This is a genomic window from Stappia sp. TSB10P1A (assembly GCF_900185725.1).
In the GTDB taxonomy this organism is placed as follows: Bacteria; Pseudomonadota; Alphaproteobacteria; order Rhizobiales; family Stappiaceae; genus Stappia.
The window spans coordinates 111658-223024 of sequence record NZ_FYAU01000029.1; the positions used below are offsets into that span (position 1 = coordinate 111658).

104 protein-coding genes and 1 other RNA gene are annotated in these 111367 nt (G+C 66.0%); 60 read left to right on the forward strand and 45 right to left on the reverse strand.

Annotated elements, in window-relative coordinates:
• Nucleotides 1-14 precede the first annotated feature (14 nt).
• The 6 genes from TSB10P1A_RS14365 to TSB10P1A_RS14390 all read left to right on the forward strand — a co-directional run bounded on the left by TSB10P1A_RS14365 (nucleotide 15) and on the right by TSB10P1A_RS14390 (nucleotide 5486).
• Nucleotides 15-764 (forward strand): glucose 1-dehydrogenase, encoded by a 750-nt coding sequence (locus TSB10P1A_RS14365; RefSeq protein WP_186388626.1) that lies wholly within the window; start codon nucleotides 15-17, stop codon nucleotides 762-764.
• A gap of 90 nt (nucleotides 765-854) precedes the next feature.
• Nucleotides 855-1838, forward strand: coding sequence for a D-erythronate dehydrogenase (denD, locus tag TSB10P1A_RS14370; RefSeq protein ID WP_186388627.1), 984 nt, complete (start codon nucleotides 855-857; stop codon nucleotides 1836-1838).
• Nucleotides 1835-2779: an L-threonate dehydrogenase gene (ltnD, locus tag TSB10P1A_RS14375; RefSeq protein ID WP_186388628.1), complete on the forward strand. Its 945-nt coding sequence runs from the start codon at nucleotides 1835-1837 to the stop codon at nucleotides 2777-2779. The genes denD and ltnD overlap by 4 nt, the downstream gene beginning before the upstream one ends.
• 2 nt (nucleotides 2780-2781) lie before the next feature.
• Nucleotides 2782-4044 (forward strand): 3-oxo-tetronate kinase, encoded by a 1263-nt coding sequence (gene otnK / locus TSB10P1A_RS14380; protein ID WP_186388951.1) that lies wholly within the window; start codon nucleotides 2782-2784, stop codon nucleotides 4042-4044.
• On the forward strand, nucleotides 4041-4691 hold the full coding sequence (locus tag TSB10P1A_RS14385; protein ID WP_186388629.1) for an aldolase: 651 nt from the start codon (nucleotides 4041-4043) through the stop codon (nucleotides 4689-4691). The genes otnK and TSB10P1A_RS14385 overlap by 4 nt, the downstream gene beginning before the upstream one ends.
• A gap of 6 nt (nucleotides 4692-4697) precedes the next feature.
• Nucleotides 4698-5486, forward strand: a complete 789-nt coding sequence (locus tag TSB10P1A_RS14390; protein ID WP_208987104.1) for a hydroxypyruvate isomerase family protein — start codon at nucleotides 4698-4700, stop codon at nucleotides 5484-5486.
• Nucleotides 5487-5501: 15 nt separating this feature from the next.
• On the opposite strand, the gene TSB10P1A_RS14395 is transcribed toward TSB10P1A_RS14390, so the two are convergent.
• From TSB10P1A_RS14395 to TSB10P1A_RS14420, 6 genes are all read right to left on the reverse strand, one after another.
• Nucleotides 5502-6332: a GNAT family N-acetyltransferase gene (locus tag TSB10P1A_RS14395; RefSeq protein ID WP_186388630.1), complete on the reverse strand. Its 831-nt coding sequence runs from the start codon at nucleotides 6330-6332 to the stop codon at nucleotides 5502-5504.
• On the reverse strand, nucleotides 6329-7075 hold the full coding sequence (locus TSB10P1A_RS14400) for an aspartate/glutamate racemase family protein (RefSeq protein ID WP_186388631.1): 747 nt from the start codon (nucleotides 7073-7075) through the stop codon (nucleotides 6329-6331). Before TSB10P1A_RS14400 ends, TSB10P1A_RS14395 begins: the two co-directional genes overlap by 4 nt.
• A 13-nt stretch (nucleotides 7076-7088) precedes the next feature.
• Nucleotides 7089-7916, reverse strand: coding sequence for an ABC transporter permease (locus TSB10P1A_RS14405; protein ID WP_186388632.1), 828 nt, complete (start codon nucleotides 7914-7916; stop codon nucleotides 7089-7091).
• 1 nt (nucleotide 7917) lies between these two features.
• Nucleotides 7918-8811: an ABC transporter permease gene (locus TSB10P1A_RS14410; RefSeq protein ID WP_186388953.1), complete on the reverse strand. Its 894-nt coding sequence runs from the start codon at nucleotides 8809-8811 to the stop codon at nucleotides 7918-7920.
• A 117-nt stretch (nucleotides 8812-8928) separates the two neighbouring features.
• Nucleotides 8929-10233 (reverse strand): PotD/PotF family extracellular solute-binding protein, encoded by a 1305-nt coding sequence (locus TSB10P1A_RS14415; protein ID WP_186388633.1) that lies wholly within the window; start codon nucleotides 10231-10233, stop codon nucleotides 8929-8931.
• A gap of 38 nt (nucleotides 10234-10271) precedes the next feature.
• Nucleotides 10272-11360: an ABC transporter ATP-binding protein gene (locus tag TSB10P1A_RS14420; protein ID WP_186388634.1), complete on the reverse strand. Its 1089-nt coding sequence runs from the start codon at nucleotides 11358-11360 to the stop codon at nucleotides 10272-10274.
• Between the two features lie 256 nt (nucleotides 11361-11616).
• On the opposite strand from TSB10P1A_RS14420, the gene TSB10P1A_RS14425 reads away from it, so the two are divergent.
• Nucleotides 11617-12330, forward strand: coding sequence for a GntR family transcriptional regulator (locus TSB10P1A_RS14425; protein WP_186388635.1), 714 nt, complete (start codon nucleotides 11617-11619; stop codon nucleotides 12328-12330).
• On the opposite strand, the gene TSB10P1A_RS14430 is transcribed toward TSB10P1A_RS14425, so the two are convergent.
• Nucleotides 12327-13562 carry a cyclopropane-fatty-acyl-phospholipid synthase family protein gene (locus tag TSB10P1A_RS14430; RefSeq protein ID WP_244293124.1) on the reverse strand — a complete coding sequence of 412 codons (1236 nt, stop codon included), beginning with the start codon at nucleotides 13560-13562 and terminating at the stop codon, nucleotides 12327-12329. The genes TSB10P1A_RS14425 and TSB10P1A_RS14430 overlap by 4 nt on opposite strands.
• Nucleotides 13563-13735: 173 nt before the next feature.
• Nucleotides 13736-14629 (reverse strand): MurR/RpiR family transcriptional regulator, encoded by an 894-nt coding sequence (locus TSB10P1A_RS14435; RefSeq protein ID WP_186388636.1) that lies wholly within the window; start codon nucleotides 14627-14629, stop codon nucleotides 13736-13738.
• Between the two features lie 136 nt (nucleotides 14630-14765).
• Between TSB10P1A_RS14435 and TSB10P1A_RS14440 the strand changes: the two genes are divergently transcribed.
• The 5 genes from TSB10P1A_RS14440 to TSB10P1A_RS14460 all read left to right on the forward strand — a co-directional run bounded on the left by TSB10P1A_RS14440 (nucleotide 14766) and on the right by TSB10P1A_RS14460 (nucleotide 19973).
• Nucleotides 14766-15836 carry a PotD/PotF family extracellular solute-binding protein gene (locus tag TSB10P1A_RS14440; RefSeq protein ID WP_186388637.1) on the forward strand — a complete coding sequence of 357 codons (1071 nt, stop codon included), beginning with the start codon at nucleotides 14766-14768 and terminating at the stop codon, nucleotides 15834-15836.
• Between the two features lie 80 nt (nucleotides 15837-15916).
• Entirely contained in the window at nucleotides 15917-17050 is a 1134-nt protein-coding gene (locus tag TSB10P1A_RS14445; protein WP_186388638.1) for an ABC transporter ATP-binding protein, read from the forward strand.
• Nucleotides 17047-17979, forward strand: a complete 933-nt coding sequence (locus tag TSB10P1A_RS14450) for an ABC transporter permease (protein ID WP_186388639.1) — start codon at nucleotides 17047-17049, stop codon at nucleotides 17977-17979. The genes TSB10P1A_RS14445 and TSB10P1A_RS14450 overlap by 4 nt, the downstream gene beginning before the upstream one ends.
• Before the next feature lie 4 nt (nucleotides 17980-17983).
• Nucleotides 17984-18811, forward strand: coding sequence for an ABC transporter permease (locus TSB10P1A_RS14455; RefSeq protein WP_186388640.1), 828 nt, complete (start codon nucleotides 17984-17986; stop codon nucleotides 18809-18811).
• Between the two features lies 1 nt (nucleotide 18812).
• The gene (locus TSB10P1A_RS14460) at nucleotides 18813-19973 is read left to right on the forward strand and encodes a P1 family peptidase (protein WP_186388641.1); all 1161 of its coding nucleotides are present in this window, start codon (nucleotides 18813-18815) and stop codon (nucleotides 19971-19973) included.
• An 18-nt stretch (nucleotides 19974-19991) separates the two neighbouring features.
• Here TSB10P1A_RS14460 and TSB10P1A_RS14465 read toward each other — a convergent pair whose 3' ends face one another.
• The gene (locus TSB10P1A_RS14465) at nucleotides 19992-20570 is read right to left on the reverse strand and encodes a cupin domain-containing protein (protein ID WP_186388642.1); all 579 of its coding nucleotides are present in this window, start codon (nucleotides 20568-20570) and stop codon (nucleotides 19992-19994) included.
• 131 nt (nucleotides 20571-20701) lie between these two features.
• Between TSB10P1A_RS14465 and TSB10P1A_RS14470 the strand changes: the two genes are divergently transcribed.
• Entirely contained in the window at nucleotides 20702-22042 is a 1341-nt protein-coding gene (locus TSB10P1A_RS14470; protein ID WP_186388643.1) for an aspartate aminotransferase family protein, read from the forward strand.
• 314 nt (nucleotides 22043-22356) lie between these two features.
• Nucleotides 22357-22821 carry a 2TM domain-containing protein gene (locus TSB10P1A_RS14475; protein WP_186388644.1) on the forward strand — a complete coding sequence of 155 codons (465 nt, stop codon included), beginning with the start codon at nucleotides 22357-22359 and terminating at the stop codon, nucleotides 22819-22821.
• A gap of 144 nt (nucleotides 22822-22965) precedes the next feature.
• Here TSB10P1A_RS14475 and TSB10P1A_RS14480 read toward each other — a convergent pair whose 3' ends face one another.
• The 8 genes from TSB10P1A_RS14480 to TSB10P1A_RS14515 all read right to left on the reverse strand — a co-directional run bounded on the left by TSB10P1A_RS14480 (nucleotide 22966) and on the right by TSB10P1A_RS14515 (nucleotide 31951).
• On the reverse strand, nucleotides 22966-23562 hold the full coding sequence (locus tag TSB10P1A_RS14480; RefSeq protein ID WP_186388645.1) for a glutathione S-transferase family protein: 597 nt from the start codon (nucleotides 23560-23562) through the stop codon (nucleotides 22966-22968).
• A 4-nt stretch (nucleotides 23563-23566) separates the two neighbouring features.
• Nucleotides 23567-24931 (reverse strand): MmgE/PrpD family protein, encoded by a 1365-nt coding sequence (locus TSB10P1A_RS14485; protein WP_186388646.1) that lies wholly within the window; start codon nucleotides 24929-24931, stop codon nucleotides 23567-23569.
• 13 nt (nucleotides 24932-24944) lie between these two features.
• Nucleotides 24945-26300: an MmgE/PrpD family protein gene (locus TSB10P1A_RS14490; RefSeq protein ID WP_186388647.1), complete on the reverse strand. Its 1356-nt coding sequence runs from the start codon at nucleotides 26298-26300 to the stop codon at nucleotides 24945-24947.
• 5 nt (nucleotides 26301-26305) lie between these two features.
• Nucleotides 26306-27706, reverse strand: a complete 1401-nt coding sequence (locus TSB10P1A_RS14495; protein WP_186388648.1) for an MmgE/PrpD family protein — start codon at nucleotides 27704-27706, stop codon at nucleotides 26306-26308.
• Between the two features lie 51 nt (nucleotides 27707-27757).
• Nucleotides 27758-28525, reverse strand: a complete 768-nt coding sequence (locus TSB10P1A_RS14500; protein ID WP_186388649.1) for an amino acid ABC transporter ATP-binding protein — start codon at nucleotides 28523-28525, stop codon at nucleotides 27758-27760.
• A 22-nt stretch (nucleotides 28526-28547) separates the two neighbouring features.
• Nucleotides 28548-29654: an amino acid ABC transporter permease gene (locus tag TSB10P1A_RS14505; RefSeq protein ID WP_186388650.1), complete on the reverse strand. Its 1107-nt coding sequence runs from the start codon at nucleotides 29652-29654 to the stop codon at nucleotides 28548-28550.
• 3 nt (nucleotides 29655-29657) lie between these two features.
• The gene (locus TSB10P1A_RS14510; protein WP_186388651.1) at nucleotides 29658-30854 is read right to left on the reverse strand and encodes an amino acid ABC transporter permease; all 1197 of its coding nucleotides are present in this window, start codon (nucleotides 30852-30854) and stop codon (nucleotides 29658-29660) included.
• Between the two features lie 86 nt (nucleotides 30855-30940).
• Nucleotides 30941-31951: an amino acid ABC transporter substrate-binding protein gene (locus tag TSB10P1A_RS14515; protein WP_371515136.1), complete on the reverse strand. Its 1011-nt coding sequence runs from the start codon at nucleotides 31949-31951 to the stop codon at nucleotides 30941-30943.
• 155 nt (nucleotides 31952-32106) lie between these two features.
• Between TSB10P1A_RS14515 and metC the strand changes: the two genes are divergently transcribed.
• A complete protein-coding gene (metC, locus tag TSB10P1A_RS14520; RefSeq protein ID WP_186388653.1) occupies nucleotides 32107-33273 on the forward strand; it encodes a cystathionine beta-lyase in 1167 nt (388 codons plus the stop codon).
• Between the two features lie 188 nt (nucleotides 33274-33461).
• The gene (locus TSB10P1A_RS23900; protein ID WP_256376467.1) at nucleotides 33462-34064 is read left to right on the forward strand and encodes a GntR family transcriptional regulator; all 603 of its coding nucleotides are present in this window, start codon (nucleotides 33462-33464) and stop codon (nucleotides 34062-34064) included.
• Nucleotides 34065-34121: 57 nt separating this feature from the next.
• Here TSB10P1A_RS23900 and TSB10P1A_RS14530 read toward each other — a convergent pair whose 3' ends face one another.
• A complete protein-coding gene (locus TSB10P1A_RS14530) occupies nucleotides 34122-35039 on the reverse strand; it encodes an N-acetylmuramic acid 6-phosphate etherase (RefSeq protein WP_186388655.1) in 918 nt (305 codons plus the stop codon).
• Nucleotides 35040-35256: 217 nt separating this feature from the next.
• Between TSB10P1A_RS14530 and murA the strand changes: the two genes are divergently transcribed.
• From murA to nagA, 5 genes are read left to right on the forward strand one after another with little or no spacing between them, the layout of a single operon-like run.
• Nucleotides 35257-36516 (forward strand): UDP-N-acetylglucosamine 1-carboxyvinyltransferase, encoded by a 1260-nt coding sequence (murA, locus tag TSB10P1A_RS14535; RefSeq protein WP_186388955.1) that lies wholly within the window; start codon nucleotides 35257-35259, stop codon nucleotides 36514-36516.
• A complete protein-coding gene (locus TSB10P1A_RS14540; protein WP_186388656.1) occupies nucleotides 36513-37421 on the forward strand; it encodes a BadF/BadG/BcrA/BcrD ATPase family protein in 909 nt (302 codons plus the stop codon). The genes murA and TSB10P1A_RS14540 overlap by 4 nt, the downstream gene beginning before the upstream one ends.
• Before the next feature lie 40 nt (nucleotides 37422-37461).
• A complete protein-coding gene (locus tag TSB10P1A_RS14545) occupies nucleotides 37462-38280 on the forward strand; it encodes a GntR family transcriptional regulator (protein ID WP_244293126.1) in 819 nt (272 codons plus the stop codon).
• Nucleotides 38281-38289: 9 nt separating this feature from the next.
• Nucleotides 38290-39348 (forward strand): SIS domain-containing protein, encoded by a 1059-nt coding sequence (locus TSB10P1A_RS14550; RefSeq protein ID WP_186388657.1) that lies wholly within the window; start codon nucleotides 38290-38292, stop codon nucleotides 39346-39348.
• Complete coding sequence (nagA, locus tag TSB10P1A_RS14555; RefSeq protein WP_186388658.1) at nucleotides 39345-40487, forward strand: N-acetylglucosamine-6-phosphate deacetylase; 1143 nt, start codon at nucleotides 39345-39347, stop codon at nucleotides 40485-40487. The genes TSB10P1A_RS14550 and nagA overlap by 4 nt, the downstream gene beginning before the upstream one ends.
• Before the next feature lie 16 nt (nucleotides 40488-40503).
• Here the strand turns inward: nagA and TSB10P1A_RS14560 are convergent, their stop codons facing one another.
• Complete coding sequence (locus tag TSB10P1A_RS14560) at nucleotides 40504-41502, reverse strand: ABC transporter ATP-binding protein (RefSeq protein ID WP_186388659.1); 999 nt, start codon at nucleotides 41500-41502, stop codon at nucleotides 40504-40506.
• On the reverse strand, nucleotides 41499-42482 hold the full coding sequence (locus TSB10P1A_RS14565) for an ABC transporter ATP-binding protein (RefSeq protein WP_186388660.1): 984 nt from the start codon (nucleotides 42480-42482) through the stop codon (nucleotides 41499-41501). Before TSB10P1A_RS14565 ends, TSB10P1A_RS14560 begins: the two co-directional genes overlap by 4 nt.
• A gap of 294 nt (nucleotides 42483-42776) precedes the next feature.
• Between TSB10P1A_RS14565 and TSB10P1A_RS14570 the strand changes: the two genes are divergently transcribed.
• From TSB10P1A_RS14570 to TSB10P1A_RS14590, 5 genes are all read left to right on the forward strand, one after another.
• On the forward strand, nucleotides 42777-44291 hold the full coding sequence (locus TSB10P1A_RS14570; RefSeq protein ID WP_186388661.1) for an ABC transporter substrate-binding protein: 1515 nt from the start codon (nucleotides 42777-42779) through the stop codon (nucleotides 44289-44291).
• 165 nt (nucleotides 44292-44456) lie between these two features.
• Nucleotides 44457-45410 carry an ABC transporter permease gene (locus TSB10P1A_RS14575; protein ID WP_186388662.1) on the forward strand — a complete coding sequence of 318 codons (954 nt, stop codon included), beginning with the start codon at nucleotides 44457-44459 and terminating at the stop codon, nucleotides 45408-45410.
• Complete coding sequence (locus TSB10P1A_RS14580; RefSeq protein WP_186388663.1) at nucleotides 45407-46285, forward strand: ABC transporter permease; 879 nt, start codon at nucleotides 45407-45409, stop codon at nucleotides 46283-46285. Before TSB10P1A_RS14575 ends, TSB10P1A_RS14580 begins: the two co-directional genes overlap by 4 nt.
• Nucleotides 46286-46325: 40 nt before the next feature.
• Nucleotides 46326-46562, forward strand: a complete 237-nt coding sequence (locus TSB10P1A_RS14585) for a hypothetical protein (protein WP_186388664.1) — start codon at nucleotides 46326-46328, stop codon at nucleotides 46560-46562.
• A gap of 37 nt (nucleotides 46563-46599) precedes the next feature.
• A complete protein-coding gene (locus TSB10P1A_RS14590; RefSeq protein ID WP_186388665.1) occupies nucleotides 46600-47982 on the forward strand; it encodes a ThiF family adenylyltransferase in 1383 nt (460 codons plus the stop codon).
• 21 nt (nucleotides 47983-48003) lie between these two features.
• Here the strand turns inward: TSB10P1A_RS14590 and TSB10P1A_RS14595 are convergent, their stop codons facing one another.
• Both TSB10P1A_RS14595 and TSB10P1A_RS14600 read right to left on the reverse strand, forming a co-directional pair.
• Nucleotides 48004-49008, reverse strand: coding sequence for a TIM barrel protein (locus TSB10P1A_RS14595; RefSeq protein ID WP_186388666.1), 1005 nt, complete (start codon nucleotides 49006-49008; stop codon nucleotides 48004-48006).
• An 11-nt stretch (nucleotides 49009-49019) separates the two neighbouring features.
• Nucleotides 49020-50228 (reverse strand): CaiB/BaiF CoA-transferase family protein, encoded by a 1209-nt coding sequence (locus TSB10P1A_RS14600; protein ID WP_186388667.1) that lies wholly within the window; start codon nucleotides 50226-50228, stop codon nucleotides 49020-49022.
• Nucleotides 50229-50274: 46 nt separating this feature from the next.
• Between TSB10P1A_RS14600 and TSB10P1A_RS14605 the strand changes: the two genes are divergently transcribed.
• A complete protein-coding gene (locus TSB10P1A_RS14605; protein WP_186388668.1) occupies nucleotides 50275-50526 on the forward strand; it encodes a MoaD/ThiS family protein in 252 nt (83 codons plus the stop codon).
• Here TSB10P1A_RS14605 and TSB10P1A_RS14610 read toward each other — a convergent pair.
• The 8 genes from TSB10P1A_RS14610 to TSB10P1A_RS14645 form a co-directional block, all read right to left on the reverse strand.
• Nucleotides 50513-51295: a molybdopterin-synthase adenylyltransferase MoeB gene (locus tag TSB10P1A_RS14610; RefSeq protein WP_186388669.1), complete on the reverse strand. Its 783-nt coding sequence runs from the start codon at nucleotides 51293-51295 to the stop codon at nucleotides 50513-50515. The two genes, TSB10P1A_RS14605 and TSB10P1A_RS14610, sit on opposite strands and share 14 nt — an antisense overlap.
• Nucleotides 51292-51765 carry a SufE family protein gene (locus TSB10P1A_RS14615; RefSeq protein WP_186388670.1) on the reverse strand — a complete coding sequence of 158 codons (474 nt, stop codon included), beginning with the start codon at nucleotides 51763-51765 and terminating at the stop codon, nucleotides 51292-51294. The genes TSB10P1A_RS14610 and TSB10P1A_RS14615 overlap by 4 nt, the downstream gene beginning before the upstream one ends.
• A 119-nt stretch (nucleotides 51766-51884) precedes the next feature.
• Nucleotides 51885-53012 (reverse strand): anhydro-N-acetylmuramic acid kinase, encoded by a 1128-nt coding sequence (locus tag TSB10P1A_RS14620; RefSeq protein ID WP_186388671.1) that lies wholly within the window; start codon nucleotides 53010-53012, stop codon nucleotides 51885-51887.
• Nucleotides 53013-53037: 25 nt separating this feature from the next.
• Nucleotides 53038-54018 carry a radical SAM/SPASM domain-containing protein gene (locus TSB10P1A_RS14625; RefSeq protein ID WP_186388672.1) on the reverse strand — a complete coding sequence of 327 codons (981 nt, stop codon included), beginning with the start codon at nucleotides 54016-54018 and terminating at the stop codon, nucleotides 53038-53040.
• Between the two features lie 108 nt (nucleotides 54019-54126).
• The gene (locus TSB10P1A_RS14630; RefSeq protein ID WP_186388673.1) at nucleotides 54127-55170 is read right to left on the reverse strand and encodes a DegT/DnrJ/EryC1/StrS aminotransferase family protein; all 1044 of its coding nucleotides are present in this window, start codon (nucleotides 55168-55170) and stop codon (nucleotides 54127-54129) included.
• Nucleotides 55167-56447, reverse strand: coding sequence for a flavin-dependent monooxygenase (locus tag TSB10P1A_RS14635; RefSeq protein ID WP_186388674.1), 1281 nt, complete (start codon nucleotides 56445-56447; stop codon nucleotides 55167-55169). Before TSB10P1A_RS14635 ends, TSB10P1A_RS14630 begins: the two co-directional genes overlap by 4 nt.
• 157 nt (nucleotides 56448-56604) lie before the next feature.
• A complete protein-coding gene (locus TSB10P1A_RS14640; RefSeq protein ID WP_186388675.1) occupies nucleotides 56605-59376 on the reverse strand; it encodes an EAL domain-containing protein in 2772 nt (923 codons plus the stop codon).
• Nucleotides 59373-60731, reverse strand: coding sequence for an autoinducer 2-binding periplasmic protein LuxP (locus tag TSB10P1A_RS14645; protein ID WP_186388676.1), 1359 nt, complete (start codon nucleotides 60729-60731; stop codon nucleotides 59373-59375). The genes TSB10P1A_RS14640 and TSB10P1A_RS14645 overlap by 4 nt, the downstream gene beginning before the upstream one ends.
• A gap of 72 nt (nucleotides 60732-60803) precedes the next feature.
• On the opposite strand from TSB10P1A_RS14645, the gene dapB reads away from it, so the two are divergent.
• Both dapB and TSB10P1A_RS14655 read left to right on the forward strand, forming a co-directional pair.
• On the forward strand, nucleotides 60804-61607 hold the full coding sequence (gene dapB, locus TSB10P1A_RS14650) for a 4-hydroxy-tetrahydrodipicolinate reductase (RefSeq protein WP_186388957.1): 804 nt from the start codon (nucleotides 60804-60806) through the stop codon (nucleotides 61605-61607).
• Nucleotides 61608-61645: 38 nt separating this feature from the next.
• Entirely contained in the window at nucleotides 61646-62266 is a 621-nt protein-coding gene (locus tag TSB10P1A_RS14655) for a 2,3-bisphosphoglycerate-dependent phosphoglycerate mutase (protein ID WP_186388677.1), read from the forward strand.
• A gap of 84 nt (nucleotides 62267-62350) precedes the next feature.
• Here the strand turns inward: TSB10P1A_RS14655 and TSB10P1A_RS14660 are convergent, their stop codons facing one another.
• From TSB10P1A_RS14660 to TSB10P1A_RS14670, 3 genes are read right to left on the reverse strand one after another with little or no spacing between them, the layout of a single operon-like run.
• Nucleotides 62351-63352 carry an adenosine kinase gene (locus TSB10P1A_RS14660; RefSeq protein WP_186388678.1) on the reverse strand — a complete coding sequence of 334 codons (1002 nt, stop codon included), beginning with the start codon at nucleotides 63350-63352 and terminating at the stop codon, nucleotides 62351-62353.
• Between the two features lie 45 nt (nucleotides 63353-63397).
• Nucleotides 63398-64288, reverse strand: coding sequence for a prephenate dehydratase (locus tag TSB10P1A_RS14665; protein WP_186388679.1), 891 nt, complete (start codon nucleotides 64286-64288; stop codon nucleotides 63398-63400).
• A 12-nt stretch (nucleotides 64289-64300) separates the two neighbouring features.
• Nucleotides 64301-65065, reverse strand: coding sequence for a 3-deoxy-manno-octulosonate cytidylyltransferase (locus tag TSB10P1A_RS14670; RefSeq protein ID WP_256376465.1), 765 nt, complete (start codon nucleotides 65063-65065; stop codon nucleotides 64301-64303).
• A 204-nt stretch (nucleotides 65066-65269) separates the two neighbouring features.
• Between TSB10P1A_RS14670 and TSB10P1A_RS14675 the strand changes: the two genes are divergently transcribed.
• From TSB10P1A_RS14675 to TSB10P1A_RS14705, 7 genes are all read left to right on the forward strand, one after another.
• Complete coding sequence (locus tag TSB10P1A_RS14675) at nucleotides 65270-65905, forward strand: cytochrome c family protein (RefSeq protein WP_186388681.1); 636 nt, start codon at nucleotides 65270-65272, stop codon at nucleotides 65903-65905.
• Between the two features lie 383 nt (nucleotides 65906-66288).
• Entirely contained in the window at nucleotides 66289-67692 is a 1404-nt protein-coding gene (locus TSB10P1A_RS14680; protein WP_186388682.1) for a diguanylate cyclase domain-containing protein, read from the forward strand.
• 199 nt (nucleotides 67693-67891) lie between these two features.
• Nucleotides 67892-69802, forward strand: coding sequence for an extracellular solute-binding protein (locus TSB10P1A_RS14685; protein ID WP_186388958.1), 1911 nt, complete (start codon nucleotides 67892-67894; stop codon nucleotides 69800-69802).
• Nucleotides 69802-71730, forward strand: a complete 1929-nt coding sequence (locus tag TSB10P1A_RS14690; RefSeq protein WP_186388683.1) for an extracellular solute-binding protein — start codon at nucleotides 69802-69804, stop codon at nucleotides 71728-71730. Before TSB10P1A_RS14685 ends, TSB10P1A_RS14690 begins: the two co-directional genes overlap by 1 nt.
• A 92-nt stretch (nucleotides 71731-71822) precedes the next feature.
• Nucleotides 71823-72932 carry a microcin C ABC transporter permease YejB gene (locus tag TSB10P1A_RS14695; protein ID WP_186388684.1) on the forward strand — a complete coding sequence of 370 codons (1110 nt, stop codon included), beginning with the start codon at nucleotides 71823-71825 and terminating at the stop codon, nucleotides 72930-72932.
• A gap of 3 nt (nucleotides 72933-72935) precedes the next feature.
• Entirely contained in the window at nucleotides 72936-74111 is a 1176-nt protein-coding gene (locus TSB10P1A_RS14700; protein ID WP_186388685.1) for an ABC transporter permease, read from the forward strand.
• Nucleotides 74112-74118: 7 nt separating this feature from the next.
• Nucleotides 74119-75762, forward strand: coding sequence for an ABC transporter ATP-binding protein (locus TSB10P1A_RS14705; protein ID WP_186388686.1), 1644 nt, complete (start codon nucleotides 74119-74121; stop codon nucleotides 75760-75762).
• Between the two features lies 1 nt (nucleotide 75763).
• Here TSB10P1A_RS14705 and TSB10P1A_RS14710 read toward each other — a convergent pair whose 3' ends face one another.
• The 6 genes from TSB10P1A_RS14710 to TSB10P1A_RS14735 all read right to left on the reverse strand — a co-directional run bounded on the left by TSB10P1A_RS14710 (nucleotide 75764) and on the right by TSB10P1A_RS14735 (nucleotide 82007).
• Nucleotides 75764-76978 carry a lytic transglycosylase domain-containing protein gene (locus TSB10P1A_RS14710; RefSeq protein ID WP_186388687.1) on the reverse strand — a complete coding sequence of 405 codons (1215 nt, stop codon included), beginning with the start codon at nucleotides 76976-76978 and terminating at the stop codon, nucleotides 75764-75766.
• A gap of 71 nt (nucleotides 76979-77049) precedes the next feature.
• Entirely contained in the window at nucleotides 77050-77658 is a 609-nt protein-coding gene (gene recR / locus TSB10P1A_RS14715) for a recombination mediator RecR (RefSeq protein ID WP_186388688.1), read from the reverse strand.
• 4 nt (nucleotides 77659-77662) lie between these two features.
• The gene (locus TSB10P1A_RS14720; RefSeq protein ID WP_186388689.1) at nucleotides 77663-77983 is read right to left on the reverse strand and encodes a YbaB/EbfC family nucleoid-associated protein; all 321 of its coding nucleotides are present in this window, start codon (nucleotides 77981-77983) and stop codon (nucleotides 77663-77665) included.
• A gap of 84 nt (nucleotides 77984-78067) precedes the next feature.
• A complete protein-coding gene (locus TSB10P1A_RS14725; protein ID WP_186388690.1) occupies nucleotides 78068-80038 on the reverse strand; it encodes a DNA polymerase III subunit gamma/tau in 1971 nt (656 codons plus the stop codon).
• Between the two features lie 167 nt (nucleotides 80039-80205).
• Nucleotides 80206-80303: signal recognition particle sRNA small type (gene ffs / locus TSB10P1A_RS14730), an RNA gene on the reverse strand.
• A gap of 54 nt (nucleotides 80304-80357) precedes the next feature.
• Nucleotides 80358-82007: an acyl-CoA synthetase gene (locus TSB10P1A_RS14735; RefSeq protein ID WP_186388691.1), complete on the reverse strand. Its 1650-nt coding sequence runs from the start codon at nucleotides 82005-82007 to the stop codon at nucleotides 80358-80360.
• Nucleotides 82008-82179: 172 nt separating this feature from the next.
• Here TSB10P1A_RS14735 and TSB10P1A_RS14740 point away from each other — a divergent pair, with 172 nt between their 5' ends.
• The 9 genes from TSB10P1A_RS14740 to TSB10P1A_RS14780 all read left to right on the forward strand — a co-directional run bounded on the left by TSB10P1A_RS14740 (nucleotide 82180) and on the right by TSB10P1A_RS14780 (nucleotide 89521).
• Complete coding sequence (locus TSB10P1A_RS14740) at nucleotides 82180-82623, forward strand: HIT domain-containing protein (protein ID WP_186388692.1); 444 nt, start codon at nucleotides 82180-82182, stop codon at nucleotides 82621-82623.
• An 18-nt stretch (nucleotides 82624-82641) separates the two neighbouring features.
• Entirely contained in the window at nucleotides 82642-83583 is a 942-nt protein-coding gene (nudC, locus tag TSB10P1A_RS14745) for an NAD(+) diphosphatase (protein ID WP_186388693.1), read from the forward strand.
• Complete coding sequence (locus TSB10P1A_RS14750) at nucleotides 83562-84191, forward strand: histidine phosphatase family protein (protein WP_244293128.1); 630 nt, start codon at nucleotides 83562-83564, stop codon at nucleotides 84189-84191. The genes nudC and TSB10P1A_RS14750 overlap by 22 nt, the downstream gene beginning before the upstream one ends.
• A 79-nt stretch (nucleotides 84192-84270) precedes the next feature.
• Nucleotides 84271-84930 carry a sulfate transporter family protein gene (locus TSB10P1A_RS14755; protein ID WP_186388694.1) on the forward strand — a complete coding sequence of 220 codons (660 nt, stop codon included), beginning with the start codon at nucleotides 84271-84273 and terminating at the stop codon, nucleotides 84928-84930.
• A 203-nt stretch (nucleotides 84931-85133) separates the two neighbouring features.
• Entirely contained in the window at nucleotides 85134-85532 is a 399-nt protein-coding gene (gene sdhC / locus TSB10P1A_RS14760) for a succinate dehydrogenase, cytochrome b556 subunit (protein WP_186388695.1), read from the forward strand.
• Between the two features lie 14 nt (nucleotides 85533-85546).
• Nucleotides 85547-85930, forward strand: coding sequence for a succinate dehydrogenase, hydrophobic membrane anchor protein (gene sdhD, locus TSB10P1A_RS14765; protein ID WP_186388696.1), 384 nt, complete (start codon nucleotides 85547-85549; stop codon nucleotides 85928-85930).
• Between the two features lie 5 nt (nucleotides 85931-85935).
• Entirely contained in the window at nucleotides 85936-87765 is a 1830-nt protein-coding gene (gene sdhA / locus TSB10P1A_RS14770) for a succinate dehydrogenase flavoprotein subunit (protein ID WP_186388697.1), read from the forward strand.
• 61 nt (nucleotides 87766-87826) lie between these two features.
• Nucleotides 87827-88669 (forward strand): FkbM family methyltransferase, encoded by an 843-nt coding sequence (locus TSB10P1A_RS14775; protein ID WP_186388698.1) that lies wholly within the window; start codon nucleotides 87827-87829, stop codon nucleotides 88667-88669.
• 69 nt (nucleotides 88670-88738) lie between these two features.
• A complete protein-coding gene (locus TSB10P1A_RS14780; protein ID WP_067223334.1) occupies nucleotides 88739-89521 on the forward strand; it encodes a succinate dehydrogenase iron-sulfur subunit in 783 nt (260 codons plus the stop codon).
• Nucleotides 89522-89590: 69 nt separating this feature from the next.
• Here TSB10P1A_RS14780 and TSB10P1A_RS14785 read toward each other — a convergent pair whose 3' ends face one another.
• Nucleotides 89591-89968, reverse strand: a complete 378-nt coding sequence (locus TSB10P1A_RS14785; protein ID WP_186388699.1) for an MAPEG family protein — start codon at nucleotides 89966-89968, stop codon at nucleotides 89591-89593.
• 152 nt (nucleotides 89969-90120) lie between these two features.
• Here TSB10P1A_RS14785 and TSB10P1A_RS14790 point away from each other — a divergent pair, with 152 nt between their 5' ends.
• Together TSB10P1A_RS14790 and TSB10P1A_RS14795 are read left to right on the forward strand one after the other, a co-directional pair.
• Complete coding sequence (locus tag TSB10P1A_RS14790) at nucleotides 90121-90462, forward strand: carboxymuconolactone decarboxylase family protein (RefSeq protein WP_186388700.1); 342 nt, start codon at nucleotides 90121-90123, stop codon at nucleotides 90460-90462.
• Between the two features lie 223 nt (nucleotides 90463-90685).
• Nucleotides 90686-91135 (forward strand): low molecular weight phosphatase family protein, encoded by a 450-nt coding sequence (locus TSB10P1A_RS14795; protein ID WP_186388701.1) that lies wholly within the window; start codon nucleotides 90686-90688, stop codon nucleotides 91133-91135.
• A 26-nt stretch (nucleotides 91136-91161) separates the two neighbouring features.
• Here TSB10P1A_RS14795 and TSB10P1A_RS14800 read toward each other — a convergent pair whose 3' ends face one another.
• The gene (locus tag TSB10P1A_RS14800; protein WP_186388702.1) at nucleotides 91162-91734 is read right to left on the reverse strand and encodes a GNAT family N-acetyltransferase; all 573 of its coding nucleotides are present in this window, start codon (nucleotides 91732-91734) and stop codon (nucleotides 91162-91164) included.
• Between the two features lie 351 nt (nucleotides 91735-92085).
• Between TSB10P1A_RS14800 and TSB10P1A_RS14805 the strand changes: the two genes are divergently transcribed.
• The 12 genes from TSB10P1A_RS14805 (at nucleotide 92086) to lpdA (ending at nucleotide 106100) form a co-directional block, all read left to right on the forward strand.
• The gene (locus TSB10P1A_RS14805) at nucleotides 92086-92652 is read left to right on the forward strand and encodes an AprI/Inh family metalloprotease inhibitor (protein ID WP_186388703.1); all 567 of its coding nucleotides are present in this window, start codon (nucleotides 92086-92088) and stop codon (nucleotides 92650-92652) included.
• Nucleotides 92653-92704: 52 nt separating this feature from the next.
• Entirely contained in the window at nucleotides 92705-93112 is a 408-nt protein-coding gene (locus TSB10P1A_RS14810; protein ID WP_186388704.1) for a carboxymuconolactone decarboxylase family protein, read from the forward strand.
• A gap of 142 nt (nucleotides 93113-93254) precedes the next feature.
• Nucleotides 93255-94418 (forward strand): cell division protein ZapE, encoded by a 1164-nt coding sequence (zapE, locus tag TSB10P1A_RS14815; protein WP_186388705.1) that lies wholly within the window; start codon nucleotides 93255-93257, stop codon nucleotides 94416-94418.
• A 143-nt stretch (nucleotides 94419-94561) separates the two neighbouring features.
• A complete protein-coding gene (gene mdh / locus TSB10P1A_RS14820; RefSeq protein ID WP_186388706.1) occupies nucleotides 94562-95524 on the forward strand; it encodes a malate dehydrogenase in 963 nt (320 codons plus the stop codon).
• A 77-nt stretch (nucleotides 95525-95601) separates the two neighbouring features.
• Nucleotides 95602-96801, forward strand: coding sequence for an ADP-forming succinate--CoA ligase subunit beta (gene sucC / locus TSB10P1A_RS14825; protein ID WP_186388707.1), 1200 nt, complete (start codon nucleotides 95602-95604; stop codon nucleotides 96799-96801).
• A complete protein-coding gene (gene sucD / locus TSB10P1A_RS14830) occupies nucleotides 96801-97709 on the forward strand; it encodes a succinate--CoA ligase subunit alpha (RefSeq protein ID WP_186388708.1) in 909 nt (302 codons plus the stop codon). Before sucC ends, sucD begins: the two co-directional genes overlap by 1 nt.
• A 203-nt stretch (nucleotides 97710-97912) precedes the next feature.
• The gene (locus TSB10P1A_RS14835) at nucleotides 97913-100897 is read left to right on the forward strand and encodes a 2-oxoglutarate dehydrogenase E1 component (protein ID WP_186388960.1); all 2985 of its coding nucleotides are present in this window, start codon (nucleotides 97913-97915) and stop codon (nucleotides 100895-100897) included.
• 132 nt (nucleotides 100898-101029) lie between these two features.
• Complete coding sequence (gene odhB, locus TSB10P1A_RS14840) at nucleotides 101030-102556, forward strand: 2-oxoglutarate dehydrogenase complex dihydrolipoyllysine-residue succinyltransferase (RefSeq protein WP_186388709.1); 1527 nt, start codon at nucleotides 101030-101032, stop codon at nucleotides 102554-102556.
• A gap of 85 nt (nucleotides 102557-102641) precedes the next feature.
• On the forward strand, nucleotides 102642-103208 hold the full coding sequence (locus TSB10P1A_RS14845; protein WP_186388710.1) for an HXXEE domain-containing protein: 567 nt from the start codon (nucleotides 102642-102644) through the stop codon (nucleotides 103206-103208).
• Nucleotides 103209-103226: 18 nt separating this feature from the next.
• Nucleotides 103227-103841, forward strand: a complete 615-nt coding sequence (locus TSB10P1A_RS14850) for a LysE family translocator (RefSeq protein ID WP_186388711.1) — start codon at nucleotides 103227-103229, stop codon at nucleotides 103839-103841.
• A 34-nt stretch (nucleotides 103842-103875) separates the two neighbouring features.
• Nucleotides 103876-104634, forward strand: coding sequence for an SDR family oxidoreductase (locus tag TSB10P1A_RS14855; protein ID WP_186388712.1), 759 nt, complete (start codon nucleotides 103876-103878; stop codon nucleotides 104632-104634).
• A complete protein-coding gene (gene lpdA / locus TSB10P1A_RS14860) occupies nucleotides 104538-106100 on the forward strand; it encodes a dihydrolipoyl dehydrogenase (RefSeq protein ID WP_371328921.1) in 1563 nt (520 codons plus the stop codon). Before TSB10P1A_RS14855 ends, lpdA begins: the two co-directional genes overlap by 97 nt.
• Nucleotides 106101-106249: 149 nt before the next feature.
• Here lpdA and TSB10P1A_RS14865 read toward each other — a convergent pair whose 3' ends face one another.
• The 4 genes from TSB10P1A_RS14865 to fsa all read right to left on the reverse strand — a co-directional run bounded on the left by TSB10P1A_RS14865 (nucleotide 106250) and on the right by fsa (nucleotide 108822).
• Nucleotides 106250-106468: a hypothetical protein gene (locus tag TSB10P1A_RS14865; protein WP_186388714.1), complete on the reverse strand. Its 219-nt coding sequence runs from the start codon at nucleotides 106466-106468 to the stop codon at nucleotides 106250-106252.
• A 164-nt stretch (nucleotides 106469-106632) separates the two neighbouring features.
• A complete protein-coding gene (locus TSB10P1A_RS14870) occupies nucleotides 106633-107049 on the reverse strand; it encodes a hypothetical protein (protein ID WP_186388715.1) in 417 nt (138 codons plus the stop codon).
• Between the two features lie 82 nt (nucleotides 107050-107131).
• On the reverse strand, nucleotides 107132-108091 hold the full coding sequence (locus tag TSB10P1A_RS14875) for a tyrosine recombinase XerC (RefSeq protein ID WP_186388716.1): 960 nt from the start codon (nucleotides 108089-108091) through the stop codon (nucleotides 107132-107134).
• A gap of 77 nt (nucleotides 108092-108168) precedes the next feature.
• Entirely contained in the window at nucleotides 108169-108822 is a 654-nt protein-coding gene (gene fsa / locus TSB10P1A_RS14880) for a fructose-6-phosphate aldolase (protein WP_186388717.1), read from the reverse strand.
• A gap of 190 nt (nucleotides 108823-109012) precedes the next feature.
• On the opposite strand from fsa, the gene TSB10P1A_RS14885 reads away from it, so the two are divergent.
• On the forward strand, nucleotides 109013-111238 hold the full coding sequence (locus tag TSB10P1A_RS14885) for a primosomal protein N' (RefSeq protein WP_208984891.1): 2226 nt from the start codon (nucleotides 109013-109015) through the stop codon (nucleotides 111236-111238).
• Nucleotides 111239-111367 lie beyond the last annotated feature (129 nt).

The window sequence follows — 111367 nt, forward strand, 5'->3', positions numbered from 1 at the left end:
TTCGGGAGACTGCAATGAAACTGAAGGACAAGGTGGCCATCGTCACCGGCGCCGGCGGCGGCTATGGCGAGGGCATTGCCCATTACTTCGCCGAGCAGGGCGCCAAGGTCGTCGTCGCCGACATCCGCGGCGACGCGGCGCAGAAGGTCGCAAGCGACATCGGCGCCGCCGCCGTTGCCTGCACCGCCGACGTCACCAGCGGCGAGTCCACCAAGGCGATGGTGCAGACGGCGCTCGACGCTTTCGGCAAGCTCGATATCCTCGTCAATAATGCCGGCACCACCCACAAGAACCAGTCGATGCTGCTCGTCGATGAGGCGACCTTCGACAAGGTCTACGCGGTCAACGTCAAGTCACTCTACCACGCGGCGATCCACGCGGTGCCGGTGCTGGAGAAGAACGGCGGCGGCGTCATCATCAACATCGCCTCGACCGCCGGCGTGCGTCCGCGTCCCGGCCTGACCTGGTACAACGGCACCAAGGGCGCGGCGATCGCCATCACGCGCTCCATGGCCGTGGAACTCGCCGACCGCAAGATCCGCGTCTGCGGCATCAACCCGGTGATGGGCGAGACCGGCCTGACCGATCAGTTCCTGCCGGGCGACGACACGCCGGAGACGCGGGCCAAGATCATCGCCGGCATTCCGCTCGGCCGCCTGTCTCGCCCGCTCGACATTGCCAAGGCCTGTGGCTTCCTCGCCTCCGACGAGGCGGAGTTCATCACCGGCGTGCTGCTGGAAGTCGACGGCGGCCGCTGCATCTGATGCACCCATGAAAGACATCCGGCGCGGCCCGCATCGGGTGCGGCGCCGGATGTCGCGTCCGGCCCTGCCGCCCGCAAGGAGAGAGTGACAATGACGACCTGCCTCATCATCGGTGGTGGCGGCATGCTCGGCCAGGGGCTGGCCGGGGCGCTGGCCGCGCGGGGAACCCTCGCCGGCGGCGCCCTCTCGCACCTGACGCTTTTCGATGTCGTCCCGGCCCGCGCGCCGGAGGGCGGCATCCCGGTTGCGATCGAAACCGGCGACCTCAGCGCGCCCGGTGAGGCCGAGCGTCTCGTCGCCTCCCGTCCCGACGTCATCTACCATCTCGCCGCGATCGTCTCCGGTGAGGCCGAGCGCGATTTCGAGAAGGGCTACCGGATCAATCTCGACGGCACCCGCCATCTGTTCGAGGCGATCCGCGCCGAGAACGCGCGTTCGGGCTATTGCCCCCGCGTCGTCTTCACCTCGTCGCTGGCGGTGTTCGGCAGTCCCCTGCCCGATGTCATCGGCGACGATTACGTCGTTACCCCGCTGTCGAGCTACGGCACGCAGAAAGCCATCGGCGAATTGCTGCTTGCCGACTACAGCCGCCGCGGCTTCTTCGACGGCATCGGCCTGCGCCTGCCGACCATCGTGATCCGGCCGGGCAAGCCCAATGCGGCGGCCTCCGGCTTCTTCTCCTCCATCCTGCGCGAGCCGCTTGCCGGCAAGGAAGCCGTGCTGCCGGTCGGCACCGACGTGCGCCACTGGCTGGCCAGCCCGCGCGCGGCCGTCGGCTATCTCGTCCATGCCGGCGATCTCGACAGTGCCGCCATGGGCGGGCGTCGCAACATCACGCTGCCCGGCGTCTCGGTGACCGTCGGCGAGCAGATCGAGGCGCTGCGCAAGGTGGCGGGCGATGCGGCGGTCGCCCTGATCCGTCACCAGCCCGATCCCGCCGTGGAGGCGATCATCTCCACCTGGCCGAAGGCCTTCGACACGCGCCGCGCGCTCGATCTCGGCTTTGCCGGCGATGCCTCTATCGAGGCGATCATCACCGCCTATCTTGAGGATCACGCGGGAGCGGCGTCATGAGCAAAACCGGTCCCATCGTCGTCATCGGCCTCGGCGCCATGGGGCTCGGCATGGCGCGCTCGCTGCTGCGCGCCGGCCTTGCCGTCACCGGCATCGACCGGGAGCCGGCTGCCATGGCCGCCTTCGAGGCGGATGGCGGGCGCAGTGCCGCCGATCGCGCGGCTCGCGACGCAGCGCTACGCAACGCCTCGGCGGTCGTGCTGGTCGTCGTCAACGCGGCCCAGACCGAGGCCGTGCTCTTCGGCGAGGACGGCATCGCGCCGCATCTTCGCCCCGGCACCGTCGTCGTCTCCTGCGCAACCTTCGCGCCTGAATACGCCGTGCGTTTCGAGGCGAAGCTGGCCGAAACCGGCCTGCTCTATCTCGACGCGCCGATCTCCGGCGGTGCGGTCCGCGCCGCCGAGGGGCGCCTGTCGATCATGGCCTCCGGCACGGCGGAGGCCTTCGTGGCGGCCCGGCCGGCGCTCAATGCGATGGCCGAGACGGTGTTCGAGCTCGGCGACCGCGCCGGCCCCGGTTCGGCGATGAAGGTGGTCAACCAGTTGCTTGCCGGCGTCCACATCGCCGCCACCGCCGAGGCGCTCACCTTCGGCGTCGGCCAGGGCATTGAGGTGGCGCGCATGGTGGAGGTGATCTCGCGCTGCGCCGGCTCGTCCTGGATGTTCGAGAACCGCGGGCCGTTCATCGCGGGCGGCGACTATCGCCCGCATTCGGCAGTCGATATCTTCGTCAAGGATCTCGGCATCGTCGCCGAGGCGGCCTCCGCCGGCGGGCTCTCCGTGCCGTTGACGGAGACAGCGCTCGCCCGCTTCCGGGCCGCGCACGATGCCGGTCTCGGCCGCGAGGGCGACGTGGCGGTCGCCAAGATCTATGCCCGCGAGGGCAACATCGCCCTGCCGGGCGTTCCGGCATCGGGTGGAGCCTCCAGGGACAAGGATTGACCATGCTGCTCGGCTGCATCGGCGACGATTTCACCGGCTCCTCGGATCTTGCCAACACGCTGGTCAAGGGCGGCATGGCGGTCACGCAATATTGCGGCCTGCCGGAAGGTCCGGCCGCGCCCGGCGTCGAGGCTGGCGTCGTCGCGCTCAAGACCCGCAGCGTGCCGGTTGCCGAGGCGGTCGAACAGTCGCTGGCGGCGCTCGACTGGCTGCTGGCGCAGGGCTGCCGACAGATCTTCTTCAAATACTGCTCGACCTTCGATTCCACGCCGCAAGGCAATATCGGCCCGGTCATCGATGCGCTGATGGACCGGCTCGGGGCGAAGACCGCCATCGTCTGCCCGGCCTTTCCCGGTACGGGCCGCACGCTCTACCAGGGGCATCTTTTCGTCGGCGACCGGTTGCTCAGCGAGTCCGGCATGCAGGATCACCCGCTGACGCCGATGACCGATCCGGACATCCGCCGCTGGCTCGCCCTGCAGACGCCGCGCAAGGTCGGCCATGTCGCCCATGCTGATGTCGCCAAGGGTGCCGAAGCCATCGCCGCCGGCCTTGCCCGCGAGCTTGCCGCCGGTGCCGGCCCGGTGGTCGTCGATGCGATCGCGGATGCGGATCTTCACGCCATCGGCGCGGCCGCCGAAGAGCTGGTGCTGATCACCGGCGGCTCCGGCGTTGCGCTCGGCCTGCCGCAGAACTTCCGCCGTGCGGGAGAGCTTGCCGGCGGCAGCGACAGCTTTGCCGGGGCCGACGGGCCGGGCGTCGTGCTGTCGGGCTCCTGCTCGCGCGCGACCCGCGCCCAGGTGGCGCGCTACAAGGCGAACCACCCTTCGCTGGAAGTCACCGCCGTTGATGCCATGTCCGGCAAGACCACCGTCGCGACCCTGCGCGCGTTCGTGTTGGAGAACCGGGACGCCGCGCCGCTGGTCTATTCCTCGGCCGATCCTGACGAGGTGCGGCGCGCCCAAGGCGTCTACGGAACGGAGAAACTGGCAGGTACCATCGAAACCCTGTTCGCCGATCTTGCTGGCGAGCTCGCGCGCTCCGGCATCCGCCGCATCGTGTCTGCCGGCGGCGAGACTTCGGGTGCCGTGGTGCGCGGCCTTGGCTGCGAGGCGCTGCGCATCGGCCCGGAGATCGATCCCGGTGTGCCGGCGCTGCGCGTCGAAGGGGCCGAGTTGGCGCTGGCGCTGAAATCCGGCAATTTCGGCGGCGAGGACTTCTTCGAGCGCGCGCTGGCGATCCTGTCCGAAAAGGGCGCGGCATGAGCGAGGAAGCACGGCAACGCGAGCTTCTGTGCACGCTCGCGCGCTCCCTGTTCGACCGCGGCCTGACGGGCGGCGCCTCGGGAAACATATCGCTGCGCCTCTCCGACGGCGGCTTGCTGGTCACGCCCACCGGCACCTCGCTCGGCCGTCTCGACCCCGGCCGCCTGTCGCGTTTCGATGCGCAGGGACGTCATGTCGACGGCGACGCTCCGACCAAGGAAATGCCGTTGCACGCGGCGTTCTACGAGACGCGCGGTGCCAGGGCCGGTGCCATCGTCCACCTGCATTCCAGCCATTCCGTCGCCCTGTCGATGCTGCCGGAGGTCGATCCGGACAATGTGCTGCCGCCGCTCACGCCCTATTCGATCATGCGGCTCGGCAAGGTGAAGCTGCTGCCGTTCTTCCGTCCGGGCGATGCCGCCATGGGCGAGGCGATCCGTGGGCTTGCCGGCCGCCGCAGCGCGGTGCTGCTGGCCAATCACGGCCCGGTGGTGGCGGCCAAGGACCTGGAGGCGGCGGTCTACGCCATGGAGGAGCTGGAGGAGACCGCCCGTCTCGCCCTGCTGCTGCGCGGGATGAACCCGCGTCTCCTGAGCGAGGGCGAGGTCCGCTCGATTGTCGATCACTTCGATGTGGAATGGGACTGAGGCGCGATGACCGTGAACAAGACCTCCCTGCCGCTTTCGGCCAATCTCGGCTTCCTCTGGACCGATCTCGCGTTGCCCCAGGCGGTGCATGCGGCCGCTGCTGCCGGCTTCGGCGCGGTCGAGCTGCACTGGCCTTACGACGTGCCGGCGGCCGAGCTTGCCGCCGCCCTCAAAGAGACCGGCCTGCCGGTGCTCGGGCTCAACACGGTGCGCGGCGATGTGGCGAAGGGCGAGTTCGGGCTCGCTGCCCTTGCCGGACGCGAGGACGAGGCGCGCGCCGCCTTCACGCAGGCGCTCGACTATGCGGCGGCCATCGGCGCCGGCAACATCCACGTGATGGCCGGAAAGGCGGACGGGGAGGCTGCGCGCCGCACCTTCGTCGCCAACCTTTGCCGCTTCCGCGATCTCGCCGCGCCCAAGGGGGTTGGCCTGCTGCTGGAGCCGATCAACACCCGCGACGTGCCGGGCTACTTCCTGTCGGACTGCGAGAGCGCCGCGTCGATCATTTCCGACTGCGGCGGCGAGGGCATCCGCATCATGTATGACTGCTACCACATGCAGATCATGCGCGGCGACCTGCTGCGCCAGGCCGAGCGCTGGATGGACCTGATCGGCCATATCCAGTTCGCCGCAGTCCCCGACCGGGCCGAACCGGACCATGGCGAGGTCGACTATGGCTGGTTGCTGCCGGCCTTGCGCGATGCCGGCTATCGGGGCCATTTCGGCGCGGAATACCGGCCGCGCGGTACGACCAGTGAGGGTCTCGGCTGGATGAAGGCTTTCGCGGGCGTCTGACCGGCCCCGCGCCGCTCAGCCGAGCTCCAGCGTCGTCGTTGCTAGTACGCGAGCCGGGTCGCCCCCCGGTACACCGTTGCGGTACATGCGCGCGGTGGCGAACCCTTGCGCGAAGCCGGCCTGCTCCAGCCAGGTCCCGAAGCCGTGCCCCGTGTCGGGTACGTCGAGATGCAGCTCCTCTCCGCCCGTCGCCTCACCGAGGGCGGCAAGGAGGGCTGCCCCGTCCGCCGGCGTGTCGGCGAAGAGCGGCCCGATCTTCCACCCCTGAAGGCATTTTCGCGCGACGCCGTAGCCCACGACGCGCCCGTCCCGCAGGGCCATGCGCGCGATGCGCGGAGACGAGATCCAGGCAGACAGGAAGGCCTCTCGCGGCGCCGGGAAGATGGTGGCATCATAGGCGGCAACACCGGGATCGGCCGGGACGATGCGGGTGCCGGCCGGCGGAGCCGCCTCCGGCGCGTGCCCCGAAAAGCGCAAGGTGCGATAGGCAACGGCAAAGCCCATGCGGCGGTAATTGTCTTCCTGCGCCGGCACGCCGTCGAGGCCGATGCAGCGCTCGCCGAGCCGTGCCATTCCGGCGTCCCAGACCTGGCGCCCGAGCCCCTTGCCGCGCAGGTCCGGCCGGCAGATGTAGAGGCCGATGAAGCCGAAGCCCGGCCCATAGGCGACAGCGGAAATCGCTGCCGCCATTTCGGTGCCAAGGAAGAGCCCGAGAAAGCCGCCGGGATCGGCGGCATGGAAGGCCGGGGCATCGTCGAGGCCGGGGTTCCAGCCTTCGCCGGCGGCCCAGTCGATCAGGAGCGGAAGTTCATCAAGGGCAAGTGCGCGCAGTGTCGGTTCGGTCATTCGGTCCCTGCCGGCATCGGAGCGAAAGAGGCCATGGCGCCGCTGTAGCGCTTGGGCGAGGGGGCAGCATAGGCGCCGCGCTTGGAGGTGAACAGGTCGAGCGCGGCAAGCGCCTCTGCCTGTTTCACCGCGGCGCTCACGCCGTCGATCACCGGCACGCCGAATTCGTCCGAGAGCCGCCGGGCAAGATCGGCCATGCCGGCGCAGCCGAGCACGATCGCCTCCGCGTGGTCGCAGGCGAGTGCCGCCCGGATCTCAGCTCGCAGCAGCTCGCCGGATCCGGACGTCGGATCCTCCAGCGACAGCACCGACATGCCGGCAGCGCGCACCCTCGCCCGGCCTGTCATGCCGTAGCGCGCAACGAGATCCTCGACCGGGACGCGCGCGGCCTCCGCCGTCGTTACCACGGTGAACCGGCGGGCAACGAAAGCGGCGAGCGACAGCGCCGCCTCGCAGATGCCGAGCACGGGAATGCGGGCCATCGCCCGCGCCGCGTCGAGGCCGGTATCGTCGAAACAGGCGATCACCGCCGCCCTCGCGCCGGCCCGTTCGCCCTCGCGGATTTCGGCGAGCAACCCCGGCACGGACAGCGCCTCGTCGTAATAGCCCTCGATGGAGGCGGGGCCTCCTTGCGAGGTCGTGGCGATGATGCGCGTGCCGGGCGCCGCGACGGCCTTGGCTGCGGCCTCGATGGTACGGGTCATCGAGGCGGTGCTGTTCGGATTGACGATCAGGAGGTCCATTGTCCGCCGCCCGTCACGCGGTGCCCTGGCCGCGGGCGCGGCGGCGGCCGAGCCAGACGATGGCGCCGAGCGTCGCCACGATGACGAGGAAGGAGAACAGCGTCGTCACGGTGCCGAGTGCGTAGAGCACCGGCGTCGTGACGTTGGTGGTCATGCCGTAGATCTCCAGCGGCAGGGTGTTGTAGGTGCCCGAGGTCATCAGCGAGCGCGCGAACTCGTCATAGGACAGGGTGAAGCCGAACAGGCCGACGCCGATCAGCATCGGCGCGATCATCGGCAGCAGCACGTGCAGGAAGGTCTGCCAGGCGCTGGCGCCAAGGTCGCGGGCGGCCTCCTCGTAGGCAGGCGAGAAGCGGTTGAACACGGCGAACATGATCAGCACGCCGAAGGGCAGCGTCCAGGTCAGGTGGGCGCCGAAGGCGGAGCTGTACCAGGCCGGGCGCAGGCCCACCTGCTGGAACATCACGCCGATGCCGAGCGAGACGATGATCGAGGGCACCACGAGGCTCGCGACCGACAGGTAGAACAGCGGCGTCGCGCCGAGGAAGCGGCGGCGGAAGGCGAGGCCCGCCAGCAGCGACACCACGACGGTGACCAGCATGACGCCGATGCCCAGCGTCAGCGAGCGGCGGAAGCTGCCGCCGAAATCGCCGACCGCCTGGCGCTCCGTCAGGTTGCGGAACCAGTGCAGCGAGGTGCCGTTGAGCGGGAAGGTCAGCCCGCCATCCGGTCCCTGGAAGGACAGGATGACGATGGCCGACAGCGGTCCGTAAAGGAACACCACGAACAGCGCGAAGAACAGCGCCAGGATCCAGAATTCGAGGCCGCGAGTCTCGCTCATCTCACAGCTCCTTGCGGATGTCGACGACGCGCAGGATCGCGGCGACGAGCAGCAGGACGATGGCCAGCAGCACCACCGCATTGGCGGCGGCGGCCGGATATTGCAGCAAGGACATCTGGTTGCGCATCATCAGGGCGACCGAGGCGCTCTGCCCGCCCGACATCACCTGGACGGTGATGAAGTCGGCCATCACCAGCGTCACCACGAAGATCGTGCCGATCGCCATGCCCGGCTTGGCCAGCGGCAGGATCACGTTGGTCAGCACCTGCAGGCTGGAGGCGCCGGCATCGCGCGCCGCCTCCACCAGCGCGCGGTCGATGCGCATCAACGTGTTGAAGATCGGCGTCACCATGAACAGCGTGTAGAGATGCACCATCGCCAGCACCACGGCGAAATCGGAATAGAGCAGCCATTCCACCGGGGCCGGCACGATGCCGAGGTCGACGAGCGCCGTGTTGACCAGCCCGTTGCGTCCGAGCACCGGGATCCACGAGATCATGCGGATGATGTTGGAGGTCAGGAACGGCACGGTGCAGACCAGGAACAGCACCATCTGCATGGTCTGGCTGCGCACGTGGAAGGCGAGGAAATAGGCGACCCAGAAGCCGATGACGAGGGTCAGCACCCAGACGATCACCGCATATTTGAACGTGTTGAGATAGGTCCGCCAGGTCACCGCCGAACCCAGCGTCTCGATATAGTTGGTCAGCACGAAATCGGGATAGAGCCGGGCGAAGTCGTAGTCCCAGAAGCTCACCGCGACGATCATCGCCAGTGGCGCCAGCAGGAAGGCGCCGAGGATGAGCGCCAGCGGCGCTGCCTGCAGATAGGCGGCGGCGGACCTGCCGAAGCGGGCGAGACGGCGGGCGGGCAGCGTCCCGTCCGGTTCGCTCATCGGGAGGGCAGGCGGATTGGCGGCGGCGGTCATGCCTCGGCTCCGTGCGGGGTTTCAGGATGCGGGAAGCCGCTCTCCCGGGACGGTGGTCGCCCCGGGAGAGCGGTGAGATCATCCTCAGGCGGCGATGAACTCGTTCCAGCGGCGGACCATGTAGCGGTCCTCGTCCATGACCGAGTTCCAGCAGGCGACCTTGCCCATGCGCTCGTTGAAGGAGCCGCCGTCGCGCACGGCACCGGCCTTTTCCATCACCCTGCCGTCCGGCGACAGGATGTCGCCCGCCGCCGGCTTGCCCTCGACCCAGAAGCCCCACTCGTCCTCGGACATGTATTCCTTCGCCGTCTCCATGGCGGCGGAGTAGTAGCCCTGGCGGTTGAGGTAGGCGCCGACCCAGCCGGACAGGTACCAGTCGATATACTCGTACGCCGCATCGAGCTTGGCGCCCGACAGGTGCTTGGCGAGGCCGATGCCGCCGCCCCAGGCGCGGTAGCCTTCCTTCAGCGGCTGGTAGACGCAGGGAATGCCACGCGAGCGCACGGCGGCCACCGCCGGCGACCACATTGACTGGATCACCACCTCGCCCGAGGCCATCAGGTTGACGCTCTCGTCGAAGGACTTCCAGAAGGCGCGGAACTGGCCGTCCTTCTTGGCCTTGATCAGGAACTCGATGGTCTTGTCGATCTCCTCCTTGGTCATGTTGCCCTTGTCGGCATACTGGACCTCGCCCAGTGCCTCCATGATCATGGCCGCGTCCATGATGCCGATGGAGGGGATGTTGAGGATCGAGGTCTTGCCCTTGAAGGCCGGGTCCATGATGTCGGCCCAGGTGGTGATCTCGCGACCGACGAGGTCCGGACGGATGCCCAGCGTGTCGGCGTTGTAGATCGTCGGCACCATGGTCAGCCAGTCGGTCGGGGCGCTGGCGAAGGTGGTGGAGTCCTTGCCCTCGACGAAGCCGACCGTGTGCGGCGCCGTTCCTTGCGCGATGACGCTGTCCGGCGTCAGCTTGCCGTCGATGAACAGCGGCACGATCTTGTCGTAGTATTTCAGCCGGGAGACCTCCATCGGCTGCATCACACCGGCCGGGAACACCTTCTTGGCGATCCAGTATTCGATATCGGCGATGTCGTAGCTGTCCGGCTGGGTGACGGCGCGCTGGGCGGCAGCGTCGGAATCGGTTGCCGTCATTTCCAGCGTGATGCCGAGGTCTTCCTTGCACTTCTCGGCGATGGCGTTGAGGTTCGACACGCCGGTGCCGAACTGGCGCAGGGTGATCGGGTTCTGCGCCCAGATGGTCGGGAAGCCGGTGATGGCGCCGCTGCCCGCGACAAGGCCGGCGGCAGCCGCACCGGTCTTCAGCAGTGAGCGGCGGGACAGGCCGCTCGCGCCGGTGGCGGTCTTGGTGGTCGGTGTCGTCGTCATTTCAGTTCCCCTCTCTTTTGATGGTCGGCCTTGGATTTTCAGGAAGCGAGGCGGCCGAGGACGATGGCGTCCTCCCGGTTCCACGCGAGCGGCGCCGCATCGCCGACCTTGACGGGTGCGGCGAAGAAATCGGCGTCGCTGACGATTGCTGTGAAGTCGTCCACTCCGGCTCCGGCGACGGTGAGCTTCACCGACGAGCCGCGATATTCGATGTTCTGCACCACACCGGTGAAGCCGAGGCCCGGCGCGCTAGCCGGGCCGATCCGCACCCGGTCGGTTCGCACGGCAATGTCGATGGCCTCATCTGCGTCCGGCGGCGTGCCGTCGGCGGAAAACAGCCTGCCACCGGCCGGGGCGATGGTCACGCCGCGCTCGTCGCGGCTCGAAAGGCGGCCGGTGATGACGTTGTGATCGCCCATGAAGCGGGCGACGAAGGCATTGGCGGGCTGCTCGAACACTCTGCGCGGCGCCGCCGCCTGTTCGATCCGCCCGGCATTCATCACCACGATCAGGTCGGCGAGCGCCATCGCCTCCTCCTGGGAGTGGGTGACATGCACGAAGGTGATGCCGAGCGAGGCCTGCAGCCGCTTCAACTCGGCCCGCATCTTGACCTTCAGGAAGGGATCGAGCGCCGACAGCGGTTCGTCGAGCAGCAGGGCCTGCGGATCGGTGATCAAGGCGCGGGCGAGCGCCACGCGCTGCTGCTGGCCACCCGAAAGCTGCGCCGGCCGGCGCGCGGCATAGGGCTCCATATGCACCAGTTCGAGCATGTCCAGCGCCCGCCGCCGCCGCTCCTGCTTGCCGACGCCCTTCATCTTCAGGCTGAAGGCGACATTGTCGGTGACATCGAGATGCGGGAACAGCGCATAGGACTGGAACATCATCGAGGTGCCGCGGCGCGCCGGCGGCAGGTCGGTGACCACCTGGTTGCCGAGCCGCACGTCGCCGTCCGAAATGCTCTCGTGGCCGGCGATCATCCGCAGCGTCGTGCTCTTGCCGCAGCCCGAGGGACCGAGCAGGCAGCAATAGCTGCCGGCCGGGATCTTCAGGCTGATCGCATGCACGGCCGTGGTCGATCCGTAGACCTTGGTGACGGAGGCAATGTCGATGGCGGCGGCCTTGCTCATATGCGGTCCCCTCTGGCGTGGCTGCTGCAATGCATCATGCGTGCCAGTCGCGGAACTCCGGGCTTTTCAACGATTTTTCAAATGGTTCTGCAAGGCTGGCTGTGAGGTGCGGAGCGCCATCTTGCCGCACTGCACAGATTCTGTGCGATTGTCGGCAAAACATGAAAAGATTGTATGCAATCTTGGTGAGGGTCGTATGCGCTCCCTGTGCGAGGCGGCGGAAACGCGCTAAAAGGGTTGCGGGGAATCAGATGAGATGACTGTTCACGACCACGCCGCCCCCGGCGGCCAGCTTTCCGACGACCGTGCCGGCGCCATCCGCGACCGGCTGCGGCTGGCCATTGTCGGCCGCAAGCTGGCGCCCGGTACCAAGCTGTCGGAGGCCGAGGTCGGCGCTCTGTTCGATGTCAGCCGCACCGTCGTGCGCGCGGCGTTGCAGATGCTCGCTTTCGAGGGGCTCGTGCGCAGCGAGCGCAACCGCGGCGCCTTCGTCGCCAATCCCTCGCCCGACGAGGCGCGCCAGATCTTTGCCTCCCGCCGGCTGATCGAACCGGGCATTGCCCGCGAGGCTTGCGCGCGCATCGATGCCGCCGCGCTCGAGCGCTTTGCCGCACTGATTGCCGAGGAGGCGAGCCAGATCGCCGCTCCCGGCCCGGCGGCCCGCCAGGCGGAGATCAAGGCGTCGGGAGACTTCCACCTGTTGCTGGCCGAAGTCGCGGGGAACGCCATCCTCCACCGCTTCATGGAGGAACTGGTCGCGCGCTCCTCGCTGGTCATCGCACTCTATGGTCGCTCGGATGCCTCCAGTTGCGCCCATGCGGAGCATCGCGGCATTCTGGAGGCGCTGGCTGCCGGTGAAGCGGAGCGGCTCGTACGGCTGGTTGGCGAGCATATCGACCATATCGAGGCCGATCTCGACCTTGCGCCGCAGGGCCGCGCTCCGGCGCTCAAGGATGCGCTCGGCTTCTAACGTTTCGCCTCGCGCGCCTCGGCCGCGCGCTCCGCCTCGGCCATGTAGTCGCGGGTGATCGGCACCGTGTCGATCCGCTTTGTCAGTTGCAACTGGAACACCATGTTGGTGCGCTGCCGGAAGCCGACCTCGCACAGCGCCAGATAGAACTCCCACATCCGCAGGAAGCGCGCGTCGTAGATCTTCAGCACCTCCTCGCGGTGGGCGAGGAAGCGTTCGCGCCAGTGGCGCAGCGTCTCGGCATAGTGCAGCCGCAGGATCTCGACATCGGTGGCAAAGAGCCCCGTCTTCTCCACCGCCGCGAACACTTCCGACATCGAAGGCAGATCGGCGCCGGGGAAAATGTACTTGCGGATGAAGGGGTTGATCGGGGCGGGCACGTCCGAATAGCCGATCGCGTGGATCAGCGCGACCCCGTCCGGGGCAAGCAACTCGCGCAGCTTGCCGAAATATTCCAGGTAGTGCCGCTTGCCGACATGCTCGAACATGCCGACCGAGACGATGCGGTCGAACGGCCCCCGCTGCTCGCGGTAGTCCCTGAGGTGGAACGACACGCGTTCCCCTGCCGGCGACGCGGCGGCGCGCGCCTGGGAATGGGCGAACTGTTCCTCGCTCAACGTCACCCCGGTCACTTCGGCGCCATAGGCTTCGGCAAGATAAAGCGCCATGCCGCCCCACCCCGAGCCGATGTCCAGCACCTTGAGGCCAGGCCGGTCGAGCATCAGCTTCGCCGCGATATGTCGCTTCTTGTTGAGTTGCGCCTCCTCCAGCGTGTCCTCGGGCGAGCGGAAATAGGCGCAGGAATACTGCCGGTCGCTATCGAGGAAGAGGTCGTAGAGGGCGGGCGACAGATCGTAGTGATGGGCGACGTTGCGCTGGGCTCGGCCCATCGGGTTAGACTGCTTGAGCCGTGCGGTGGCCCGCTCCAGCAGCGACATCCAGGGATGGCCGGCCTCGGTACCGTAGTTGCGGGCAAGGAGGTCCAGAAACTCGTAGAGCCGTCCATCATCGACCGTGAGGCTGCCATCCATATAAGCTTCGCCGAGGCCGAGCACCGGGTTGCGGACCAGCTTCCAGTCGGAGGCATCGGTCGACAGCCGGACGGTCGCGACCGGCGGCGAGCCGTCGCCCAGAAGATGGGAGCGGCCGGCCCTGTCGATGACCGTGAGACTGCCGCGGCGGACAATGGAGCGAAGGAGACGGAGGAAGATCATGGACGGGCTGGCGCTCATGTGAGGTCAGGCGGGCTGCCGGGGAGGCGGCTTGCATGCACAGGCGAGCGGCGGAACAAAGCCCGCCGACCGAGCACGATACCACGGCTTTCCGTTTTGTCCGAACCGGTTGCGACGCGCGCGTCCGGCCTGTGCCGGTTGTGCAGGCGCTTCGGATCCCGATCTTCGCCCCGCTAGAACAGCCGCATGTCGCGGGCAAGCAGCTTCCACTGGTGGATTCGGGCGGCGCCGCCGTCGTCCTGCCGTTCGGCCACCGCGTCGACGATCAGGTTCAGCGCCGAGATGATGCCGACCGTCGATTCCAGGTAGAGGCCGCTGCGCGAGGGGGCATGGATCACGGCATCGGCGAGATCCTTGGCCCAGTGGCAGTATTCATCGGTGACCACGGCGCAGCGCCGCCCCTGCGCACGGGCGATGCGCGCAAGATCCTGGGACTCCCTCGCATAGGGCACCACATCGACCAGCAGCAGGCAGGTGGCGCCCGGCACCCGGTCCGGCGCGGTACCGCTCTCCGGCAGCCATTCGGCCAGCATGCCGTCATGGGCGGAGAGGTAGCGCACTGCCGGGCGGGCGATGGCCAAGCGCCTTGCGAAATCCTCCGCGATGCCCCGCACCGACTGGAAGCCGGTGACATGGATGGCGGCCGAGCCCGCCAGCAGGTCGACCAGCGTGCGGAAGGCCGGGCCGCCGGCCTGCTGGAAGACGCTGTGCAATGCCTCGACCTCGGCCTTCAGCACCCGCTCGAGCCGGTCGTCGAGGGGCGGCGCGACGGCCCCCGCCTGTCGCCCGTGGCCGGGTGACAGGGAATACTGTTCTCGCATCATCGCCTTGAGGCCGCGCATGCCGTCGCATCCCAGCCGCCGCAGCAGCCGCCCCACCGTCACCTCGCTCACTCCCACCTTGGCCGCAAGGGTCCGGCCGGTCTCCAGCCCGAGCGTGTCCAGGTTCAGCAGCATGAACTGGGCAAGCCGGGCCTCCTGCGTCGGCAGGCCGGGCAGGGCGGCTTCGATCTTCTCCGCCAGTTCCTGGAAGCTGACGGTCGGATAGCTGGCGAAACCTTCCCGCATGGTGACCTCGCATGACAGAAAAATAACATTTGCAGATTTTGTAATTTAAATGGCACCTTTCATTCGTCAAACAAAAAAGGCTCGGGACCAAAGAAAACCCGGTCACTCCTTCACCTTCCAAAAGGGGAGCCGAACAATGAAACTCTCATCGGGCGTAAAGCCCAAGTCGTCGACGGCGCTGCTCGGCGCCGTCATCGCGCTGTCTGCGGGCGTCCTTGCGGTTGTTCCGCAGCAGGCCGCCGCTGAGGGCAAGCTGAGTCTCTACAACTGGGGCGATTACATCAATCCAAAGATCCTGGAGACGTTCAAGGAGGAATTCGGCGTCGAGGTCAGCCTCGATACCTATGGTACCAACGAGGAAATGCTGGCGAAGATCCAGGCCGGGGCGACGGGTTATGATATCGTCTTCCCGTCCGTGCACATGCACGACATCATGCACCAGCTCGGCCTTCTGGCGAAGACCGACATCGGCAGCCATCCCGACTTCAAGAACATCGACCCGCAGTTCATCCGCGCCAGGACCGACCCACAGGCCGAGTATTGCCTGCCCTATGCGTGGGGCAGCGTCGGCATCGTCTACAACCGCCAGAAGGCGGAAGGCATCGAGGGCTGGGCGGATTTCTTCGCATTGGCCGAGAAGGGCGAGAAGATCATCCTGCTCGACGACCTGCGCGAGACGCTCGGCATCGGCCTGATCATGAACGGCCACTCTGTCAACTCGCGCGACGAGGACGAGCTGCGCCAGGCCGCCGACTACATTATCGAGCGGGTCGGCAACATCAGCGCCTTCACCTATGACAGCATCCCTCTGGTCCAGTCGGGCGACGTTGCCGCCGCGCACTGGTATGTCGGCGCCAATATCTTCGCCCAGGAGATACCCGACACCCTCAAATACATCATCCCCAAGGAAGGGGCGACGATGTACCAGGAGGATATGTGCGTGCTCGCCTCGGCGCCGAACAAGGAGAATGCCATCCGCTTCATGGAGTTCTACCTGCGCCCGGAGATCGCCGCGCTCAACGTCTCGCAGCAGCTCAACGGCACGCCCAACGTGCCGGCACTGGAGCTCATCCCCGAGGCGATCCGCGGCAACGAGAGCATCTATCCGCCGCAGGAGGTGATGGACAAACTCGAGATCTTCGAGGATCTGGGACAGGATCTGAAGCTCTACAACCGCGAGTGGACGCGGGTGAAGACGGCGCAGTAGCGGCCTTGTCTCCCTCCCCCGGCGGCGTGTTCGCGCCGCCGGATCCTTCCGGTTCCCCTCCGATCCATCCGGGAGCTTGCATGCCACCGCTTCTCGAGATCCGCGACGCCGCCCGGCAGTTCGTGACGCCCGACGGGGTGCGCGTCGCCGCCCTGGACGGTCTCTCGCTGACTGTCTCCGACAATGAATTCGTCACCTTGCTCGGGCCCTCGGGCTGCGGCAAGACCACCTTGCTGCGCACCATCAGCGGCTTCGAGGACCTCGATTCCGGGGATATCCTGATCGACGGCGCCTCCATTCTGGATCGGCCGGCCCATGCGCGGCCCGTCAACACTGTGTTCCAGAACTATGCGCTGTTTCCGCATATGAACGTGGCGCGCAATGTCGGCTACAGCCTGGAGGTCGCCGGCGTACCGGCCCGCGAGCGGACCCGCCGTGTCGGCGAGGCGCTGGAGCTCGTCAGCCTGTCCGGCTTCGGCGAACGCTCGGTGCGCCAGCTCTCCGGCGGCCAGCAGCAGCGGGTGGCGCTTGCCCGGGCCATCGTCGCCCGGCCGAAGCTGCTGCTGCTCGACGAGCCGCTCTCCGCGCTAGATCGCAACCTGCGTCAGAAGATGCAGGAAGAGCTGAAGCTGCTGCAACACGAGCTCGGCATCTCCTTCATCTTCGTTACCCACGACCAGGAGGAGGCGCTGACTATGTCCGACCGCATCGTCGTCCTCGACGGCGGCCGGATCCAGCAATGCGGCGGGCCGGAGGACGTCTATTATCGTCCGGCCAATGCCTTCGTCGCCCGGTTTATCGGCGAGAGCAACCTGCTGGCCGCGACTGTCGTCTCCGCCGATGCCGGGGGCAGTCTGGTGGAGATCGCGGACGGAACCCGGGTGCACCTTGCCGGCCGCTCCCTCACGCCGGGAGCGCGTGCCACGCTGCTGGTGCGGCCCGAGGCGATCGACCTGTCCGCGGCGAGCGAAACCGGTGGCGCGTCCGCCGGCGCGGCCCGCCGGGACGATGGCCTTGCCCTGTCGGGCAGGCTCGCGCAGGCGTTCTTCGGCGGCACGGACTATCGCCTTGCCGTCGAGGTGGCCGGGCTCGATCCGCTGAAGGTGACGGCCCGCGGCGGCATTGGCGCGGCAAGCGCGGGGTTTGCCCCCGGTCGCGCGGTCTCGCTCTTCGTGCCGCAGGCAGCGATCCATGTGCTGGAGGGGCGGCCATGACCGGGCGGCAGGCCGCTTCGCACGGCCCCAACGCGCTGCGCCGGCAGGCGGCGCTCGCCCTCCTGCTCGCGGCGCCGACCCTGTTCCTGGCGGTGTTCTTCGTCGGGCCGCTGGCACTGATGTTCGTCTATAGCTGGTTGGAGCCCGGCCTCTATGGCGGCGTCGAGTGGACCTTCTACCATCTCAACTTCGGTCGCATCTTCGGCTGGGCCAACACCCGCTACGAAAGCTTCGATCCGGTGTATTTGCGCATATTCGCCCGCTCTCTATGGCTGGCGCTGCAGACCTCGTTCTTTTGCCTGCTGCTGTGCTATCCGGCCGCCTTCTGGGTCAGCCGGCTCGGTCCACGCGCCCGCAACCTCTTCATCTTCCTCATCACCCTGCCGTTCTTCGTCAGCCTGGTGGTGCGCCTTTTCGCCTGGGTGCTCTTGCTGCGGCCGACCGGCTTCGTCAATCAGGCGCTGCTCGGCCTCGGCCTCGTCGAGCGGCCACTGGAGATCATCTACACGGAAGCCGCCGTGGTGATCGGCATGGTCTATGTGTTCATCCCCTTCATGTTCCTGCCGCTCTATGCCAGCGTCGAAAAGCTCGACGCCAGCCTGGTCGAGGCTTCGCAGGACCTCGGTGCCAGCCGCTTCCAGACCTTCCGCAAGGTGGTGCTGCCGCTCACCCTGCCGGGCATCGTCGGCGGTTCGATCATCGTCTTCATCCCGAGTCTGGGCAATTTCGTCGTGCCCTCGCTGCTCGGCGGAGCGAAGGTGATGATGACCGGCAACCTCATCGAGCAGCAGTTCCTGTCGGCGCGCAACTGGCCATTCGGTGCGGCTCTCGGCATGACGGTGATGGCCGCGGTGCTGCTGCTGCTCGTCGTCTATGTGCGGCTGCTGGCGCGCGACGACGATGCTGCTCCCTCCGGCGCAAGGAGCTGAGCCCATGTCCGCACCGCGCAACAGGATCGGCCTTCTCGGTCTCTACGGCGTTCTCTTCTTCGCCTTCATCTACGCGCCGATCATCCTGATCGTCGTCTTCTCGTTCAACGCCAATCCGGTCAACATGATGATCTGGAGCGGCTTCACCCTCGACTGGTACCGCTCGATCTTCGGCCTCTCCACCGGCCTCGACGAACTGTCGCTCTATGTGCAGTCGACCGATCAGTTGTTGAAGGCGGTGCGCAACAGCCTGATCGTGGCCTTGACCACGACCCTCGTTGCCACCGTCTTCGGCACCTCGGTAGCGCTGGCCGTGGCGCGCTTTCGCTTCCGCCTGCGCTCGTTCTACCGGGCCTTGATGTTCATGCCGATGATCATGCCCGACATCGTCCTCGGCATTGCCCTGCTGGTCTTCTTCGTCAGCTTCGGCATGAGCCTTGGTCTCGTCAGCATCATCATCGGCCACTGCACCTTCCTGACCAGCTATGTCTTCATCGTGGTCAGTGCCCGGCTCGCCGGCATGGATCGGTCGCTGGAGGAGGCTTCGGCTGATCTCGGCGCCGACGGCTGGACCACGTTCCGCAAGGTGACGCTGCCGCTGATCCTGCCCGGCGTGATCGGCGGTGCGCTGCTCGCCTTCATCATCTCGATGGACGATCTCGTCATCACCTACTTCATCTCCGGAGTCGACTCGACCACCCTCCCGGTCTTCATCTATGGCATGTTGCGGCGGGGAATTAAGCCGGAAATCAACGCGATAGCGACTGTCATGCTGGTCTTCTCCTTCGTCGTCGCATCGCTCGGCCTCTATCTCAGATCGCGAGGAAAATGACATGACCGCCCGAAGCGCCCCGCTGAAGCCGCGCGCCCGCGATCTGGGCCTCGACCTGCCCGGCTGCTGCGGTCCCTTCAATGCCATCACCGACGTGCCCGGCGTCCTGGTCGGCTTCAAGACCCTGCAGCGACCGGCCGGCTCCGGCACGCCGCCCGTGCTGACCGGCGTCACCGCCATCCTGCCGCGCGGCTTCGACACGCATCCAAGTCCGGTCTGGGCGGGGCAATATACGCTCAACGGCAATGGCGAGATGACCGGCAGCCACTGGGTGCGCGACGCCGGCCATTTCCTCGGCCCGCTGGTGATCACCAACACCCATTCGGTTGGCATCGCCCATCATGCGGCGACCCGCTGGATCCTCTCTCATCATGCCGAAGCGTTCGCGCGGCACCACCTGTGGGCAATGCCGGTGATCGCCGAGACCTATGACGGCGTCCTCAGCGACATCAACGGCCAGCATGTCGGCGAGGACGACGTTCTGGCGGCGATCGGAGCGGCCGTCTCCGGCCCGGTGGCGGAAGGCAATGTCGGCGGCGGGGCCGGCATGATCTGCTACGAGTTCAAGGGCGGCACCGGCACATCCTCGCGCCGCCTCGCGGTGGCGGGTGAGGACTTCACCCTCGGCGTTCTGGTCCAGGCCAACCATGGCCACCGGCCCTGGCTCACCGTGCTCGGCGCTCCGGTCGGCCGCCATCTCGAGCGCGACCGCATTGCCGAGATGCCCAGCGAGCGCGGCTCGATCATCGCCGTCATCGCCACCGACCTGCCGCTCGGCCCCTCGCAACTGGAGCGTCTCGCCCGCCGTGCCGCTCTTGGCATCGGCCGCGGCGGCACGCCCGGCGGCAACAGTTCCGGCGATATCTTCCTGGCGTTCAGCACCGCCAACCGCATGGACCTGCCGCAGCTTTCCGGGCCCTGGCGTGACATGCGCACGCTCAACGACGAGCTGCTCGATCCGGTTTATCTGGCCGCCGTCGAGGCGGTGGACGAGGCGGTGCTCAACGCCATGCTGGCAGCCGAGGACGCGCCGACGGCAAAGCCCGCCGGTCACGTCTGCCGGGCGCTGCCAGTGAAGGACCTGCTGGCGGTGCTGGCCCGCTATGGGCGTGCTCCGCTGACGGTTCCGGCCTCCACACCGGCGCCGGCGACCGGCCGCTGACCCCGTCCCCGGAGACTGTCAGAAGCTTGGCGGCGTGCAGGCGCTGACCACGATGCAGGGCTCCGGCCCGACTGCGCGGAAGCGGTGCGGCACGGTGCTGTCGAAGGCGTAGGCATCGCCCGCCCCCAGGATCTTGCGCTGATCTCCGACCGTCACTTCCAGCCGGCCGGAGATCACCACGCCGCCTTCCTCGCCGTCGTGGGAGAGCGGTGCCCGCCCGGTATCGGCGCCCGGTTCGTAGCGCTCGTGCAGGATCTGCAGCCGCCGGCCGAACAGATTGCCGCCGACCTGGCGATAGGAGATTCGCCCCTTGCCGATCTCCTTGAGCTCCTCGCCCTGGAAGAACACCTGCCGCTCGGCGCCAGGCTCGAAGGCGAAGAAATCGGTGAGGCTGACCGGGATGCCGTCGAGCACCCGTTTCAGCGCGCCGACGGACGGGTTCATGCGACCGGACTCGATCAGCGAGATCGTTGCATTGGTGACACCGGCCCGCTTCGCCAGCGTGCGCTGCGACAGCCCATGCGCGGCGCGCAGGGCCCGCAGCCGGCCGCCGATGTCGAGTTCCGCGTCGCTGCCGTTGGGCCTGCCGTTAGACATGTTTACGATCCTCAACGCTCTCCTATCTTCCTTAGTAGAAACAATGGCTTGCAAAAATCAAGAAACAGACTGTTTCAGGATGGAAAAAGAGCGCAGGCTGCAGATTGACAAAAACCGCCGGAGAGGCCGCAATGGACATGCTGGACGATACGCCCCGGGGCAAGAGCAACCGCAAGCTCGATGCCTATTGGATGCCCTTTACCGCCAACCGCCAGTTCAAGGCTTCGCCGCGCATGCTGGTCGGCGCCAAGGGCCTGCACTACACCAGCGATGACGGACGCGAGATCCTCGACGGTACTGCCGGCCTGTGGTGCTGCAATGCCGGCCACGGTCACGCCGAGATCGCCGATGCGGTGCACCGCCAACTGCTCGAGATGGACTACGCGCCCTCCTTCCAGATGGGCCATCCGCTGGCGTTCGAATTCGCCGAGCGGCTCAAGGAACTCGCCCCGGACGGCTTCGAGCATGTCTTCTTCACTGGCTCGGGCTCCGAATCCGTCGACACGGCGCTGAAGATCGCGCTGGCCTGGCACCGGGCGCGCGGCGAGGGCTCGCGCACCCGCCTGATCGGCCGCGAGCGCGGCTATCACGGCGTCGGCTTCGGCGGCATCTCCGTCGGCGGCCTCGTCAACAACCGCCGCCATTTCGGCACGCTGCTGACCGGCGTCGACCATCTGCCGCACACCCATGCGCCGGAGCACAACGCCTTCTCGCGCGGCCAGCCGGAATGGGGCGCGCATCTTGCCGACGATCTTGAGCGCCTTGTCGGCCTGCACGGCGCCGAGACGATCGCCGCCGTCATCGTCGAGCCGGTCGCCGGCTCCACCGGCGTGCTGGTGCCGCCGAAGGGCTATCTGCAGCGCCTGCGCGAGATCTGCGACAAGCATGGCATTCTGCTGATCTTCGACGAGGTGATCACCGGGTTCGGCCGTCTCGGCACGCCCTTCGCCTCGCAGTTCTTCGGCGTCATGCCGGACATCTTCACCACCGCCAAGGGCCTGACCAACGGTGCGGTGCCGATGGGCGCGGTCTTCACCACCGACCGCATCCACGACGCCTTCATGAACGGGCCGGAAGGCACGATCGAACTGTTCCACGGCTACACCTATTCGGGTCATCCGATCGCCTGCGCCGCGGGTCTTGCGACGCTCGACATCTACGAGCGCGACGGGCTGCTGACCCGCGCCGCCGCCATTGCTCCGGCCTGGGAAGAGGCGCTGCACGGGCTGAAGGACGCGCCGCATGTTGTCGACATCCGCAATCTCGGCCTGATCGGCGGCATCGAACTCGCCTCGCGCCCCGGCGCGCCGGGCGCCCGCGCCTATGACGTGTTCACGGCCTGCTTCCAGGAAGGCTGCATGATCCGCGTCACCGGCGACGTCATTGCCATGTCGCCGCCGCTCTCCATCGGCGAGGCGGAGATCGGCCAGTTGATCGGCACCCTGCGCAAGGTGCTCGAACGCACGCAGTAACAAGGCGGCGGGAGCCGAAACAGATCATCTGGAAACATCGACCGCACGCGGGGCTCGGCGCAGTCCCGCGTGGCGGATGCGCGCGCGCAGGGCGCAGCAGGAAATCATCCGACGACATCGACCTTGCTTGCCCGGCAAAAGCGCTCGCCAAAGAAGCCGTTGGATCGTTTCGCAATGCTTTGGGCGCACGCCTGTCGCCGGGCCGATCAGCACGATTTGTCGCCACCGTGGCGTGTTGAAGTCGTGCTGCTGTCGTGGTGGAATGACGGCCGTTAGGGCATGGGTTCGGTATCGGACATCACCGCAGGCTTTTCATGGTCATCCGCAAATACCGTCTCGAAAAAGGCCTGAGCCAGGAACAGCTCGCCGATATGGCCGGCGTGAGTGCCCGCACCATCCAGCGCCTCGAGCGCGGTGCGAAGGCAACGCCCGAGACCTTGAAGTGCCTGGCTGCTGCTCTCGATGTCGATTTCGCCGCACTCAGAAAGGACGACGACATGCCTGAAGCCCTCTCTTCAACCAGCCCCATCGCTCCCGCAGTGGAGGACCATGTCAGGGACATCAAGGCGTTTTATCTGCATGCCATTCGCTATGCGCTGGTGATGTTCCTGCTTCTCGTCATCAATCTGTGGGTCTCGCCGGGGTTCCTGTGGGTGGTCTTTCCGGCAATCGGGTGGGGGATTGGGCTGGCGGCGCATGGCCTGTCCGCCTTCCAGATCGCCACGTTCTTCGGACCGGACTGGGAGCGCCGCGAGATTGCCCGCCGACTGCGCAAGTGATCTGGGCGGACGGCGGTCAGGAACGTGTCCGGACGGACCGTCGTTGCGCGTTTTGCCGCGCGCCCCGGTCAGATCCCCGTTGCGCTTCAGCATGAGCAGGGCTTGCCGCGACTGCATCGTGGGAAGCCGTCTTGGGCCGGCAGGTCAACTCAGCGCATCGCGAATATGGCGCCGATAATGGGGGTTTGTCCCCAGCCGTTGGGCATAGGCACGCAGATGCGGTAGCTCGGCGCCGCTTTCGGGCAACAGGAACCAGCGGTGAACCGATGGGGCCGCCGTTATATCGGCGAGCGACAACTGGTCCCCCGCCAGAAAGCGGTGATCAGCCAGCCAACTGTCCAGTGCGGCGACCGCCGCTTTGACCGCCGGCAGGTCTGCATCCTCTGTTTTGCCGGCTGCCCGGGCCTTGCGCAGGCGGGTCATGACCGGAGTGAACGAGATCGAGGCCCAGTCCATCCAACCATCGACCCTGCTACGGGCCCCGGTCTCCTGCGGCCAGAGCAGGGTCGGCTGCCGACCGGCCAGATAGCGCAGCACTGCGTTGGATTCCCAGACCACAGTATCGCCATCCCGCACCACAGGCACCTTGCCGAAGGGGTTCATCGCCAGAAACTCCGGCGTGTCAGTGGGGCCGAAGCCGCGGCCGGTGGGCACCAGACGATAGTCCTGCCCCAATTCATCCAACAGCCAGAACACCTTGGCGCTGTTCGAGGAGTTGCGCCGTCCAAACACCGTCAGCATCCCGTTATGCTCCCTTGCCGGAGAGCCGCGCCAGAAGCGGGCCAAGCAGGCTGTCCGTCTCAAGCGCGAGGAATGTCGCGCAGACAGTTTCGGCCGCAGCCGTGCCAAGTTTCGCTTGCGCACAATCGATGAACTTGTCGGTCACCTCGGCGTCCGACATCGGGTTCATCGGTCCGCGCCCGAAATTGGTCGAGGCGCTGTCGTTGAACGTGCGTCCATCCTTCATCACCACTTCGACGCATCCCAGATAGGCGTCTGCCTCCCGATGGCCGGTCGCGGTGACATGCGGCAGGAGCGGCGCCAGATCGGCGGTGAGGAAAGTCGCGTCATCGAAATCGGCCAGACGGATGCGACCGGCGGTCAGCGCCTTGGCAGTCAGGAACTGCACGCTGAACTTGGCGTCGAGACCCGAGCGGGGGGCGCCTCGGTTGGTATGCGCCAGACGGCGCTCATGGGTGCGGATCTCGATCCTGGCAATCTGGTCTGCGGCAAGCAGGCCTTCACGGGCAACGATCCGCAACGCTGCATCGATGGCCGAATGCGCACTGCCGCAGCAGGGGTGCTGCTTGATCGCGATGCCGGGCGACAGCACTTCGAGCGGACCGTCCCATCCGTTCAGGATGGCGTCTGCGTCATAGGTGCCTGCCCCGTTGAACAGGTTGAAGAAGCCATACTGATGTTCGAAGGCATCCGGATTGGCCGTCATTCCCCGCTGGGCGACAAGCGCCGCCATGATGCCGTTATACGCGGCGTGGCCGACATGCATCGGCTTGACCGGGGTGCCGAAGTTGGATTTCAGCCCCGAGGCCATCGAGACCGCGATGGCCAGTGCCATGGCCATCTGCTCCTCGTCGAGGTCGAGCATCCGTGCTGCCGCGGCCGTTGCGCCGAAGACGCCCAGTGTCGCGGTCGGGTGCCAGCCCTTTTCATAGTGATGCGGCAACAGCCCGCGCGCCAGCCGGGTTTCCACCTCGACGCCGGTGATCCAGGCTTCCAGCGCCCGGCCGGCCGTTGCGCCTTGGACTTCGGCAAGGCCGAGCACCACAGGTACGACCGGGGCCGAGGGGTGCCCGCCCATGGTGGTGGAGCAATCGTCGAAATCCAGCGCATGGGCGGCGGTGCCGTTGATCATTGCGGCATGCAGCACCGAGGCGCGGCGTCCCGCCCGGCCCCAGAGCGTGACCGTGCCCGGCGCGGCATCGATCGCCAGCGTCTCCTCCAGCGCATCGAGATAGGGCGCGTCGGCCCCGGCCAGCGCCACGCCAACGGTGTCGGCAAAGGCGCGTCGGCCGATATGCACTGCGTCGGCCGGAACGGTGTCGAGCCGAATCCCGAGCGCCCGACGTGCAAGTTCGCGTGCAAAGCTCATGTCTTTCGTTCCTTCAACGGGTCGCGGCTGCAATGGCTGCGGTCAGGTCGGCTGCGCGGGGAAGCTGGTCCAGGCGCATCAGCAGGGCAAACACCTCTGCGGCGCCGGTTTCCGTCAGGCTGGCGCGGGCGCAATCGCCGAACTTCGCCTCCAGCATGTCCTGCGGCAGAGGAGTTTCGGGGCCACGGCCCAGCGGGGCGGCAACCGACTGGCGCAGGACGCGGCCGTCGGAGAGTGTCACCACCACCTCGGCGCCGTAATCGTTCGCGTCGTCGTCATGTGGTTCCATTCGGATCAGCCCCATGATGCGGGTCACCTCGGGATCGTGCAGGGCATGATCCTCAAAGTGATCGAGCAGCACAGCGCCGTTCACGAGGCCCCGCGACACTGCATAGGGCAGCGAGAATTTGGCGTTGAGGGCACTGGTCGCGGGATTGCGCACATGCGGCAGCAGACGGCGGGGGTGCATCCGCACCAGGACATCGCGGATAGCCAGACTGTCGGATAGGGAACTGTCGTGCATCTGGATGGCCGCGTCGATGGCGCCGTGAACGCTGTAGACACAGGGGTATTTCTTGATCGAGATCCCTGGGGCGAGCAGATCCAGTGGCGCAGACCAGTTCATCAGCATCTTCTGCGGGTCGTAATTGCCGGCGCCGTTGAAGACCTCGAGAAACCCTTGCGGATGTTCGAGCGCGGCGGGAGACCCCTTCACGCCTCTCGCCGCCACCAGGGCCGCGAGCAGGCCGTTGCGGGCGGCAATGCCTGCATGCATCGGCTTGGTCGGGGTGCCGAAATTTGCCTTGATGCCCGAGGCGAGCGAGGCGGAGATCGAAATCGAGTGAGCGATCTGGTCTTCGGACAGGTTCATCAGTGCTGCCGCGGCCACTGCCGCGCCGAAGATGCCGAGCGTTGCCGTCGGATGCCAGCCCTTCTCATAGTGCTGGAAGTTGACGCCGCGGGCGAAACGAGTCGCGGCTTCGACGCCGACGATATAGGCCTCTGTCAATTGCCGACCCGTCGCGCCGCGCACTTCGGCCAAAGCCAGAAGGCCGGGGATGATGATGACGGTCGGATGTCCCGACAGCGATTTGGAAGTGTCGTCATAGTCCAAGGCATGGCCCGCCGTGCCATTGACGAACGCGGCGTCCAGCATGCTCAGCCGCTGCTTGCGACCCAGCACTTGGCACGGGCCGGTGCCATAAAGTTCGGGCATCAGCACGGCGTCGGTCGTTGCGGTGGGGGCGCCCAGCAATGTGCAGCCGATCATATCGGCAATTGCATTGCGGGCCCATTTCACGGCCTCGGGGTCAAAGCTTGCCGGATCAAGGGCGACAACCCGCTTGGCGAGTTCGCGGGACAGGGACATCGCATTTACCTTTCTTCTGTCGTAAGGGCGACGATGCGGGGCTGGGATTGGGTGTGGTTGTCCGAGGGGGGCTGCATGAGCGCGGTCAGGCGACGGACGGAGGGTTGCTCGCTCAGCGTCGCCAACCGCGTGTAAAGTTCGGCCATCGTCGAGGTCGGCAATACGCGCTGCGCGCAATCGTCGAACTTGGCCCGGAACTGGGATTCGGTCATTGGATTGGCCGGACTGCGGCCCATGGCGACGCTGGCGCTGGCGGAAAGCCTGCGCCCGTCGGACAGGGTCACGGTCACCTGGCCGAAGGACAGATCCGCGTCCTCATGCGCGGCTAGATGAATCCGCGCCGAAAGCGCCTGTGTCTGCGGGTCGGACAGAAGCGGCTCTTCAAACTCGGCGAAGCCGACAGTGCCCGAAAGCAGGGCGCGGGCTGTCAGGTACTGGGTGGAGAATTTGGCATCCAGGCCGTCGCGCGGCCGTGGGCGGTCGATATTCTTGAGCCGCTTGGGATGCAGTGCCACCTTAACCGTTTCGATGCCGGCACCGCCGATCAGCGGCTGCAGTTCGGCCGCGGCGTCGATGGCGCAGTGAATGAAAGCACAGCAGGGGTATTGCTTGATCGCGATTCCAGGGGAGAGCAACGCGAAGTCCTCGCCCCAGCCGTCGAGGGCCGGGGCGAAGTCCTCGGCGATGCCGCCGTTGAATGCGGCCATGAAGCCGAACCTGTGCTCCAGAACGGTGGTACTGGCGGTAAAGCCGGCCTGCGCCAGCAGTGCTGCTTGCAGGCCGTTGCGATTGGCCTGACCGGCGTGAAGGGGCTTGGTCATCGTGCCGGAATTCGCCCGCAGCCCGGCCGCGCTCGAGGCGGCGATGCCGAGGGCGACCGACATGCGCTCGGCGGACAGGCCAAGCAGGCGGCCGGCAGCGACTGCGGCCCCCAGAACGCCGAAGGTGACGGTGGGGTGCCAGCCTCGTTCCGCGTGCGCCGGATTCGAAAGGCGGGCGATCCGGATCTCGGCCTCCACGCCTGCGACATAGGCTGTCAGGAGGTCCTTGCCGCTGCAATCCAGCGCGTCGCCCAGTGCCAGCAGCGCCGGTACGATGCTGACCGACGGATGGCCATCCATCTCAAGATTGCAGTCGTCGAAATCAAGGGCATGGGCGGCAACGCCGTTGATCTGGGCAGCATCCAGGACGTGTGCATGCCCCCGGCGGCCGAGCAGCCTCGCCTTGCCGGTGGTGGCCGGCAGGATGGACGCGGCAAGGCGTGTCACAGTCTCGTTGGCGCCAGCGATCCCGCAGCCGACGGTATCCGCAAGAGCGCGGCAGGCCCAGTCCCGCACCGCCGGGCTCAGGGCGCAAGAAGACAGGCCTGCAGCGCGCGCTGCAAGCTCAAGCGTCAAGGACGTCACGAGGAAACTCCGGTTGCTATGCCCGGCCCGCCGGCGGCGGGCCGGCGCAGGTCAATGCTTCAGGATCTGGTCGAGGAAAACGCGGGTCCGCTCCTCGCGCGGGTTTCCGAAGAAGTCTTCGGGAGGGGCGCTTTCCACCTTGCGGCCATCGGCCATGAAGACAACGTTGTCGGCAACAGTGCGGGCGAACCCCATTTCATGCGTCACCACGATCATGGTCATGCCGCTTTCGGCAAGCTCGATCATGGTGTCCAGCACTTCCTTGATCATCTCCGGATCGAGTGCGGAGGTCGGCTCGTCGAAGAGCATGATCTCGGGCTCCATGCACAGGCTTCGGGCAATGGCCACCCGCTGCTGCTGTCCCCCCGAAAGCTGGAGCGGATATTTGTTCGCCTGCTCGGGGATGCGGACCTTCTTCAGGAAGTGCATCGCCAGATCTTCGGCGGCGACTTTCTTCATGTGCCGGGTCAGCATCGGGCCGAGCGTCAGGTTTTCCAGAACGGTCAGATGCGGAAACAGATTGAAGTTCTGGAACACCATGCCGATGTTACGGCGGATCGTATCGATGTTCTTCACATTGTCGGTCATCTCCAGTCCCTTGACGAAGATCTGCCCGGACTGGTGCGCTTCAAGCCGGTTGATGCAGCGAATGAGTGTCGACTTTCCCGAGCCTGAGGGGCCGCAGACGACGACGCGTTCGCCCTTGCGCACATCGAGGCTGACATCGTGCAGCACCTGAAAGGCGCTGAACCACTTCGACACGTTGCGCATGCTGATGACAGGGGTGGAGGTCTGATCTGGAAGGGAGGATTGGGGCATGTCTTATCTCCAGTTTTGGTCGTCAGATCCGACCCGAGGCGATCCACTTCTCGACCTGGCGCGCATAGAGCGAGAGCGCATAGCCGAAGAAAAGGTAGACCGCCGCCACGAACAGATACGCTTCGACATAGAATTTGCGCCAGAGCGGATCCTGCATCACGGCCGTGGTTGCTGTCAGGATGTCGAAGAGACCGATGATGATCACGAATGAAGTGTTCTTCATTGCCGCGATGATGTGGTTGGTGATCGCGGGCAGGCTGATGCGCAAGGCTTGCGGTAGGATGATCGTGCGCGTCGTCTGCCAGTAGCTGAGGCTGAGGGACTGGGCCGCCTCGTACTGACCGCGCGGGATGGCTTGAAGCCCGCCACGGATCACCTCGGCTTGATAGCAGGCGAAGAAGATCGCGATGCCCACGGTGATGCGCAGCAGCTTGTTCACCTCCATACCGGCGGGCAAGAACAGCGGAAACACGTTCACGGCCACGAAGAGGATGGTGATCAACGGCACCCCGCGCAGGGATTCGATGAACACCACCGACACGCCCCGCGCCACCGGCAGGGGGGCACGGCGCCCCAGCGCCAGCAGCACCGCAACGGGCATGCCGATCAGGACGGTTCCGGTGAACAGCAGCATGGTGAGCGGCAGCCCGCCCCATTCCGATGTGGCCACATAGCGCAGACCCAGAACGCCCCCGAACATCAGCGCGCCGATGGACAGCGTCGCAAAGATCCAGAGCGGCACCAGAAGGCGCAGGTTCCAGAAGCGCGGCCAGAGCGAGATGACCACCGTGACCAGGTAGATCACCATCATCAGCACCAGTCGCCAGTGTTCGTCATAGGGGTAGAGCCCGAACAGCATCGGCCGGTGCTTCTCGACGATCACCGCCCAGCAGGCGCCGGTCGCGGCGCGGCAGACATCGGGATCGGTGGTATAGAACACGGCATTGATCACGCCCCAGTCCAGCACGAACCAGAAAAAGCGGATGAGGCCAGCAGCGACAATCACCGTCAGAAGGCTTTGCCAGATGGAACCAAACAGGTTCGCTTTCAGCCAGACAGTGCCGGAGATGCGGGCATGCGGGTCATAGGTGGGGGCCGGGGTGGCGATCTGTGAGGAAATCGTGGTCATGACTTACCGCTCCTTGATCGCCACGAGGCGGTTGTAGGCATTCATCAGGAGCGAGGTGACAACACTGATGATGAGATAGACCATCATCATCACCGCGATCGCTTCGACCGCTTGCCCCGTCTGGTTCATGACGGTGTTGCCGATGTTGACCAGATCCGGATATCCGATGACGACGGCGATGGAACTGTTCTTGATCAGGCTGACATATTGACTGGTCAGCGGCGGCACGATCACGCGAAGGGCCTGTGGCAGCACGACATAGCGCAGGATGAAACGCGGACGCAGCGCGATGGAGCGGGCAGCCTCGACCTGACCGCGGGGAGTGGCCTGGATGCCGGCTCTGACGATTTCGGCGATGAAGCCCGAGGAATAGAGCGAGATTCCCGCCATCAGGGCCACGAATTCCGGGCTGATGGTTGCGCCGCCGGCAAAGTTGAAGCCCTGGCGTTGCGGATAGCTGATGGCGTGGGGGGCGCCGAAGACCAGCCAGACGAGAAGCGGCAGTCCGGCGATCAGGGCTATGCTTGGCCACAGCATGTCGACATAGCGACCGGTGGCTTCGCGGTGACGCTTGGCCAGATGGCTGGCGGCGGCGGCCAGAACGATGCCCGTGACCAGTGCGGCCAGCATCCACACATGGGCGGCATGGGCGACCGGCATCACGAAGGTCAGCCCGCGATTGGACAGAAAGCCCAATCCCCACAGCTCGATGGCCTGGCGCGGAGCGGGCAGGTTGCGGATCACCGCCGCCCAGAAGATCACCTGAAGGATGACCGGGATGTTGCGTACGATCTCGACATAGGCTGTGGCGATGCGCTGCAGCAGCCAGTTGGTCGAGACCCGCGCGATGCCGACCGAAAAGCCGATGACGGTGGCAACGACGATGCCCGCCGCCGAGACGGTCAGCGTGTTTATCAACCCGACCAGCAGAGCTCGGCCATAGGTATCGCGCGAGGAATATGCGATCAGCGTCTCGCCGATCTCGAACTGCGCGACCTGATCCAGGAAGCCGAACCCGGTGGCGATGTTCTGGCGGCTGAGGTTGGCGATGACGTTCTGGTAGAGGTAGAAGCCCAGAAGCGCCACCGCCGCTGCCAAAGCGACCTGATAGATCACTGTTCGGAAGCTTTCGCTGTAGAGAATGTCCTTCAGGTTCCGCGCGGGGCGTGCTCCGCTCCGGCCTGGACTGGCGTCTGTCATGTGTCGTTCCCATCAGGGCAAGGCATGTACAGCCTCCGCATCCGGCGAGCCGGCTGCGGAGGATACGGAAGAGGCGGCCTGCGGGCTTACTGCATCGGGAAGCCGTAGAGCAGGCCACCTTCGGTCCACAGCGCATTCTGGTCGCGGTCCAGCGCGACGGGGCTGTAGGGGCCGAAGTGACGCATGTAGATGTCCTTGTAGTTCCCGACTTGCTTCACGATCGCATAGACCCAGCCATTGTCGACACCGAGCTTGGCGCCGTTGTCGCCGATCACGCCGAGCAATGCCTGGACGTCGGGGTCTTCCGAATTCTTCATCTCGTCGACATTGTCCTGGCTCACGCCCAGTTCTTCTGCGTTGAAGGTGGCGTAGGTGACCCACTTCACCAGGTCATACCAATTGTCGTCGCCCTGGCGGACGGCCATTGCCAGCGGTTCCTTGGAATAGATGCCGGGCAGCATGATATGTGCGGAAGGGTCTTCGGTGTCGAAGGCGCGCACGCCAGGCAGGGCCGCCTTGTCCTTGGTCAGCGCGTCACAACGGCCCGTGACATAGGCATCGACCAACTGCTTGTTGTTCTCGATCACGACGGGCGTGTAGGTGAGGCCGCGGGCAGCGAAGATCTGGGCAACGTTGCGTTCGGTGGTGGAGCCGGGCGCCATGCAGATCGCCGCGCCATCCAGATCCTCGATCTTGGCGATGCCGTCGTCCTTGCGAACCAGAAAACCGGTACCGGTATAGAAGACCGGCGGGGCGAAGTTCAGTCCCAGTGCCGTGTCACGGCTGAGGGTCGCGGTCACGTTGCGGGCCAGCACGTCGACCTCGCCGGACTGGATGGCGGGAAAGCGCTGCTGGGAGGATAGCGCGACGAAGCGGACCTTGGATGCATCGCCAAAGACCGCGGCAGCGATGGCGTGGCAGAAGTCGACCTCGAACCCGCTCCATTTGCCCAGACTGTCCGGGGCCGCAAAGCCATGACGAGCCGGGTGGACGCCGCACAGCACTTCGCCCCGCGCCTTGACCGCCGCCAGCGTATCGCCCGAACCGGCCCGAGCCATCGGAGCCCCCGCGACGCCGAGCATGAGGCTAGCCATGATGGAAAGCCCGACAACCTTTGTCTTGATCATCTCATTCCCTCTCTGTTGGGGGGCATTGCGGTCTTGCTTGGCATCCGATTGACGCCCCCAGGATCATTGTATACATATGTTTTCATCGGTATTCAATAGGGAGCACCTCGCAGGAGGGCGCGAAAATGGACACAGAGAATCTGGGATATGACACGATCTTGGCCCATGCCGGCCGCTCGCCCGCCCTCCATTCCGGCGCCGTGAACACGCCGGTCTATCGCGCTTCGACCATCCTCTTTCCGAATCTGGCGGCGCTGGAGGCGAAAGAGGGAGCCAAGCTGCGCTATGGGCGCCGGGGCACACCCACGACCCACGCGCTTGAGGATGCGATCTGCGCCCTCGAGATGGGCGACAGAGCACTGGTTGCACCCTCGGGCGTCAATGCGATCAGCGTCGTTCTGATGAGTTATGCCGAGCCCGGTGCCCATTTCCTGATGACCGACAGCGCCTATGGGCCTGCCCGCAAGTTCTGCGAGTTCACGCTAAGGAAATTCGGCGTCGAGACGACGTATTATGACCCGACCATCGGCGCGGATATCGAAAGCTTGATCCGTCCGCAGACCAAGCTGATCTGGATGGAATCGCCCGGATCGCAGACCTTCGAAATTCAGGATGTGACGGCCATATGCCAGGCGGCTCGACGGCACGATGTGGTTACCGCCATCGACAACACCTGGAGCGGCGGTTATTTTTGCCGGCCGCTGACGCAGGGCGCCGACATTTCCGTTCAGGCCGGCACGAAATACATCTCGGGTCATTCAGACCTGATGCTTGGCACCGTGGCCTGTCGGGCTGAGCAGTATGAGCGTCTCCGCGAAACCTATCTGCGCTTCGGCGTCTGTGTTGGAGGAGACGATGCCTTCCTCGCCCTGCGTGGCTTGCGGACATTGGCTGTGCGCATGGCTCATCATCACGCCAGCGGCCTGAAAGTCGCGCAATGGTTGTCGCAGCAAGAGGAAGTGCTTCGGGTGATGCATCCAGCCCTGCCTGGCGATCCCGGACATGAGCTGTGGAAGCGGCACTTCTCCGGCGCTTCGGGGCTGTTTGGCTTCGTGATGCGCTCTGCTGATCGGCCTGCGCTCGGGCGGATGTTCGACGGACTGACCTTGTTTGGCATGGGATCCAGTTGGGGCGGCTTCGAAAGCTTGCTGGTGCCGTCCAACCCGTCCGTCTATCGCAGCGCCACGACCTGGTCTCCCGGCGGGCAGACCGTGCGCATTCATGTCGGCCTCGAGGATCCGGAGGATCTGATCAATGAGCTGCGTCGCGGTTTTGACCGTCTGAGGCAATAGCTGTCCGCGATCTTCGGCCGGGAGGCTGTGTGCCAACGTTCTGGCCTCGCAGAGGAAACATTTGTATACAGAAGGGAGTTGATTTCGCCCGCTCCGATCGGGCCAGAACTGCCGGGAAAGGCCGAGCCAAACGTATGACGCAGGTGTCCAAGTCCACGCTGATCCGACGCAGTCCCCTGGATCACCTCATGGATCTGATCGAGGCAGGCGAATTGCAGCCCGGCAGCCGCCTGACCGAAACCGAATTGGCCCAGAGACTGGGCATCAGCCGAACGCCAGTGCGCGAAGCGCTGCACCGGCTGCATGCAATGGGTCTTGCGGAGCACGGCCCTCAGCGCGGTCTGATCATAGCCCATCTGAGCTATGATCAGATCCGCCAGTTGTTCGCGGTGCGTGAAGGACTGGAAGGGATGGCGACCCGCCTTGCGGCTGAGCACGCCTCCCGGGCCGAGGTCAATCTGTTGCGCGACATGGTGGCGGGGGATCGCGAACTTAGGGATCCGCTCAAGCTTCTGGAGCGCAACAAGCTGCTGCACCGGCAGATTGTCCAGGCCTCGCACAACAAGTTCATGATCGAGGCGCTCGGCAACCTCCGGGTTCATCTCAGCCTTCTGCCCGGCTCCACCTATACAACGGGCGGACGCATCGATGAGGCTCAGGCAGAACACGAGGAAATCGTGGAGGCCATCGCCGCCGGCGATGGAGACCGGGCCGAGCAGGCTGCGCGCAAGCACATTCTGTCCGGTTTTCAGATCCGGCTGAAAATGATGGCGGAGCACGGCTTCAACTGAGCCGGCTACGATGGGGTTTAAGGGGCGCGCGAAATTGACCAGCCCGCCCCGCTGGGGTCAGGCGCCAGCAAGCCGTGTCAGCGCCGCGCCGAGGTTCCCGTCGACTTCACCGAGCAGACGTGCAGCCATGTCCGGAGTGGCTCCGGCAGCCACCAGTACCGCGCGCTTGATGTCATAGCCGGTCGCATCGAGCGCGGCCTGTGCCGCGTCATCATCGCATCCGGCGATGTCGGAAACGATCGTCACGGCACGGACGCGCAACTTGGCATTGGTCGCGCGCATGTCGACCATGTAGCCCTTGTAGACGCGGCCAAGACGCACCATCAGCCCGGTCGAGAAGGTGTTGAGCGCGATCTTCTGGCTGGTGCCGGCGGTCAACCGGGTGGACCCGGCCAGGATCTCCGGTCCGGTATCGAGCAGGACGGGGCAGTCGACCATCGACAGCAGCGGCGCCCCCGGATTGTTGGCAAGGCCGATGGTCGTGGCAGCGCGCTCCCGCGCGGTTTCCATGGCCTGAAGGACGTAAGGGGTGGTTCCGCTCGCCGCCAGACCGACGACCACATCGTTGGCGCTGACATCGAGCGCGTTCAGCGCCGCGCGCGCGGAAGCGCCGTCATCTTCGGCCCCTTCCTGGGCTTCGTAGAAACTCTGCGCGCCCCCGGCCAGAAGCACCTCCAGACGTTCGTCGGGCCAGTTGAAGGTCGGCTTCAGCTCGACCGCATCGAGCAGGGCGATTCGCCCGGACGTTCCCGCACCACAGTAAATCAGCCGCGACCCGGACCGGCGCATCACCGACGCGGCCATGGCGATTGCCCGGTCGATCTGCGTCTGCGCGGCGCGCAGCGCCGCGAGCGCTGTGCCCTGGCTCTCGATGAGAGCGGTCGTCATCGCCTCGCCATCCAGTTGGTCGAGTGGTGCGGCATGCCGTCCCACCGTCTCCGTCCGCGGCCGTGCGCCCAATCCGCCTTGCCTCATTTCGTGCTCCCTGGCCTGGCTCTTTCGATCGAAAATACAAAAATACCAAAATGCTACCACTTAGCTATGACATTCATCGGCGAGACCGGATCAATTCACGGCCTATAAATCGGTTCGCCGCGCTCTGTTGGCCGAGGCCGGCCTTGTGGAATGGTTTGAAGTGGACGATAATTGGATTTATATCACCGTCCGTCTCGGGCAAGCAACGGAGTTGGTTTTGGACAGGCTGATTATCCGCGGCGGGCGCCCCTTTTCCGGCTCGGTGCAGGTTGCCGGGGCCAAGAACGCGGCGCTTCCGGTGCTGGCCGCCTCTCTGCTGGTGGGAGGCCGCGTGTCGCTGTCCAACGTCCCGGCTGTCACCGACGTCGGCTCCATGCTGGATCTGCTTCGCATGCTGGGCGCGGACGTGACTGAGGCCGAAAATGGCCGGCTTTCGTTGTCCTCGGCGGCGGTGGCCGGATCCGAGGCAACCTACGATATCGTTCGCCGCATGCGGGCATCGTTTCTTGTCCTCGCCCCCCTTGTCGGCAGGCTCGGGCGAGCCCGCATTTCGCGGCCCGGCGGCTGCACCATCGGCACGCGCCCGGTCGATCTGCATCTGCAGGCGCTCAAGACCCTCGGGGCGGACATCAGCCAGGACGGCGGCGTGATCGAGGTCGCGGCGCCCGGTGGTCTCTCCGGCGCGCGCGTGGTGTTTCCGACGCCCTCGGTCGGCGCGACCCATACAGCGATGATGGCGGCGGCGGCGGCGCGCGGGGAAACGGAGATCGTCAATGCCGCGCGCGAACCCGAAGTCGCTGATCTCGCCGCGTTCCTGACGGCGGCTGGCGCGACCGTGGAAGGGGCCGGAACCCACCGCATTCTGGTGCAAGGGGCGCAGAGCTGGCGTCCCGTCGCGCATACGATCCTGCCCGACCGGATCGAGGCGGCAAGCTATATGATCGCCGCCGGCATGACGGGCGGGCGGGTGGAGGTCATGGGCGGGCGGCTAGAACATCTCGGCGCCGCCTGCCAGGCGCTTGAGGAAGCCGGCATCCGGATCTTCCCGAGCGACCGCGGCTTGATCGCGGAACGGGACGGGCCGCTGAGAAGCGTCGACGTGACGACAGAGGCATTTCCGGGGTTTCCGACGGACCTGCAGGCCCAGTTCATGGCGATGATGTGCCTTGCCGATGGGGTATCCGTCATCCGCGAGAGAATCTTCGAAGCCCGGTTCATGCATGTGCCGGAGTTGCAGCGGATGGGGGCAGACATCCGGCAATCGGGATCGATGGCGACCGTGCGCGGCGTCAAGGCGCTGCATGGCGCGCAGGTCATGGCAACCGACCTGCGCGCCTCCATGTCGCTGGTGCTTGCCGGGCTTGTCGCCGAGGGAGAGACGATCGTCCATCGGGTCTATCACCTCGACCGGGGTTACGAGGACATCGACGGCAAGCTCACGCGCTGCGGGGCCAGCATCGAGCGGGTTCGCGGATGAGCGCGATCCCAGGCCCGCAGGGGGCGGAGGTGCCGCTCTTTCTCGCTGTCGACGGCGGCGGCACTGGGTGCCGGGCGCGGATCGAGACGGGCGACGGGCGGGTTCTCGGGCGCGGTCTTGCCGGACCTGCGGCGACGCGCTTCGGCATCGATGCGACCTGGGCCGCGATTTCGCTCGCGGTAGCCAATGCGCTCGCGGAAGCCGGCATTGCCGATGCGCGCAGTGTTCCGATCCGGGCGGGCATCGGCGTTGCGGGACTGTCGCGGTCCGGCGCGCTAGCCGCGCTGGAGGCCATGCCGCACGATTTTCGCAGCATCGCTTTCGCAAGCGATGGCGTCATTGCCTGCCTCGGCGCACACAATGGCGGGGACGGGGGGATTGTCATCGTCGGCACCGGCAGTTGCGGCATCGCGCGGATCGGCAACCGGTCGATCAAGGTCGGGGGATACGGCTTTCCGATTTCCGACGAAGGGTCGGGAGCCTATCTCGGCCTGCGTGCCTTGCGGCTGGCGATGCTGTGCCATGACGGGCGGGCAGAGCGCACCGCGCTGCTCGGCGAGTTGCTCGATCATTTCGCGGGAGACCCCGCCAGGGTGGTCGAATGGATGGATGGGGCGACGGCGACGGATTATGCCCGTTTCGCGCCGATGGTGGTCCGACACGTGGACGACGGAGACCCGGCCGCGCGGCGGATCATGCAGGACGCGGCGGCCAAGATCGATGGCATCTGCCGTGCGCTGATCGAGCACGGCGCTCCGCGACTGTCGCTGCTCGGCGGGCTCGGCAGTGTCATGGAAACCTGGCTCGCGCCGGACCTGCGGCGCAGGCTGGCGCCGCCGCGAGGTGATGCGCTCGACGGCGCGGCGATCCTCGCCGGCCGTCCGCCGCTGGATGACATGGCATGAGGCCGGGTGCAAGGCCCGTTCCGGGCGATGACCGCGAGACATGTCGGGCCTGCGGGTGTGCATGATGTCCGCAAGAAAGGAAAAAACACGGATGAACAAAGCCGAGCGTCTTTTTCTCAACGCGCTTCCGATCGACGAGACCAATCCGACGCCGCGCTATATCCAGCTCGCCAGTCACCTGCGCGATGCGATCCGCGACTCGACGCTGAAACCCGGCGACGCCCTTCCGCCGGAGCGGGCGATCGTAAGCGCCACCAACCTGTCGCGGGTGACGATCCGAAAGGCGCTCGACGTGCTGGTGCGCGAGGGGCTGCTGCGCCAGCGACACGGCTCGGGCACCTATGTCAGCGACCGGCCCGAGCGCATCGAACAGTCGCTCGGCGTGCTGACCGGCTTCAGCGCCGACATGACGTCGCTCGGACACATCCCGTCGGTGAAATGGCTGCAGCGTGCCTATGCCATGCCGACCCCGACAGAGGCGATGATGCTCGGGCTTTCTCCTGGCGAGCAGGTGCTCAAGCTGCACCGATTGCGGCTTGCCGACGGCCAGCCGCTGGCCGTCGAACTCGCTGTCGTGCCCGCCAGTCTGCTGCCCAATCTCGAAACGCTTGGCAATTCGCTCTATGAGGCGCTTTCCAATGTTGGGGCGCTGCCTGAAAAGGCGTTGCAGCGAATGCGTGCAAGCCGTCTGCCTGCCTTCGAGGCCGAATTGCTCGAAGCCGAGGAGGGGGAAACGGTGCTCTATATCGAGCGGCTTTCGCGGCTTGCTTCGGGCCGGCCTGTCGAGTTCACGCGCTCGTACTACCGGGGCGACAAGTACGATTTCGTCGTCGAACTGACCCTCCCGAAGAAGCTCTAGGAGCCGATCGTGCAGCAGACCTCACGCGATGTCGGGACGCGCCTTGCCCGAGAGACGGCGGAAATCCCGCAGCGGGTCGCGGCGCAGATCGACACCCAGGCACTGCGGTATCGGGAGATCGGAGCCGGGCTCAAGGCGATGCGGCCGGTGGCGGCGGTAACGCTGGCGCGCGGGTCTTCGGACCACGCGGCGACCTTCCTGAAATATCTTTGCGAGATGCGCGTCGGCATTCCGTTGGCTTCGCTCGGGCCGTCGCTCGCCTCGGTCTATGACTGCCGGCTGCGGCTCTCCAACATGGTCTCCTTCGCCCTGTCGCAATCCGGACGCAGTCCCGATCTCGTCGCCTTCCAGCGCATGGCCGGCGAGCAGGGGGCTAGAACCATCGCGCTTGTGAATACCGTGGCCTCGCCGCTCGCGGAGGTGTCGCTGGACGTGGCCGATATCGGTGCAGGCGTCGAGGAAGCGGTTGCCGCATCGAAGTCCTTCGTTTGCACGCTCAGCGCCGCCGCGGCCATTGTCGATGCCTGGGCCGGCGACAGCGGTCTGGCTGCCGCGCTGGCCGACCTGCCGGAGTGCCTGCACCGCGCGCTTGCCTGCGACTGGTCAGGGCTGCTGCCGGTCGCGGCGCACGCTTCTTCTGTCTATGTGATCGCGCGCGGGCCGGGGCTTGCGGTCGCTCAGGAGGCGGCGCTGAAACTGAAAGAAACCTGCGAGCTGCACGCGGAGAGCTTCAGCGCCGCCGAGGTGATGCACGGGCCGATCCAGCTCGCTGCCGGCGATCTGTGCGCACTGGTTTTCCTGTCCCGTGACGCGGCCCGGCCGGGTCTGGTTTCGGCGGTTGAGCGGCTGGCGGCGACGGGCACGCGGGTGTTCGTCGCCGATCCGCTCGGTGAGGTTGGCGGGTCGGCGGGCGTTACCGCACTGCCCTGTGTCGCCGCTTCCGACCCCCTCCTCGATCCGCTGTGCCAGATCACTTCGTTCTACCGTTTCGTGGACCACCTGGCCCGCGGGCGGGGGCTCGATCCGGATCGGCCGAGGCTCCTGAAGAAAGTGACGGAGACGATATGACAGACGGTATGGCGCTCATCGCTCCGGCGGTGTTCGACGGAGACACGATGCATCGCGACACGGCTCTCGTGATCGCGGCGGGGCGCGTGCAGGGCCTGGTTCCGATCAACGCCCTGCCGAAGGGGTTTCCCTCCCGTGTGGTGGAGGCAGCGGTTCTGGCGCCGGGTTTTGTCGACTGGCAGGTGAACGGCGGCGGCGGCGTGCTGCTCAACGATGTGCCGACGGTCGAGGGCGTGCGGACGATCGCGCAGGCGCATGCCCGTTTCGGCACGACGGCATTGTTGCCGACGGTGATCACCGATGCGCAGACCGTGACGGAGCGTGCCGCGGACACGGTGGGCGCGGCGATTGCCGCGGGCGTTCCCGGCATTGTCGGGATCCACTTCGAGGGTCCGCATATCTCGCCGCAGAAAAACGGTGTGCATGATGCCCGCTTCATCCGCCCGCTTGCGGTGTCCGACATTGCACGGCTCACCCGGTCCGACCTTGGGGTCGTGGTGGCGACGTTGGCGCCCGAATGCGTCGATCTCGACGACATCGCCCTGCTTGCCGCCCAGGGAGTGATCGTCTCTCTGGGTCATTCCGCGGCCGATTTCGAACGCGCGACAGCGGCCTTTTCCGCCGGGGCGAGGGCCGTGACGCATCTGTTCAATGCCATGTCCGGACTGCATCACCGGGAGCCGGGGCTTGCCGGCGCGGCGCTGGCAAATCCGGCGGTCTTCTGCGGATTGATTGCGGATGGCCATCACGTTCACCCGGCGATGCTTGATCTTGTCGCGCGCACTGGTCCGGTCGGACGGCTGACGCTGGTCACCGACGCCATGTCGTCCGTGGGCTGTGCCGCCGACACGTTCGAGCTCAATGGACGAACCGTGCGCAGGGAAGGTGGTCGTCTGACCGTCGCCGACGGGACGCTTGCCGGATCCGATCTCGACATGGCCTCGGCTGTCCGGTTCATGGTCGAGCGCTGCGGTGTTGCCCTGCCGGCAGCGCTCGCGATGGCCTCGCGGGCGCCTGCGGCTCTGCTCGGGCTTTCCGATCGCGGTCATTTGCGCCGTGGCGCAAGTGCGGACATCGTGGCCCTGAATGCCGATCTGACGGTCGCCTCGGTGCTGATCGGCGGTCGGCCGATCCCGTGATCTGGCCGGCTGGCAGCTACCGGTTTTCGGACGCCGTTTCCGCGACCAACCCGTCGATCTCGTCGGCATAGTGGCAGGCGCTCAGCCAGTCGGGCTTGTCGGGCCGGGTCGCGGCGAGAGGCGGAACATCCTTCTGGCAGCGGTCCTGGGCGATATAGCAGCGCGGGTGAAACAGGCAGCCGCCGGGGCGGTGAGCCAGATTGGGTACATCGCCGCTCAGAACGATGCGTTTGCCGCAAGGCCCGCCTGCCGCACCCGGAAGCTTGGGCACGGCGGAAATCAGGGCCCGTGTGTAGGGATGGCGCGGCGCGGCGAAAAGGTCGGCCGCGCTCGCCTGTTCCACGAAGCGTCCGAAATACATCACGCCGATCCGGTCGCTGAGGTGGCGGACCACGGACAGGTCGTGGCTGATGAAGATGATCGCAAGGCCGAGATCGCGGCGCAACTGCGCGAGCAGGTTGATGATCTGGCTCTGGATCGACACGTCGAGTGCGGACACCGCCTCGTCGGCGATGATGATCTTGGGCGACAGGGCCAGGGCCCGGGCGATGGCGATCCGCTGGCGCTGGCCGCCGGAGAACTGATGCGGCAGCCGGCTCGCCGCCGACTGGGGCAGGCCGATCAGATCGAGGAGCTCGCGCACGCGCGCCGCACGGCCGGGCCGGTTGTGAACCACCAGCGGTTCGCCGATGATGCGTTCGATCGTATGGCGCGGATTGAGCGAGCCGAACGGATCCTGAAACACCATCTGGATTTCGCCGCGCAGGCGCTTGAGCGCCCGGCCGCGCGCGGCCATCACGTCCTCGCCCTCATAGAGGATCCGACCGGAACTCGCGGTCGCCAGCCGCATCAATGTGCGCGCCAGCGTGCTCTTTCCGCATCCCGATTCGCCGACAATGCCGAAGATCTCGCCGCGGGCGAGCGAGAACGACACGCCGTCGAGGGCCAGCACCGACTTGCCGCCGGGAGCCGGGTAGTGCTTGACCAGGTCAACGACCGACAGCATTGGGGTCATGCGGCAGGGTTCCAGCAATAGGCCACCCGATCATCGCGGGTGATGCGGGGGGGCAGGTCCGCGCGGCAGCGCGCGATCACCGCGCCGCACCGATCGGCAAAGGCGCAGCCGGGCGGACGGGCGCCCGGCGCCGGCACGGTGCCGGGGATCGCCGGCAGGGACACACCCGGCGGATTGGCTGCGGGAATGCTGCGCAACAGCGCTTCGGTATAGCGATGCAGCGGTGTCCGGAACACCGCGGCGACCGGACCCTGCTCGACGACGCGCCCTGCATACATGACGGCGACGGTGTCGCATGTCTCGGCGACGACGCCGAGATCATGGGTGACGAGCAGGCACGCCATGCCGAAGCGCTCCCGCATGCGGGCGATCAGTTCGAGGATCTGCGCCTGGATCGTCACGTCGAGTGCGGTGGTCGGCTCGTCGGCGATCAGCACCGCCGGCTCGCAGGCGATCGCCATGGCAATCATCACGCGCTGGCGCTGTCCGCCGGAGAGCTGGAACGGATAGCGGTCGAGCTGGTCGGGGCTTGCGGGCAGGCCGACGAGTTCCAGCAGTCGGAGGACCTCGTCGCGGCGCGCGGTTCCGCTCAGGCCGCGATGGATCTCGAGCACCTCGCCGATCTGGGCGCCGATCGTCATGATCGGGTTGAGCGAGGTCATCGGCTCCTGGAAGATCATCGCGATGTCGCGGCCCCGAATGGCGTTGAACTCGGCTTCCGAAAGTCCCGACAGCGGGCGACCGCGAAAACGGATGTCCCCTGCGGCATGCCGGACCGCAGCCGCCGGCAACAGGCCGAGTATCGACAGCGCCGTGATCGTCTTGCCGCTTCCGGACTCGCCGACAAGACCCATCATCTCGCCCTCCTCGAGCGCGAGCGACACGTCCTCCACCAGCGCTCCGATGCGCGCTTCCAGCCGAAGCCCGTCGACCGCAAGGACGACCTGCTTTGTGGTTGCGGCGGTTGCCGGTAAACTCATCTGCCCATTCCTCCGGTGCGATATCCGGACGCGCGATCCAGGCGGCTGTCCCGTTCTGCGAGTGGTCCGCGAAATTTGTCCGATATTGGTCCGCTCTGAATCGCCGGAAACTTGTAAATGGTTTTTAGGTGGACTACCATACACATGCTTGGCGACGGCCCGCAAGACGGTGTTGGCATGAGTGACCCGGGAAGGGATCTTGCCAGTTCTCGCAGGGACGCGGACCCTGTTTCGGGACGCGCGCCACCACATTGACGCATCAGGAATTGATCCATCACGGGAGGGTTATGGTTCATGGTTAGTCTGCGCGCGTTCCTCATTGCATCCGCTGCCGCGCTGGCCATCGGCGCCGCGGCCTCGGCCCCGGCTTGGGCCGCTTCGCTGGAGGTGGCGGTCGACAGTTCGCCGTCCGGTCTCGACCCGCATATCGTCACGGCGTTCTCGTCGTTCCAGATCATCGACGGGACCGTTTATGAAGGTCTTACGGCGCTCGACGGCGACCTCAACATCGTTCCGGGCCTCGCCACCGGCTGGACCATCTCGGACGACAAGAAGACCTATACGTTCACGCTGCGCGACGGCGTGACCTTCCACAGCGGCGGAACCATGACGTCGCAGGATGTCGCCGCGAGCCTGGCGCGGGTTCGCGCCGAGGCGACGGGCTCACCGCTTGCCAGCCGGCTGACGGCGGTGGAGGCGATCGAGACGCCGGATCCGCTGACCGTCGTGCTCAAGCTGTCGGCTCCCTCCGCGCCGCTCCTGTCTTCGCTGTCGACGATCGCGATCGTGCCGGCGACATACGCGGAGGATCTCGAGACGCTGCAGCGCGCGCCCGACGGCACCGGTCCGTTTCGCTTCACCTCCTGGCAGCCGAACGTGAAGATCGGGCTCGAGGCGAATGCCGGTTACTGGCAGGAGGGACTGCCCAAGCTCGATGGCATCAATTTCAACATCGTGCCGGAAGCGGCGACGCGCCAGGTCGGCCTGACCAGCGGCCAATATCACATCCTGCCCAACATCGATGGGGTGAACGCCCTGCAGTTGCAGGGGCAGCCGGGCATCGAGATCGCCGACACGCTGGAACTTGCCTATTCACTGGTCGGGTTGAACGTCAGCCGGCCGCCGCTCGACAATCCGAAGGTGCGCGAGGCGCTCAACTACGCGATCAACCGCGACGATCTGGTTCAGGCCGCGCTCTTCGGTGCCGGCAGGCCGGGCGGGCCGCTGTCTCCCGCCCTGACGAATTTCGCGGTTCCGACCAGCGAATTCGCCTGCTTCACGCCGGACGCGGACAAGGCGAAGAGCCTGCTTGCGGACGCCGGCGTCACAACGCCGGTGGATCTGGGGCTGCTCGTCCTGCCGCGCGATTCCACCAAGGCGATGGCCCAGGTGCTCCAGCAGCAGTTCGCGGCCATCGGCGTCAACGTCACCTTGAACATTCCGGAGATCGGCCAGTTCGTGCAGGACTGGCGGAACTCGGAGTTCGACCTGTTCGTCTCGCTCAACTCGGGCACGATCGAGCCGGACGACTACTTCTACCGGACGTTCAAGACCGGCGGGTCGACCAACGTCTTCAAGTACTCGAACGAGGAACTCGACGCGCTGCTGGAAGCCGGCCGCACGCAGACGGAGGTGGCCGAGCGCCAGACCATCTATCGCGAGGTGCAGGAGACGCTCGCCTGCGACGGCCCTGTGCTGTTCCTGACCTATGGCCAGATCTACACCGCCATGCGCGCGCAGGTTGACGGCTATCAGATCTATCCGAACCGGTCGCTCGCCTCGCTCAAGGCCGTCTCGCTCGGAAACTGAGCCGGCGGCGCCTGCACTGCGAGCACCGAATACCGCTGGCGCGGGTCCCGGACGGACCCGTGCCGGACGGCCTCTCCGAAAGTGTCGGCTGACGGTTTGGCCGCAGGCCGGGGAGCGACCGTCGCCTCCCTCGGAACGACATACGGACCAACGGCGCTAGAACCCATGCTGTTTCTCAATCGGCTCCGACGGCGACTCTTCGACCTGGCGCTCGTCATCATCGGCGTGTCGGTGCTGGTGTTCGCCTTCATCCGGATGATCCCCGGCGACGCCGTGGCGATCATGCTCGGCTCCAACGCGGAGGTGACGCCGGAGCGCATCGCCGCGGTTCGCAGCCGGCTCGGCCTCGACCTGCCGATCCACGAACAGTACATCGCCTGGCTTTCCGACGTGCTGGCGGGCAATTTCGGTGTCTCGATCTGGACGGGGCGGCCGGTGATCGAGGAAATCGCGGCCCATGTCTGGCCGACGCTGCAACTGACGCTGCTGGCCCTGCTGACCGCCATCGTGCTGGCGATCCCGCTCGGCATCCTGATGGCCCGCATCCGGGGCAGGCGGGGAGAAGCGCTCGTGCAGGCGGGGTCGGTTGTCGGCCTGACCATCCCGCCGTTCTGGCTCGGCATCCTCATGATCCTGGTACTGTCGAGCGTCGCCCCCGGCGTGCAGATGCTCGGCTATGTGCCGTTCTTGCAGGATCCGCTCGGCAATCTCACGCGGCTGATCCTTCCGGCCTTTGCCTTGTCGCTGCCGATCACCGCCAATCTTGCCCGCTTGCTGCGTTCGACGCTGCTCGAGGCCCTGCAGCAGGACTATATCCGCACCGCCCGCGCCAAGGGCATGCCGGCGCGCCGCATTCTCTATCGCCATGCCCTGCGCAATGCGCTGATCCCGTTCGTCACGTCGGTCGGGATCATGGCCGGATATCTGCTCGGCGGGGCGATCGTCATTGAGCAGGTGTTCGCAATACCCGGTCTCGGCCGGCTGATCCTGGGCGCGATCGCGGAGCGCAACTATCCGCTTATCCAGGCGACCATCCTGCTGGTCACCTGCAGCTTCGTGCTGGTCAACTTCATCGTCGACGTGATCTACGCCATGATCGATCCGAGGATCCAGGGATGAGTGGCACCTCCCCCCCGCCCGAACCGCCCGCCGCAGTGCTTCCGCACCGCCGAGGTCCGCGTCTTCCGGCCCCCACGCTCTACAACATGTCGCTCGGCATGATCGTCGTGCTGGCCATGGCTGCGATCTTCGCGCCGGTGATCGCGCCCTATGATCCCCTTTATCAGGACATTCTGGCCCGTCTCAAGGGGCCGTCGGCGGCGCATTGGCTCGGGACGGATCAGTTCGGGCGCGACGTGCTGTCGCGCATCCTGTTCGGCCTGCGCTCGTCGCTGATGATCTCCGGCGGCGCGGTGTTCGCCGCCTTTCTCGCCGGCAGCCTGCTCGGGCTGACGGCTGCCTATTACAAGGGCTGGGCCGACCGCATCATCATGCGGCTGATGGACGTGCTGTTCGCTTTCCCGGTGATGCTGTTGGCAATCGGCGTGATCGCGTTGCTCGGCCCGGGCGCGACCCCGACGGCGACGGCCATCGGTATCGTCTACACGCCGATTTTCGCGCGGCTGCTGCGTGGCCCCGCCCTGGTGGTCGCGGAAAGCGACTATGTCCTGAACGCAAGGGCGATCGGGGCCTCGGACGCGCGCATCATCTTCCTGCACATCCTGCCCAATCTGGTCAGCGTGATCCTGGTGCAATTCAGCCTACTGCTGTCGTCGGCCATCCTCGTCGAGGCCTCCCTGTCCTTTCTCGGGCTCGGCACCCAGCCGCCGGTGCCCTCGCTCGGCATGATGCTGTCGGAGGGGCGCGGCTTTCTGTTCCTGGCCCCTTGGGCCGCGGTTTTCTCGGGCTTTGCCATCCTGATCGTCGCCTTTGCGCTCAATCTTTTCGGCGATGCGCTACGCGACGAACTCGACCCGCGATTGCGCCAGGCCTGAGGCGTCTGGCGAGGATCGCATGTAACCATGGGAGCTGCTGATGCAAGACCCTCTGGAGATTACCGTCAACCGCCGGCGCTTCGACCGTAACGCCGGCGTGCATGCGGCAATGACGGCCGAAGCCATCGCGACGCTCGTCGGCGTGCCGGTGCGCAACGCCATTGTCGAGCGCGAAGTCGGCCCCGGCGCCTATGAGCGGCTGGCCCCTGGCGACGAGATATCTGTCAAGACGGGCATGCATTTCCTGGTGACCCGGGAATTCGTGATGGGCGGCTGAGGCGGCCACATCAGGTCCAGCGAAGGGGGGGAGGAGCATGTCCGACCGGGACAAACGGGTCGTTCTCCGGCTGTCGCGCCGCGACCTCGACGGTTTCGGCGCCGCTCTTGCGGCTGCGACCGGGACGTTCGTCGATTTGCCCATGCTGCTGGCGGCGAGCGAGACGCGCGAGGCCTTGGTTCTCACCGTCGTCGAAACCGGCGTGGACGCGGCCGTAGCTCCGGAAGCTGGCCGGGATGGTCTGACCGTCGGCCGTGTTCGCATCGTTCCGGCGGATGCCGGCGCGGGCTTCTCTGGAGCGCTCGAAGACTGGCAACGGACGGTCGCGACCCGGACCGCCGACACGTCCTGCATGGTGTTGGTGGGACTGGGGCAGGCCGCCGACGCGCCGGTGGAGGTGGCGGCGGTCCATGGCGCGGGCGGCTCCGCAGCAGCGGTGGAGCGTGTCATTATCGAGCGCACGCCGCAGGTTCGCCTGTGGCGGGGGGGACATCCGCCGGCCTTGCCGGAACTTCCGCCGGAGCGTGTCGCCCGGTTTACCAGTTCCTTTGGCGTGGAGGCCTGGCAGCGCCTGCGCCGCGCCTGCGCCGTGGTGATCGGTGCGGGCGGCACCGGCTCGGTCGCGATCCCGATCCTGGCACGCGCCGGGGTCGGACGGATCGTTATCGTCGACACGGATGAGATCAGCGCGTCCAATCTCGAACGGACCCATGCCAGCTTTCCCGAGCATGTGGCGGCGCCTACCAAGAAGGCCGTGCTCGCGCGCGACCATGTGCGCCAGATCGACCCCGACATCAATGTGGTCGCCATCGACGGTCGCCTGCCGCAGCGAGCGGTTGTCGAGGCCATCGCCGAGGCCGATGTGCTGCTCGGCTGCACCGACCAGCACACGAGCAGGCTTGCCCTCAGCGACGTGGCGCGGCGCTTCCTGGTTCCGGCGATCGACTGTGGCGGCCTGATCGAGGGAGCGAACGGCCACGTCACCGGCCAGATCATCCAGCTTGTCCTGTTCCGCCCCGACGACCCCTGTCCGCGCTGCCGAGGCATGATCAATGATGTACGGGTGGCGCAGGAACTGATGTCGCCACAGGAGCGGGCCCGGCTGCTTGCGCAAAGCGCCGGCGGTTCTGTGCCGCCCGAGGCCGCGGACATCCCGCAGATCGATACGGTCGGATACATCACCACGGTGAGTGGCACGCTGGCGGCCGGCTACGCGATCGGCTGGCTCACGGGGCGGTTCGATCCGCCGTTCGAGCGCATGCAGATGAACCTCGTCGCCGACTGCCTCGACGTGACCAATCGTCCGCAGCGCATCGATCCGGCGTGTGGGTGCCGCCATGCCCGAGGACTTGGCGATGCCGGTCAGGTCTTCGCGCCGTTTGTTCCGCCCGCGCATTGGCCTCCGGCGCGGACGGTCTGACCACAGGATAATCGCGCCGTCTCACCTGGAAGCCTGGAATTGCCGTTGCAGCGCCTGCAGCGACCGATGTTGCGCCCCGTTTGCCTGATGGCTTTCGCCGACTGAGGGATCGACCTCCAGCACCAAAACCGCCGTCTCTCCGACATGGCGCGGCAGATCCGCCCAGGGCAGATTGCCCGCCCCCAGTTCGAGCCCTTCGCTGGTCAGCGCGTCGAGCGGGATCTCCGCCGGCGCCAGCGCCGGTTCAGGGTAGAAGCGGCTGTCGCTGACATGCAGCCAGGGCATCTTTGGGTCGACGAAATCGAACGGATGCAGCCGGTCGGCTCGCTCCAGATCCTCGTCGAGGATCGCCGAGAAGCGGACATCATCGCGGGTTTCGGCCGGATAGGTTCGGCGCCAGTTGAACAGGTTCGCGGACAGCGTCGCATGGGCCACGTCGACGAACGGCGTGACATTGGCGATCCGCTCGCGGTCGAGAAACGTCCGGAATGCGGCGATCTCCCAGGGAAAGAAATGATCGAGCGGTCCGGCGAGGAACGAGGCGCGGTCGCGCGGCAGCAATGCGTAATGGCCGACATTCTCGACGAGAAGCCGAATCGGATCGGCTTGCCGGGCGAGCCGCGCAATCGTTGCGTTGAAGCCGTCGCTCGCCTCGGCGCGGCTCGCCCGTTGCGGCGCGTCGCCATACACCAGACCCCAGTAGCGGTGCACCACCACGTCCTTCGCCCCCGCATCGCGGGCGAAGGCGATCGCATCCAGAACCTGATCCGCATCGAAGTCGAGGCGGGTGACGCGGCCGACCTCCTGCAGCGGCACGTGAACGGTCAGGACGAGGGGGCCGTACTCCGCGCGCAGCCGGTCGAGATTGGCGAGGCAGGTGGCGCGCGCGCGATCCTGCTGAAGATCCCGCGGGCCGAAAGTGTGCAGTTCGAGCACCACCGGCAGTCCGGCGCGCACCAGCGCCGCCGCCCTGTCGGCGAGTTGCGGATAGTCGACCACGGCGCCCTTGAGCGCGAATGCGGGCATACGGCGCTCCCTCAGATGCAGCCCGATGCCCGGATCCGGGCGACGGCATCGTCGCCGAGGCCGAGCCAGTCGGCAAGCACCTCGTCCGTATGGGCGCCGAGCGCGGGCGGGCCGCGATGCACGGCGGGAGGCGTCTCCGACATCCGGATCGCCGGTGCCGGGACAGGAACCGTGCCGCCGGAGGGATGCGGCACATCGGCGATCTGTCCGCGGTGGCGGAGCTGCGGATTGGCGATGACGTCCGGGATCTCGGCGACGGGTTCGCAGGGAACGCCAACGGCATGCAGGCGGGCGAGGATGTCGGCGGCGTCGGTCGCCAGCCCCCAGGCGTCGATGATCGTTTCCAACTCCGCGACATGGGCATTGCGGGCGACAAAGGATGAGAACCGGACGTCCTCGGTCAGTTCCGGCCGCCCCATCGCCTCGGCGAACCGTGCGAAGTGATGGTCGTTGCCGGCGACGATGTAGACCCATTTGCCGTCGCGGCTCTTGAAGCAGTGGGACGGTGCCAGATAGCGGTCGCGGTTGCCGAGGCGCGTGTGGTCGATCCCCAGCAACTGAGACTCCGCGATCTGCGTGGTCAGCATCGACAGGGCGCTGTCCATCAATGTCGCCTCGACCACCTGGCCGCGACCGGTCGTCTGGCGTGCCTGGAGCGCCGCAAGTGCGGCGATCGTCGCATAGAGCGCGGTGGAGTAGTCGCTGACGAAAACGCCTGCCATGGTCGGCGGCCCGTCCGCCTGTCCGGTCAACGTCATGATGCCGCTATGCGCCTGGGCAGCCCCATCGAAACAGGCATGCGAGGCCATCGGCCCCTCCTGTCCGAAGCCGGAGATGCGCACCAGGACCAGACCGGGATTGGCCGCGCTGAGCACATCATAGCCACAGCCCATCTTCTCCAGCGTGCCGGGTCGGAAGTTCTCGATGAGAATGTCGGCCGTCGCGGCGAGCCGGCGCAGGAGCGCCTGACCATCGAGATGGCGGAAGTCGAGCGAAAGGCTGCGCTTGTTGCGATTGGCGCCGAGAAAGAACAGGGTTTCGCCGTCGATCATCTCGCCGACGCGCCGACCTTCCTCGCCGCCATCGAGGCGCTCCACCTTGACGACATCTGCGCCAAGGTCTCCAAGCACCTGACCACAGAAGGGGCCGGCAATATATCTCGAGAGGTCGAGAACTTTTATGCCGATCAACGCGGAATTATTTGCGGTCTTGCTTGACATTTATTTATCTTGTGTCTTGATAAAAGGAGAAAGTAGGAGATTTTTCATGGAAGTTCGCTTTCAGAGTTGGTTGAAGACAAAGACCGGGTGCGCCATTGAGCAGCTTGATCTGTCCGACGATGTTCGCACCATCTCCGATCTGACAGCGCTGCTTGCCGACCGGCATGCCGAGGCAGCCGCGCTGTTCAACGCCCCCGAGGCCCTGCGCTATGTGGTCGACCGTCGCTATGTGACCCCCGATCATGAGCTTGCGTCCTCCGCCGTGCTGGAGATCTACCCGCCAGTCACCGGGGGCTGAAAGAGGCAACCGCGCAGACCGGACAGTCGGCGCGTTTCTCGATCGCGACCTCCGTCACCCGCGCGGCCATGCCGTCGACAATCAGGATACGGCCCGAGAGGGTATCTCCGTCCCCGATCAGGATCTTGATCACCTCCATGGCCTGGAACCCGCCGATCACCGCGAGGACGGGGCCGGCAACGCCGATCTCGGAGCATGACGGCGTCAGCGTCGCGGACAGGGCGGCGGGATAGAGGCATCGGTAACAGGGGTGACCGGCGCCGCGATAGGGAGTGAATGTGGTCACCGTTCCGTCGGTCATCTGCGCGGCGCCACTCACCAACGGCTTGCGTGCCGTGAGGCACGCCGCCTGCAAGGCATCGCGGGTCGCGAAATTGTCCGTGCAGTCCGCCACCAGGTCATAGGCGGCCACAAGGTCGGCGGCATTTTCGGCGGTGACCGGAAAGGCATGGGTGACCACTGCCACATGCGGGTTCTGGCGGCGCAGCTTGTCGGCCGCGCTGTCGACCTTGGCGCGGTCGATGTCGTCGATGGTATGGATCACCTGGCGGTGCAGGTTGGACAGTTCCACGAAGTCGCCATCTGCGATGCCGACTGTGCCGACGCCGGCCGCCGCGAGATATTGCAGAACCGGTGCGCCCAGTCCGCCGGCGCCGACGACAAGCACGCGGCCGGCCTTGAGGCGCCGCTGGCCCTCCATGCCCCAGCCCGGCAGGATCATCTGCCGTTGGTAGTAACGCTGCTCATCGGAATGCAGATCGTCGGTCATGCGGAGATCGCCTTGTCGGGCCGGAGTGGCGGGCCGGCGGCGGTATCATGCGTCGCCCGGGCGGAGCCATAGCCGTGCACATGGCGCAGCAACCGGTAGACGCCGTTCGCACGGTTCGGCGCCATGGCTTCCACCAGGCCGGCCTCGATCAGCAGATCGGGCGGGTGGGCCGCAATCTCCTGCGGCCGGCGCCGGTGGTAGAGGCCGACGGCGATGGCAAGCAACCCTCGCATCACCCGCGCATCGGAATCGGCGCGAACCTCGACGACGCCGTCGGCCTCGTTCCAGCCAAGATCCAGCCAGACCTGCGACTGGCACCCGTGGAAGCGCGTCTCCTCGCACTTGCGCGCAGGATCCATCGCCGGCAGCCCTTCTGCCAAGGCAAGGATCAGCTTCATGCGCGCATCCCATCCCTCGGCGGCGCTGAAGCGGGCTTTCAGGTCGGCGATGTAGTCAGCGATCGAACCCATTGCCTGGTCCCCTGCGGCCTGGTTCCTTACGTCTCCTATCCGCACCGCAAGCGGGTGCGCGGCATGTGCGAAACCCGTTGCCGGGCGGCCACAATTCGCGGCGACCGCCGGAAACGGTCCTAGGCCGCCGAGCGCGCGGCCGCGAGAACGCCGCCGGCGAGCGGCGTCTTCACGCCCGTGGTGTGCGGGAAGCTGATCGGCAGGCCACGCAGCGAGCGCATCGCGAGATAGGCGAAGCACTCCGCCTCGACCGCGTCGCCACGCAAGCCGACGCTTTCGGCCGGAAGGGCCTCCGCGCCGGTGCGCTTGCCGATTTCACGCATCATCACAGGGTTTTTGCGCCCGCCGCCGCACACGATGATCCGGCGCGGACGGACGGGCAGCAGATCGAGCGCCTTGCCGACCGCACCGGCGGTGAAGGCGGTCAAGGTGGCAGCCCCGTCCTCAAGCCCAAGGCCGTCGGCCATGGAGGCGGAGAAGTCGAACCGGTCGAGCGACTTCGGGTAGGGAGCCGCCAGGAAGGGGTGTTCGAGCAGGGCTTTCAGTCGCTCCTCGTCGACGGAGCCGCTGGCGGCCAAGGCGCCGTCCACGTCCATGTCGCCGCCGGTGTGCTGTGCGATCCAGTCGTTGACCGGAGCGTTGGCGGGGCCGGTATCGAAGGCGATCATCTCGTCGCCGTCGCACCAGGTCAGGTTGGCGACGCCGCCGAGGTTGAGGATCGCGGTTTCGGAGCCGGCGCGCACCTTCCGCAGCGCGGCCTTGTGATAGATCGCCGACAGCGGCGCGCCGTGCCCGCCCGCCGCCATGTCGGCTGACCGGAAGTCGTAGACCACATTGGTGCCGACGATCTCGGCCATGCGGGCGCCGTCGCCGAGCTGCCGGGTGTGGCCGCGGACACCGCCCTGGGGCGCCACATGCAGCACCGTCTGGCCGTGGAACCCGACTGCGGCGATGTCGGAGGCGGTGTAGCCATGCTTGTCCAGGAAGGCGTTGACGGCGAGCGACTGGGCCTCCGTCAGCGCGATCTCCGCCTCGCGGAAGATCGCCGGCTCCGGCCCCTCGAAACGCCATTCGAGGGCCGCGGTGAAGGTCCGTGCCAGCAGATCGCGAATGTCGACAGGATAGGGCGCGAGTTCCCAGGGGCCGAAGGCCTCGATGCTCTGCCCATCGGTCTTGATCATCGCGATGTCGATATAGCCATCCAGAACGGTCCCGGTCATCAGACCGATCGCCCACGCTGGCTTCATGTCGCATTCCTCCTGTCGTGTCGGGTCAAGCCGCGGCTTGTCGGCGTTGCATGTGTTGCGGGAAAATTCGGCCAGCGGGCTTGCGACAGTTCTTGCAGTGCCCGACGGAGGCGCGGCCGTGGTCGGCGAGGCGGCAGCGGAAGGCGAGGGCCCCGGCGAGGACACGGTCGACCCCATCCGTCAGCAGGTTGCCGATCACGCCTGCCTTGCCATGGCTGATGACGCAGACGGCGACCTCGCCGGTCGGGCCGACGCAGAACACGTGTCCTGCCCAGAAGCAGGGAAGCTGGGGCACCGGAAGATGCGGGAGGACAACCTCCGACAGCATGCGGTCGAGGGTGCCGTCGTCCTGCAGGGATTCCACCCGGTCGACCGCCTGCTCCGCTCCGCCGGGCAGCAGCGGCTTGACCTTCTCATGCTGGTGGACGCGCGCCAGCAGCTTCAGGAACTGCGGGTCGTAGTCCTCCAGCGGCTCGTCGAGGTCGATCTGGTAGACGCCGATGGTCAGGTCGGGGCGCGTCCTCTCGGCCGCGTCGAGCAGGGTCTCCAGCCCGCGCAGGGTTTTCTGGAAGCTTCCGGGCCCCCGGTTGAGATCGTGCGAATAGGCGTTGCCGCCGTCGAGCGAGACGAAAATCTTGTGCGGGAACTGGACCGCGAGAATCTCGCGCACGCGCTTCTCGGTCAGCATGATGCCGTTGGTGTGCCACTGCAGGGCGACCTCGGGCATCACGTCCGCCACCGTTGCCAGGAGTTCGGCAAAGCGCGGGTTCATCAAAGGTTCGCCGCGCCAGTTGAGGTGGATGCTCTGAACGTCGACCGACCGGCTGTCGCGCAGGTCGACGAGCATCCTGCGCAGATCCTCCGGCGCCATGTCCTCCTTGCCATGGCTCTGCTTCGTGTAGCACAGCCGGCAGGCGAGATTGCAGCGGGATGTCGGGTCGAGCCAGAGCCAGATCGGCGAGCCGGAGACGGAGGCGTCTGTTGCGCGCAATCGTTCAGGGATCATGAACCACCTCCGAATGCAACTGTGGGGCGCAAACTCGAGCTAGTTATGCCATGCTAGCACGGACTTCCGGCGAGAGCCATACCGGAATGATGCCAATCTCATACCAACCTAACTCCTGTCGCGCGGATAGTAGAGCGGAACGCACCAATGATTGCGGGCGATCCACTCCGTGTTCGGGAGCGTGACATCGTGCTCCAGGATGCGGTGGCAGGGGAGTTCGTAGACCTTGCCGGTCGAGGGTTCGACGGGATCGAAGACGATGTACTTGTAATATCCGCTGGTCATGCCGTCCGGCAGCCGCACCCGGTTCGGATGGCGAAGGTCGAGAACGTCCCGCGCATAGGCCGCCTTCCACGCGAGGATGTCATCGAGCCGCCGGGTCTGAACCACGCCGAGGGCGGCGGTAAACTCGTCGATGCGATGGTTCATGCCCTGAATGCGGTAGCGGGAGCCGCGCCCATAGTCGCGATAGGACCGGGCATGCGCGGCAAGGTCCGGATTGCCCGTCACCAGCATGCCACCTTCGCCCGTCGAGATCGTTTTCGTGGGATAGAAAGAGTAGACGCCGACATCGCCGAAGCTGCCCGCCGCGCGGCCGTGCCATCGGGCGCCGTGGGCATGGGCGCAGTCCTCCAGCAGCCAGATCCCGTTCTCCCGGCAGTAGGCGGCGATCTTTTCGATATCGAACGCGATATGTCCGCCCACATGGACGATCCACGCCGCCTTCGGCCGATGCTGCTCCGCCTTGGCGACGAAATCCTCGAAAGAGCCGCACAGGTCATGGCGATTGCAGTCGTAGAAGACCACGGTTCCCCCGGCCTTCTGGATGGAGCGGGGCGTGGCGAGAAAGGTGTTGGATGGGGACAGCGCGGTCTCGCCCGACAAGCCGATGAAATCCAGCGCCGCCAGGGCGCCGCCGCTCCAGTTGTTGAAGGCGACCGCCTCCAGTCCCGTCCGCTCGGCCCACAGCGCTTCGAATTCTCGCGTCTGGTCGCCGTCGCTCCAGCGGTTCGAGCGCAGCAGCGCGCGCCAGCGCGCCAGCACCTCGTCCTCGTCACGGGGATCGAACGCCACCGAAAAAGCGAGCGGCCCGTGCGAGCTCGCCAGAGCCGCCGCCGTCGCGGGATCGGCCGGGTGAGGGTGCGAGGTCATAGAAGCATGTCCTCCCGCTCGGCGCCGAACAAGGCCGCGCCGTCGATGCGCGCATGGACTTCGTACTGGTTGGCGGCATGTTGGCGGGCGGCCAGCAGGTCGTTGAAGACGCGCAGCAGCGGGCTGCCCCGGTAGAGCGCTTCAGCACCCGCCGCGCGGTACAGTCCGGCGGCGTGGGAGAAGCACCGGTCGGCGACACGGGTGGCGTTCAGCCGGAAGCTCCTGCGAGCGGCGAGCGGTGTGTCCCGCGCGAGCGCCGCATCCGCCTCGAGCGTGCCGATGTCGGTCTCCAGCACCGCCCGCATGGCGGCGAGATCGGCGTCGATCGTCGCGCAGAGGCTCTGAACATGCGGATCCTCGGCGATCTTCTGCGACAACATCGAGGTACGCGCGCCATTTGCGGCGAGGAAATCGGCGAGCATGCCGGCAAGTCCGCCGATCGAGGCCGTCGAGATCGTACGAAACTGCAGTTGCGGGACGGGTATGCGGTAGAGCGGGCCGGTGTTGACGGCATGGCCGGGGCAACGACCGAGAAAGCGCTCGCGATGCGGCAGCACCCGGTGGCCCGGCACGCGGACGGTGTCGACGCGAATGCCATGGCTGCCGGTGCCGCGCAGGCCGACGACATCCCAGTCGGGGGCAATGACGATATCGCGCCGGGGCAGCAGCACGGCAGAGGGGATCGGCGCAGCACCCGGGTCTTCGGCCTCGCACAGGGCGCCGAGAACCACCCAGTCCGCGTGGTCGACGCCGCTCGAAAACCGCCATTGGCCGCTCAGCTCGAAGCTGCCGTCCGGAAGCCGCCGCCCGCGGCCGCCCGGCATGTTGCTGGAGGCAAGGATGGCCTCGGGCGCCTCGCCCCACACATCGGCCTGGGCTTGCGGGGCAAACAAGGCCAGATGGAAGGCGACGATGCCCATGTTGCCCAGAACCCAGCTTGCCGACATGTCGGCTTCGCCGAGGACCGCCTGCAGGCGCAGCAAGGTGCGCGGCGAGGCTTCCTGGCCACCAAAGGCGCGCGGCTGCAGGAGCGAGAAAAATCCGTTCGCGCGGAACTCGGCCACCGTCTCGGCATCGAGCCGGCAGGCGCGCTCGTCATCCGGCGCACGCCGCCGCAGGGCCGCCAACAATGTCCGCGCCGCCGCCATGAGCGGCTCGTCAAGCGGAGTCGGAGTGCCGGTATCCCCGCCGGCCTCTCGCAATGCTAGCATGATCGCGCGCCGCCTCCATAAAGTGTTATCAGATTGGTATAGTACGCCTGCTGGTTGCCATTTCAAGGTTGAAGAATGATCGCCCGGCCTTGCATCCGACCACGCGGCCGATCGCGGGCGGCGGATCCGAGCCAATGGCCCTTACGGCATCGGCGGAGAGGGAAGGCAGCGCGGGGCGGGGAATGGTGGCCAAGGGCGGGCTGCGGGACGTTTCGCAGGCCGGTCAGGCAGTGCCGGTTCTCTGTGTCCGATGCGGGCCGTCATGCGCCTGCAGATACTCGCGGAACTGCTCGTCCGGCATCGGGCGGCCGAGATAGAAGCCCTGGATGCGGGTGCAGCCAAGCCGGCCGAGCAAGGTGCACTGTCCCTCCGTCTCGACCCCTTCGGCGATGACGGTGATGCCCAGGCTCGTCGCCATCGCCAGGATCGCCTCGACCAGCGCCCGGTCGTCGCTGTCGGTTTCGAGGTCGCGGATGAAGGAGCGGTCGATCTTCAGGATGTCGATTGGAAACCGCTTGAGGTTGCTGAGCGAGGAAAAGCCGGTGCCGAAATCGTCGAGCGAAAGGCCGATGCCGAGCCGGCGGATCGCATTCAGCGTGTCGACCGGATTGCTGCCCGTCTCGTCGAACATGACGCTCTCGGTGATCTCCAGGTGCAGCCGCTCCGGCGGCATTCCGGTTCGCTCCAGCGTATCGCGGACGAGTTCGACGAAATTCTCGTCCCGGCACTGGCGCGGCGAGACGTTGACGCTGATGCCGGGCAGGTCGAGCCCCAACGCCCTGCAGCGCTGATAGAAGAGGCAGGCGGCCTCGAGCACGAAGGCGCCGAGCGGCACGATCAGTCCGGTGGTTTCGGCGATCGGAATGAACTCGGCCGGAGAAATGACCCCGCGTTCCGGATCGCTCCAGCGCAGCAGTGCCTCGCAGCCGGCCACCCGGTTGTGCGCAATGTCGATCACCGGCTGGAAGTTCAGCGTGAACTGCCGCTTTTCGAGAGCCTTGCGCAGGGCTCCCTCCATTTCGAGCGCCCGTGCCACCTGCTCGTTCATGTGGGCCGAGAAGAAGCGCAGCTTGTTCCCGCCTTCCGCCTTGGCGTGATACATGGCGGTGTCGGCCTGCCGCAACAGCAGTTCGTCGTCGCGGCCATCGCTGGGAAAGACGGTGATGCCGATGCTGGCGGTGGTGAAGACCTCGACGCCGTCTCCCACCACCAGCGGCCGCGCCAGGTGTTCCAACAGTCGGGCAGCGGCCATCTCAACATCCATCACGCTGCGCACATTGCTGAGGATCACCGCGAATTCGTCGCCGCCAAGGCGCGCGACGGTGTCGTGATCATCCAGCACCGCACCGATGCGCGCGGCCGTCTCCTGGATCAACTGGTCGCCGATGCTGTGTCCGAGACTGTCGTTTATATTCTTGAACCGATCGAGATCGAGAAACAGCAGGGCGACGATGTTGCCGTCCCATTGGGCACGGGACATTGCCTGGATCAGGCGATCCCGGAACAGTGTGCGGTTCGGCAGGCCAGTCAGTCCGTCGAAATTGGCCTGGCGGACGATCAACTCCTCCTGCCGCTTTCGCTCCGAGATGTCCGAAACGGTAACGTGAAATGCATTGGCGCCGTTCCACCGGGTCTGGCGGAGGTGGAGTTCCACCCAGACCCGCTCGCCATGGCGCGACAGGGCGCGCGCCTCGTACACTTCGGGTGCCGAGGCACCCGATTCGCGCGCGCGGCCATAGGATTTGAGACGCTCGTGTTCTTCCGGCGCGAACAGGTCCAGCACCGACAGGCCGATCACCTTGTGCCGTTCTTCGCGGTCATAGCCGAGCAGATGCAGCAAGGCGTCGTTGATATAGAGAACCCTCTGGTTGGAATGGATGCAGACCCCTTGCAGGGATTCGTCGATCAGGGCGCGGAACTGGGCGTCGGTCTCCTTGAGGTCGCGGAAGGTTTCCTGCAAGGCGAGGCCGAGAGCGTTGAATTCGCGGATCTTGCCGGGTCGATAGGTGAGGTCGGATGTGCCTTGGCGGATGCGATCCGCATATTTGACGAGGCGTTCGAGTGCCGGACTGGTGAAGCGATGCAGGGCATAGGCGCCGAGAACGGATCCGGCCAGAACATAGAGCAGGAATGGGGTGAACAGCGTCTGATAGGTGCTCTGGATATTGTCGATCGTCTCGCCGGGGCGGTCGCTGACCAGATGAAGGGCGCGGCCGGCCGGCGCTTCTCCGAGCCGGGAACTGATCAGCAGCCGATCATCCGCCAGCAGATGGTCTTTTGCCTGCAGTTGCTTCAGAACGTCGGGTGCGTCGCGGAACCTGTCGCGCAACGGGCCGCTGGCGGAGATGATCCGGTCTTCGAGGAACAGCGCCAGACTGTCCGTGTCCAGCGCTTGGGAAAGGCCGGACAGCAAATATTTGCTGTCGTTGAAGACATAGCCTCCGATCAGATGGCCCAGCACCCGGCCGTCGAGATCGTCGATCACCGGCACTGTGATGGCCGCAAGCAGAATGGGAGCACCGGTTGCGCCGGTCTCGCCGCCGCTGAAAAGGTGCCACTGGCCGGTCGGCATCCGCTCGCGCAAGGTGGGCGTCAGGATCTGGTCGAGATCGTAGAGCGAGGCGCCGGCATTCACCCAGTCGGGCTTGTCGGCCCGGTCGATCGTCAGCAGTTCGAGCTGCGCGCCGATCGGCTCCCGGGCGGCATCGGACAGAATCTGGAGAGCCAGCCGGTCGTTGCCCGACCATATGGCGCGGCGCAGTGCGGCGTTCTCTGAAAGCGCCCTCAGATAGGTGTCGAGCCGGCTGAATGTCTGGTCGAACACAAGGCGGGAGAGCGTCGCCTCCTTGCGGGCGAAGCGCTTCAACTCCTGGTCGGCAATGGACAGGCTTCCGATATAGCTGATCGCGAAAAGCGCCGCGGAGGTCGTCAGCAGGGCAACTGCGAACAGGCCGAGCACGAAACGATTGAAGCGGAAGTCGGCCTTGCGTGTCATTGCGAGTAGCGGAACGCCCTCCGCTTCAGCTCCTCGATGCGCTCGGGGGCGTCACCAGAGGAAACGAGGGCAAAAGGACCGGAGAAGACCAGGGGAACCTCGTCCCCGCGCCCCTGCACGTCGAGAGAGATCGCCTCGGCAATGGCAACGCCGTTGTCGTCGTTCATCCGCATCACGGTCAGGGCGAGCCGGCCCCTTGCCAGGTCTTCGAGCTCCGCGCTGCCGCCGCCCCAGCCGTTGGTCGCCACCGTGGCGGCAAGGCCGGAAGCTTCTATGGCATCGGCAACGCCGAGTGCGATGTCGGTGGAGGAGGAATAGATGAAGCCGAGGTCCGGATGCCGCCGCAGCAATGCGGTGGCGGCATCCCTGGCCTTGTCGCGGTCGAAGCCGACATAGTAGGACGCCACCAGTTGCTTTCCGGGTGTCTCCAGCATGGCGACCCGGAAAGGCTCCGCCCGGGCGTGGCTGACATGTCCCTTCAGTCCGTAAAAGATGGCAAACTTTTCAGGCTGCGGCCGGGTCTCGAGAATCCGGTCGGCCAGCATCATGGCTCCGGTTGCGTGGTCGAACCCCGCGTAGAGAAAGGGTTGGTCGGTCCCCCAGCCGCGCAAGGGGGTGGTGATGTTCTGCAGAATGACCTTCGGCCGGCCGCGGGCGATCAGGCGTTCCACGATCACCCTGTGGCGCAGGGCATCGAGAGTGAAAACAAGATAGTCGGGGTCCGATTTCAACACATCGGCGATCTGCTGGGTCTGTTCGCGGATCTCGGCCCCTGGCAGGGAAAACTGCGTGGTGATCTCGTAGCGGATCCCGATCTCGTCGAGGCGCCGCTCGAGTGCGACGATGCTGCGGCGCCAATAATCCGAGGACTGAAAGCCAGGGTAGAGGACCGCAATGCGCACCGGACCTTGCGAGGCGGGCCCGGCCGGCATGGCCGCGCCGACCACCTTCTGGGTGAAGGCCTCGCTCAGTTCGCGCTGTTGGGGAAATCTGGCGAAAAGTTCGGGCAGGGTCCAGAACTCGCCGGAGGCCTCACGGCCAAACTGCGATCTGGCGATGCCGGGCGGGAGCATCGCCAAGATCAGGATGCAAAGAACCGGAATGATCAGTCGGGTTCTTCTCACGGTAGCTTTCCGATGCGGCGTCCGTTTGCGGAAGTCTGTCCGATTGCCCCGGCACATGCAAGCTATCATCATACGATTGATAGAGCATAGAAAATCCGCCCGCCACGCGGGCGCCAGCAAAGCCGGGCGGCTGCGCGCCGGCTCTGTCGATGCGCGGGTGCAACGGCTTCGCGGCTGCAACGGGCGGTGTTTGTGCCGCATTGACGGCCCTGCGGCGTTGCGTGCGTCCATCAACCTGCTATACCGCCCCGAAAACCCGGTTCCGCGCCGGGGATACGAGGACGGAGTTGCGCGATGACGGAAATGCGCCTGACAGTGGTGGGGGCTGCCGGACGCATGGGCGGCGCGCTGATCCGCGCGCTTTCGCAGATCGATGGTGTGCGGTTGTCGGCGGCGGTGGAACGGCCCGGCTCGCCGGCTGTCGGCCAGGATTCGGGCGTCCTGGCGGGCCTGCAGCCGAATGGTGTCGCCGTCTGCGATGATGCGTTGGCCGCGTTTGCCGCGACCGATGGGGTCCTCGATTTCACCACCCCGGCCGCGACGCGGCACTTCAGTGAACTGGCCGCCCAGGCTCGCATCGTCCATGTCATCGGGACGACCGGTCTCGGCGAGGAGGACGTCGCCGCGATCCGCCCGGCAGGCCGCCATGCCCGGATCGTCAAGTCCGGAAACATGAGCCTTGGCGTCAATCTGCTTGCCGCGCTGGTCCGCCGGGCGGCGGCGGCGCTGGACGAGGACTTCGACATCGAGGTGCTTGAGATGCACCACCGGAACAAGGTCGATGCCCCGTCCGGGACCGCGCTGCTGCTGGGCGAGGCTGCGGCCGAAGGCCGAGGATTGACCCTGTCGCAGCACAGCGTGCGCAGCCGCGATGGTATTACCGGTGAAAGGCCGCGCGGTGACATCGGTTTTGCGACCTTGCGCGGTGGCACGGTTATCGGCGATCACAGTGTGGTCTTTGCGGGACCACTGGAGACGATTACGCTGTCCCACCATGCTCAGGACCGTCAGATCTTCGCTCGTGGCGCGGTGAAGGCGGCCCTGTGGGCGCGCGACAGGAAACCCGGTTTCTATACGATGGACGACGTTCTCGGTCTCGTCGACTGAGTGCCTCGTCCCCCATCCGACCTGGAGACAGTCTGGCAATGGAACATCTTCTTGTGCTCGTGCGCCACGGGCAGAGCGACTGGAACCTCAAGAACCTCTTTACCGGCTGGAAGGACCCGGACCTGACGGAACTCGGGGTTGCCGAGGCACGGACCGCAGGCAGCAAGCTGCGCGATCTGAAGCTGGCCTTCGACGTCGCCTACACATCCGACCTCACGCGGGCTCAGCACACGCTGACGCTGATCCTCGAGGAACTGGGTCAGCAGGATCTTGAGACGGTTCGCGATGCGGCGCTCAACGAGCGGGACTATGGCGATCTGACGGGAATGAACAAGGACGAGGCGCGCGAGAAGTTCGGCGAGGAGCAGGTGCATGTCTGGCGCCGTTCCTTCGACGTCCCGCCGCCGGGCGGTGAAAGCCTGAAGATGACGGCAGAGCGCGTTCTTCCCTACTACCACTCGGAAATCCTGCCCCAGGTGATTTCGGGCAAGCGGGTGATTGTCGCTGCCCACGGCAATTCGCTGCGGGCGCTGATCATGGAACTGGAGGGTCTGTCGCCGGAGGAGATCCTCAAGCGTGAACTGGCAACCGGAGCGCCGATCGTCTACCGGCTGACCGACGAGGGCACGGTGGCCTCCGTTCAGGATCTGGCCGACTGACTGCGCTCTTCCGCCGCGGCTTGAAACAACGGCGGCCGCGCCTCAGGCGCGGCCGCTTTGCGTTCGGGGACGCCCCGTTGGAGATTAGAGGCCGAAGCCCTGCTGTTCGGCCAGCCGCTTGAGCGAGCGCTCGGGGCGGGCGCCGACATGCCCGATCACTTCGGCTGCGCAAAGGCATCCGAGCTCCGCAGAAGTGGTGAAGTCGTAGCTGCGCGCCTGGCCGAGCAGGAAGCCGGAAGCGAACAGGTCCCCGGCGCCGGTGAGATCGACCACATCGGTCACTTCCGCGGCAGGCACGCGGATCGTCTCGTTTCGGGAAATGGCCATCGCGCCCTGTGCACCGAGGGTGAGCGCCGTAACCGCGCAATCCTCGCGCACCGCGGCAATGGCGGTATCCAGGTCGGCTGTCTCGTACAGCGCCTTCAACTCGTGTTCGTTGGCAAACAGCAGGTCAATCGTGCCGTTCCGCATGAGGCCGAGGAACTCGGACCTGTAGCGGTCGACGCAGAAACTGTCGGAGAGTGTCAGGCTGACCTTGCGGTCATGCGCGTGGGCGATTTCCGCGGCCTTCAGAAACGCCGCCTTGGCTGCCGGCGGATCCCAAAGGTAGCCTTCCATATAGGTGATCGCCGACGCCGCCACTGTTTGCGCGTCGATGTCCTTCTCCGAAAGTTCCACGCAAGCACCGAGATAGGTGTTCATCGTCCGCTCGCCGTCCGGCGTGATGAGGATCATCGACCGTGCGGTGGGCGGGCCATCGACGAGGACCGGCGTTTCGAAATGCACGCCGGTGCCGCGCATGTCATGCCGATAGGCAGCGCCCAGCTCGTCCTCGGCCACCTTGCCGAAATAGGCTGTGGCGCCGCCGAGTGCTGCAACTCCGGCCGCTGTGTTGCCGGCGCTGCCGCCTGAAATCCGCGTCGTCTGTCCCATTTTTTCGTAGAGACGGACCGCCTCTTCGGTGTCGATCAGCCGCATTGCTCCCTTAACGAGTTTTTCGCGCAGGAGAAAATCTTCCTCCACATGGGCAAAAACGTCGCAAATGGCATTGCCGATGCACAAGGTGTCGAAGCGCAGACTGGTCATGATGGCGAAAGTGTCCCTTTTGGTGTCGGCAGACGGAGCGACCGATCAGATTCCGGGCGTCGGCCGCAAGGCGCGATTTGCTTCCGGCTCGCGGATCTTGTCGCGGAACGGACTGGCTGGATAGATGCCAAGGAGCTTGAACTCGGCGGAAAAGAACTCCAGTTCCTCAAGCGCCAGCGAGACGCTGCGATCGTCCGGATGGCCCTCCACATCGGCATAGAACATCGACGCGAAAAACTGGCCTTCGAGCTGATACGATTCCAGCTTGGTCATGTTGACGCCGTTGGTGGCGAAGCCTCCGAGCGCCTTGTAGAGCGCGGCCGGCACGTTGCGGACGCGGAAGATGAAGGTGGTAATGATGGGCTGCCCGGAATTTTCCGCGCGCAGGGCTTCGCGCGACAGGATCAGGAATCGGGTGGTGTTGTGGGCCTCGTCCTCCACGTCCCGGCGCAGGATCTCCAGCCCATAGGCCTGCGCGGCCATCTCCGGCGCCAGCGCCGCGGCGGTGCGGTCGCCCGCCTCGGCGATCTGGCGGGCCGACCCGGCCGTGTCGGCGCCCACGATCGGCCGCAATCCGAGCGTGCGGATGATCTTGCGGCACTGGCCGAGCGCCATGACATGGCTCTGCACGCTCTTCAGATCCTCGATCCGGGTGCCCGGCAGGGCCATCAGTTGGAAACGGATCGGAAGAAAATACTCGCCGATGATCTGGAGCGAGGAGCGCGGCAGCAGATGGTGGATGTCCGCGACACGCCCGGCGACGGAATTCTCCACCGGGATCATGCCGAGATCGGCCTCTCCGCTCTCGATGGCGGTAAAGCAGTCCTCGAATGTCGGGCACGGCACGGCTTCATACTCGGGATAGACGTTGTGGCAGGCCGTGTGCGAGTTGGCGCCGTATTCGCCCTGGAAGACGATGCGTTTCTTGTTGGACATGATGGACCGGTGTCAGCTTGGGTTTGAAGGGCGCGAGGCGAAGACCGCCCTTACGGCTTCGAGGTCGCGCGGGGTGTTCACGTCCATCGGCACGCTGTCGATGAGCCCGACATCGATGCGCATTCCCGCTTCGAGCGCCCGCAACTGCTCCAGGCTTTCGCGCATCTCGAGGGGAGAGGGCGGCAGGGCGACAAAGCGGTCGAGGGCATCGCGCCGATAGGCGTAAAGGCCGATATGCTGGTAGAGCGGTCCTGGCCCTGTCGGGGCCGTCGCGCGGGTGAAGTAGAGCGCCCGCAGCCGCCGATCCGTCACCGGTGTGCCGATGGTCTTGACGAAACTGGGGTCTGTCTTGCCCGCCTCGCTGCGAATTTCCGTGGCGATGGTGCCAATATCCACCAGCGGATCGGCGAGAGGGTCGAAAGCGGCGCGGATGGCTTGCGGATCGATCAAGGGCACGTCGCCCTGCAGGTTCAAGACGATGCCGTGCCGTCGTTCCGGGTCGACGGCCTGTGCGGCGGCGCGAACCCGGTCGGAGCCGCTCGGCAGGTTCGGGTCAGTCATGATGGCCGTGCCGCCCGCCGCCTCGACGGCGGCCTTTATGTCCGGATGGTCGCAGGCCACGATCACCGGCCCGATGCCGGCGGACAGGCCGCGCTCGATGACATGAACGATCATCGGCTTGCCGGCGATGTCGGCGAGGGGCTTGTCCGGCAGGCGCGTGGATGCCATGCGCGCGGGGATGACCACGAGTGCGGACGGGTCGGCAGCCGTTGTCACGGGCGTCCTTTCAGAGGGCGGACGGGCGTGCGGCGGGCCCGGCTGCGGCGTGCGATCATTTGTATCATGGATTGCTCTTTTAAACCTATGGACACGAGCGTCAAAAACTTTGTAGTTTCCGGCGACTTTTTCACCACGCGCCGCGTTGCGCGGGGCCTGCTTGCATTGGCCTTGCGGCAACCGAGGGAGTTGGAGCCAGCGGGAATGAATTCTGCCAAGCTAAATATGATCGCTGGTGCGATCCTGTCCGTCCTCCTCCTGACGATGGGGCTCGGCATCGTGTCGGAAATCATCTTCCATCAGGGGGCGCCGGAAAAGCCAGGCTATGAGATCATCGTGGCTGAAGCGGATTCGGAACCGGCTCCGGCTCAGGACGCTCCGCAGGTGGAACCCATCGCCGTGCGCCTCGCCAGCGCGTCGGCCGCGGACGGTGAACGCCTGATCCGCGCTTGCGTGGCCTGTCACGATTTCTCCAGCGCCAACACCAACAAGGTTGGTCCGGGCCTGTGGGAAGTGGTTGGCCGTGCTCCGGCGAGCCATGAAGGGTTCCGCTACTCGAGTGGCATGCAGGCCTATGCGCAGGAGCATGAGACCTGGACCTACGAGAACCTTGACCACTTCCTTGCCGCGCCGCGGCAGGAGGTCTCTGGAACATCGATGGGCTATGCCGGCATGCGCAGGCCCGAGGACCGCGCGAACCTCGTTGCTTATCTGCGCACGCTGTCGGACAACCCGCAGCCGCTGCCCGAGGCCCAGGCCGAGGAGGCCCCGCCAGAGGAGGCCCCGGCCGAGGAGGCTCCGGCCGACGCGGCGCCTGTTGAAGGCACACAGGCCCAGTGACCGCGGCAACCACGCCCCTGTGGCTTGGTTGCCATCCATTTCAGGTGCTGAAGGCCGGCGCGAAAGCGCCGGCCTTTTCGCTAATTGCATAGGCGTGATGGATCTTGGCCGGGGGAGCAGCGCTCATTCGGAAGACCGTTCGGCGCCGCCGAATGCCGTTGAGTTTCCCCTGTAACGGGGAAGGGCTTTCGGATATAACGCTTTCAGCCTGCGCTGGAGGGATGTTGTTGTTCGTCCCGAATTTCTTCATCGAGTTGAAAATACATCTTTAACTGTGCCGTGTTACGTAGTTTTATCAGGTGTGGAAGCGCGGTCTGATCGACGTGCAAGCCGACCTGAACCAGGCGGCTCGCCATAGCCGCATCATTTCCAGGTGGGGGGGCATGACGCAGGCATCCGGTGTCAAGGAATTGACGCTCATCCGGTGGAAACACCGGATGATGGCTGGGGCCGTGGTGGCATTCGTCTGCGTCCTCGGGATGACTCTCACGGCGTATATTTCTGCATTGCTCACCGAGAATGCCCACAAGCGTCTGCAGAACGAGACGCTGGCGCGATTGTCGGAGGCGCGGGCGCGGCTCGAAGGAACGATCAGCGCGACGTTGTATATTTCGCAAGGCCTGGTGAGCTTCACGGCAATCAACGGCGAACTCACGCAAAGGCAGTTCCGACGCTTTGCGGAGGAACTTTCCTCGGCAAACCGCCATGTGAAGCTGATTGCCCTGGCTCCCGGCAATGTCGTCCGCTACGTCCATCCGTTGCTTGGAAACCTGAGAGTTCTTGGTCTGGATTACAGCAAGACCCCGGCGCAATGGCCGGTGGTGAAGCGAGTGATGGATGAGCGGCGCACCGTCGTCGCCGGCCCCGTCGACCTTGTTCAGGGTGGACGCGCCCTGATTGCTCGTTCGCCGGTTCTCATTCCGATGAACGAGGATGACGGCAGGTCCGAGCGCCGCTACTGGGGCGTGGCCTCGGTGGTGATCGACATGGATGCCCTGTTCGAGGATGCAGGCATTCGCCCGGAGATGAGCGGATACCAGTTTGCCCTTCGCGGGGCCGACGGGCTGGGCCCTGCCGGCGGAATGATCCTCGGCGACCCGGCGCTGTTCGAAACGCCCCTGTCCAGTGGTGGAGGGGTGATTCTGCCGGTCAGCCTGCCGAACGGCATGTGGCAGATGGCCAGCCGTCCGGTCGGCGGCTGGGTTGCCACCTCGCCGGAAGTTCAAATCGTCCAACTGGTTGGTCTCGGCGTCACCTTTGCGATCGCGCTCTTGTCCGTCATGGTGGTGATCGCACAGCAACGGGCGCGGTCGATGGCGCTGCATGACGCACTCACCGGCCTGCCCAATCGGCGATTGCTGGAGGATCGGCTCGAGCAACTCGCCGCGCTGGGCGAGCGGACGGGACTGGGCTTCCAGGTGTTCTTTGTGGATCTCAATGCGTTCAAGCCGATCAATGATACGTTCGGCCATGCGGTGGGAGATCTGGTGTTGCAAGAGGTCGGCAAGCGGTTGCGGGCCGAAACAAGGGACTCCGACACGATCGCCCGTATCGGTGGCGACGAGTTTGTCGTCGTAGTGCCTGGGATGACCCATCATCAGACCACCGCCAATATTGCTGCGCGACTGCGGGAGGCTGTCAGCGAGCCGGTGCGCGCGGGCGATAACATCATCGCCATTCGCGCCAGTGTCGGCTGGGCGGTCTACCCGGACGATGCCACGACGATTCCCGAGATCCTCGAACTCGCCGACCAGCGGATGTATCGCGAGAAGCTCGCCGCAGCGTGAGCGCCGGGCACGCACCGAACCATCCTGCCACGATTAAACTTTCGTCATGAAGCGTTTCACGTCTGTCGGCGGGGGGCGCAACTCCCTAATATGTGTCGGCAAGACAATGCAGCAGCAACCGTGCGCGGCCGTGGGTCGTGCGCCGCGGCAAGACAGATGGATCCGTTGAAGCGCCATGATGCAGTCAGATCGCCAGACGATGCTCTCCCGTTCAAGATCCCGTGCAACAGTCGCTGTACAGGGTTGGCCGGTTCCGCGGTGGATCATCGCCCTGCCCTTGGCGGCGCTGTGCCTGCTGCTTGCCGGGCTGTCGACGGCATCGTCGCAGGAGGAACCGGAATGGCGGCATGCCTCCTCGCTGAGCGGCGAGCCGAAGTATCCGCCTGACTTCCGGCATTTCGACTATGTCAATCCCGATGCTCCGAAAGCGGGCATCGTCCGCCTCGGCGACAGCAGTGGCTTCGACACGTTCAACCCCATCCTGCCAAGGGGAAATCCGGCGCCGGGCTTGGGTCTGATGTACGATTCTCTGCTGGAGCCGGCGCTCGACGAGATCAACATCAATTCGGAATACGGGTTGATCGCGGAAGCCATGCGCTACCCCTCCGACTATTCCTGGGTGGAGTATAGGCTCAATCCGCAGGCTCGCTGGCATGACGGAACCCCGATCAGCGTCGACGACGTCATCTGGAGTTTCGGCAAGCTCAAGGAGGTCAATCCCAGCCAGGCCTTCTACTATCGTCATGTCGAGAAGGCCGAGCAGGTGGCCGACGGCGTCATCCGCTTCACCTTCGATTCTCCCGGCAATCGCGAGTTGCCGAAGATCGTCGGCCAGATGATTGTCCTGCCGAAGCACTGGTGGGAGGGGACCGGACCGGGCGGCCGACCGCGCGATATCGGCAGCGGAACGCTGGAGCGACCGGTCGGATCCGGCCCCTATCGGATCGGCGCCTTCGAGGCCGGGCGGTACATCGAGTACGAGCGGGTCGAGGATTACTGGGCCAAGGACCACCCCACACGGGTTGGCACCAACAACTTCGACAAGGTTCGCTATGACAGCTATCGCGACCAGACGGTGATGCTGGAGGCGTTCAAGGCGGACCAATATGATTTCCGTGCCGAGAACAGCGCCAAGAACTGGGCGACCGGTTACGACTTCCCGGCCGTGAGGGACGGGCGCGTGGTGCTTGAGACATTCCCCGACAAGGCGCGCGGCATCATGCAGGGCTTTGTCATCAATCTGCGGCGGAAACCCTTCGCCGATGTCCGGGTGCGACAGGCGCTCAACCTGGTTTTCGACTTCGAGACTGCCAACAAGACGGTGTTCTTCGACCAGTACAAGCGCATCCCATCCTATTTCGCGGGCACCGAGCTTGCCGCGAGCGGACTGCCGGAGGGTCAGGAACTGGCCATTCTGGAGAGTGTGCGCGACCTCATTCCAGAGCGCGTCTTCACGACGCCCTATGAGAACCCGGTGAACGGCGATCCCGCCAACCTGCGCGACAACATGCGCAGGGCTGTCGAATTGCTGGGCGAGGCCGGCTATGAGCTTCGCGGTCGCCAGATGGTCGATCGCCAGACGGGCGAACCGCTGGTCATCGAGTACATCAACAATGATCCGAATTCCGAGCGCTACGTGCTTCCCTATGCGCGTAATCTCGAGCGCATCGGCATCAAGCTCACGCTTCGCACCGTCGACACGCCGCAATACATCAACCGCATCCGCGAACGCGACTTCGACATGACGACGCTGGGCTGGGCACAGTCCCTGTCTCCGGGCAACGAGCAGCGGGATTACTGGGGCAGCGAGGCGGCGGATCGGCCGCAGTCGCGCAACTATGGCGGCATCAAGGACCCCGGCATCGACGCACTCATCGAGAAGGTTATTTTTGCGAAGGACCGGGAGGAACTGGTGGCGGCGACACGCGCGCTCGATCGGGTTCTGATGGCGCATCAATTCGTCGTGCCGCAATGGTATATCGATGTCGACCGCACGGCCCGCTGGAACCGGTTCGGTCATCCTGACAACATCCCCGAATACACCCACGGCTTCCCGACCATCTGGTGGTGGGATGAGGCGCGCGCGGCGCGCGTGCGGGGAGGGCGGTGATGGTGGAAGACAGGCCGAAGGCACCGAGGGCTGCCGGTGGCGCCCGGTTTGATCTGGATCGCAGGACCGTGCTGGCCGGAGCGGTGGCCTTTTCCGCTGCAACGCTTCTGCCGCTCCCCGGCAGGCTTGCGCGTGCCGATGTGGAACAGAACGCCGGCGCTGCAGCCCGGCATGGACTGTCGGTGTTCGGCGACCTCAAGTATCCGGCCGGATTCAGCCATTTCGACTATGTGGTCCCGGACGCTCCGAAAGACGGGCGCATCGTCTTCACGGCACCCTTCTGGACCTTCAATCAGAACCCGCAGACCTTCAATACCTTCAATACGTTCATTCTCAAGGGGGATGCGCCGCCCCGTATGGAGCTGTGTTTCGACACGCTGATGGTGAGGGCGCTGGACGAGCCGGATGCCGTCTATGGCTTGATCGCCGAGACTGTCGAGATTTCCGAAGATGGAAATGTCTATACGTTCACGCTGAGGCCCGAAGCCCGGTTTCACGACGAGAGCCCGCTGACGGCGGAGGATGTCGCCTTCTCGCTGATGACCTTGAAGGAGAAGGGGCACCCTTCGATCCGTCAGGGGCTGCGCGAACTTGATGACGCGCGCGTCGAGGATCCTCACAAGGTATCGCTGGTGTTTTCCGGCAAGCAGTCGCGCAAGGTGCCGCTCATCGCGACCGGCATGCCGATCTTCTCCAAGGCCTATTACTCGCGCTACGACTTTGCCCAGACGACGCTGACCCCGCCGCTCTCGTCCGGACCTTACAAGGTCGGGCGCCACGAGGTGGGCCGTTTCGTGGAGTATGAGCGGGTGAAATCGTGGTGGGCGGCGGACCTGCCCGTCAGCCGCGGGCACTACAATTTCGACCGCATCCGGTTGGAATTCTTCCGCGATCGCCAGGTGGACTTCGAGGCCTTCAAGAAGGGCGTTCTCACCTTCCGCGAGGAGTTCACCGCCCGCACATGGGCGACGGAATACAACTTTCCCGCCGTTCAGGACGGTCGTGTGATCCGGGAAGAAATCCCCGACGGCCGGCCCTCGGGTGCGCAGGGCTGGTACCTGAACCTGCGCCGCTCAAAGTTTTCGGACCCGCGTGTTCGCCAGGCGCTGGGTCTGGCGTTCGACTTCGAATGGACCAACACCGCGCTGTTTTTCGGAGCCTACAAGCGGACGAGTTCCTATTTCCAGAACTCCGCGATGTCGGCCGAAGGCGAACCGGACGCAGCGGAACTGGCGCTGCTGGAGCCCTGGCGCGGACAGGTGCCCGACGCGGTGTTCGGTCCGGCCGTCGCGCCGCCGGTTTCGGATGGAACGGGACAGGATCGTGCGATGCTGCGCGAGGCGGACCGGCTGCTGCGGGAGGCGGGATGCCGGCGCGAGGGAGCCCGGCTGCTTCTGCCGAGCGGAGAACCGCTGGCCTTCGAATTCCTGTCGAATACGAACAGCTTCGAGCGTGTCGTCCTGCCCTATATCGGCAATCTGGAGCGGCTCGGCATCCGGGCGAATTTCCGTGTCGTCGATCCGGCGCAGTATCAGTCCCGCCTGAACGACTACGACTTCGACATCGCCTCGCGCCGGTATTCCCTGTCCGCGACCCTTGGAGAGGAGATCCGCCAGATGTGGGGTTCGGAGGCGGCAAGCCAGCCGGGATCGAGCAACCTGTCTGGCATCGCGGACCCGGCGGTCGATGCGCTGATCAATGCTGTCGTCGCAGCGTCCACCAGGGAAGAGATGACCGTCGCTGCCCGTGCCCTGGACCGGGTCCTGCGGGCCGGCCATTATTGGGTGCCGCAGTGGTACAAGCCGATCCATACGGTCGCCATGTGGGACGTGTTCGGGCATCCTGAGGCGCCACCGACGCATGGCTTCACGCCGGAACTCCACTGGTGGTACGACCGTGAGCGCGCAGAGCGAATCGGCATACGCTGACATGCGCGAGACACTCCAACGCATCAGGCATTGCGGAGGCCAACCGGCAGGTTTGCCTGTTGTCGGCCGGCAAGAAAGGGATCTCTGATACGATGGGCGCCTATATCCTGCGCCGGCTGCTGCTGATCGTGCCGACACTGGTCGGCATCATGGCCATCAATTTCATCATCATCCAGTTCGCTCCCGGCGGACCGGTCGAGCGCGTCATCGCCCAGCTTCAGGGCACGGATGTGTCCGCCACGGCCCGCATCTCCGGCGGCGGCGGCGATTTCGCCGGCAGCGGCGCGGACACGGCCGGGGACGCGGGAGCCGTCGGGTCGAGATATCGCGGCGCACAGGGCCTCGATCCGGCGTTCATCAAGGAACTGGAGCGCCAGTTCGGCTTCGACAAGCCGCCGCTGGAGCGTTTCGCCGTGATGCTGTGGAACTACGCCCGCTTCGACTTCGGGCAGAGCTACTTCCGCGACATCTCGGTGATTGACCTGGTGATCGAGAAGATGCCCGTCTCGATTTCGCTCGGGCTATGGATGACGTTCATTTCCTATGCGATCTCGATCCCGCTGGGCATCCGCAAGGCGGTGAAGGACGGCTCGCGCTTCGATGTCTGGACCTCCGCCGTGATCGTGGTGGGCTATGCGATCCCCGGGTTCCTTTTCGCGGTGCTGCTGATCGTGCTGTTTGCCGGCGGCTCGTTCCTCGACTGGTTCCCCTTGCGCGGCCTCACCTCGGAGAATTGGCATCAGCTCTCCTGGCCCGAGCGCATTCTCGACTATTTCTGGCATCTCGCCCTGCCGTTGACCGCCATGGTTCTGTCGGCCTTCGCCACGGTGACGCTGCTGACGAAGAACTCCTTCCTCGACGAGATCCGCAAGCAGTATGTCCAGACCGCCCGCGCCAAGGGTCTGAACGAGCGCCAGGTGCTCTACGGCCATGTGTTCCGCAATGCCATGCTGATCGTGATCGCCGGCTTTCCGGGCGCCTTCATCTCGTCCTTCTTTGCCGGTTCGCTGTTGATCGAGACGATCTTTTCGCTCGATGGGCTCGGTCTGCTCGGCTTCGAGGCCGTGATCAACCGCGACTATGCCGTGGTCTTCGCGACGCTCTACATCTTCTCGCTGATGGGGCTTTTGGTGAATCTCATTTCCGACCTGACCTACACCTGGATCGATCCCCGGATCGATTTCGAGAGCAGGGAGGTCTGAGGCATGGATCTGAAGACGGAACCCACGGGCAAGGTGGAGGCAGTGGCTGCGGCCACTGCCACTGCGCCGATCGGCCGGCCGAAGGGCTTTCTGTCGCCGATCAACCAGCGCCGGCTGACGAACTTCAAGGCCAACCGGCGCGGCTACTGGTCGTTCTGGATCTTTCTTCTCCTGTTCGGCCTGTCGCTCCTGGCCGAGTTTCTTGTCAACGACCGGCCGATCGTCGTCGTTTACAAGAACGAGGTTCTGGCGCCGATCTTCGTTGACTACCCGGAGGAGAAATTCGGCGGTTTCCTCGCGGTGACCGACTACCGGGACCCCTATATCCAGGAAGAGATCAGCGCCAACGGCTGGATGCTGTGGCCGCCGATCCGCTATTCCTATCGCACCGTCAACAACGAGATTCCGGTGCCCGCACCCGCCCCGCCGTCCTGGCGGCTCGACAAGCAGGAGCGCTGCGTCCGCTATCCGCTGGGAGCGGAGGACCCCAACTGCACCCTCGGCAACTGGAACTGGCTCGGCACCGATGACCAGGGGCGCGACGTGGTCGCTCGGCTTGTCTACGGCTTCCGTATCTCCGTCCTGTTCGGCCTCGCCCTGACGCTGGCTTCCTCGGTCGTCGGCATCGCGGCCGGCGCCGTGCAGGGCTATTACGGCGGCTGGGTCGACCTTCTGTTCCAGCGCTTCATCGAGGTCTGGACGGCGATCCCCACGCTCTACCTCATCCTGATTGTGTCCTCGGTCCTCATTCCCGGTTTCTGGACGCTCTTCACCATCCTGCTCGCCTTCTCCTGGGTGGCGCTGGTCGGCGTGGTGCGGGCGGAATTCCTGCGCGCCCGGAACTTCGAATATGTGACGGCGGCGCGAGCACTCGGCGTCGGCAATCCCACGATCATGTGGCGCCATCTTCTGCCCAACGCGATGGTGGCGACGCTGACCTTCATGCCCTTCATCCTGAACGGCTCGATCTCGACGCTGACGGCGCTCGATTTCCTCGGCTTCGGCCTGCCGCCGGGCTCCGCCTCGCTGGGCGAACTGCTGGCGCAGGGCAAGAACAACCTGCAGGCGCCCTGGCTCGGGATCACCGGTTTCATCGTCATCTCGGCTATGTTGAGCCTGCTGATTTTCATTGGCGAGGCGGTGCGCGATGCCTTCGATCCGCGCAAGAGCTTCGCATGAGGACCCCATGACGAGCGCACAGAACAAACCGCCGCTGCTTTCGGTCCGCGAGTTGTCGGTGGCCTTCACCCAGAACGGGGTGACCCATACGGCGGTGGACAGGATCTCCTTCGACATCGGCCCCGGCGAGACCGTGGCTCTGGTCGGCGAATCCGGCTCCGGCAAGTCGGTGTCGGCGCTCTCGACCGTCAAGCTGCTGCCCTATCCGGCAGCCTCCCATCCGAGCGGTGAGATCCTGTTCAAGGGCGAGGACGTGCTCAAGGCCGGCGAGGCGGCCCTGCGCCGCATTCGCGGCAACGAGATCTCGATGATCTTCCAGGAGCCGATGACCTCGCTCAACCCGCTGCACACGGTGGAGAAGCAGATCGCCGAGGTGCTGAAGGTCCATCGCGGCATGGGCGATGCGGCCGCACGGGCTCGGGTGGTGCAACTGCTCGACCAGGTCGGCATTCGTGATCCCGAGAGCCGCCTGCAGAGCTATCCGCACCAGCTCTCCGGCGGCCAGCGCCAGCGCGTGATGATCGCCATGGCGCTGGCCAACGAGCCTGACCTGCTGATCGCCGACGAGCCGACCACCGCGCTCGACGTCACCGTGCAGGCGCAGATCCTCAAGCTCTTGAAGGAACTGCAGCGCGACGTCGGCATGGCGATGCTGTTCATCACCCACGATCTCGGCATCGTCCGCAAGGTCGCCGACCGGGTCTGCGTGATGACGAAAGGCAAGATCGTCGAAAGCGGCCCGGTGCGCGAGGTCTTCGAGAACCCGCAGCACAGCTACACCCAGCATCTGATCGCGGCCGAGCCCAAGGGCAAGCCGCCGGTGACGGACGAAAGCCGCCCAGTGGTGGTGGAAGCGCGCGACGTGAAGGTGTGGTTCCCGATCCGGCGCGGGTTGCTGCGCCGCACCGTCGATCACATCAAGGCAGTCGACGGTATCGATGTCACGGTGCGCGAGGGGCAGACGCTCGGCATCGTCGGCGAGAGCGGTTCCGGCAAGACGACGCTGGGGTTGGCTCTGCTGCGGATGATTTCTTCCACCGGCAAGATCCGCTTCGGTGCCCGCGAGATCGACACCCTGTCATGGAAGGATATGCGTCCGCTGCGCCGTGACATGCAGATCGTCTTTCAGGACCCGTTCGGCTCGCTCAGTCCGCGCATGTCGGTGGCCGATATCGTCGGCGAAGGCCTTGCCGTCCATTTCCCCGGCATCACCGCGGACGAGCGGGATGACCGGGTGGCGGCCGCCCTTGTCGAGGTCGGCCTCGATGCCGACACCCGCTTCCGCTATCCGCATGAGTTTTCCGGCGGCCAGCGCCAGCGCATCTCCATCGCCCGCGCCATGGTGCTGCAGCCGAAATTCGTCATGCTCGACGAGCCGACCTCGGCGCTGGACATGAGCGTGCAGGCCCAGGTGGTCGATCTCCTGCGCGATCTGCAGACGCGCCACGGTCTCGCCTATCTCTTCATCTCGCACGATCTCAAGGTGGTGCGCGCGCTCGCCAACGAGGTCATCGTCATGCGCGCCGGCAAGGTGGTGGAGGCGGGCGCGGCGGCGGAGGTCTTCGATACTCCGAAGACCGACTACACCAAGGCGCTGATGGCCGCCGCCTTCCGGATGGAGACGGCGGACGCCGGCATCGTCAGCGAGTAGGTTACTCCAGCCAGCAGGTTGCCCGCCGTCCGGCCTTTTCCTGTTCGAGCCCGAGGGTGCGGCGGGGCTTGAAGCCGATCAGCCCGTCGGCCCCGCCGACATCGTAGCCCTTGCCTTCCAACTGGAGCTGCAGGTCGCGGACGGCGCCGCGCGAGCGGGTCTTCACCTCTTTCCAGCCCTGGACGAAACCGGCACTGCTGCTGTAGCGGTCGGCAAGATGGCCGACGAACAGCGCGTAGACATCGGACTCGTTATAGGCCTTCAGCACATAGAAATTGTCCGTGACGATGAAGGCGGGGCCGTTGCGGCCGGCGGGCATCAGCAGGAAGCCCGGCTGCGGCAATTCATGGGAGGGGAAGGGACGATCCCTGACGCGGCTGACGCCTTCCGCGACCCAGGCGGAGATCGGCTGGCCGCGATCGGGCCCCTCGCGCGAGCAGGAGACGGAAGCCGGCACAAGTGCCTCGTAGCCCCAGTCGCGCCCTTTCACCCAGCCGTGCCAGGCGAGATAATTGGCGATCGAGGCGAGGGTGTCCGGCACCGAACGCCAGATGTCGCGCTTGCCGTCGCCGTCGAAATCCACCGCAAACCGCAGGAAGCTGGAGGGCAGGAATTGCGGCTGGCCGAGCGCGCCGCCCCACGAGCTCCGCAGGTCGGCCCGCGTGATGTGTCCCTCGGCAAGGATCTGCAGGGCGGCGACGGTCTCGCCGGCGAAGAACTCCCGCCGGGTCCCCATGAAGGCGCGGGTGGCCAGCGTCCTCAGCGCGTCGTTGGGAATACGGGCCGCGCCATAGCCGGATTCGCGGCCCCAGATCGCCAGGATGATCCGCGACGGGACGCCGTATCTGGCCTCGATGCGCGCAAGCGTGGCCGCGTGGGTCTGCGCCAGCCGCTGTCCCTGGGCGGCCAGCGCGTTGAACTGGTTGTCGCGGAAATAGCCGGCCGGGGCGCGGAACTCGGACTGGTAGTTGACCGAAGGCGGTCGTTCGGGGCCGTCGGGATCGCCAAGGCCGGGTAGCGAGGTGTCGGGCGACAGGCCGGCGAGTTCGCGGTCGATCACCCGTTGCGGCACGCCGGCCGCGCGGGCGGCCGGTGCGATGCGGGTTTCCAGAAACCGGTCGAATTTCGCCTGCAAACCCTGTTGCTGCGCATGGGCGGACGAGGTCCACAACGTTGCGAGCAGAACTGCGAGCAATGCGGAAAGGGCGCGGTGCATGACGATCCGTTGCGGTGGCTGACAGGAGCCAAGCCTAACATGGCCCTTGCGGGGACGACACGGGAAGCGAACTAGAAGGACGTTCGGGCCTTCAGCGCCTGGACCAGCGTTCCCTCGTCGAGATAGTCGAGCTCGCCGCCGACAGGAACGCCGTGGGCAAGGCGCGTCACCTTGACGTCCATGCCGCGCAGTCGGTCGGTGATGTAATGGGCGGTGGTCTGGCCCTCGACCGTCGCGTTGACCGCAAGGACGATTTCCGTCACGCCGCCGGCCGCGACGCGCTCGATAAGCTTGTCGATGGTCAGGTCGTCCGGGCCGATGCCGTCGAGCGGCGACAGGGTGCCGCCGAGAACGTGATAGCGGCAGTTCAGCGCCCCGGCGCGCTCCAGCGCCCAAAGGTCGGAGACGTCTTCCACGACGACGATGGTCGCCGTGTCGCGGCGCGGATCGGCGCAGATGGTGCAGGGGTCGCAGGTATCGACGGTGCCGCAGGTCGAGCACACCGTCACCCGGTCCACGGCGACGCCCATCGCCTGCGCCAGCGGGACCAGCAACTGGTCCTTCTTCTTGATGAGGTGCAGCGCCGCGCGCCGGGCCGACCGGGGACCCAGCCCCGGCAGCTTGGCAAGCAACTGGATCAGCCGTTCGACCTCGGGTCCGGCGACCGCCCGGTTGGCCATGGGGTCAGAACGGCAGCTTGAAGCCGGCGGGCAGGCCAAGGCCACCCATCAGTTCCTGGGTCTTCTGCTGCAGCAGTGCCTCGGCCTTGGCCTTGGCATCCTGATGCGCCGCGAGGATCAGGTCCTCAAGGATCTCGACCTCGTCGGGCTTGGCCATGGACGGGTCGATGCGGATGGCCTTAAGCTCGCCCTTGCCGGTCATGGTCAGGGTGACCATGCCGCCGCCGGCCGATCCTTCGACCGAAAGCGAGGCGATCTCTTCCTGCAGCGAGCCCATCTGCTCCTGCATCTGCTTCGCCTGTTTCATCATCTTCAGGAAGTCCATGGGTCTCTCCTTGAGAGCGGTGCGGCAGGGCGCCGGTTCAGACCTGCCAATCGGCGGACGGCCGTGCCGGGTTCCGCCGGTGTATCATGCGTCGGGGTCGATTTCGTCCTCGGCCGGCGCCATGTCAAGGGGCGCGTCCTCGGCCGCCATCATTCGCACGTCGACGACCTTGGCTCCCGGAAAGGCCGAGAGCAGGGCGGCGACGGTGGGTTCGGCCCGTGCGTCGGAGAAAAGCTGGCGCTGGTTGGCCTCGCGCTCCTCGTGCAGCGTCGGCCGGCCTTGCGTCCTGGAGACGGTGACGATCCAGCGGGTGCCGGTCCATTCCGACAGGCGGCGACCGAGCCGGCCGGCGAGATCGGGGTCGGCGCCCTCGACCGGCTGGAATTCGATTCGCCCCGGCTCGAAGCGGACCAGCCGCATCTGCCGTTCGATCTCGACCTTCAGACGAATATCGCGTTTTTCGCCCGCCAGGGCCGCACAGTCAGCAAGCGAGGCAAGTCCGTGGCTAGGTGCTGGCTGAGAGGCGCCAGCGGGCTCGGCGCGGGCCGTCTCCGGGGACAGTCCCCCGGCCAGCGCCTGCAGGCGCGGCGGCGAGGTGGGAGCGATCTGCGACTGTGGGGCCTGACCAGGTAGCGCCTGACCGGGCAGCGCCTGTGCGGAGGTGCGCATCTGCGCTGAGACAGCGACCGGCTCCGCCGTCGGGGGGGAGTAGGGGGCGCCGGAAGCGACTGGCGACGAGGCGGCTTGCGCCGGCTCGCCTGGCGCCTGTCGGCCGGAAGCGTCTCCGTCGGACGTCTGCGGCCGGGCTGGCGGCGCGGGCAGGCTGGAGCCGAGTGCCGCGGCCTTGCCCTCGCGCAGCATTCGCAGGGCATCTTCCGGGTCGGGAAGGTCGGCGGCATAGGCAAGGCGCACCAGCACCATGTCGGCGGCCAGTTGCGGCTTCGGCGCGGCCTGGACCTCCTCGATGCCCTTCAGCAGGATCTGCCAGGCGCGCGACAGCAGGCGCAGCGACAGGCGGCCGGCAAGCTCGCGGCCGCGCGCGCGCTCCGTCTCCGTCACGGAGACATCATCGCCGGCATCGGGAACGATTTTCAGGCGGGTGACGAGATGGGTGAACTCGGCAAGATCGGACAGCACGACCACCGGGTCGGCGCCGACTTCGTATTGCTGGCGGAATTCGGCCATGGCCGCGCCCGCATCGCCGCGCATCAGGTGCTCGAAGAGATCGATGACGCGGGCGCGGTCGGCAAGGCCGAGCATCGCCCTCACGGTCTCGGCGCCGATCGTGTCGCCGCCTCCCAGGGAGATGCTGCCATGGGCGATGGCCTGGTCGAGCAGCGACAGCGAGTCGCGCGCCGAGCCTTCGCCCGCCCGGGCAATCAGCGCCAGCGCCTCGTCGGCAACAGCGATGCCCTCGGCCTGCGAGATGCGGCGCAGCAGGCCGACGATCTTCTCGGCATCGATGCGGCGCAGGTCGAAGCGCTGGCAGCGCGACAGGACCGTCACCGGCACCTTGCGGATCTCGGTGGTGGCGAAGATGAACTTCACATGCTCGGGCGGCTCCTCGAGCGTCTTCAGCAGGCCGTTGAAGGCCGACTTCGACAGCATGTGCACTTCGTCGATAATGTAGACCTTGTAGCGGGCGGAGGCGGGCCGGTAGCGCGCCGCGTCGGTGATCTCGCGAATGTCGTCGATGCCGGTATGCGAGGCGGCATCCATCTCGATCACGTCGACATGGCGGCCGTCCATGATCGCCTCGCAATGCACGCCGAGCTTGTCGAGGTTGACCGTCGGCCGGTCGACTTCGCCGGGAACCTCATAGTTGAGCCCGCGGGCGAGAATGCGTGCCGTCGTGGTCTTGCCGACGCCGCGCACGCCGGTCAGCATCCAGGCCTGGGCGATGCGTCCGGTGTCGAAGGCGTTGCGCAGGGTCTGGACCATCGGTTCCTGGCCGACCAGATCGTCGAAGCTGCGCGGGCGATACTTGCGCGCAAGCACGCGATACGCGGAAGCGCCGGAATTCTCGTCGGAAGAGGTGGGGATGAGACCGTCCATGGGCCCGAGCTTAACGGCGCGACCGCCGGATGTTGAGGCCTATTCGGCGCGTCAGGCAGGATTTCCCCGCCGCCGCTTGCGATAACGCGCCATCACGCATCCCCGCGCTGATCGTGATGACCTCGCGAACAGGAAGGAAAACCGGGTCGGCGCCTGAAACGGAAAGGGTGGGAGGCTGGCACGGTGACCCGTGCCGCGACTCGTTGGGGCTGCTTCCTTCCGGACCTGACCCGGTTGGCGAGTGGCTCGTCCACCACCAACCTCCCGCGCCCTATATCGTGAGTTTCGCCCGCCGATGCAAGGGGAAATCCCGCAAGGATCACCGGCGAACCCCGCTCTCCCCGGTCTCGGCAACCGCTTGGGCGCGCAGATCCTTGCGGATGATCTTGCCGGTCGTGGTCATCGGCAGGGCATCCACGAAGGCGATCTCGCGCGGATATTCGTGTGCTGCGAGCCGCGCCTTGACGAAGTCCTGCAACTCGCGGGCAAGCGCTTGCGAAGGGGCATGCCCATCCGCCAGCACCACATAGGCCTTGACGATCTCCGTGCGGGCCGCGTCCGGCTTGCCGACGACGCCGGCCATGGCGACGGCCGCATGACCGATCAGACAATCCTCGATTTCACCGGGGCCGATCCGGTAGCCGGCCGAGGTGATGACGTCGTCGTCCCGTCCGACGAAGCGCAGCCAGCCGTCGGCATCGCGCACGCCCATGTCGCCGGTCAGCAGGTATTCGCCGGCGAATTTCGCCTGCGTCGCCTCGGGATTGTTCCAGTAGCCGAGAAACATCACCGGGTCTGGGCGCCGGACGCCGATCGTGCCCTGCTGGCCGTCTGGCAGTGGCGTGCCCGTGGCATCGACGATGGCAAGGTCGTGGCCGGGGACCGCGCGGCCCATGATACCCGGCCGCGCCGGCATCAGCCGCGCGCAGGAGGAGACGATCATGTTGCACTCGGTCTGGCCGTAGAACTCGTTGATGGTGACGCCGAACACCCGCCGGCCCCACTCCACCAGCTCCGCACCCAGCGTCTCGCCGCCGCTGGCGATCGTTCGCATGTTGAGACGCAGGCCCGCCGCCGGCTCGCCATGGGCCCGCATCATCTTGAGTGCGGTGGGCGGCAGGAAGGCGTTGCGGATTCCCTCCTCGGCGATCAGCTTGAACGCGGCCTCTGCGGTGAACTTGCGGAAGCGGCAGGCGACGACGGTGATGCCGTGATGCAGCGCCGGCATCAGCACGTCGAGCAGCCCGCCGATCCAGGCCCAGTCGGCAGGCGTCCAGATGCGGTCCCCGGGCTGGGGAAAGAGATCGTGGCTCATCTCGACGCCGGGCAGGTGGCCGAGCAGCACCCGCTGGGCATGCAGCGCGCCCTTTGGCTGGCCGGTGGTGCCGGAGGTGTAGATGATGATCGCAGGATCGTCGGCCAGCGTGTCTACCGGCGTGAAGGCGGTGGACTGGCTTGCGAGTTGCGCATGCAGATCGATGGTGCCGGGAGCCGCGCCATCGATTGTATAGACGATCTGTAGATCGGGAAGCTGATCGCGGATCCGGGCGAGCTTGGCTGCGCCCTCGGCATTGGTGACGACCGCGCGGGCACCGGAATTGCCGAGCCGGTAGGCCAACGCCTCGTCGCCGAACAGCATGAACAGCGGGATGGTGATCGCACCCATCTTGAGGGCGGCGATGTGGGTCGCGGCTGTCTCCACCGCTTGCGGCAACAGGACGGCGACCCGGTCGCCCTGGCGGACACCATCGCGGCAAAGCAGATTGGCGACGCGATTGGACAGCGCCTTCAGGGCCGCAAAGCTGATGACCTCCCGGCGGCCGTCTTCCGAGATGGCGATGATCGCCGTGCGCTCCGGGTCGACGTCGGCCCACTTGTCGCAAATGTCGAGGCCGATATTGTACCGCTCCGGCACCTGCCAGGCGAAACGCGCGGCAAGGTCCTCGTAGCTCGTTGCCTCAGGCAGCATCGGCGTCCTCCCTCTCGCCGGCGGTTCCGGCCTTGTCGTTTCTGTTGTCTGGCATGCCTTTTCGCGAGGAGCCCCGTCAACGGGAAACGCTGCTTCGCGAAGGGCTGGCGCTGGCATCTGCGGCGGCTATAGTGCGCTTTCCTGTCCCAGCCCGCCTCCCGACGGAGCATTCATGGCGTCCTTCAGTCTCGACTCGCGGCTTGCGGCCGACAGCCTGGCCGTCGCCGATCTGTCGCTGTCTTCCCTGCGCCTCATGCGAGACAGCCGATTTCCCTGGTTGTTGCTGGTTCCGCGCCGGCCGGACCTCGTCGAGATCATCGATCTGGCTGAGGCGGAGCAAGCCGTTCTGATGCGTGAGATCGCCCTTGCCAGCGAGGCCCTGAAGGCGGAGACGGGATGCGACAAGCTGAATGTCGGAGCGCTGGGCAACATCGTGTCGCAGCTTCATGTTCATGTCATCGCCCGCCGTGAGGGAGATGTCGCCTGGCCGGGCCCCGTGTGGGGATCGGGCCCTGCGGTGCCCTACGCTGCCGGGCAGGCCGAAGCGCTGGCTGCCGCGATTGCCGGTCGCTTGCCGAAGGACGCCTGGGTCCCGTTCACCAGCCACGCGACCTGAGCCGAGGACCGTTTCAGCATGACCAACACACCCGATACCGCCTTCGGGTTTGCCTATCATGGCAATCCGTTGGAGCGTCTGTCCGAATATCGCGGAGATGCGGAGTGGATGGCAGGGCACCGGAGCAATCCGCAGGCCCGCTTCGTCTTCTTCTGCGAGGGCAAGCCGCTGGTGGGGACGGACAGCGGGCCGCTGTCCGTGCTCTGGCAGGAGCAGGCCGGGGCGGTCTTTGCCCCGATCGAGAAGGAAGAGACGATCCTGCTCGGCTTCCAGCCCGATACGCGGGCACCGGTCTTTGCCGCCGCGCTGGCGGCGGACCCGGTGCGCATCGAGGCGGGTGGACGCAAGTTGATCGACATCCGCTCCCTGGCGCTACAGGGAGTGCTGCCGCCCCCGCAACTCGGCATGCTGGCTCAGGCCAGTGCCTTGCTGCACTGGCACACAAGCCATCGCTTCTGCTCACGCTGCGGGGCCCCCAGCGTCATGGCGCTGGGCGGATACCGGCGCGACTGCCCCGCCTGCGGTGGTCAGCATTTTCCGCGGACCGATCCGGTGGCGATCATGCTGGTGACGGATGGCGACGCCTGCCTGATGGGGCGTCCGCCGCGCCTGCCGGAGGGGGTGTTTTCCACCCTTGCCGGCTTCATCGAGCCGGGAGAGACGATCGAGGAAGCGGTGCGCCGGGAAGTGTTCGAGGAATCCGGTATCCGGGTCGGTGCCGTCAGCTATATGGCGAGCCAGCCCTGGCCGTTCCCGGCGTCCCTGATGATCGGCTGCCACGGTACCGCGCTCAGCCGCGACATCACCATGGACGCGGCCGAACTTGAGGCCTGTCGCTGGTTCTCTCGCGACGAGGTGACGGCGATGCTGGCGGATGCCCATCCCCAGGGCCTGAAGGTGCCGCCGCCGCTTTCCATCGCCCACTGGCTGATTCGCAGATGGGTCGAGGGGCAGGGCTGAAGATGGTGCCGGGGCCCGCCGACTGTCTTTATCTTACCCATCCGCAGGTGCGCATCGATCCCGACGTTCCCGTCCCCGACTGGAGCCTGTCCGAGGAGGGGCTCGGGCGCGCCCGCCTTGGCCTGCTGCGGCCGGAATTCGCCTCCCTCGGGCACATCGTCTCGAGTGGCGAGAGGAAGGCGATCGAGACGGCTGCGGTCTTCGCCGATCGCTTCGGTCTCGAACTGGTGGTCGATGACTTGATGCACGAGAACGACAGGTCGTCGACGGGTTTCCTGCCGCCGGAAGAATTCGAGCGCGTGGCCGATGCGTTCTTCGGGAGCCCGCACACCAGCGTTCGCGGCTGGGAGCGGGCCTGCGATGCCCAGGCCCGAATCGTCGACCGGGTGGCGGTGCATCTGGAGCGCATCCCGGAGGACGAGTGGGTGCTTTTCGTCGGCCATGGCGGTGTCGGCACCTTGCTCAAGTGCCATCTTGGCGGCTGGGCGATCGACCGCAGGCATGACCAGCCAGCGGGCGGGGGCTTCTTCTATTCCTTCGCGCGGCAGGCGCTGCAGGAGCGAAATGCCCCGGCGCCGGATCTTGCCTGGCGGCTCGTCGACCGGTGAGCCGGACCGGCTTGTGGTGGACGCGCCGGCTTCCTAAGTGAGGGGCGAAACAGCCCGCGACAAGGACCGCGTTACCAATATGATTCCCTCCGCCCTGCGCGCGCTCACCCAGATCTTCGAGCCCCCCTTGCGGGCAATCTTCTGGAAGACGCTCGGCTACACCCTGGCGCTGCTGTTCGTGGTCTGGCTCGCCCTGAACGGTGCCGTCGCGGCCCTGGTCAGCCTGCCCTATCCTTGGCTTGAGACGGTCCTGTCGCTGCTGACGGGCATCGGGGTGATCTTCCTGCTCGGCTTTCTTGTCGCACCCGTGACCGCGATCATCGCCGGCCTGTTGCAGGATGATATCGCCGATGTGGTGGAGCGTGACGACTATCCGGCGCACCCGCCGGGCAAGGCCCTGCCGCTGTCGGTGGCCCTGCCGCAGGCGATCAAGTTTGCCGGCATCGTCATCGCCGGCAACCTTCTGGCCTTGCTGCTGCTGCTCGTGCCCGGCGTCAATCTGGTCGCCTTCTTCGTGATCAACGGATATCTGCTCGGCCGCGAGTTCTTCGAGTTCGCGGCGACGCGGTTTCGTCCGCCGGAAGAAGCGCGTGCATTGCGACGCGCCCATTCGGGCACCGTTTTCCTGGCTGGGCTGGCAATCGCCGCCTTCCTCGCCGTGCCGCTGCTCAACCTGCTAACGCCGATCTTCGCCACCGTGATGATGGTACATCTGCACAAGCGTCTGACGTATAGGTAAGGCGTTTTGAGGAGTGGAGCGCCGACCGGCCGCCGCACGCGTCGAAGCCTGCTTTGGATCGGCATCGAAATCCGTGCTCCGTCTTATCCGACAGGATATTTTGACGTACCCGTCCGATGGAGTTAGAAGGCGGGTATACAAGGCCCTGATTTAGCTAACGTTTACGTAAGCGTAAGCCGATGAGGGAGACGGGAGAACAATCCATGTCGGACGTCGGGACGAGAAACAGCCGGCCGCTTTCGCCGCATCTCCAGATCTACAAACCCATCCTCACAATGGTCATGTCGATCCTGCACCGCATCACGGGCGGGGCGCTGTATTTCGGCACGATCCTTGTTGCCTGGTGGCTGGTGGCGGCAGCAGCGGGGCCGGAATATTTCGACTTCGTCAACACTCTGTATGGGTCGATTCTCGGGCGGCTGGTGCTGTTCGGCTTCACCTGGGCGCTGGTCCACCACATGCTGGGCGGAATGCGGCACTTCATCTGGGACATGGGACACGGATTCGGTCCCGAGGCCCGTGAGTGGCTCGCCCGCGCGACGATCATCGGTTCCGTGTCCTTGACGATCCTGCTGTGGGTCGTCGGCTATGCGGTTCGTTGAAGGAGGCTCGACCCATGACTGACATGCGCACACCGCTCGCGCGCGTTCGCGGCCTCGGCTCCGCCAGGGACGGCACCATGCATTTCTGGCGCCAGCGCGTCACCGCCGTCGCCAATGTCTTCCTGATCACCTTCTTCGTGATCCTGATCATCGCCCTGCAGGGCGATGATCACGCATCGGTCGCGGCCGCCCTCGCCAATCCGCTGGTGGCGATCGTCATGCTGATGGTGGTGGTCTCCGGCACCTATCACATGAAGCTCGGCATGCAGGTCATCATCGAGGACTATGTGCACGGCGAGTTGACCAAGTTCCTGGCGCTGATGGCCAACACCTTCTTTTCGGCGTTCATCGGCCTTGCGTCGATCTTTGCCGTCCTCAAGATCAGCTTCGGAGGCTGAACACCATGGCAGGACAAGCCTATTCCTTCGTCGATCACCGCTATGACGTGGTGGTCGTGGGAGCCGGTGGCGCCGGCCTGCGGGCGACGCTCGGCATGGCCGAGCAGGGTCTCAGGACCGCCTGTATCTCCAAGGTCTTCCCGACCCGCTCCCACACGGTCGCGGCGCAGGGCGGCATCGCCGCCTCGCTGCAGAACATGACGCCCGACTGCTGGCAGTGGCACATGTATGACACGGTGAAGGGCTCCGACTGGCTCGGCGACACCGACGCCATGGAGTATCTGGCCCGCGAGGCGCCGAAGGCGGTCTACGAACTGGAGCATTACGGCGTGCCGTTCTCGCGCACCGAGGACGGCCGGATCTATCAGCGTCCCTTTGGCGGCCACATGCAGAACTATGGCGACGGCCCCCCGGTGCAGCGCACCTGCGCCGCCGCCGACCGCACGGGCCATGCCATCCTGCACACGCTCTACGGCCAGTCGCTGCGCAACAATGCCGAGTTCTTCATCGAGTATTTCGCGCTCGATCTGATCATGTCCGAGGACGGGATCTGCCAGGGCGTCATCGCCTGGAATCTCGACGACGGCACCATTCACCGTTTCGCCGCCAAGATGGTGGTGCTGGCCACCGGCGGCTATGGCCGGGCCTATTTCTCGGCGACGTCCGCCCACACCTGCACCGGTGACGGCGGCGGCATGGTGGCGCGTGCCGGCCTGCCGCTGCAGGACATGGAATTCGTGCAGTTCCATCCGACCGGAATCTACGGCGCCGGCTGCCTGATCACCGAAGGCGCGCGCGGCGAAGGTGGCTATCTCGTCAACTCCGAGGGCGAGCGCTTCATGGAGCGCTATGCTCCCTCGGCCAAGGATCTCGCTTCCCGCGACGTCGTCTCGCGCTGCATGACGATGGAAATCCGCGAGGGGCGTGGTGTGGGCAAGAACAAGGACCACATCTTCCTGCATCTCGACCATCTCGATCCGGCCATCCTGGGCGAGCGCCTGCCGGGCATTTCCGAGTCGGCGAAGATCTTCGCCGGCGTCGACGTGACCAAGGAGCCGATCCCGGTCCTGCCGACCGTTCACTACAACATGGGCGGCATTCCCACGAACTACTGGGGCGAGGTGCTGAACCCGACGGCGGACGATCCGCATGCCATCCAACCGGGTCTGATGGCCGTCGGCGAGGCGGGCTGCGCCTCGGTGCACGGTGCCAACCGCCTCGGCTCCAACTCGCTGATCGACCTTGTCGTCTTCGGGCGGGCTGCGGCGATCAAGGCCGGCGAGGTGATCGATCGCAAGTCGGCCGTGCCGACGCCCGACGAAGCCTGCTGCGACCGGATCATGGGACATTTCGACCGGCTCCGTCATGCCAATGGCGGCACGCCGACCGCGCAGTTGCGCGAGAAGATGCAGCGCGCCATGCAGGAGGACGCCGCCGTCTTCCGCACCCAGGAAAGCCTGGAGCAGGGCTGCCGGCGCCTGTCGCAGATCTGGGGGGAGATGGCCGACCTCAAGGTCACCGACCGCTCGATGATCTGGAATTCCGATCTGGTGGAAACGCTGGAGCTTGAGAATCTGATGGCCAACGCCATCACTACGGTCTTCGGCGCCGAAGCGCGCAAGGAGAGCCGTGGCGCCCATGCCCGCGAAGACTACAAGGACGGTCCGATGGGCGGCCGCGACGACGAAAACTGGCGCAAGCATACGCTTGCCTGGGTCGACGAGGCCGGCAAGGTGACGCTCAAGTATCGCCCGGTGATCACCGAGCCGCTGACCACCTACGAGGAAGGCGGCATCGACCCGAAGAAGATTGCGCCGAAGGCGCGCGTCTACTGATGGAGACTGCGCACCGACCGGGCCTTGAAGGCTTTGCCGGTGCGCCTGGAGCCCTGCGGACATGACGGCGGCAGCCACACTCGTCGATACGACCTCTCCCTTCGGGACCTACCGGACCCGGGGACTGGCGCGTTTCGCGTGGCGGCTCGCCGATTGGCACGATCTCGCGCCGACCTTACGCAAGAAGCTGCGGGCGGTCGTTGCCCGCCTGTTCGCGGGCCCCTTCGATGCAGAGGTGGAAGGCATCCGCTTCCGGCTCTATCCCGGCTCCAACTATGACGACCGCAAGATCCTGGCGCGGCAGCGCCTGCCCGAGCGGGCCGAGCGGCGGTTTCTCGCCGCCCATCTGCGGCCGGGCACGGTCTTCGTCGATGTCGGGGCCAATGTCGGCAGCTACAGCCTTGCCGCCGCGCGCTGCGGCGCCACCGTTCTGGCGGTGGAGGCCAATCCGGAAACGGCGGGGCGCCTTGCCTTCAACATCGCCGCCAACGGACTGGCGGGAATAGATCTGGCGACGGTTGCCGTCGGCGAACGCCGCGGAACGATGGAGTTGTGGAGCGAGCCCAGCAATTGCGGCTTTGCGACCCTGTTGCCGGACCTGACGGAGGAATGGCAGGGCGACTGGCGGCCGCGCCAGGTTCGCGTGGAGCCGCTGGCGGAGATCCTGGTGAGCCACGGCGTGACGCGCGTCGACGTTCTGAAGGTCGATGTCGAGGGATACGAAGACCGGGTTCTGCTGCCCTATATCAGGTCGACGGATCCGAGCGGCCACCCCGGTGCGATCCTACTGGAAACCAACTGCCGCGAGCATTGGCAGGAAGACTGCCTCGCCGTGCTCGCTGCCTCCGGCTATCGGGTCGAAGGCGAAACGAAAGACAATGTGCTGCTGAGGCGTGCTGCCTGAGCGGCTGGAACGTGAACGGAATGGACGGCTGGCCCGAATTCGGCCGACCGAAACGCGGAGCGACGAGACATGGTACAGTTGACGCTTCCCAAGAACTCCCAGGTCACCCAGGGCAAGGTCTGGGACAAGCCGGCCGGCGCCACCAACCTGCGGGAATACCGCATCTATCGCTGGAACCCGGATGATGGCCGCAACCCGCGCGTCGACACCTATTTCGTTGACCTCGACGATTGCGGCCCGATGGTTCTGGATGGCCTGATCTACATCAAGAACAACATCGATCCGACGCTGACTTTCCGTCGTTCGTGTCGCGAGGGCATCTGCGGCTCCTGCGCGATGAACATCGACGGGACCAATACGCTGGCCTGTACCCGCGGCATGGAGGAGATCGGCGACGGCCCGGTGAAGATCTATCCGCTGCCGCACATGCCGGTCGTGAAGGATCTCGTGCCGGACCTGACGCGCTTCTACGCCCAGCACCGCTCCATCGAACCCTGGCTGCAGACGACGACGCCGGCGCCGGAGAAGGAGTGGCGCCAGAGCCATGAGGACCGCGCCAAGCTCGACGGCCTCTACGAGTGCATCCTGTGCGCCTGCTGCTCGACATCCTGCCCGAGCTACTGGTGGAACGGCGACCGCTATCTCGGCCCGGCGATCCTGCTGCAGGCTTATCGCTGGTTGATCGACAGCCGCGACGAGGCGACCGGCGAGCGCCTCGACAACCTCGAGGATCCGTTCCGCCTTTACCGTTGCCACACGATCATGAACTGTTCACAGGCCTGCCCGAAGGGCCTGAACCCGGCCAAGGCGATCGCCGAAATCAAGAAGATGATGGTCGAGCGCCGCGTCTGACGCACCGCCGCCGGCTTTGCATCTGCCGAAGGGCCGCCCGAACAGATCGGGCGGCCCTTTCGCGTTGCCTCAGCTCCAGGCCGGACTGGTGAAGATCGCCACGCTGGACAGGAAGCCGACGGCCCAGGCCAGGGAACGGGGCGTTGCCCGGTCGGTCCAATAGCAGAAGATGAAGATCAGCCGCGCACCGATGAACAGGCCGGCCAGCCGGTCGATCCAGTCCGGATTGCCGCCTTGCCACAGCCCGACGATGACGGCCGCGGCGAACAGCGGCAGGGCCTCGAAGCCGTTCGCCTGGGCGGCGGCGGCGCGGGCGCGAAACCCCTCTTTCCAGTAGTCCGGATCGCGCGGGCGCGCATTGTCGAACTCCTTGGAGAGCTTGCCCGGAAACGCGGAGACAATGGGCAGGATGGCGGCGGCAAGAATGCACCAGATAGCGAAGGGCATGGGCGATTTTCCGGTTGGTTGCGCTCGGCGAAGAGGTGACCGGATTGCGTCGACCGGTCAAGCGGAAGCCTTTATGCTTGATCCAGCGCAAGGTCCGTCTCTCGCCGCGCGGTTAGCGTCGCCGCACTCAAATCAACGCGGGATGACGCATCATGGCTGTCAACGACTGGAGTGCTTTTCTTGATCAGACGGATCTTAGGATGGCGGAGCTGCGCAGCGGGATACCCGGCGTTGCCAAGGGCTTCCACGAGACCGCGAAAGCTGCGATCGGACCGGGAGCGCTCGATTCCAAGACCAAGGAACTGATCGCCCTGGCGATCGGTATTGCGGCGCGCTGCGATGGCTGCCTTGCCTACCATGCAAAGGCGGCCGCGAAGTATGGGGCAACGCGCGAAGAGGTGCTCGAGGCGATCGGTGTCGCGGTCTATATGGGCGGTGGCCCCTCGATGATCTATGGGGCGGAGGCGCTGGCCGCCTACGACAGTTTCGCATGATGCGGCAGGGTGCATCGGACGCCGGCTGCGCCTTCTGATTGCCGTCTTTTCGCCCTGAACTCTCTCCCTGCTCGTCATATTGGCGTTTCCGATCCTCCGTATCACCTGCGCGGGGGCGGAAATCCGATTCGTTGTGCTGTCGTCGTGGGGCCGGCGGTGGAAACCGGCGTACGCAATGCCCATCTGCCATGCGAATGGGCCATGCGTGCAGCAAGGAGTACCGATGACTGTGAATGTCCTGTTCCTGTGCGATGACAACGCCAGGCTCAGCCCGATGGCCGAAGCCTATCTGAACGCAGATGACGGTCGCAGCATTCGCGCGTTCTCCGCCGGCCTCTCGCCGGCGCCCCGCCTTGCCGAAGGTGTCGAGCGTGTGCTCGCCGCCCATGGATTGTCAGCGGCAGATCTCCAGCCCAAGAGCTGGCAGTTGTTCGCGCTGCCACATGCTCCGGTGCCGGATGTGGTGGTCGGCCTGAGCGCCGCCGCGCTGGCTGCAACGCGCCGGGTCTGGCCGACCCATGCGCGGTTGCTTGACTGGTGCGTGGGCCCGCATACGTCGCGGCTGGTCGGGCGCGACGCGTTGCGCGATGCGTTTCATGAGCTGCGCCGGCGCATCAATCTGGCTCTTGAGGACGGGCTGTTCCGCCCGGTGGCCATGCGCCGGATCGCCTGACATGCGGCCACCAGCCGCGCGGGCCTTCACCCGCCGATCGGTCTGCGGGAGCGGTCCGTCAGCGCGCCGATCAGCCCGAACAGGTCGGCGAGCCCTTCGCGGACCAGGCTGAACGCGGAAAAGCTGCGCGGCTCGATCCGGCCGACGATGTCGCCCATCTCGAATGTCAGGTCCGCGGTGAACTTGCGCGCCAGTTGCTGCATCGCGCGGTTGGTGGCGAGGCAGTTCATGTAGATATGCCGGCAGCCGCGGTTGCGGGCGGCGATCAGCGTCAGCTCCATCAGCCGGGTGCCGATGCCTGTCTGCTGGCAGCAAGGCTCGACCGAGAACGCGGCCTCGGCGATGGCGCGATCCTCGAACGGGCGCAATTCGGCGACCGCGCGCAGGCAGCCATCGACGAAATAGCCGTGAATCACCGTTCCGAGCGTGAAGCTGGTGTCTGCGTAGCACCGCAGAAAAGCATCGCTTGCAGGCATGGCGAAGCGGGCCCGGCGGGCGGTCGCGTCAAGCCGCAAGAGATGGTCGCGGAACTGCGCCAGATCGTTGTAGGTCAATTTCCTGTAGTAGCCGGCCTGCGGCTTGTCGGTTCGATACGACATGCGATGCTCCTGACAAAGACAGCACCGCTCCTCGGGTCTCCCCAGACCGCCCGGCAGTCATGACATCGCTCTGCGGCGGATTCGTGGCCGAGGCCGGAGATCCGACATCAGCTTGGTCTGGGCCATGATTTGGACCAATTGCCTCCGCATTGAAGGCGCGTCAACCATTTGGTCACCAAAACCGACAAGAATCGGCCGGGCCTGCGATGTGGGGTTGCGTCGGGAAATCCGCCTCTGCGGAGGCTGAAGCCGGAAGATGTCCGGTGGGGACGGACTGTCCCTGCGACGTTGCCGTCTGCAGATCCGCGAGCCGACCGTCCAGAGCATAGAACGAGCAAGGACAGATACATCATGACCCGTTCCTCCCGGTATGGCTCCCCCCTGGCAGCCGCGCTCTGCCTGACCGTGGCGCTCGCCGGCTGTCAGCGCCTGGGATACGGAGACCGAAGCGCCCCGCTTCCGGCAACGCCGACGGCCCCCGTCGCGAGCCAGTCGCTGGAGCCGTTGCGGCCGATGGAGCCGGCTCCCGGTACGGCGGGGCAGCCGCTTTACAGTGAACCGATGGGCCAGACGGATGTCGCTGCGGTCGATCCCGGCGCCGGTGCGGCCCCGAGCGGCCCCCCGGCCGGGGCACGGGAGATCGGCCGCAGCGATATGCTCGGCGGCTGGTCGATCACCTCCGGCGCGGACAATTGCAAGCTCTTCATGACGCTGACCACCTGGAGCGGCGGGTATCGCGCGAACTCCCGCGGCTGCGCGTCGCCGCAGATGCAGACGATCTCGGCCTGGGACCTGCAGGGCAAGCAGGTGCTGCTGAAGGATGCCAGCGGCACGACCATCGCGGAACTCTATGCGACCGGCGCCGAGACGTTCTCCGGCCGCACCACCTCCGGTGCGCCGATCCAGGTCTATCGGTAAGAGCCTGTCGCCCGAAGCCGCGGGCACGGGTTGAGACGTAAGGGACGAGGCGATGTCGATCTGGCCGATCCTGCAAGATGATCAACTCTCGCCTCGCGCGGCGGCGGTGATCGCGGATATCCGCGCCACCCGCAAGACGGATTTCATCAACAATTTCTGGCGCGTCCTTGCCAATGATCCGGCGCTTCTCGAGCGGACATGGGCGAGCCTGAAGGAGGTGATGGCCCCCGGCGCGCTCGACCCGCTCGTGAAGGAGATGCTCTACGTCGCTGTGTCGATCGCCAATGGTTGCGAGTATTGCATTCGCTCCCATACGACCGCAGCGCGCGCCAAGGGCATGAGCGAGGAGCAACTTGGCGAGTTGCTCGCCGTGGTCGGCATGGCCAGCGAGACCAACCGCCTGGCGACCGGCCTCCAGGTACCCGTCGATCATGCCTTTCTCCCCGGCGAGACGGTCTGAGGCAGCGGGAGCCAGGCACTTGCCCTTGGCCGTACGCTCGGGCTATCCAGCGCAGGAGAGGCCCCTTGCGGGCAAGGGTTGCGTTTTCCAAAACCCGGCTCCACGGTCGGGTCTTTCACGGGCTGGTTTCAGGGACGGGTTGATGGCTGCTACGCACCCGGACGGGCGAACAATTCCGCTCGCGCATACGGTCACGGGACGCTACGACGCGCTCGTGGCTGCCGGAGAAATCGAGCGGGATCCGGCCCAGACCGAAGTTGCCGACGCCCTCGACCGGCTGAACGCGCTGCTGGCCGAGACCGGGCCCGCCTCCAAGAAGAGCGCTCTCGGCTGGCTGTTCGGCAAGCGCGGTGCCGCCAGGGCACCCGTCAGGGGGCTCTATGTCTGGGGCAAGGTCGGCCGCGGCAAGACCATGCTCATGGACCTGTTCTTCGATATCGCGATGATGAAGAAGAAGCGGCGGGTGCATTTCCATGAATTCATGGCGGACGTGCATGAGCGCGTCCATGCGGTCCGCGCCGCGATCCGGGACGGCAGGCTCGCGGGCGATGATCCGATCCCTCCGGTGGCGGCGGATCTGGCCGCCGACACCCGTCTCCTGTGCTTCGACGAGTTCACGGTGACCGATATCGCCGATGCGATGATTCTCGGCCGTCTCTTCACGCGGCTGTTCGAATTGGGCGTGGTGGTGGTCGCGACGTCGAACGTGGCCCCTGACGACCTCTATCGCGACGGGCTCAATCGGGGCCATTTCCTCGGCTTCGTCGACCTGCTCAAGACGCGCGTCGACGTGGTCTGCCTTGATGCGCGCACCGACTACCGCCTGGAGAAGCTTGCCGGCGCGCCGCTCTATCTGTCGCCGCTGGGCGCCGGCACCGAGCGGATGCTGGACGAACTCTGGCGCAAGCTCACCCATGGGCTTCCGGCGCACGAGGAGGTGCTGGAGGTGAAGGGACGCAAGATCTCGGTGTCCCGCACAGCCGCCGGCGTTGCCCGCTTCACCTTTGCCGAACTGTGCGAGAAGCCGCTCGGCGCGGCGGACTATCAGCGCCTGGCACTCTCCTATCACACGTTCGTGCTGGAGGGCGTTCCGGTGATGGACCTGCCCCAGCGCAATGCCGCCAAGCGCTTCATCAACCTGGTGGATACGCTCTACAACAACCGCAACAAGCTGATCGTCTCCGCCGAGGCCGAACCCGAAGGGCTCTATCTCGCCTCCACCGGAACGGAGGCCTTCGAGTTCCAGCGCACGATCTCGCGTCTCGTCGAGATGCGGTCGCAGGCCTGGCTGAGCGAGCCGGCCTGAGGAAAACCGGCGCCTGAGTTGCGCCAGCGGACCTGCCGATAGCCCTTCGATTAGCTTGCACGCACGCGCCAAAGGGTTTAGTGCCATGCGCGACCGTTGAGAACGGTCAATGCTCCATTTTACGTAAAGGGAAGCAACAGGATATGGCTCGGAACAAGATCGCTCTGATCGGCGCAGGACAGATCGGCGGCACGCTCGCCCACCTCGCCGGCCTGAAGGAACTCGGCGACATCGTCCTCTTCGACATCGCTGAAGGCACCCCCCAGGGCAAGGCGCTCGACCTTGCCGAATCCTCTCCGGTCGACGGCTTCGATGCCAAGCTCTCCGGCGCCAATTCCTACGAGGCGATCGCCGGTGCCGATGTGGTGATCGTCACCGCCGGCGTGCCGCGCAAGCCCGGCATGAGCCGCGACGACCTGCTCGAGATCAACCTGAAGGTGATGGAGCAGGTGGGCGCGGGCATCAAGGCGCATGCTCCGAACGCCTTCGTCATCTGCATCACCAACCCGCTCGACGCGATGGTCTGGGCCTTGCAGAAGTTCTCCGGCCTGCCGGCCAACAAGGTCGTCGGCATGGCCGGCGTGCTGGACTCCGCCCGCTTCCGCTACTTCCTCGCCGAGGAGTTCAATGTCTCCGTCGAAGACGTGACCGCCTTCGTGCTGGGTGGCCATGGCGACACCATGGTGCCGCTGACCCGCTACTCCACCGTCGCCGGCATTCCGCTCCCGGACCTCGTCAAGATGGGCTGGTGCACCGCCGAGCGTCTGGAAGAGATCGTCCAGCGCACCCGTGACGGCGGCGCCGAGATCGTCGGCCTGCTGAAGACCGGCTCGGCCTTCTACGCGCCGGCCGCCTCTGCCATCGCCATGGCCGAGAGCTACCTGAAGGACAAGAAGCGCGTGCTGCCCTGCGCCGCGCATCTGACCGGCCAGTACGGCCTCACCGACACCTATGTGGGCGTTCCGGTGGTGATCGGTGCCGACGGTGTCGAGCGCATCATCGAGATCTCTCTCGAAGGCGAGGAAAAGGCCAATTTCGACAAGTCCGTCGCGGCTGTCGACGGCCTGGTCGAGGCCTGCAAGAAGATCCAGCCGGCGCTTGCCTGAGGACGTTTTCACGGGAGGCCGCTGGCCTCCCGTCTCGCATCGGGCGAGCTCTGTCAAAACCATCCGGGGATAGACACATGAACATCCACGAATACCAGGCCAAAGAGGTTCTCAAGGCCTACGGCGCGCCGGTGGCCAAGGGCGTGGCCATCTTCTCGGCCGACGAGGCCGAGGCCGCTGCCAAGCAGCTTCCCGGCCCGCTCTGGGTCGTCAAGTCCCAGATCCATGCCGGCGGTCGCGGCAAGGGCAAGTTCAAGGAACTCGGTCCCGACGCCAAGGGCGGCGTTCGTCTCGCCTTCTCGCTGGACGAGGTGAAGTCGCACGCGGCCGAAATGCTCGGCAACACGCTGGTGACCAAGCAGACCGGCGCGGCCGGCAAGGTCGTCAACCGCCTCTATATCGAGGACGGCGCCGACATCGAGCGCGAGCTTTATCTCTCGATTCTCGTCGACCGCACCGTCGGCCGTCCGGCTTTCGTCGTTTCGACTGAAGGCGGCATGGACATCGAGGCCGTGGCCGAGGAGACGCCGGAGAAGATCCATACGCTTCCGATCGATCCGGACACGGGCGTGACCGAGGCCGATGCGGCCAAGCTCTGCGATGCGCTGGAGCTGACCGGTGTGGCGCGCGAGGACGGCATGACGCTGTTCCCGATCCTGCACAAGGCCTTCGTCGAGAAGGACATGAGCCTGCTTGAGGTCAACCCGCTGATCGTCATGAAGGACGGCCGCCTGCGCGTTCTCGACGCCAAGGTCTCCTTCGACGGCAACGCTCTCTTCCGCCATCCGGAGATCGTCGAACTGCGCGACATCACCGAGGAGGACGAGAAGGAAATCGAGGCCTCCAAGTACGACCTCGCCTATGTGGCGCTCGAGGGCGACATCGGCTGCATGGTCAATGGCGCTGGCCTTGCCATGGCGACCATGGACATCATCAAGCTCTACGGCGCCGAGCCGGCGAACTTCCTCGATGTCGGCGGTGGCGCCTCCAAGGAGAAGGTCACGGCCGCGTTCAAGATCATCACCTCCGATCCGAACGTGAAGGGCATCCTGGTCAACATCTTCGGCGGCATCATGCGCTGCGACGTGATCGCGGAAGGCGTGCTGGCGGCGGTGAAGGAAGTCGGCCTCCAGGTGCCGCTCGTCGTTCGCCTGGAAGGTACCAATGTCGAACTCGGCAAGAAGATCATTTCCGAAAGCGGTCTCAACGTGATCGCCGCGGATGACCTCGACGACGCTGCTCAGAAGATCGTCAAGGCCGTGAAGGAGGCCGCCTGATGTCCATTCTCGTCAACAAAGACACCAAGGTCATCGTCCAGGGCCTGACCGGCAAGACCGGTACGTTCCACACGGAGCAGGCTCTGGCCTATTACGGCACCAAGATGGTCGCCGGCGTTCATCCCAAGAAGGGCGGCGAAAGCTGGACTTCGGGGGTTGATGCGGCCGCTTCGCTGCCGATCTTCGCCAGCGTCGGCGAGGCCAAGGAAGCGACCGGTGCCGATGCATCGGTGATCTACGTGCCGCCGGCAGGTGCGGGCGCTGCGATCATCGAGGCGATCGAGGCGGAAGTGCCGCTCATCGTCTGCATCACGGAAGGAATTCCGGTCGCCGACATGGTCAAGGTCAAGGCCCGGCTGGAGAAGTCCAAGTCGCGCCTGCTTGGCCCGAACTGCCCGGGCGTCCTGACGCCGGAAGAGTGCAAGATCGGCATCATGCCGGGCTCCATCTTCAAGAAGGGCTCGGTCGGCGTCGTCTCGCGCTCCGGCACGCTGACCTATGAGGCGGTGTTCCAGACCTCGAACGCGGGCCTCGGCCAGACCACGGCCGTCGGCATCGGCGGCGATCCGGTCAAGGGCACCGAGTTCATCGACATCCTGGAGATGTTCCTTGCCGACGACGCGACCAAGTCGATCATCATGATCGGCGAGATCGGCGGTTCGGCCGAGGAAGAGGCCGCTCAGTTCCTCAAGGACGAGGCGAAGAAGGGCCGCAGCAAGCCGATGGCCGGCTTCATTGCGGGCCGTACGGCGCCTCCGGGCCGCACCATGGGCCATGCCGGTGCGGTCATCTCCGGCGGCAAGGGTGGTGCCGAGGACAAGATCGCGGCGATGGAAGAGGCGGGCATCCGCGTCTCCCCGTCACCGGCCAAGCTCGGCGAGACCCTGCTTGAGGTTCTCAAGGGCTGATTTTTCGCGATAACCGGTTTTTTACCGAGTTCGCAGCCACATATGGAGCACGGGAGCTTCCCTCAAGGAAGTTTCCCGTGTACCGCTTTGAACAGGAGCGGCGCGGGACACGCATCGCGCTGCTTCATCCCACATCCGTTTATCGGGGCGCTGCGTGAAAGGGCTCCCCTCAACAGGCGGGCGGGGGTAACCTCGCTATGGTGATGGCTCGGCAGGACGCGAACAATGCCTTCGCGATGACGTCGTTTCTTTACGGCGGCAACGCAGCGTATATTGAAGATCTCTACGCGCGCTTCAAGGAAGATCCCGGCTCTCTCGACGAGACGTGGCGCGACTTCTTCTCCAATCTGGCGGATGAAACGGCCGACGTTCTCAAGGAGGCGCGCGGCGCATCCTGGAAGCGTGCCGACTGGCCGCCGGTGGCCAGGGGCGACCTCGTCAACGCCTTCGACGGCAACTGGGCGCCGGTGGAGAAGGCGATCGGCGACAAGCTGAAGGCAAAGGCGGAAGAGAGGGGAAAAGCCCTGACCGATGCCGACGTCCAGCAGCAGACGCGCGATTCCGTGCGCGCGCTGATGATGATCCGCGCCTATCGCATGCGCGGTCACCTGCACGCCGACCTCGATCCGCTGAACCTCAAGGAGCAGATGGATCACGAGGAACTGCATCCCTCGTCCTACGGCTTTACCGAGGCCGACTGGGATCGCAAGATCTTCATCGACTACATGCTCGGCCTCGAATTCGCGACGCTTCGCGAGATGCTCGAGATCCTCAAGCGCACCTATTGCTCGACCCTCGGCGTCGAGTTCATGCACATCTCCAATCCGGCGGAGAAGGCGTGGATCCAGGAGCGCATCGAGGGGCCGGACAAGGAGATCGAGTTCACGCCGCGAGGCAAGAAGGCGATCCTCAACAAGCTGATCGAGGCCGAGGGCTTCGAGAAGTTCCTCGACGTCAAATACACCGGCACCAAGCGCTTCGGTCTTGACGGCGGTGAGGCGCTGCTTCCCGCGCTCGAACAGATCATCAAGCGCGGCGGTGCGCTTGGCGTCCAGGAGATCGTGCTCGGCATGGCCCATCGCGGCCGTCTCAACGTGCTCTCCCAGGTCATGGGCAAGCCGCTGCGGGCGATCTTCCACGAGTTCAAGGGCGGCTCCTTCGCCCCTGACGAGGTGGAGGGCTCGGGCGACGTCAAGTATCACCTCGGCGCCTCGTCGGACCGCGAGTTCGACGGCAACAAGGTGCACCTGTCGCTGACCGCCAATCCCTCGCATCTGGAGATCGTCGACCCGGTGGTGCTGGGCAAGGCGCGCGCCAAGCAGGACCAGCTTTCGGCGGTCAACGGCCACTGGGTCGAGACCACCGAAGTCGACCGCTCCAAGGTCCTGCCGCTGCTGCTGCATGGCGATGCGGCCTTCGCTGGCCAGGGCGTGGTCGCCGAGTGCTTCGGCCTCTCGGCGCTGCGCGGCCACCGGACCGGCGGGTCGATCCACTTCATCATCAACAACCAGATCGGGTTCACGACCAACCCGCGCTTCTCGCGGTCCTCGCCCTATCCCTCGGATGTGGCGAAGATGATCGAGGCGCCGATCTTCCACGTGAACGGCGACGATCCGGAAGCCGTGGTCTATGCGGCGAAGGTCGCGACGGAGTTCCGTCAACTCTTCGGCAAGCCGGTGGTGATCGACATGATCTGCTACCGCCGCTTCGGCCATAACGAGTCGGACGAGCCGGCGTTCACCCAGCCGATCATGTATCGCAAGATCCGCAGCCATCCGACGACGCTGCAGATCTATGCCGAGAAGCTGATCGGGGAAGGGGTGATCACCGCCGAGGAACTGGAGGCGATGCGCGCCGGTATGCGTGCCCGTCTCGACGAGGAGTTTGACGCCGGTCAGGCCTACAAGCCGAACAAGGCCGACTGGCTCGACGGCAAGTGGTCGGGCCTGAAGCAGGCTGAGGATCTCGACGATCCGCGGCGCGGCCAGACGGCGGTACCGACGGAAGACCTCAAGCTTGTCGGCAGCGCGCTGGCGCGGGTGCCCGAGGGCTTCAACATCCACCGCACGATCCGCCGCTTCCTCGACAATCGCGAGAAGATGTTCGACACCGGCGAGGGGATCGACTGGGCGACCGCCGAGGCGCTGGCCTTCGGCACCCTGCTGCTGGAAGGCCATCCGGTGCGCCTGTCGGGCCAGGATTGCGAGCGCGGCACGTTCTCGCAGCGCCATTCGGTCCTCTACGACCAGGAGGACGAGCAGCGCTACATTCCGCTGAACCATCTGCGCGAGGGGCAGGCCCGCTACGAGGTCATCAATTCGATGCTCTCCGAGGAGGCCGTGCTCGGGTTCGAATACGGCTACACGCTGACGGAGCCGAACGCCCTGACCCTTTGGGAAGCCCAGTTCGGCGACTTCGCCAACGGCGCGCAGGTTGTCTTCGACCAGTTCCTGTCGTCGGGCGAACGCAAGTGGCTGCGCATGTCGGGTCTCGTCTGCCTGCTCCCGCACGGCTACGAGGGCCAGGGTCCCGAGCACTCCTCGGCGCGCCTGGAGCGCTTCCTGCAGATGTGCGCGGAAGACAACATGCAGGTCGCCAACTGCACCACGCCGGCGAACTACTTCCACATCCTGCGCCGGCAGTTGAAGCGCGACTTCCGCAAGCCCTTGATCCTGATGACGCCGAAGTCCCTGCTGCGGCACAAACGCGTGGTCAGCCGCCTCGACGAGTTCTCCGACGGGTCGGCGTTCCACCGCCTGCTGTGGGACGATGCGCAGCTCGAGGGCTACAGCGACATCAAGCTGAAGCCGGACAACAAGATCCGGCGCGTGGTCATGTGTTCGGGCAAGGTCTACTATGACCTGTTCGAGGAGCGCGAGAAGCGCGGCATCGACGATGTCTATCTCCTGCGCGTCGAGCAGCTTTATCCGTTCCCGACCAAGGCGCTGGTCTCCGAGCTGTCGCGGTTCAAGGATGCGGACTTCGTCTGGTGCCAGGAAGAGCCGAAGAACATGGGCTCCTGGTTCTTCGTGCAGTCCTATCTGGACTGGGTGCTGAGCCAGATCAACGCAAAGCATCCGCGTCCGCGCTATGTCGGCCGCGCCGCCTCCGCGGCGACGGCGACGGGTCTGATGTCCAAGCACATGGCGCAGTTGCAGGCGTTCCTCGACGAGGCGTTTGCCGACTAGCCCTTCCGGCTCCCGGGCGCAGGTCCGGGAGCCGATACCGTCCCGGTCCAAAGCAGCCGGGGATGCCCGACTCCATCGCTCGCGCGGACGCGAGAACCTGCTCCGCGCCGCCACCGGAAAGAGATTTTGATCATGGCGACCGAAATTCGAGTGCCCACCCTCGGAGAATCCGTGACCGAGGCGACCATCGCCCAGTGGTTCAAGAAGCCTGGCGACAAGGTGAACGCGGATGAGCCGATCGTCGAACTGGAGACCGACAAGGTGACGGTCGAGGTTCCCGCGCCTGCCTCCGGCACGCTCACCGATATCCTGGTCAAGGAAGGCGATACCGTCGAGGTCGGCGCCCTGCTGGGACAGATTTCGGAAGGTGCGGGTGCGGCCGCCGCCTCGCCCGCAAAGGCGTCCGCGCCCAAGGCTGAGAGCGCCAAGCCCGCTCCGGCCGCTTCCGCATCCGCCGAGACCGTCGACGTGGTGGTGCCGTCGGCCGGCGAGAGCGTGACGGAGGCCGATGTCGGCGAGTGGTTCGTCAAGGTCGGTGATCAGGTCAAGGCCGACGACGTTCTCGTCGAGCTGGAGACCGACAAGGCCGCCCAGGAGATCCCGGCACCGGCCGCGGGCACCGTGGTCGAGATCGCCGCCAAGACCGGCGACACGGTCACGCCCGGCCAGTTGCTGCTGAAGATCGCCGTCGGCGCGGGTGCCGCGGCCCCCGCCAAGGCGCCGGCCCCTGCGAAGCCGGCACCGGCCGCTGCCGCCGGCACGAGCATGCCGCCGGCCCCGGCCGCCGCCAAGATGATGGCGGAAAAGGGTCTTGCCGCCGATCAGGTCGCCGGTTCCGGCAAGCGCGGTCAGGTGCTCAAGGGCGATGTCATCGCCGCCGTCGCCTCCGGTATGGCTCAGCAACCCTCTGCCTCCGCGGCGCCTGCTGCCGCGCGTGCGCCGTCCGTTGGCGAAGATGCGGCGCGCGAGGAGCGCGTGCGCATGACCAAGCTGCGCCAGACCATCGCCCGCCGTCTCAAGGATGCGCAGAACACCGCCGCCATGCTGACCACCTATAACGAGGTGGACATGGGCCCGGTGATGGAGCTGCGCTCCACGTACAAGGACCTGTTCGAGAAGAAGCACGGGGTGAAGCTCGGCTTCATGGGCTTCTTCACCAAGGCCGTCTGCCATGCGCTGAAGGAGATTCCGGCGGTCAATGCCGAGATCGACGGCACCGACATCATCTACAAGAACTACTGCCATGTCGGCGTCGCCGTCGGCACCGACAAGGGGCTGGTGGTTCCGGTCGTGCGCGATGCCGACCAGATGTCGATCGCCGAGATCGAGAAGAAGATCACCGAACTCGGCCGCAAGGCGCGGGACGGCAAGCTCGGCATGGACGAGATGCAGGGCGGCACCTTCACCATCTCCAATGGCGGCGTTTACGGCTCGCTGATGTCGTCGCCGATCCTCAATGCCCCGCAGTCGGGCATTCTCGGCATGCACAAGATCCAGGAACGCCCGATGGTCGTGAACGGCCAGATCGTCGCCCGTCCGATGATGTATCTGGCCCTGTCCTACGATCACCGCATCGTCGACGGCAAGGAAGCGGTCACCTTCCTCGTGCGCGTCAAGGAGAGCCTTGAGGACATCAAGAGGCTCGTTCTCGACCTGTAAGTCCGAGCCGGGGCGGCGCGAACCGCGCCGTCCCGCGACACGTCGCGACGGTGCGGGCGCGCACCTGACCTCCGGGAGGGCGGCCATGCGTGAGACAATCGCAAGATTGCAGGCGAACTGGGTCTATGGCGGCGCCCTCGCCGGGGTCGTGCTGCTCGTTCTGGCGCCGCTTCTGACCGCCGGCTGGCCTTGGGCCGAGGTACTCATCTTCCTGGGCCTGCCCGTCTACATGCTGCACCAGCTCGAGGAACATGACGGCGACCGGTTCCGCCGCTTCGTCAACGAGGTGATCGGCAAGGGGCGTGAGGTGCTGTCGGTCGCCGCCGTCTTCGTGATCAATGTCGGCGGGGTCTGGGGCACGATGGCGGTGACCCTGTGGTTGATGCGCGCCGTATCGCCGGGCTGGGGCCTGATCGGCGTCTATCTGCTGCTCGTCAACGCTGTCCTGCATATCGTACAGGCGGTTGCGCTGAGACGCTCCAACCCCGGCCTGGTGACGGCGACGGTGTTGTTCCTGCCGCTAGGGGCGCTTGCCTTCGGCGAGCTTGCCGGTGCGGCCAGCCCGGTTCAGCACGCGGTGTCCCTGGCGCTGGTGCTGGTGCTGCACGGTGCGATCGTTGTCAGCGTGCGCCGCCGGCTCGCGGGCGGCTAAAGTAACGGGAGGCGGATCATGGGTTGGGAATTCCTGCTGACGGCACTGGTGGTGGTGCTCTCCCCAGGCACGGGTGTCGTCTACACGGTCGCGACCGGCCTTGCGCGTGGCCGCCTGCCGGGGATCGCCGCGGCCTTCGGTTGCACGCTCGGCATTCTGCCGGCGCTGATCGCCGCCACCTTCGGGCTCGCCGCGCTGTTGCACGCGAGCGCACTCGCCTTTCAGGTGCTGAAATATGCGGGCGCCGCCTATTTGTTCTATCTCGCCTGGCAGGCGCTCAGGAATGCTGGACCGCTGGCCTTCGACCGTGACACCTCCGGGCCTGCGGACCTGGTTGCGGTGGCGCGGACGGGCTTTCTGATCAATATGCTCAACCCGAAGCTCTCGCTGTTCTTCCTCGCCTTCCTGCCGCAGTTTTTGGCCCCGGGGCAGGGGGCAGTGGAACTGCAGATCCTGTCCATGGGCTCCGTCTTCATGGGGCTGACGCTGGTGGCGTTCATCGGTTACGGCGTCTTTGCGGCGGCCGTTGGTGCCCGTGCGCTGCGCAGCAGGCAGGTGATGGCCTGGATGAGCCGGACGGTTGCGGTCGCCTTTGCCGGTTTCGGCGCTAGGCTCGCTCTGGCGGAGCGCTGATCTGGTGACGCAGGTATCTTGAACGGAGAGGCCGATGACCGAAACCGTCATGATCGTGACAGGCAGCAGCCGCGGCATTGGCGCTGCGACGGCCATTCGCCTCGCCGCTACCGGCTCAACGATCCTCTTGACCTATGTCGCCAATCCTGAGCGCGCCGATGACGTCGTCTCGGCGATCGAGGCGGGTGGCGGCCGGGCAAAAGCGATCAGGGCGGATGTCGCGAACGAGGACGATTGCCTGAGAACCTTTGCCGAGGCGGACAGGATCGGCCGGCTGACCGGGCTGGTGAACAATGCCGGTGTGGTCGACGTTGCCGCGCGGCTGACGGACATGTCCTTTGCCCGGCTGCGGCGCATCTTCGATATCAACGTGCTGGGCACGATCCTGTGTTCCCGCGAGGCGGTGCGCCGCATGTCGACCGCTCATGGCGGTAAGGGCGGGGCCATCGTCAACGTGTCGTCGGCCTCTGCCAAGATCGGCTCGCCGGCGCAATATATCGACTATGCCGCCGCCAAAGGGGCGATCGACACGTTCACGGTGGGCCTTGCCAAGGAAGTGGCCGCCGAGGGCGTGCGGGTCAATGCGGTGCGTCCGGGCATCATCGAGACGGAAATCCACGCTTCGGGAGGCGATCCCGACCGGGCGACGCGCGTGGCGGCCGAGCTGCCGATGCGCCGGGCCGGACGGGCCGAGGAATGCGCCGAGGCGATTGCCTGGCTGTTGTCGGACGCCGCGAGCTACACGACGGGCGCGATCCTGGACGTGTCCGGCGGTCGCTCGATCCTCCCTTGAGTCAGGAAACATGGCAGCGGACGCTGCCGGAACGAACGCAACAAGAGGCGAATGCTATGTCACAGTTTGATCTCGTCGTCATCGGCACCGGACCTGGCGGCTATGTCTGCGCCATCAAGGCAGCGCAGCTCGGGCTCAAGGTGGCGGTGGTCGAGAAGCGCGCCACCCATGGCGGCACCTGCCTGAACATTGGCTGCATCCCCTCCAAGGCGATGCTGCACACCTCGGAACTGTTCGAGGAGGCGTCCGAGCATTTCGAGGACTTCGGCATCAAGGTCGGCAAGCCGAAGCTCGATCTCAAGGCGATGATGGGCCACAAGCAGAAGACTATCGACGGCAATGTCAGCGGCATCGAATTCCTGTTCAAGAAGAACAAGGTGACGCCGTTCCACGGCACGGGCCGCATCCTTGCGGCCGGCCGTGTCGAGGTGACCGCCGAGGACGGCTCGAAGCAGGAGATCGCGGCGAAGTCCATCGTCATCGCCACCGGCTCCGACGTGGCGCCGCTTCCCGGCGTGGAGATCGACGAGAAGCAGATCGTCTCTTCCACCGGCGCGCTGGAACTCGACAAGGTGCCAGGCAAGCTGGTGGTCGTCGGCGCCGGCGTCATCGGCCTCGAGCTCGGCTCCGTGTGGCGGCGGCTCGGCTCCGAGGTGACGGTCGTCGAGTTCATGGACAAGATCCTCGGCCCGATGGACGCCGACATTTCCCGCAACTTCCAGCGCATCCTCAAGAAGCAGGGCGTGGAGTTCCACCTGTCGTCCAAGGTGACGGCCGTGGAGAAGACCGGCAAGCAGCTCGCCGTCACGGTGGAGCCGGCCGCCGGCGGCGAGGCAGCCGCGAAGACGCTGGAAGCCGACGTGGTGCTCGTTGCCATCGGCCGCCGTCCCTATACGGCAGGGCTCGGCCTCGAAGAGGTCGGCGTGGCGCTCGACGAGCGCGGGCGGGTCAAGACCGACGGCCACTACCAGACCACCGTTCCTGGCATCTACGCGATCGGCGATGTGATCGCCGGGCCGATGCTGGCCCACAAGGCCGAGGACGAGGGCGTCGCCCTTGCCGAAATGCTGGCGGGACAGGCCGGCCATGTGAACTACGGGGTCATTCCCGGCGTCGTCTATACCAGCCCCGAGGTTGCCGAGGTCGGCAAGAGCGAAGAGGCGCTGAAGGCGGAGGGCGTGTCCTACAAGGTCGGCAAGTTCGCCTTCATCGCCAATGGCCGCGCCAAGGCGACGAACCATACGGAAGGCTTTGTCAAGGTTCTGGCCGACGCGGAGACCGACAAGGTGCTCGGCGTTCACATCATCGGCCATGGCGCCGGCGAGATGATCCACGAGGCGGCTGTGCTGATGGAGTTTGGCGGCTCCGCCGAGGATCTGGCGCGCACCTGCCATGCGCATCCGACGATGAGCGAGGCCGTGAAGGAAGCCGCAATGGCCGCTTTCGCCAAGCCGATCCACGCCTGAGGGTAGGGAGACCCTGCGGCTGCAAGCCTTGTGCGCCCGCTTGGCCGAGCGTCTGTGTCGACTGAAAAGGCCCGCATCGGTTTTCCGGTGCGGGCCTTTTGCTTGATCGCGGGGAAGCGGCGACCGGCGCCGTTGCGGGCGCGGCCGGCTTACTCTGCGGTCTGGGTTCCGGTCTGCGCGGTCGTGTTGCCGGCCACGACGAGGGCCTCGCTGAGGTCATTGGTGGCGATGGAACTCTGCGGAGCCTCGGCGGTCGTCGTCGGGGTGGTCTTCTGCGACATCTTGGACCAGTTGCACTCGGCCATGGCCGGCGCGGCGGAGAAGGCGATGAGGGCGGCGACGCCCGTCAGTCCTGCGAGAATGCGCATGCTACTCTCCCTTGCTCGCGACATGTCGGGACGACATGCCTCCGTCCGCCCGGTCGTGCGGCAGGATTCGAGGGCGAGTCCTGCGCAGACGAGGAAGACGCTACGGGAAGTGTAGTGCAGAAAGGCTGTGACGACCAGTTTTGCCCGGTTGAAAGCCCGCGGGATTATTCCCGATCAAGGATCGCCGCGTGAAAGGCATCCGGTGTGCCGGGCGTATGCGACTGAATCTTTACCAGGGCCTCGATCCGGTCTTCCATCCGGATGACCTCGACTTCCCTGGCTCCGAACAGGCCGGGGAACCGGGCCAGCAACCGACCGTTGGTGAGGCGGGTAGCCTCGGTCCATCCCCATTTGCAGTCCCTGGGGGAACAGCGCGTGAAGACCCGCATCCGCGACACGACCTGCCCGCCGGAGCAGTGGCTTTCAATCTCGATGCGGCGGACCTGCTGGCTGGCCGCGCGAGGGTTATACCAGCGTCCGGCTTCGGGGATGCGGCATCGGTTCTCCGCGTAGGCGATGCTCGGTGGAGCGGCGAAGAACAGGACAAGGGCGGCAGCCAAGGGAATCAGAAGGTTCCACATGCCGGATTCTTGTCCAGCCCCGGCAGCATCGCAAGGGAATTCGATGTTGCGATGCAATCCCGGCGTTCATTGCGGCAACATGTCACTTCTGCTGATGGGCGCGTGGATGGGCTCGGTCATAAGCCTCCAGCAGGCGGGCCGCATCCACCTCGGTGTAGATCTGGGTGGTCGACAGGCTGGCATGGCCGAGCAGTTCCTGGATCGTCCGCAGATCGCCGCCGCCGGCCAGCAGATGGGTCGCGAAGGAATGGCGCAGGGCGTGGGGGGTGGCGCTTTCGGGCAGGCCGAGCGCTCGTCGCAACCCCGCCATGGCCAGTTGGACGATGCGCGGGCTGAGCGGCCCGCCGCGAACGCCGAGGAACAGCGGGCCGTCCGGCTGCGGCACGTAGGGGCAGAGGGCGAGATAGCTTTCCACCGCGTCGCAGACCACGGGCAGCACGGGAACCACGCGCTCGCGCCCGCCCTTGCCGACGATCCGCAGGCTTCTCGTGCCACGGCGCGGCGCCATCCTGCCAGTCAGCGACAGCGCCTCGGAGATGCGCAACCCGCAGCCATAGAGCAGGGTCAGGACGGCGGCATTGCGCGCCGCCACCCAGGGCTCGGCATCCATGGCTGCATCCGCATCGACGAGCGTCATCGCATCGCCGGCCGACACCGGCTTGGGCAGCGAGCGCTTCTGTCTGGGTGGGCGGATCGCCGCGCTGGCAGCGGCATTCACCTCGCCGCGCGTCTCGAGATACCGCAGGAAGGAGCGGATGCCAGCCAGGCCGCGCGCCAGCGTCCGGCTTTCCGCCCCCGACTGCCGGCGCGAGGCGAGAAAGCCGCGAAAGTCCGACGGGCGCAGCTCCTCTAGGGCGTCGAGCCCCGGCGGCTCGGCAAGGTGGTTGGTCAGAAAGCGCAGGAACTGGCGCACGTCGCGCTCATAGGCGACCAACGTCCGGTCGGCGAGCCGCCGCTCCGATCCGAGATGGTCGAGCCAGTCTCCGACGGCGGCGTTCACATCGGCTTTCGCCGACACAAGCAGGGAATCAGCGGCGCTCATGAAACAAGGCTAGCATGCCTTGAGACAGACACGAATCGGGGCGGCCAGCGGCATGGCGGCCGCCCCTTCGCTTGCGTTCAAAGGATGCTCTGTCCGGTCTTGGCCCAGTCGGCCAGGAACTGCTCCAGCCCCTTGTCGGTCAGCGGGTGCTTGACCAGTCCCTTCAGCACGGCCGGCGGCACGGTCGCGACATCGGCGCCGACAAGCGCGCATTCGCGCACATGGTTGGCGGTGCGGATCGAGGCGGCGAGGATCTCCGTCTCGAAGCCGTAATTGTCGTAGATGATCCGCATCTCGCGAATGAGGTCCATGCCGTCGATGTTGACGTCGTCCAGCCGGCCGATGAACGGCGAGACGAAGGTCGCGCCGGCCTTGGCGGCGAGCAGCGCCTGATTGGCGGAAAAACACAGGGTGACGTTTACCATGTGCCCTTCATCCGTCAGGGTGCGGCAGGCCTTCAGGCCGTCAAGGGTCAGCGGCAGCTTCACGGCGATATTCTCGGCGATCTCGGCGAGCGTGCGGCCTTCGGCGATCATTGCGTCCGCCTCGGTGGCGGTGACCTCGGCCGAGACGGGACCCTCGACGATGTCGCAGATCTCTGCGATGACGTCCTTCATCGGGCGTCCGGACTTGAGGATCAGCGACGGATTGGTGGTGACGCCATCGAGCAGGCCGGTCGCGGCGAGATCCCGGATCTCCCCGGTGTCTGCGGTGTCGACGAAGAACTTCATGGCGGGCTCTGGCTCCTTCGGGAAACGGGTTCTTGCGGAGTTTCGGGTCGGCGGGGCATCTGCCTCGCCCGGGCCTGACTGCATACCTTAGGATGGCCTGCGGCGACAGCCCCGATTCGCCCGCGGCCGATCCTCTGGCGGAACGGTTTGCCCAGGCCGCAAACAGCAACGAGCAGGAACGAGGACGCGGGTGCCCGATCTTTTTGGCAATGCCGGCAAGGTGCGGCCGGCCACGGTCGCGAGGGTTTTGTTGCCGGTCGCCATCGGCACGGCCTACAGCTACCGCGTGCCGGCGGGGCTGCGCGTGCAGCCCGGCTCCATTGTCCGCGTGCCGCTCGGCCCGCGCGAGGTGGTGGGCGCCGTGTGGTCGCTGGAGCCGGAGGGCGGTTCCGCGGCCGGCAGCGTCGCCCCCTCACGGCTCAAGGACATCCTGCATGTCTACGAGGATGCCCCGCCGCTCGACGACGAGCTGCGCGCCTTGGTCGACTGGGTGGCGAACTGGACGCTCGCCGCGCCCGGCATGGTGCTGCGCATGGTGCTGCGCTCGGAAGAGGCACTGGAGAGCGAGCCGCCGCTCGCCGGCGTCCGCCTGTCGCCCACCGGCGAACGTCCCGAGCGCCTGACGCCGGCGCGCCAGCGGGTTCTGGCGCTGTTGCAGGACGGCACCGGCTTCACCCGCAGCGGTCTTGCCCATGCGGCCGGCGTCAGTTCTTCCGTGGTCGACGGGTTGCTGGCGCACGGCGCGCTGGAAAGCGTCGAGCTGCCGGCGATCCCTCCCTCGCCACGGCCGGATCCCGATTGGGCGCCCCCCGTCCTGACACCGGCGCAGGCGCGGGCCGCGGCGGAGCTGGTCGCCGCGGTGGGGCAGGGGTTCCGCACCTTCCTGATCGACGGCGTCACCGGATCGGGCAAGACGGAAGTCTATTTCGAGGCGGTGGCGGAAGCCCTGCGCCAGGGGCGCCAGGCGCTGGTCCTGATCCCGGAGATCGCCCTTACCAGCGCCTTCCTGCAGCGCTTCGAGCGCCGTTTCGCCGTGCTGCCGGCCGAATGGCATTCGGAGGTCGCCACCCGCCAGCGGGCGCGGGTCTGGCGCGGGGTGGCGACGGGCGACGTGCGGGTGGTGGTGGGTGCCCGCTCGGCGTTGTTCCTGCCGTTCCGCGAGCTCGGCCTCGTCGTCGTCGACGAAGAGCACGACGGCGCCTACAAGCAGGACGACCGTGTGCCCTACAATGCCCGCGACATGGCGGTGGTGCGCGGGCACATCTCGCGCTTTCCCGTGGTTCTCGCCTCGGCCACCCCGTCGGTGGAAAGCCGCGTCAATGCCGACCAAGGTCGCTATGCCCGCCTCGAGCTGCCCGAGCGCGCCACCGGTGCGCCTATGCCGGAAATCTCGGTCATCGACATGCGCCAGGATGGACCGGAGCGCGGGCAGTGGCTGGCGCCCACCCTGCGCCATGCGATCGGCGAGACGCTGACCGGCGGCGGTCAGGCGCTGCTCTTCCTCAACCGTCGTGGCTATGCGCCGCTGACCCTGTGCCGCTCCTGCGGCCATCGCTTCCAGTGTCCCAACTGCTCGACCTGGCTGGTCGAGCATCGGTTCCGCGGCCGCCTGTCCTGCCATCATTGCGGCCATGAGGAGCCGAGCCCCGACCACTGCCCGGCCTGCGGCGACACCCAGTCGCTGGTCGCCTGCGGCCCCGGCGTCGAGCGCATCGCGGAAGAGGCGGCGGATCTCTTTCCGCAGGCGCGGGTGCTGGTGCTGTCCTCCGATCTGCAGGGCGGCCCCGACCGGCTGCGCCGCGAGATGCGGATCATCGAGGAGGGCGGGGCCGATATCGTGGTCGGCACCCAGCTTGTCGCCAAGGGCCACAATTTTCCGCTCATGCGCCTCGTCGGAGTGGTCGACGCCGATCTCGGCCTTGCCAATGGCGATCCGCGCGCGGCGGAGCGGACTTTCCAGCTTCTGGCGCAGGTGACGGGCCGCGCCGGGCGCATCGGCGGCGGCGGGCGCGGTCTGCTGCAGACCTACGCGCCGGACCATCCGGTGATCCGCGCGCTGGCGTCCGGAGACAGTACCGCCTTCTACGAGGCGGAGATTGCTGCGCGCAAGGCGGCCGGCCTGCCGCCCTTCGGACGTCTTGCCGCGCTGATCGTTTCGGCGCCCGACCGGGGGCGGGCACAGGACTATGCCCGCCAGGTGGCGCGGCTGTCGCCGACGAGCCCCGGTCTCACGGTCCTTGGTCCGGCGGAGGCGGCGCTGGCGCTGGTGCGCGGGCGCTACCGCTTCCGTCTGCTGGCGATGGCGCCGCGCACTGTCGACCTGCAGGCGCTCATGCGCTCCTGGATCGCCCGTCTGCCGAAGCCGGCGGGCGGCGTCCGCCTGCAGGTCGACATCGATCCGCAGAGCTTCTTCTGAGCAGGGTAAAAAGCCGCAGCAGGGGCGTTTGCCGGCCACTTTTGCTCTGTTCGACCTTTTTCGGGCGCAATTGCGGCATTTGGACACCGTGGCGATGTTGCTCCGCCTTGAAGCCTGTGCTAATCGAAG

What these genes read in the sequence shown, in the direction of transcription:
- TSB10P1A_RS14365 (WP_186388626.1), top strand. Translation starts at nt 15, where the DNA reads ATGAAACTGAAGGACAAGGTGGCCATCGTCACCGGCGCCGGCGGCGGC.
- denD (WP_186388627.1), top strand. Translation starts at nt 855, where the DNA reads ATGACGACCTGCCTCATCATCGGTGGTGGCGGCATGCTCGGCCAGGGG.
- ltnD (WP_186388628.1), top strand. Translation starts at nt 1,835, where the DNA reads ATGAGCAAAACCGGTCCCATCGTCGTCATCGGCCTCGGCGCCATGGGG.
- otnK (WP_186388951.1), top strand. Translation starts at nt 2,782, where the DNA reads ATGCTGCTCGGCTGCATCGGCGACGATTTCACCGGCTCCTCGGATCTT.
- TSB10P1A_RS14385 (WP_186388629.1), top strand. Translation starts at nt 4,041, where the DNA reads ATGAGCGAGGAAGCACGGCAACGCGAGCTTCTGTGCACGCTCGCGCGC.
- TSB10P1A_RS14390 (WP_208987104.1), top strand. Translation starts at nt 4,698, where the DNA reads ATGACCGTGAACAAGACCTCCCTGCCGCTTTCGGCCAATCTCGGCTTC.
- TSB10P1A_RS14395 (WP_186388630.1), bottom strand. Translation starts at nt 6,332, where the DNA reads ATGACCGAACCGACACTGCGCGCACTTGCCCTTGATGAACTTCCGCTC.
- TSB10P1A_RS14400 (WP_186388631.1), bottom strand. Translation starts at nt 7,075, where the DNA reads ATGGACCTCCTGATCGTCAATCCGAACAGCACCGCCTCGATGACCCGT.
- TSB10P1A_RS14405 (WP_186388632.1), bottom strand. Translation starts at nt 7,916, where the DNA reads ATGAGCGAGACTCGCGGCCTCGAATTCTGGATCCTGGCGCTGTTCTTC.
- TSB10P1A_RS14410 (WP_186388953.1), bottom strand. Translation starts at nt 8,811, where the DNA reads ATGAGCGAACCGGACGGGACGCTGCCCGCCCGCCGTCTCGCCCGCTTC.
- TSB10P1A_RS14415 (WP_186388633.1), bottom strand. Translation starts at nt 10,233, where the DNA reads ATGACGACGACACCGACCACCAAGACCGCCACCGGCGCGAGCGGCCTG.
- TSB10P1A_RS14420 (WP_186388634.1), bottom strand. Translation starts at nt 11,360, where the DNA reads ATGAGCAAGGCCGCCGCCATCGACATTGCCTCCGTCACCAAGGTCTAC.
- TSB10P1A_RS14425 (WP_186388635.1), top strand. Translation starts at nt 11,617, where the DNA reads ATGACTGTTCACGACCACGCCGCCCCCGGCGGCCAGCTTTCCGACGAC.
- TSB10P1A_RS14430 (WP_244293124.1), bottom strand. Translation starts at nt 13,562, where the DNA reads ATGAGCGCCAGCCCGTCCATGATCTTCCTCCGTCTCCTTCGCTCCATT.
- TSB10P1A_RS14435 (WP_186388636.1), bottom strand. Translation starts at nt 14,629, where the DNA reads ATGCGGGAAGGTTTCGCCAGCTATCCGACCGTCAGCTTCCAGGAACTG.
- TSB10P1A_RS14440 (WP_186388637.1), top strand. Translation starts at nt 14,766, where the DNA reads ATGAAACTCTCATCGGGCGTAAAGCCCAAGTCGTCGACGGCGCTGCTC.
- TSB10P1A_RS14445 (WP_186388638.1), top strand. Translation starts at nt 15,917, where the DNA reads ATGCCACCGCTTCTCGAGATCCGCGACGCCGCCCGGCAGTTCGTGACG.
- TSB10P1A_RS14450 (WP_186388639.1), top strand. Translation starts at nt 17,047, where the DNA reads ATGACCGGGCGGCAGGCCGCTTCGCACGGCCCCAACGCGCTGCGCCGG.
- TSB10P1A_RS14455 (WP_186388640.1), top strand. Translation starts at nt 17,984, where the DNA reads ATGTCCGCACCGCGCAACAGGATCGGCCTTCTCGGTCTCTACGGCGTT.
- TSB10P1A_RS14460 (WP_186388641.1), top strand. Translation starts at nt 18,813, where the DNA reads ATGACCGCCCGAAGCGCCCCGCTGAAGCCGCGCGCCCGCGATCTGGGC.
- TSB10P1A_RS14465 (WP_186388642.1), bottom strand. Translation starts at nt 20,570, where the DNA reads ATGTCTAACGGCAGGCCCAACGGCAGCGACGCGGAACTCGACATCGGC.
- TSB10P1A_RS14470 (WP_186388643.1), top strand. Translation starts at nt 20,702, where the DNA reads ATGGACATGCTGGACGATACGCCCCGGGGCAAGAGCAACCGCAAGCTC.
- TSB10P1A_RS14475 (WP_186388644.1), top strand. Translation starts at nt 22,357, where the DNA reads ATGGTCATCCGCAAATACCGTCTCGAAAAAGGCCTGAGCCAGGAACAG.
- TSB10P1A_RS14480 (WP_186388645.1), bottom strand. Translation starts at nt 23,562, where the DNA reads ATGCTGACGGTGTTTGGACGGCGCAACTCCTCGAACAGCGCCAAGGTG.
- TSB10P1A_RS14485 (WP_186388646.1), bottom strand. Translation starts at nt 24,931, where the DNA reads ATGAGCTTTGCACGCGAACTTGCACGTCGGGCGCTCGGGATTCGGCTC.
- TSB10P1A_RS14490 (WP_186388647.1), bottom strand. Translation starts at nt 26,300, where the DNA reads ATGTCCCTGTCCCGCGAACTCGCCAAGCGGGTTGTCGCCCTTGATCCG.
- TSB10P1A_RS14500 (WP_186388649.1), bottom strand. Translation starts at nt 28,525, where the DNA reads ATGCCCCAATCCTCCCTTCCAGATCAGACCTCCACCCCTGTCATCAGC.
- TSB10P1A_RS14505 (WP_186388650.1), bottom strand. Translation starts at nt 29,654, where the DNA reads ATGACCACGATTTCCTCACAGATCGCCACCCCGGCCCCCACCTATGAC.
- TSB10P1A_RS14510 (WP_186388651.1), bottom strand. Translation starts at nt 30,854, where the DNA reads ATGACAGACGCCAGTCCAGGCCGGAGCGGAGCACGCCCCGCGCGGAAC.
- metC (WP_186388653.1), top strand. Translation starts at nt 32,107, where the DNA reads ATGGACACAGAGAATCTGGGATATGACACGATCTTGGCCCATGCCGGC.
- TSB10P1A_RS23900 (WP_256376467.1), top strand. Translation starts at nt 33,462, where the DNA reads ATGGATCTGATCGAGGCAGGCGAATTGCAGCCCGGCAGCCGCCTGACC.
- TSB10P1A_RS14530 (WP_186388655.1), bottom strand. Translation starts at nt 35,039, where the DNA reads ATGAGGCAAGGCGGATTGGGCGCACGGCCGCGGACGGAGACGGTGGGA.
- TSB10P1A_RS14540 (WP_186388656.1), top strand. Translation starts at nt 36,513, where the DNA reads ATGAGCGCGATCCCAGGCCCGCAGGGGGCGGAGGTGCCGCTCTTTCTC.
- TSB10P1A_RS14545 (WP_244293126.1), top strand. Translation starts at nt 37,462, where the DNA reads ATGTCGGGCCTGCGGGTGTGCATGATGTCCGCAAGAAAGGAAAAAACA.
- nagA (WP_186388658.1), top strand. Translation starts at nt 39,345, where the DNA reads ATGACAGACGGTATGGCGCTCATCGCTCCGGCGGTGTTCGACGGAGAC.
- TSB10P1A_RS14560 (WP_186388659.1), bottom strand. Translation starts at nt 41,502, where the DNA reads ATGACCCCAATGCTGTCGGTCGTTGACCTGGTCAAGCACTACCCGGCT.
- TSB10P1A_RS14565 (WP_186388660.1), bottom strand. Translation starts at nt 42,482, where the DNA reads ATGAGTTTACCGGCAACCGCCGCAACCACAAAGCAGGTCGTCCTTGCG.
- TSB10P1A_RS14570 (WP_186388661.1), top strand. Translation starts at nt 42,777, where the DNA reads ATGGTTAGTCTGCGCGCGTTCCTCATTGCATCCGCTGCCGCGCTGGCC.
- TSB10P1A_RS14575 (WP_186388662.1), top strand. Translation starts at nt 44,457, where the DNA reads ATGCTGTTTCTCAATCGGCTCCGACGGCGACTCTTCGACCTGGCGCTC.
- TSB10P1A_RS14580 (WP_186388663.1), top strand. Translation starts at nt 45,407, where the DNA reads ATGAGTGGCACCTCCCCCCCGCCCGAACCGCCCGCCGCAGTGCTTCCG.
- TSB10P1A_RS14585 (WP_186388664.1), top strand. Translation starts at nt 46,326, where the DNA reads ATGCAAGACCCTCTGGAGATTACCGTCAACCGCCGGCGCTTCGACCGT.
- TSB10P1A_RS14590 (WP_186388665.1), top strand. Translation starts at nt 46,600, where the DNA reads ATGTCCGACCGGGACAAACGGGTCGTTCTCCGGCTGTCGCGCCGCGAC.
- TSB10P1A_RS14595 (WP_186388666.1), bottom strand. Translation starts at nt 49,008, where the DNA reads ATGCCCGCATTCGCGCTCAAGGGCGCCGTGGTCGACTATCCGCAACTC.
- TSB10P1A_RS14600 (WP_186388667.1), bottom strand. Translation starts at nt 50,228, where the DNA reads ATGTCAAGCAAGACCGCAAATAATTCCGCGTTGATCGGCATAAAAGTT.
- TSB10P1A_RS14605 (WP_186388668.1), top strand. Translation starts at nt 50,275, where the DNA reads ATGGAAGTTCGCTTTCAGAGTTGGTTGAAGACAAAGACCGGGTGCGCC.
- TSB10P1A_RS14610 (WP_186388669.1), bottom strand. Translation starts at nt 51,295, where the DNA reads ATGACCGACGATCTGCATTCCGATGAGCAGCGTTACTACCAACGGCAG.
- TSB10P1A_RS14615 (WP_186388670.1), bottom strand. Translation starts at nt 51,765, where the DNA reads ATGGGTTCGATCGCTGACTACATCGCCGACCTGAAAGCCCGCTTCAGC.
- TSB10P1A_RS14620 (WP_186388671.1), bottom strand. Translation starts at nt 53,012, where the DNA reads ATGAAGCCAGCGTGGGCGATCGGTCTGATGACCGGGACCGTTCTGGAT.
- TSB10P1A_RS14625 (WP_186388672.1), bottom strand. Translation starts at nt 54,018, where the DNA reads ATGATCCCTGAACGATTGCGCGCAACAGACGCCTCCGTCTCCGGCTCG.
- TSB10P1A_RS14630 (WP_186388673.1), bottom strand. Translation starts at nt 55,170, where the DNA reads ATGACCTCGCACCCTCACCCGGCCGATCCCGCGACGGCGGCGGCTCTG.
- TSB10P1A_RS14640 (WP_186388675.1), bottom strand. Translation starts at nt 59,376, where the DNA reads ATGACACGCAAGGCCGACTTCCGCTTCAATCGTTTCGTGCTCGGCCTG.
- TSB10P1A_RS14645 (WP_186388676.1), bottom strand. Translation starts at nt 60,731, where the DNA reads ATGGACGCACGCAACGCCGCAGGGCCGTCAATGCGGCACAAACACCGC.
- dapB (WP_186388957.1), top strand. Translation starts at nt 60,804, where the DNA reads ATGCGCCTGACAGTGGTGGGGGCTGCCGGACGCATGGGCGGCGCGCTG.
- TSB10P1A_RS14655 (WP_186388677.1), top strand. Translation starts at nt 61,646, where the DNA reads ATGGAACATCTTCTTGTGCTCGTGCGCCACGGGCAGAGCGACTGGAAC.
- TSB10P1A_RS14660 (WP_186388678.1), bottom strand. Translation starts at nt 63,352, where the DNA reads ATGACCAGTCTGCGCTTCGACACCTTGTGCATCGGCAATGCCATTTGC.
- TSB10P1A_RS14665 (WP_186388679.1), bottom strand. Translation starts at nt 64,288, where the DNA reads ATGTCCAACAAGAAACGCATCGTCTTCCAGGGCGAATACGGCGCCAAC.
- TSB10P1A_RS14675 (WP_186388681.1), top strand. Translation starts at nt 65,270, where the DNA reads ATGAATTCTGCCAAGCTAAATATGATCGCTGGTGCGATCCTGTCCGTC.
- TSB10P1A_RS14680 (WP_186388682.1), top strand. Translation starts at nt 66,289, where the DNA reads ATGACGCAGGCATCCGGTGTCAAGGAATTGACGCTCATCCGGTGGAAA.
- TSB10P1A_RS14685 (WP_186388958.1), top strand. Translation starts at nt 67,892, where the DNA reads ATGCTCTCCCGTTCAAGATCCCGTGCAACAGTCGCTGTACAGGGTTGG.
- TSB10P1A_RS14690 (WP_186388683.1), top strand. Translation starts at nt 69,802, where the DNA reads ATGGTGGAAGACAGGCCGAAGGCACCGAGGGCTGCCGGTGGCGCCCGG.
- TSB10P1A_RS14695 (WP_186388684.1), top strand. Translation starts at nt 71,823, where the DNA reads ATGGGCGCCTATATCCTGCGCCGGCTGCTGCTGATCGTGCCGACACTG.
- TSB10P1A_RS14700 (WP_186388685.1), top strand. Translation starts at nt 72,936, where the DNA reads ATGGATCTGAAGACGGAACCCACGGGCAAGGTGGAGGCAGTGGCTGCG.
- TSB10P1A_RS14705 (WP_186388686.1), top strand. Translation starts at nt 74,119, where the DNA reads ATGACGAGCGCACAGAACAAACCGCCGCTGCTTTCGGTCCGCGAGTTG.
- TSB10P1A_RS14710 (WP_186388687.1), bottom strand. Translation starts at nt 76,978, where the DNA reads ATGCACCGCGCCCTTTCCGCATTGCTCGCAGTTCTGCTCGCAACGTTG.
- recR (WP_186388688.1), bottom strand. Translation starts at nt 77,658, where the DNA reads ATGGCCAACCGGGCGGTCGCCGGACCCGAGGTCGAACGGCTGATCCAG.
- TSB10P1A_RS14720 (WP_186388689.1), bottom strand. Translation starts at nt 77,983, where the DNA reads ATGGACTTCCTGAAGATGATGAAACAGGCGAAGCAGATGCAGGAGCAG.
- TSB10P1A_RS14725 (WP_186388690.1), bottom strand. Translation starts at nt 80,038, where the DNA reads ATGGACGGTCTCATCCCCACCTCTTCCGACGAGAATTCCGGCGCTTCC.
- TSB10P1A_RS14735 (WP_186388691.1), bottom strand. Translation starts at nt 82,007, where the DNA reads ATGCTGCCTGAGGCAACGAGCTACGAGGACCTTGCCGCGCGTTTCGCC.
- TSB10P1A_RS14740 (WP_186388692.1), top strand. Translation starts at nt 82,180, where the DNA reads ATGGCGTCCTTCAGTCTCGACTCGCGGCTTGCGGCCGACAGCCTGGCC.
- nudC (WP_186388693.1), top strand. Translation starts at nt 82,642, where the DNA reads ATGACCAACACACCCGATACCGCCTTCGGGTTTGCCTATCATGGCAAT.
- TSB10P1A_RS14750 (WP_244293128.1), top strand. Translation starts at nt 83,562, where the DNA reads ATGGGTCGAGGGGCAGGGCTGAAGATGGTGCCGGGGCCCGCCGACTGT.
- TSB10P1A_RS14755 (WP_186388694.1), top strand. Translation starts at nt 84,271, where the DNA reads ATGATTCCCTCCGCCCTGCGCGCGCTCACCCAGATCTTCGAGCCCCCC.
- sdhC (WP_186388695.1), top strand. Translation starts at nt 85,134, where the DNA reads ATGTCGGACGTCGGGACGAGAAACAGCCGGCCGCTTTCGCCGCATCTC.
- sdhD (WP_186388696.1), top strand. Translation starts at nt 85,547, where the DNA reads ATGACTGACATGCGCACACCGCTCGCGCGCGTTCGCGGCCTCGGCTCC.
- sdhA (WP_186388697.1), top strand. Translation starts at nt 85,936, where the DNA reads ATGGCAGGACAAGCCTATTCCTTCGTCGATCACCGCTATGACGTGGTG.
- TSB10P1A_RS14775 (WP_186388698.1), top strand. Translation starts at nt 87,827, where the DNA reads ATGACGGCGGCAGCCACACTCGTCGATACGACCTCTCCCTTCGGGACC.
- TSB10P1A_RS14780 (WP_067223334.1), top strand. Translation starts at nt 88,739, where the DNA reads ATGGTACAGTTGACGCTTCCCAAGAACTCCCAGGTCACCCAGGGCAAG.
- TSB10P1A_RS14785 (WP_186388699.1), bottom strand. Translation starts at nt 89,968, where the DNA reads ATGCCCTTCGCTATCTGGTGCATTCTTGCCGCCGCCATCCTGCCCATT.
- TSB10P1A_RS14790 (WP_186388700.1), top strand. Translation starts at nt 90,121, where the DNA reads ATGGCTGTCAACGACTGGAGTGCTTTTCTTGATCAGACGGATCTTAGG.
- TSB10P1A_RS14795 (WP_186388701.1), top strand. Translation starts at nt 90,686, where the DNA reads ATGACTGTGAATGTCCTGTTCCTGTGCGATGACAACGCCAGGCTCAGC.
- TSB10P1A_RS14800 (WP_186388702.1), bottom strand. Translation starts at nt 91,734, where the DNA reads ATGTCGTATCGAACCGACAAGCCGCAGGCCGGCTACTACAGGAAATTG.
- TSB10P1A_RS14805 (WP_186388703.1), top strand. Translation starts at nt 92,086, where the DNA reads ATGACCCGTTCCTCCCGGTATGGCTCCCCCCTGGCAGCCGCGCTCTGC.
- TSB10P1A_RS14810 (WP_186388704.1), top strand. Translation starts at nt 92,705, where the DNA reads ATGTCGATCTGGCCGATCCTGCAAGATGATCAACTCTCGCCTCGCGCG.
- zapE (WP_186388705.1), top strand. Translation starts at nt 93,255, where the DNA reads ATGGCTGCTACGCACCCGGACGGGCGAACAATTCCGCTCGCGCATACG.
- mdh (WP_186388706.1), top strand. Translation starts at nt 94,562, where the DNA reads ATGGCTCGGAACAAGATCGCTCTGATCGGCGCAGGACAGATCGGCGGC.
- sucC (WP_186388707.1), top strand. Translation starts at nt 95,602, where the DNA reads ATGAACATCCACGAATACCAGGCCAAAGAGGTTCTCAAGGCCTACGGC.
- sucD (WP_186388708.1), top strand. Translation starts at nt 96,801, where the DNA reads ATGTCCATTCTCGTCAACAAAGACACCAAGGTCATCGTCCAGGGCCTG.
- TSB10P1A_RS14835 (WP_186388960.1), top strand. Translation starts at nt 97,913, where the DNA reads ATGGCTCGGCAGGACGCGAACAATGCCTTCGCGATGACGTCGTTTCTT.
- odhB (WP_186388709.1), top strand. Translation starts at nt 101,030, where the DNA reads ATGGCGACCGAAATTCGAGTGCCCACCCTCGGAGAATCCGTGACCGAG.
- TSB10P1A_RS14845 (WP_186388710.1), top strand. Translation starts at nt 102,642, where the DNA reads ATGCGTGAGACAATCGCAAGATTGCAGGCGAACTGGGTCTATGGCGGC.
- TSB10P1A_RS14850 (WP_186388711.1), top strand. Translation starts at nt 103,227, where the DNA reads ATGGGTTGGGAATTCCTGCTGACGGCACTGGTGGTGGTGCTCTCCCCA.
- TSB10P1A_RS14855 (WP_186388712.1), top strand. Translation starts at nt 103,876, where the DNA reads ATGACCGAAACCGTCATGATCGTGACAGGCAGCAGCCGCGGCATTGGC.
- lpdA (WP_371328921.1), top strand. Translation starts at nt 104,538, where the DNA reads ATGCGCCGAGGCGATTGCCTGGCTGTTGTCGGACGCCGCGAGCTACAC.
- TSB10P1A_RS14865 (WP_186388714.1), bottom strand. Translation starts at nt 106,468, where the DNA reads ATGCGCATTCTCGCAGGACTGACGGGCGTCGCCGCCCTCATCGCCTTC.
- TSB10P1A_RS14870 (WP_186388715.1), bottom strand. Translation starts at nt 107,049, where the DNA reads ATGTGGAACCTTCTGATTCCCTTGGCTGCCGCCCTTGTCCTGTTCTTC.
- TSB10P1A_RS14875 (WP_186388716.1), bottom strand. Translation starts at nt 108,091, where the DNA reads ATGAGCGCCGCTGATTCCCTGCTTGTGTCGGCGAAAGCCGATGTGAAC.
- fsa (WP_186388717.1), bottom strand. Translation starts at nt 108,822, where the DNA reads ATGAAGTTCTTCGTCGACACCGCAGACACCGGGGAGATCCGGGATCTC.